Source organism: Mycobacterium sp. BMJ-28, from assembly GCF_054404835.1.
The window spans coordinates 791,740-904,963 of sequence record NZ_CM136783.1 but is presented as its reverse complement, the minus strand read 5'-3'; the positions used below and the strand labels follow the sequence as shown (position 1 = coordinate 904,963).

At 66.7% G+C, this 113,224-nt stretch carries 108 protein-coding genes and 1 tRNA gene (2 of these 109 running past the window's edge); 42 read left to right on the top strand and 67 right to left on the bottom strand.

Translation table 11 applies throughout. From position 1 onward, the window contains the following. Together ACXPWS_RS04525 and ACXPWS_RS04520 are read left to right on the top strand one after the other, a co-directional pair. Window positions 1–683: the 3' portion of a poly-gamma-glutamate hydrolase family protein gene (locus ACXPWS_RS04525; RefSeq protein ID WP_458711291.1), read on the top strand. It extends 385 nt beyond the left edge of the window; only the last 683 of its 1,068 coding nucleotides appear in the window; its start codon lies off the left edge, out of view; it ends in the stop codon at window positions 681–683. A gap of 49 nt (window positions 684–732) precedes the next feature. Beyond that, window positions 733–1,527 (top strand): TIGR03621 family F420-dependent LLM class oxidoreductase, encoded by a 795-nt coding sequence (locus ACXPWS_RS04520; protein ID WP_458711290.1) that lies wholly within the window; start codon window positions 733–735, stop codon window positions 1,525–1,527. Between the two features lie 3 nt (window positions 1,528–1,530). On the opposite strand, the gene araA is transcribed toward ACXPWS_RS04520, so the two are convergent. Genes araA through araB form a run of 3 tightly spaced genes read right to left on the bottom strand, consistent with a single transcriptional unit; the run spans window position 1,531 to window position 5,401 of the window. Beyond that, on the bottom strand, window positions 1,531–3,039 hold the full coding sequence (araA, locus tag ACXPWS_RS04515) for an L-arabinose isomerase (RefSeq protein ID WP_458711289.1): 1,509 nt from the start codon (window positions 3,037–3,039) through the stop codon (window positions 1,531–1,533). Next, window positions 3,039–3,722, bottom strand: a complete 684-nt coding sequence (locus ACXPWS_RS04510; RefSeq protein WP_458711288.1) for an L-ribulose-5-phosphate 4-epimerase — start codon at window positions 3,720–3,722, stop codon at window positions 3,039–3,041. The genes araA and ACXPWS_RS04510 overlap by 1 nt, the downstream gene beginning before the upstream one ends. Beyond that, the gene (gene araB / locus ACXPWS_RS04505; RefSeq protein ID WP_458711287.1) at window positions 3,719–5,401 is read right to left on the bottom strand and encodes a ribulokinase; all 1,683 of its coding nucleotides are present in this window, start codon (window positions 5,399–5,401) and stop codon (window positions 3,719–3,721) included. The genes ACXPWS_RS04510 and araB overlap by 4 nt, the downstream gene beginning before the upstream one ends. 261 nt (window positions 5,402–5,662) lie before the next feature. On the opposite strand from araB, the gene ACXPWS_RS04500 reads away from it, so the two are divergent. Genes ACXPWS_RS04500 through ACXPWS_RS04475 form a run of 6 tightly spaced genes read left to right on the top strand, consistent with a single transcriptional unit; the run spans window position 5,663 to window position 12,230 of the window. Continuing rightward, on the top strand, window positions 5,663–6,652 hold the full coding sequence (locus ACXPWS_RS04500) for an ABC transporter substrate-binding protein (RefSeq protein WP_458711286.1): 990 nt from the start codon (window positions 5,663–5,665) through the stop codon (window positions 6,650–6,652). 10 nt (window positions 6,653–6,662) lie between these two features. Beyond that, window positions 6,663–8,192 carry a sugar ABC transporter ATP-binding protein gene (locus tag ACXPWS_RS04495; protein WP_458711285.1) on the top strand — a complete coding sequence of 510 codons (1,530 nt, stop codon included), beginning with the start codon at window positions 6,663–6,665 and terminating at the stop codon, window positions 8,190–8,192. Beyond that, the gene (locus tag ACXPWS_RS04490) at window positions 8,189–9,262 is read left to right on the top strand and encodes an ABC transporter permease (protein WP_458711284.1); all 1,074 of its coding nucleotides are present in this window, start codon (window positions 8,189–8,191) and stop codon (window positions 9,260–9,262) included. The genes ACXPWS_RS04495 and ACXPWS_RS04490 overlap by 4 nt, the downstream gene beginning before the upstream one ends. Continuing rightward, window positions 9,259–10,266, top strand: coding sequence for an ABC transporter permease subunit (locus ACXPWS_RS04485; protein ID WP_458711283.1), 1,008 nt, complete (start codon window positions 9,259–9,261; stop codon window positions 10,264–10,266). The genes ACXPWS_RS04490 and ACXPWS_RS04485 overlap by 4 nt, the downstream gene beginning before the upstream one ends. Before the next feature lie 23 nt (window positions 10,267–10,289). After that, entirely contained in the window at window positions 10,290–11,297 is a 1,008-nt protein-coding gene (locus ACXPWS_RS04480) for a LacI family DNA-binding transcriptional regulator (protein WP_458711282.1), read from the top strand. Further along, complete coding sequence (locus tag ACXPWS_RS04475; RefSeq protein ID WP_458711281.1) at window positions 11,298–12,230, top strand: aldose 1-epimerase family protein; 933 nt, start codon at window positions 11,298–11,300, stop codon at window positions 12,228–12,230. Here the strand turns inward: ACXPWS_RS04475 and ACXPWS_RS04470 are convergent. The 4 genes from ACXPWS_RS04470 to chvE are packed head-to-tail and all read right to left on the bottom strand — an operon-like array spanning window position 12,224 to window position 17,310. Further along, complete coding sequence (locus tag ACXPWS_RS04470; RefSeq protein WP_458711280.1) at window positions 12,224–13,459, bottom strand: galactokinase; 1,236 nt, start codon at window positions 13,457–13,459, stop codon at window positions 12,224–12,226. The two genes, ACXPWS_RS04475 and ACXPWS_RS04470, sit on opposite strands and share 7 nt — an antisense overlap. 4 nt (window positions 13,460–13,463) lie before the next feature. Beyond that, window positions 13,464–14,696: a multiple monosaccharide ABC transporter permease gene (gene mmsB, locus ACXPWS_RS04465; RefSeq protein WP_458711279.1), complete on the bottom strand. Its 1,233-nt coding sequence runs from the start codon at window positions 14,694–14,696 to the stop codon at window positions 13,464–13,466. Beyond that, complete coding sequence (mmsA, locus tag ACXPWS_RS04460) at window positions 14,693–16,201, bottom strand: multiple monosaccharide ABC transporter ATP-binding protein (protein WP_458713412.1); 1,509 nt, start codon at window positions 16,199–16,201, stop codon at window positions 14,693–14,695. The genes mmsB and mmsA overlap by 4 nt, the downstream gene beginning before the upstream one ends. 20 nt (window positions 16,202–16,221) lie before the next feature. Continuing rightward, window positions 16,222–17,310, bottom strand: a complete 1,089-nt coding sequence (gene chvE / locus ACXPWS_RS04455) for a multiple monosaccharide ABC transporter substrate-binding protein (RefSeq protein ID WP_458711278.1) — start codon at window positions 17,308–17,310, stop codon at window positions 16,222–16,224. Between the two features lie 291 nt (window positions 17,311–17,601). Between chvE and ACXPWS_RS04450 the strand changes: the two genes are divergently transcribed. The 7 genes from ACXPWS_RS04450 to ACXPWS_RS04420 all read left to right on the top strand — a co-directional run bounded on the left by ACXPWS_RS04450 (window position 17,602) and on the right by ACXPWS_RS04420 (window position 22,074). Continuing rightward, a complete protein-coding gene (locus ACXPWS_RS04450; protein WP_458711277.1) occupies window positions 17,602–17,874 on the top strand; it encodes a hypothetical protein in 273 nt (90 codons plus the stop codon). Then, a complete protein-coding gene (locus ACXPWS_RS04445) occupies window positions 17,871–18,455 on the top strand; it encodes a sigma-70 family RNA polymerase sigma factor (RefSeq protein WP_458711276.1) in 585 nt (194 codons plus the stop codon). The genes ACXPWS_RS04450 and ACXPWS_RS04445 overlap by 4 nt, the downstream gene beginning before the upstream one ends. After that, window positions 18,452–19,153, top strand: a complete 702-nt coding sequence (locus ACXPWS_RS04440; RefSeq protein ID WP_458711275.1) for an anti-sigma factor — start codon at window positions 18,452–18,454, stop codon at window positions 19,151–19,153. Before ACXPWS_RS04445 ends, ACXPWS_RS04440 begins: the two co-directional genes overlap by 4 nt. Window positions 19,154–19,192: 39 nt before the next feature. Continuing rightward, window positions 19,193–19,265 (top strand) — tRNA-Arg (locus ACXPWS_RS04435). Between the two features lie 171 nt (window positions 19,266–19,436). Continuing rightward, entirely contained in the window at window positions 19,437–19,736 is a 300-nt protein-coding gene (locus ACXPWS_RS04430) for a hypothetical protein (RefSeq protein WP_458711274.1), read from the top strand. Between the two features lie 26 nt (window positions 19,737–19,762). Beyond that, window positions 19,763–21,370 (top strand): WXG100 family type VII secretion target, encoded by a 1,608-nt coding sequence (locus ACXPWS_RS04425; protein WP_458711273.1) that lies wholly within the window; start codon window positions 19,763–19,765, stop codon window positions 21,368–21,370. Next, window positions 21,358–22,074 (top strand): hypothetical protein, encoded by a 717-nt coding sequence (locus tag ACXPWS_RS04420; RefSeq protein WP_458711272.1) that lies wholly within the window; start codon window positions 21,358–21,360, stop codon window positions 22,072–22,074. Before ACXPWS_RS04425 ends, ACXPWS_RS04420 begins: the two co-directional genes overlap by 13 nt. Window positions 22,075–22,122: 48 nt before the next feature. Here the strand turns inward: ACXPWS_RS04420 and ACXPWS_RS04415 are convergent, their stop codons facing one another. The 3 genes from ACXPWS_RS04415 to ACXPWS_RS04405 form a co-directional block, all read right to left on the bottom strand. Next, window positions 22,123–22,545 (bottom strand): hypothetical protein, encoded by a 423-nt coding sequence (locus tag ACXPWS_RS04415; RefSeq protein WP_458711271.1) that lies wholly within the window; start codon window positions 22,543–22,545, stop codon window positions 22,123–22,125. 218 nt (window positions 22,546–22,763) lie between these two features. Next, window positions 22,764–23,216 carry a nuclear transport factor 2 family protein gene (locus ACXPWS_RS04410; RefSeq protein WP_458711270.1) on the bottom strand — a complete coding sequence of 151 codons (453 nt, stop codon included), beginning with the start codon at window positions 23,214–23,216 and terminating at the stop codon, window positions 22,764–22,766. Beyond that, window positions 23,217–23,951 carry an SDR family NAD(P)-dependent oxidoreductase gene (locus ACXPWS_RS04405; RefSeq protein WP_458711269.1) on the bottom strand — a complete coding sequence of 245 codons (735 nt, stop codon included), beginning with the start codon at window positions 23,949–23,951 and terminating at the stop codon, window positions 23,217–23,219. Between the two features lie 125 nt (window positions 23,952–24,076). Between ACXPWS_RS04405 and ACXPWS_RS04400 the strand changes: the two genes are divergently transcribed. Beyond that, window positions 24,077–24,709, top strand: a complete 633-nt coding sequence (locus ACXPWS_RS04400) for a TetR/AcrR family transcriptional regulator (protein WP_458711268.1) — start codon at window positions 24,077–24,079, stop codon at window positions 24,707–24,709. Window positions 24,710–24,801: 92 nt separating this feature from the next. Here ACXPWS_RS04400 and purU read toward each other — a convergent pair whose 3' ends face one another. The 6 genes from purU to ACXPWS_RS04370 form a co-directional block, all read right to left on the bottom strand. After that, complete coding sequence (gene purU, locus ACXPWS_RS04395; protein ID WP_458713411.1) at window positions 24,802–25,668, bottom strand: formyltetrahydrofolate deformylase; 867 nt, start codon at window positions 25,666–25,668, stop codon at window positions 24,802–24,804. A 185-nt stretch (window positions 25,669–25,853) separates the two neighbouring features. Then, window positions 25,854–27,629: a PGRS repeat-containing protein gene (locus ACXPWS_RS04390; protein ID WP_458711267.1), complete on the bottom strand. Its 1,776-nt coding sequence runs from the start codon at window positions 27,627–27,629 to the stop codon at window positions 25,854–25,856. A gap of 1,461 nt (window positions 27,630–29,090) precedes the next feature. After that, window positions 29,091–29,885: a GAF domain-containing protein gene (locus ACXPWS_RS04385; RefSeq protein WP_458711266.1), complete on the bottom strand. Its 795-nt coding sequence runs from the start codon at window positions 29,883–29,885 to the stop codon at window positions 29,091–29,093. A 408-nt stretch (window positions 29,886–30,293) separates the two neighbouring features. Further along, a complete protein-coding gene (locus tag ACXPWS_RS04380) occupies window positions 30,294–31,406 on the bottom strand; it encodes a glutamate--cysteine ligase 2 (protein WP_458711265.1) in 1,113 nt (370 codons plus the stop codon). Window positions 31,407–31,410: 4 nt separating this feature from the next. After that, on the bottom strand, window positions 31,411–31,590 hold the full coding sequence (locus ACXPWS_RS04375) for a hypothetical protein (protein ID WP_458711264.1): 180 nt from the start codon (window positions 31,588–31,590) through the stop codon (window positions 31,411–31,413). Window positions 31,591–31,690: 100 nt separating this feature from the next. Continuing rightward, window positions 31,691–31,939, bottom strand: coding sequence for a hypothetical protein (locus tag ACXPWS_RS04370; protein ID WP_458711263.1), 249 nt, complete (start codon window positions 31,937–31,939; stop codon window positions 31,691–31,693). Window positions 31,940–32,031: 92 nt separating this feature from the next. On the opposite strand from ACXPWS_RS04370, the gene ACXPWS_RS04365 reads away from it, so the two are divergent. The 4 genes from ACXPWS_RS04365 (at window position 32,032) to ACXPWS_RS04350 (ending at window position 36,289) form a co-directional block, all read left to right on the top strand. Continuing rightward, entirely contained in the window at window positions 32,032–33,225 is a 1,194-nt protein-coding gene (locus ACXPWS_RS04365) for an acetyl-CoA acetyltransferase (protein ID WP_458711262.1), read from the top strand. Further along, window positions 33,225–34,718 carry a carotenoid oxygenase family protein gene (locus tag ACXPWS_RS04360; RefSeq protein ID WP_458711261.1) on the top strand — a complete coding sequence of 498 codons (1,494 nt, stop codon included), beginning with the start codon at window positions 33,225–33,227 and terminating at the stop codon, window positions 34,716–34,718. Before ACXPWS_RS04365 ends, ACXPWS_RS04360 begins: the two co-directional genes overlap by 1 nt. Beyond that, window positions 34,715–35,617, top strand: coding sequence for a winged helix-turn-helix transcriptional regulator (locus ACXPWS_RS04355; RefSeq protein WP_458713410.1), 903 nt, complete (start codon window positions 34,715–34,717; stop codon window positions 35,615–35,617). The genes ACXPWS_RS04360 and ACXPWS_RS04355 overlap by 4 nt, the downstream gene beginning before the upstream one ends. Window positions 35,618–35,839: 222 nt before the next feature. After that, the gene (locus tag ACXPWS_RS04350) at window positions 35,840–36,289 is read left to right on the top strand and encodes an Hsp20/alpha crystallin family protein (protein ID WP_458711260.1); all 450 of its coding nucleotides are present in this window, start codon (window positions 35,840–35,842) and stop codon (window positions 36,287–36,289) included. A 42-nt stretch (window positions 36,290–36,331) separates the two neighbouring features. On the opposite strand, the gene ACXPWS_RS04345 is transcribed toward ACXPWS_RS04350, so the two are convergent. Both ACXPWS_RS04345 and ACXPWS_RS04340 read right to left on the bottom strand, forming a co-directional pair. Continuing rightward, window positions 36,332–36,925 carry a GNAT family N-acetyltransferase gene (locus ACXPWS_RS04345; protein ID WP_458711259.1) on the bottom strand — a complete coding sequence of 198 codons (594 nt, stop codon included), beginning with the start codon at window positions 36,923–36,925 and terminating at the stop codon, window positions 36,332–36,334. After that, the gene (locus ACXPWS_RS04340; RefSeq protein ID WP_458711258.1) at window positions 36,910–37,323 is read right to left on the bottom strand and encodes a hypothetical protein; all 414 of its coding nucleotides are present in this window, start codon (window positions 37,321–37,323) and stop codon (window positions 36,910–36,912) included. Before ACXPWS_RS04340 ends, ACXPWS_RS04345 begins: the two co-directional genes overlap by 16 nt. A gap of 42 nt (window positions 37,324–37,365) precedes the next feature. On the opposite strand from ACXPWS_RS04340, the gene ACXPWS_RS04335 reads away from it, so the two are divergent. Together ACXPWS_RS04335 and ACXPWS_RS04330 are read left to right on the top strand one after the other, a co-directional pair. After that, window positions 37,366–37,842: a cupin domain-containing protein gene (locus tag ACXPWS_RS04335; protein WP_458711257.1), complete on the top strand. Its 477-nt coding sequence runs from the start codon at window positions 37,366–37,368 to the stop codon at window positions 37,840–37,842. 11 nt (window positions 37,843–37,853) lie between these two features. Beyond that, the gene (locus ACXPWS_RS04330; protein ID WP_458711256.1) at window positions 37,854–39,518 is read left to right on the top strand and encodes an NAD-binding protein; all 1,665 of its coding nucleotides are present in this window, start codon (window positions 37,854–37,856) and stop codon (window positions 39,516–39,518) included. Here ACXPWS_RS04330 and ACXPWS_RS04325 read toward each other — a convergent pair. The 8 genes from ACXPWS_RS04325 to ACXPWS_RS04290 form a co-directional block, all read right to left on the bottom strand. Beyond that, on the bottom strand, window positions 39,496–40,254 hold the full coding sequence (locus ACXPWS_RS04325; RefSeq protein ID WP_458711255.1) for a VOC family protein: 759 nt from the start codon (window positions 40,252–40,254) through the stop codon (window positions 39,496–39,498). The genes ACXPWS_RS04330 and ACXPWS_RS04325 overlap by 23 nt on opposite strands. 52 nt (window positions 40,255–40,306) lie before the next feature. Beyond that, window positions 40,307–41,206: an endonuclease domain-containing protein gene (locus ACXPWS_RS04320; protein ID WP_458711254.1), complete on the bottom strand. Its 900-nt coding sequence runs from the start codon at window positions 41,204–41,206 to the stop codon at window positions 40,307–40,309. 134 nt (window positions 41,207–41,340) lie between these two features. Beyond that, window positions 41,341–41,772, bottom strand: coding sequence for a type II toxin-antitoxin system Rv0910 family toxin (locus ACXPWS_RS04315; RefSeq protein WP_458711253.1), 432 nt, complete (start codon window positions 41,770–41,772; stop codon window positions 41,341–41,343). Beyond that, entirely contained in the window at window positions 41,772–41,954 is a 183-nt protein-coding gene (locus ACXPWS_RS04310; RefSeq protein WP_458711252.1) for an antitoxin, read from the bottom strand. Before ACXPWS_RS04310 ends, ACXPWS_RS04315 begins: the two co-directional genes overlap by 1 nt. Window positions 41,955–41,963: 9 nt before the next feature. Beyond that, window positions 41,964–44,336 carry a cation-translocating P-type ATPase gene (locus ACXPWS_RS04305; protein WP_458711251.1) on the bottom strand — a complete coding sequence of 791 codons (2,373 nt, stop codon included), beginning with the start codon at window positions 44,334–44,336 and terminating at the stop codon, window positions 41,964–41,966. 28 nt (window positions 44,337–44,364) lie between these two features. Beyond that, window positions 44,365–45,942 carry a serine hydrolase gene (locus ACXPWS_RS04300; RefSeq protein ID WP_458711250.1) on the bottom strand — a complete coding sequence of 526 codons (1,578 nt, stop codon included), beginning with the start codon at window positions 45,940–45,942 and terminating at the stop codon, window positions 44,365–44,367. A 9-nt stretch (window positions 45,943–45,951) separates the two neighbouring features. Next, entirely contained in the window at window positions 45,952–47,058 is a 1,107-nt protein-coding gene (locus ACXPWS_RS04295) for an MBL fold metallo-hydrolase (RefSeq protein ID WP_458711249.1), read from the bottom strand. Continuing rightward, window positions 47,058–47,792: an enoyl-CoA hydratase gene (locus ACXPWS_RS04290; RefSeq protein WP_458711248.1), complete on the bottom strand. Its 735-nt coding sequence runs from the start codon at window positions 47,790–47,792 to the stop codon at window positions 47,058–47,060. The genes ACXPWS_RS04295 and ACXPWS_RS04290 overlap by 1 nt, the downstream gene beginning before the upstream one ends. A gap of 105 nt (window positions 47,793–47,897) precedes the next feature. Here ACXPWS_RS04290 and ACXPWS_RS04285 point away from each other — a divergent pair, with 105 nt between their 5' ends. Next, window positions 47,898–49,367: a carboxyl transferase domain-containing protein gene (locus ACXPWS_RS04285; RefSeq protein WP_458711247.1), complete on the top strand. Its 1,470-nt coding sequence runs from the start codon at window positions 47,898–47,900 to the stop codon at window positions 49,365–49,367. Here ACXPWS_RS04285 and ACXPWS_RS04280 read toward each other — a convergent pair. The 7 genes from ACXPWS_RS04280 to ACXPWS_RS04250 form a co-directional block, all read right to left on the bottom strand. Continuing rightward, window positions 49,354–51,348, bottom strand: coding sequence for a YhgE/Pip family protein (locus ACXPWS_RS04280; RefSeq protein WP_458711246.1), 1,995 nt, complete (start codon window positions 51,346–51,348; stop codon window positions 49,354–49,356). The two genes, ACXPWS_RS04285 and ACXPWS_RS04280, sit on opposite strands and share 14 nt — an antisense overlap. A gap of 15 nt (window positions 51,349–51,363) precedes the next feature. Further along, on the bottom strand, window positions 51,364–51,978 hold the full coding sequence (locus tag ACXPWS_RS04275; RefSeq protein WP_458713409.1) for an ATP-binding cassette domain-containing protein: 615 nt from the start codon (window positions 51,976–51,978) through the stop codon (window positions 51,364–51,366). A 148-nt stretch (window positions 51,979–52,126) separates the two neighbouring features. After that, a complete protein-coding gene (locus tag ACXPWS_RS04270) occupies window positions 52,127–53,005 on the bottom strand; it encodes a rhomboid family intramembrane serine protease (RefSeq protein WP_458711245.1) in 879 nt (292 codons plus the stop codon). A gap of 2 nt (window positions 53,006–53,007) precedes the next feature. Next, entirely contained in the window at window positions 53,008–53,415 is a 408-nt protein-coding gene (locus ACXPWS_RS04265) for a hypothetical protein (protein ID WP_458711244.1), read from the bottom strand. Between the two features lie 3 nt (window positions 53,416–53,418). Beyond that, the gene (locus ACXPWS_RS04260; RefSeq protein ID WP_458711243.1) at window positions 53,419–55,347 is read right to left on the bottom strand and encodes a primary-amine oxidase; all 1,929 of its coding nucleotides are present in this window, start codon (window positions 55,345–55,347) and stop codon (window positions 53,419–53,421) included. After that, window positions 55,344–56,798 (bottom strand): APC family permease, encoded by a 1,455-nt coding sequence (locus ACXPWS_RS04255; RefSeq protein WP_458711242.1) that lies wholly within the window; start codon window positions 56,796–56,798, stop codon window positions 55,344–55,346. The genes ACXPWS_RS04260 and ACXPWS_RS04255 overlap by 4 nt, the downstream gene beginning before the upstream one ends. A gap of 110 nt (window positions 56,799–56,908) precedes the next feature. Next, window positions 56,909–58,417: an aldehyde dehydrogenase family protein gene (locus ACXPWS_RS04250; protein ID WP_458711241.1), complete on the bottom strand. Its 1,509-nt coding sequence runs from the start codon at window positions 58,415–58,417 to the stop codon at window positions 56,909–56,911. Window positions 58,418–58,657: 240 nt separating this feature from the next. Here ACXPWS_RS04250 and ACXPWS_RS04245 point away from each other — a divergent pair, with 240 nt between their 5' ends. Together ACXPWS_RS04245 and ACXPWS_RS04240 are read left to right on the top strand one after the other, a co-directional pair. Continuing rightward, on the top strand, window positions 58,658–60,115 hold the full coding sequence (locus ACXPWS_RS04245) for an APC family permease (protein ID WP_458711240.1): 1,458 nt from the start codon (window positions 58,658–58,660) through the stop codon (window positions 60,113–60,115). After that, window positions 60,112–60,864 (top strand): IclR family transcriptional regulator, encoded by a 753-nt coding sequence (locus ACXPWS_RS04240; protein WP_458711239.1) that lies wholly within the window; start codon window positions 60,112–60,114, stop codon window positions 60,862–60,864. The genes ACXPWS_RS04245 and ACXPWS_RS04240 overlap by 4 nt, the downstream gene beginning before the upstream one ends. Window positions 60,865–60,937: 73 nt before the next feature. On the opposite strand, the gene ACXPWS_RS04235 is transcribed toward ACXPWS_RS04240, so the two are convergent. Continuing rightward, window positions 60,938–62,317: an MFS transporter gene (locus ACXPWS_RS04235; protein WP_458711238.1), complete on the bottom strand. Its 1,380-nt coding sequence runs from the start codon at window positions 62,315–62,317 to the stop codon at window positions 60,938–60,940. Window positions 62,318–62,531: 214 nt separating this feature from the next. Between ACXPWS_RS04235 and ACXPWS_RS04230 the strand changes: the two genes are divergently transcribed. Continuing rightward, entirely contained in the window at window positions 62,532–63,728 is a 1,197-nt protein-coding gene (locus ACXPWS_RS04230) for an L-talarate/galactarate dehydratase (protein ID WP_458711237.1), read from the top strand. 45 nt (window positions 63,729–63,773) lie between these two features. On the opposite strand, the gene ACXPWS_RS04225 is transcribed toward ACXPWS_RS04230, so the two are convergent. Both ACXPWS_RS04225 and ACXPWS_RS04220 read right to left on the bottom strand, forming a co-directional pair. Further along, window positions 63,774–65,381: an AMP-binding protein gene (locus ACXPWS_RS04225; RefSeq protein WP_458711236.1), complete on the bottom strand. Its 1,608-nt coding sequence runs from the start codon at window positions 65,379–65,381 to the stop codon at window positions 63,774–63,776. Between the two features lie 29 nt (window positions 65,382–65,410). Next, a complete protein-coding gene (locus ACXPWS_RS04220) occupies window positions 65,411–67,126 on the bottom strand; it encodes an AMP-binding protein (RefSeq protein WP_458711235.1) in 1,716 nt (571 codons plus the stop codon). A gap of 57 nt (window positions 67,127–67,183) precedes the next feature. Between ACXPWS_RS04220 and ACXPWS_RS04215 the strand changes: the two genes are divergently transcribed. Then, complete coding sequence (locus ACXPWS_RS04215; RefSeq protein ID WP_458711234.1) at window positions 67,184–68,023, top strand: helix-turn-helix transcriptional regulator; 840 nt, start codon at window positions 67,184–67,186, stop codon at window positions 68,021–68,023. 59 nt (window positions 68,024–68,082) lie between these two features. On the opposite strand, the gene ACXPWS_RS04210 is transcribed toward ACXPWS_RS04215, so the two are convergent. The 9 genes from ACXPWS_RS04210 to ACXPWS_RS04170 all read right to left on the bottom strand — a co-directional run bounded on the left by ACXPWS_RS04210 (window position 68,083) and on the right by ACXPWS_RS04170 (window position 78,992). After that, a complete protein-coding gene (locus tag ACXPWS_RS04210) occupies window positions 68,083–69,261 on the bottom strand; it encodes a nuclear transport factor 2 family protein (RefSeq protein WP_458711233.1) in 1,179 nt (392 codons plus the stop codon). 167 nt (window positions 69,262–69,428) lie between these two features. Continuing rightward, entirely contained in the window at window positions 69,429–70,064 is a 636-nt protein-coding gene (locus ACXPWS_RS04205) for a hypothetical protein (protein WP_458711232.1), read from the bottom strand. Between the two features lie 13 nt (window positions 70,065–70,077). After that, complete coding sequence (locus ACXPWS_RS04200; protein WP_458711231.1) at window positions 70,078–71,340, bottom strand: hypothetical protein; 1,263 nt, start codon at window positions 71,338–71,340, stop codon at window positions 70,078–70,080. A gap of 54 nt (window positions 71,341–71,394) precedes the next feature. Next, window positions 71,395–72,675, bottom strand: a complete 1,281-nt coding sequence (locus ACXPWS_RS04195; RefSeq protein WP_458713408.1) for a peptidoglycan recognition protein family protein — start codon at window positions 72,673–72,675, stop codon at window positions 71,395–71,397. 294 nt (window positions 72,676–72,969) lie between these two features. Then, window positions 72,970–74,787, bottom strand: coding sequence for an ABC transporter ATP-binding protein (locus ACXPWS_RS04190; RefSeq protein ID WP_458711230.1), 1,818 nt, complete (start codon window positions 74,785–74,787; stop codon window positions 72,970–72,972). Further along, complete coding sequence (locus tag ACXPWS_RS04185; protein WP_458711229.1) at window positions 74,784–76,676, bottom strand: ABC transporter ATP-binding protein; 1,893 nt, start codon at window positions 76,674–76,676, stop codon at window positions 74,784–74,786. Before ACXPWS_RS04185 ends, ACXPWS_RS04190 begins: the two co-directional genes overlap by 4 nt. Before the next feature lie 192 nt (window positions 76,677–76,868). Continuing rightward, a complete protein-coding gene (locus tag ACXPWS_RS04180; protein WP_458711228.1) occupies window positions 76,869–77,414 on the bottom strand; it encodes a chromate transporter in 546 nt (181 codons plus the stop codon). Further along, window positions 77,411–78,007 (bottom strand): chromate transporter, encoded by a 597-nt coding sequence (locus tag ACXPWS_RS04175; RefSeq protein ID WP_458711227.1) that lies wholly within the window; start codon window positions 78,005–78,007, stop codon window positions 77,411–77,413. Before ACXPWS_RS04175 ends, ACXPWS_RS04180 begins: the two co-directional genes overlap by 4 nt. Continuing rightward, window positions 78,000–78,992 (bottom strand): phospholipase D-like domain-containing protein, encoded by a 993-nt coding sequence (locus ACXPWS_RS04170; RefSeq protein WP_458711226.1) that lies wholly within the window; start codon window positions 78,990–78,992, stop codon window positions 78,000–78,002. Before ACXPWS_RS04170 ends, ACXPWS_RS04175 begins: the two co-directional genes overlap by 8 nt. Before the next feature lie 80 nt (window positions 78,993–79,072). On the opposite strand from ACXPWS_RS04170, the gene ACXPWS_RS04165 reads away from it, so the two are divergent. Together ACXPWS_RS04165 and ACXPWS_RS04160 are read left to right on the top strand one after the other, a co-directional pair. After that, the gene (locus ACXPWS_RS04165; protein ID WP_458711225.1) at window positions 79,073–79,774 is read left to right on the top strand and encodes a response regulator transcription factor; all 702 of its coding nucleotides are present in this window, start codon (window positions 79,073–79,075) and stop codon (window positions 79,772–79,774) included. Window positions 79,775–79,780: 6 nt separating this feature from the next. Continuing rightward, window positions 79,781–81,139, top strand: a complete 1,359-nt coding sequence (locus ACXPWS_RS04160; protein ID WP_458711224.1) for a sensor histidine kinase — start codon at window positions 79,781–79,783, stop codon at window positions 81,137–81,139. Window positions 81,140–81,146: 7 nt separating this feature from the next. Here the strand turns inward: ACXPWS_RS04160 and ACXPWS_RS04155 are convergent, their stop codons facing one another. Further along, complete coding sequence (locus tag ACXPWS_RS04155) at window positions 81,147–81,737, bottom strand: LppU/SCO3897 family protein (RefSeq protein WP_458711223.1); 591 nt, start codon at window positions 81,735–81,737, stop codon at window positions 81,147–81,149. 211 nt (window positions 81,738–81,948) lie between these two features. After that, on the bottom strand, window positions 81,949–82,311 hold the full coding sequence (locus tag ACXPWS_RS04150; RefSeq protein ID WP_458711222.1) for an FKBP-type peptidyl-prolyl cis-trans isomerase: 363 nt from the start codon (window positions 82,309–82,311) through the stop codon (window positions 81,949–81,951). 32 nt (window positions 82,312–82,343) lie between these two features. Between ACXPWS_RS04150 and ACXPWS_RS04145 the strand changes: the two genes are divergently transcribed. After that, complete coding sequence (locus ACXPWS_RS04145) at window positions 82,344–82,592, top strand: DUF2630 family protein (RefSeq protein ID WP_458711221.1); 249 nt, start codon at window positions 82,344–82,346, stop codon at window positions 82,590–82,592. 2 nt (window positions 82,593–82,594) lie between these two features. Continuing rightward, window positions 82,595–84,151, top strand: coding sequence for a phytoene desaturase family protein (locus ACXPWS_RS04140; RefSeq protein ID WP_458711220.1), 1,557 nt, complete (start codon window positions 82,595–82,597; stop codon window positions 84,149–84,151). Here ACXPWS_RS04140 and ACXPWS_RS04135 read toward each other — a convergent pair. The 7 genes from ACXPWS_RS04135 to pdxH form a co-directional block, all read right to left on the bottom strand. Then, a complete protein-coding gene (locus ACXPWS_RS04135; protein WP_458711219.1) occupies window positions 84,140–84,556 on the bottom strand; it encodes a MarR family winged helix-turn-helix transcriptional regulator in 417 nt (138 codons plus the stop codon). The two genes, ACXPWS_RS04140 and ACXPWS_RS04135, sit on opposite strands and share 12 nt — an antisense overlap. Further along, window positions 84,546–85,976 carry an MFS transporter gene (locus tag ACXPWS_RS04130; protein ID WP_458713407.1) on the bottom strand — a complete coding sequence of 477 codons (1,431 nt, stop codon included), beginning with the start codon at window positions 85,974–85,976 and terminating at the stop codon, window positions 84,546–84,548. Before ACXPWS_RS04130 ends, ACXPWS_RS04135 begins: the two co-directional genes overlap by 11 nt. Before the next feature lie 132 nt (window positions 85,977–86,108). After that, the gene (locus tag ACXPWS_RS04125) at window positions 86,109–87,413 is read right to left on the bottom strand and encodes a citrate synthase (protein WP_458711218.1); all 1,305 of its coding nucleotides are present in this window, start codon (window positions 87,411–87,413) and stop codon (window positions 86,109–86,111) included. Between the two features lie 51 nt (window positions 87,414–87,464). Further along, entirely contained in the window at window positions 87,465–88,115 is a 651-nt protein-coding gene (locus ACXPWS_RS04120) for a TetR family transcriptional regulator (protein WP_458711217.1), read from the bottom strand. Continuing rightward, entirely contained in the window at window positions 88,108–88,761 is a 654-nt protein-coding gene (locus ACXPWS_RS04115) for a TetR/AcrR family transcriptional regulator (protein ID WP_458711216.1), read from the bottom strand. The genes ACXPWS_RS04120 and ACXPWS_RS04115 overlap by 8 nt, the downstream gene beginning before the upstream one ends. A 20-nt stretch (window positions 88,762–88,781) precedes the next feature. Beyond that, on the bottom strand, window positions 88,782–90,065 hold the full coding sequence (locus ACXPWS_RS04110; RefSeq protein ID WP_458711215.1) for an MFS transporter: 1,284 nt from the start codon (window positions 90,063–90,065) through the stop codon (window positions 88,782–88,784). 58 nt (window positions 90,066–90,123) lie between these two features. Then, window positions 90,124–90,783: a pyridoxamine 5'-phosphate oxidase gene (gene pdxH, locus ACXPWS_RS04105; protein WP_458711214.1), complete on the bottom strand. Its 660-nt coding sequence runs from the start codon at window positions 90,781–90,783 to the stop codon at window positions 90,124–90,126. Between the two features lie 190 nt (window positions 90,784–90,973). Here pdxH and ACXPWS_RS04100 point away from each other — a divergent pair, with 190 nt between their 5' ends. Further along, window positions 90,974–92,089 carry a citrate synthase 2 gene (locus tag ACXPWS_RS04100; protein ID WP_458711213.1) on the top strand — a complete coding sequence of 372 codons (1,116 nt, stop codon included), beginning with the start codon at window positions 90,974–90,976 and terminating at the stop codon, window positions 92,087–92,089. Window positions 92,090–92,150: 61 nt separating this feature from the next. Here ACXPWS_RS04100 and ACXPWS_RS04095 read toward each other — a convergent pair whose 3' ends face one another. Continuing rightward, window positions 92,151–93,563, bottom strand: coding sequence for a cytochrome P450 (locus tag ACXPWS_RS04095; RefSeq protein ID WP_458711212.1), 1,413 nt, complete (start codon window positions 93,561–93,563; stop codon window positions 92,151–92,153). Window positions 93,564–93,729: 166 nt separating this feature from the next. Here ACXPWS_RS04095 and ACXPWS_RS04090 point away from each other — a divergent pair, with 166 nt between their 5' ends. Both ACXPWS_RS04090 and ACXPWS_RS04085 read left to right on the top strand, forming a co-directional pair. After that, window positions 93,730–94,179, top strand: coding sequence for a VOC family protein (locus ACXPWS_RS04090; protein ID WP_458711211.1), 450 nt, complete (start codon window positions 93,730–93,732; stop codon window positions 94,177–94,179). A 121-nt stretch (window positions 94,180–94,300) separates the two neighbouring features. After that, entirely contained in the window at window positions 94,301–97,363 is a 3,063-nt protein-coding gene (locus tag ACXPWS_RS04085; protein ID WP_458711210.1) for a BTAD domain-containing putative transcriptional regulator, read from the top strand. On the opposite strand, the gene ACXPWS_RS04080 is transcribed toward ACXPWS_RS04085, so the two are convergent. The 4 genes from ACXPWS_RS04080 to ACXPWS_RS04065 form a co-directional block, all read right to left on the bottom strand. After that, a complete protein-coding gene (locus ACXPWS_RS04080) occupies window positions 97,329–97,787 on the bottom strand; it encodes a hypothetical protein (protein WP_458711209.1) in 459 nt (152 codons plus the stop codon). The two genes, ACXPWS_RS04085 and ACXPWS_RS04080, sit on opposite strands and share 35 nt — an antisense overlap. Next, window positions 97,784–98,353 (bottom strand): RNA polymerase sigma factor, encoded by a 570-nt coding sequence (locus tag ACXPWS_RS04075; RefSeq protein ID WP_458711208.1) that lies wholly within the window; start codon window positions 98,351–98,353, stop codon window positions 97,784–97,786. The genes ACXPWS_RS04080 and ACXPWS_RS04075 overlap by 4 nt, the downstream gene beginning before the upstream one ends. A 337-nt stretch (window positions 98,354–98,690) precedes the next feature. After that, window positions 98,691–99,020, bottom strand: coding sequence for a nuclear transport factor 2 family protein (locus ACXPWS_RS04070; protein WP_458711207.1), 330 nt, complete (start codon window positions 99,018–99,020; stop codon window positions 98,691–98,693). 74 nt (window positions 99,021–99,094) lie between these two features. Continuing rightward, the gene (locus ACXPWS_RS04065) at window positions 99,095–99,868 is read right to left on the bottom strand and encodes an SDR family oxidoreductase (RefSeq protein WP_458711206.1); all 774 of its coding nucleotides are present in this window, start codon (window positions 99,866–99,868) and stop codon (window positions 99,095–99,097) included. Window positions 99,869–99,974: 106 nt separating this feature from the next. Between ACXPWS_RS04065 and ACXPWS_RS04060 the strand changes: the two genes are divergently transcribed. Further along, the gene (locus ACXPWS_RS04060; protein ID WP_458711205.1) at window positions 99,975–100,829 is read left to right on the top strand and encodes a helix-turn-helix transcriptional regulator; all 855 of its coding nucleotides are present in this window, start codon (window positions 99,975–99,977) and stop codon (window positions 100,827–100,829) included. Window positions 100,830–100,860: 31 nt separating this feature from the next. Here the strand turns inward: ACXPWS_RS04060 and ACXPWS_RS04055 are convergent, their stop codons facing one another. The 3 genes from ACXPWS_RS04055 to ACXPWS_RS04045 form a co-directional block, all read right to left on the bottom strand. Then, window positions 100,861–101,463: a hypothetical protein gene (locus ACXPWS_RS04055; RefSeq protein ID WP_458711204.1), complete on the bottom strand. Its 603-nt coding sequence runs from the start codon at window positions 101,461–101,463 to the stop codon at window positions 100,861–100,863. A gap of 328 nt (window positions 101,464–101,791) precedes the next feature. After that, entirely contained in the window at window positions 101,792–103,465 is a 1,674-nt protein-coding gene (locus tag ACXPWS_RS04050; RefSeq protein ID WP_458711203.1) for an FAD-dependent oxidoreductase, read from the bottom strand. Window positions 103,466–103,484: 19 nt separating this feature from the next. After that, window positions 103,485–104,501: an AurF N-oxygenase family protein gene (locus ACXPWS_RS04045; RefSeq protein ID WP_458711202.1), complete on the bottom strand. Its 1,017-nt coding sequence runs from the start codon at window positions 104,499–104,501 to the stop codon at window positions 103,485–103,487. A gap of 334 nt (window positions 104,502–104,835) precedes the next feature. On the opposite strand from ACXPWS_RS04045, the gene ACXPWS_RS04040 reads away from it, so the two are divergent. The 3 genes from ACXPWS_RS04040 to sepH all read left to right on the top strand — a co-directional run bounded on the left by ACXPWS_RS04040 (window position 104,836) and on the right by sepH (window position 107,850). Continuing rightward, window positions 104,836–105,783, top strand: coding sequence for a membrane protease subunit, stomatin/prohibitin (locus ACXPWS_RS04040; protein ID WP_458711201.1), 948 nt, complete (start codon window positions 104,836–104,838; stop codon window positions 105,781–105,783). A gap of 49 nt (window positions 105,784–105,832) precedes the next feature. Next, the gene (gene serC, locus ACXPWS_RS04035) at window positions 105,833–106,939 is read left to right on the top strand and encodes a phosphoserine transaminase (protein WP_458711200.1); all 1,107 of its coding nucleotides are present in this window, start codon (window positions 105,833–105,835) and stop codon (window positions 106,937–106,939) included. A gap of 77 nt (window positions 106,940–107,016) precedes the next feature. Next, window positions 107,017–107,850, top strand: a complete 834-nt coding sequence (gene sepH, locus ACXPWS_RS04030; protein ID WP_458711199.1) for a septation protein SepH — start codon at window positions 107,017–107,019, stop codon at window positions 107,848–107,850. A 14-nt stretch (window positions 107,851–107,864) separates the two neighbouring features. On the opposite strand, the gene ACXPWS_RS04025 is transcribed toward sepH, so the two are convergent. From ACXPWS_RS04025 to ACXPWS_RS04015, 3 genes are read right to left on the bottom strand one after another with little or no spacing between them, the layout of a single operon-like run. Further along, on the bottom strand, window positions 107,865–108,140 hold the full coding sequence (locus ACXPWS_RS04025; protein ID WP_458711198.1) for a DUF2537 domain-containing protein: 276 nt from the start codon (window positions 108,138–108,140) through the stop codon (window positions 107,865–107,867). Then, the gene (locus ACXPWS_RS04020) at window positions 108,140–108,952 is read right to left on the bottom strand and encodes a TrmH family RNA methyltransferase (protein WP_458713406.1); all 813 of its coding nucleotides are present in this window, start codon (window positions 108,950–108,952) and stop codon (window positions 108,140–108,142) included. Before ACXPWS_RS04020 ends, ACXPWS_RS04025 begins: the two co-directional genes overlap by 1 nt. Window positions 108,953–108,957: 5 nt before the next feature. Beyond that, window positions 108,958–109,386, bottom strand: coding sequence for an Rv0880 family HTH-type transcriptional regulator (locus ACXPWS_RS04015; protein ID WP_458711197.1), 429 nt, complete (start codon window positions 109,384–109,386; stop codon window positions 108,958–108,960). Between the two features lie 44 nt (window positions 109,387–109,430). Between ACXPWS_RS04015 and ACXPWS_RS04010 the strand changes: the two genes are divergently transcribed. Further along, a complete protein-coding gene (locus ACXPWS_RS04010) occupies window positions 109,431–109,694 on the top strand; it encodes a DUF2530 domain-containing protein (protein ID WP_458711196.1) in 264 nt (87 codons plus the stop codon). A 34-nt stretch (window positions 109,695–109,728) separates the two neighbouring features. Then, on the top strand, window positions 109,729–110,181 hold the full coding sequence (locus ACXPWS_RS04005; RefSeq protein ID WP_458711195.1) for an SRPBCC family protein: 453 nt from the start codon (window positions 109,729–109,731) through the stop codon (window positions 110,179–110,181). Here the strand turns inward: ACXPWS_RS04005 and ACXPWS_RS04000 are convergent. Then, on the bottom strand, window positions 110,178–110,984 hold the full coding sequence (locus ACXPWS_RS04000) for a DUF3027 domain-containing protein (RefSeq protein ID WP_458711194.1): 807 nt from the start codon (window positions 110,982–110,984) through the stop codon (window positions 110,178–110,180). The genes ACXPWS_RS04005 and ACXPWS_RS04000 overlap by 4 nt on opposite strands. 150 nt (window positions 110,985–111,134) lie before the next feature. Here ACXPWS_RS04000 and ACXPWS_RS03995 point away from each other — a divergent pair, with 150 nt between their 5' ends. Beyond that, window positions 111,135–112,715, top strand: a complete 1,581-nt coding sequence (locus tag ACXPWS_RS03995; protein WP_458713405.1) for an MFS transporter — start codon at window positions 111,135–111,137, stop codon at window positions 112,713–112,715. After that, complete coding sequence (locus ACXPWS_RS03990; RefSeq protein WP_458711193.1) at window positions 112,712–113,200, top strand: DUF2771 domain-containing protein; 489 nt, start codon at window positions 112,712–112,714, stop codon at window positions 113,198–113,200. Before ACXPWS_RS03995 ends, ACXPWS_RS03990 begins: the two co-directional genes overlap by 4 nt. On the opposite strand, the gene ACXPWS_RS03985 is transcribed toward ACXPWS_RS03990, so the two are convergent. Further along, window positions 113,197–113,224: the end of a glutathione S-transferase family protein gene (locus ACXPWS_RS03985; RefSeq protein WP_458711192.1), read on the bottom strand. 932 nt of this gene lie beyond the right edge of the window; only the last 28 of its 960 coding nucleotides appear in the window; its start codon lies beyond the right edge, outside the window; it ends in the stop codon at window positions 113,197–113,199. The two genes, ACXPWS_RS03990 and ACXPWS_RS03985, sit on opposite strands and share 4 nt — an antisense overlap.

The following is a 113,224-nucleotide window of genomic DNA, read 5'->3' as shown; positions in this document are numbered from 1 at the left end:
CGCAGACCTGGATCGATTTCCTGCGGCGGTGGGACCCGGCCGGCTGGCCCCACCACGACCGCGCAGCCAAGGCGTCGGCCCCGCGGACACTCACCGCTCTGCTGGCCGATCCCGAGGTGACCGAGTCCTGCACGCTGCGCTCGCGTTTCGGCTTCCTGGCCATCCACGGCGGCGGGCTGGAGAAGATGACCGACGTCATCGCCGAACGCGCCGCGCTGGCCAGCGACGCGTCGAGCTACGTGATACGCCATCCGGCCGACTACCCGCACCATCTGGCCTCGGCGCGTTATCTGCCCGAGCAGTCCGAGCGGCTGGCGGCGTTTCTCGACCACGTCGACATCGCGGTCTCGCTGCACGGCTACGGCCGCATCGGCCGGAGCACCCAGTTGCTCGCCGGCGGTGGTAATCGCGAACTGGCGGCGCATCTGTCCCGGCACCTGGCCATACCCGGGCATCAGCTGGTCACCGACCTGGAGTCGATCCCGCGCGAACTACGCGGGCTGCATCCGGCGAACCCGGTCAACCGGCCCCGCGACGGCGGCACCCAACTCGAATTGCCGCCTCGGGTACGCGGAATCAGCCCGCGCAGCGGACTAGCGGGGGCCGACGGACTGACCCCGGCGACCTCGGCGCTGGTCCGGGGACTGGCGGCCGCGGCGCTCTCGTGGCCTGAAAAGGCTTGATGGGCCGTCGTTTCGGCGCGCTGTCAGATTCAGCACCTAGTATCACGGCATGGCCCACGATTTCCGGTTCGGCTTCAGCATGCGCGACGCGTCCTCGGCGGCATTCGTCCGGGAGGAAGCGCGCCGCGCCGAACTCCTCGGCTATGACGTCCTTCTGGTCCCTGATCACCTGGGCATCGCCGCGCCGTTCCCCGCGCTGACCGCCGTCGCCGCCGCGACCGACACCCTGCGGGTCGGGACGTTCGTACTCAACGCGTGTTTCTACAAGCCGGCGCTGCTGGCCCGCGATGTTCAGACACTGCACGACCTCTCCGGTGGCCGGTTCGAGGTGGGCCTGGGAGCGGGTTATGTCAAGGAGGAGTTCGACGCCGCCGAATTGCCGTTCCCCGGTGCCCGCCAGCGCATCGAATACCTGGAGCACGTCAGCGCCTATCTGGCCGAGCATGTTCCCGGTGCACCGATCGTGATCGCCGGCGGCGGCGACCGGCTGCTCACCGTGGCAGCCAAGTGGGCCACCACCATCGGCGTCACCGGAGATCTGGCCGGCCGGGTCGAATTCCTGCGCGGCGTCGCCGGCGACCGCTTCGACGACCTGGAACTCAACGTGGCCATCACCGCGGTGCCCACCGACGGCTCGGGAGTCCCGGACCTGAAGATGACGCGGCGATTCGCCCCGGACGCCACCGACCAGGAACTGCTGGAGAGCCCCGGAGTGCTGTCCGGGACGATCGCCGACCAGGCAGCCAAACTGCGCCGGCTGCGTGCCGACTACGGGGTGACCTATTTCGTGGTGCAATCGGCCCATGCCGAGGCATTCGCGGCGGTCATCGCGGAACTCCGATAGCCGTCACAGCCCGTCGGCCAGGTGGTAGTACACGGCGTTCCACCGGAGTTCGCGCTGGAAGTCGTGCGTGCTGGTGCCGGCCCCGATGTTGAGCAGTTCGGTGCCGGTCATCATCGCCAGGTCGCGGATGGAGGCCACCGGCACGGCGGTGGTCAGCACCGTGTGGTGCGGGCCGCCCGCCATCAGCCAGGTCTCTGTCGAGGTGGACCAGGACGGCAGCGGCTCCCATACCGCACATGCCACCGGCAGGCTCCGTAGCGGCGCCGGGGGTTCGACCACCCGGACCTCGTTGGCGATCAACCGAAATCGGCCACCCACATCGCAGATGCCAAGCACGACAGCATCTCCGGGTTGCGCGGTGAAGCGTAGCCGCACCGGATCCTCCCGGCCGCCGATACTCAACGGATGCGCTTCGGCCGTCGGCGTACCCGAGGCGATGCTGGGACACACCTCCAGCATGTGCGCGCCGAGGATGGTCTCGGCCCCCGGGGTCAGGTCATAGGTGTAGTCCTCCATGAACGACGTACCGCCCGGCAGGCCGACACCCATCGTCTTGACCGCCCGGACCATGGCCGCGGTCTTCCAGTCCCCTTCGGCGCCGAATCCGTATCCGTCGGCCATCAGTCGCTGCACGGCGATGCCCGGAAGCTGCCTCAGCCCACCGAGATCCTCGAAATTGGTGGTGAATGCGCTGAACCCACCGTCCTCGAGGAACTGGCGCAGGCCGATCTCGATCCGCGCGGCTTGGCGCAGCGCGTCGTGCCGGTCGGCGCCACGCCGCAGATCCTCGGCCACCACATAGCGGTCCTGGTATTCGGTGACCAGCTTGTCGATATCGGCATCCGCCGCGGCGTTGACCGATGCCACCAGATCGTTGACCGAATAGGAGTTGACCGACACGCCGAATCGCGATTCGGCGGCCACCTTGTCCCCCTCGGTCACCGCGACATCGCGCATGTTGTCGCCGAACCGGGCCAGCCGCATCCCGCGCAGGTCGCCTGCGGCCAGCGCCGCACGCGCCCACGAACCGATCCGTGCGGTGGTGTCGGGGTTGTCCACGTGCCCGGCGATGGTGGTCCGCGGGACCGACAGCCGGGTTTGGATATAGCCGAACTCACGGTCCCCATGCGCCGCCTGGTTCAGGTTCATGAAGTCCATATCGATGGTGTCCCAGGGGATCTCGATACCGAACTGGGTGTGAAAGTGCAACAGCGGTCGACGCAGCGCGTTGAGCCCGCGGATCCACATCTTGGCCGGCGAGAAGGTGTGCATCCAGGCGATCACACCCACGCATTCGTCGCTGGTGCTCGCCTCACTGAGCAGTCGGTAGATGGAATCACCGGTGGTCACCACTGGCTTCCACACCACGGGCACCGGAAGGTGCGCGCTGGCGTCCAGCCGGTCGGCGATCACGCGGGACTGCTCGGCCACCTGGTCCAGAATGTCCTGGCCGTACAGTGACTGACTACCGGTGACGAACCAGATCTCTTTGTTCTCAAGCGCGTTGGGCATCAAGATTCCTTCTGACCGTAGACATTCTGGTAACGCTCGTACAGCCCGGTGATCACCGGTGCCGACAACTCGGTAGGACTGCCGAGCTGCCTGCTGATGTAGGCGGTGCGGGCGACGTCTTCGAGCATCACCGCAGCTTTCACCGCCGACGTGGGATCGGGCCCGATGGTGAACGGCCCGTGATTTTGCATCAGCACGGCGGCCGAGCGGCTGTTGCGAAGGGTGTCGACGATTCCCCGTCCGATGGAATCGTCGCCGATCGGCGCGAACGGTCCCACCGGCACCTCGCCGCCGAACTCGTCGGCGATCATCGTCAGGATGCACGGAATGGGCTCACCGCAGGCCGCCCACGCGGTCGCATACGTCGAATGGGTGTGCACCACACCGCCGACCTCCGGCATATGCCGGTACACATAGGCGTGCGCGGCGGTGTCCGAGGAGGGCGCGAACTCGCCGTCCACCAGGGCACCGTCGAGATCGCAGACCACCATGTGTTCGGGCGTCATCGAATCATAGGAGACGCCAGAGGGTTTGATCACCATGAGGTCCTGTCCCGGCACCCGCGCCGAGATGTTGCCTGCGGTCCAGATGACCAGCTGATACCTGGTGAGCTCGGCGTGCAGATCGCATACCTGCCTGCGCAGATCCGCGACGGTGCGGGAGAGGTCCGAGGTGACGCTCATTGTGCGGCCCTCGCCATCTCCGGTTGCCCGGCGGCGGCGCGGATGGCCCGCAGTCTGCGCATCATCGGATTCCCTCGGCCGAACCAGTCGTGCAGCGCCACGTATTCCGCGTACAACGCGTCATACCGGGCGGTGTTCTCCGGAATGGGCATGAACGCTTTCTTCGTGCGCCCGCCCATCCGTGCCGAAGCCGTCGGCACATCGGGGTAGAAATCGGCCGCGGCAGCGGCGTGGATGGCCGCACCGAGTGCGGGCGCCTGCGCCGATGTCACGCAGGACAGCGGCAGACCGGTCACGTCGGCGTAGATCTGCATCAGTAGCCGGTTCTTGATCAGCCCGCCGGCGACCACCAGTTCATCCACCGGAACTCCCGCGCGGTCGAAGGTTTCGACGATCATCCGGGTTCCGAACGCGGTGGCTTCCAGCAGCGCCCGGTACTGGTCCACGCAGGTGGTATCCAGCGTCTGTCCCACGATCACGCCGGACAGATGGTGGTCGACCAGGACAGAGCGGTTGCCGCTGTGCCAATCCAGGGCCACCAAACCGTGCTGACCGATGCTCTGCTCGGCCGCAAGGACGGACAGGTGCTCGTGTAGCGACTCACCACGCTCACGCGCCGCCTGCGAATACCGCTCGGGGACACAGTTTTCGGTGAACCAGGCGAAGATGTCGCCGACGCCGGACTGGCCGGCCTCATAACCCCACAGTCCCATCGTGATTCCGCCGTCGACGACTCCGCACATACCCGGAACCTCCCGCAGGACACGGGAATTCATCACATGGCATGTCGACGTGCCCATGATGGCCACGAGCCGCCCCGGTTCGGCCGCGTCCGCCGCCGCGACGGTGACGTGGGCGTCGATGTTTCCGACGGCCACCGAAATACCCGCAGGCAGTCCGGTCCATGCGGCGGCCTGCTCGGTCAAGGTGCCCGCGGCAGCGCCCAGCGGCGCGATGGTCCGCGCCACCTTGTCGGTGACGAAATCGGCGAAACCGGGGTGGAGTGCGGCCAGGAAATCACGGGACGGGTATGCGCCGTCCTGTCGGATGGCCTTGTATCCCGCGGTGCTGACGTTGCGCACGTACTGTCCGGTGAGCTGCCAGACGATCCAGTCGGCGCCCTCCACCCAACAGTCGATCGCGGCGTAGACCTCCGGGTCCTCCTCCAGGATCTGCAGTGCCTTGGCGAATTCCCATTCGCTGGAGATGAATCCGCCGTAACGCGGCAGCCACGCCTCGCCACGGACCGCGGCCAGGGTGTTGATCCGGTCGGCCTGGGGCTGCGCGGCGTGATGCCGCCACAATTTCGCGTAAGCGTGTGGCCGGTCGGCGAATTCGTCCAACTGGCATAACGGTGTTCCGTCCGCGCGTGCCGCGACCATGGTGCAGGCGGTGAAATCGGTGCCCACCCCGATCACGTCGGCGGGGTCGATCCCGGCCGCTGCGACCGCCTCGGGCACCGCGAAGCGCAGCACGTCGACGTAGTCCTCTGGCACTTGCAGCGCATAGTCCGCGGGCAGCCGGACGGCGGCGCTGACCGGCAGGACATCGGTGATCACCCCGTGCCGGTACACATGTTCGGCGGCGGCCAGTTCGTGACCGTCGGCGACCCGCACCACCAGGGCACGCCCCGACAGCGTCCCGAAGTCCACGCCCACCACGTATTTGTCGGCGCTCATCGCCTCGGCCCAACCCACAGATGGCCCATCGGAACCAGCCTTCCCACTCCTGTGCCCTGCATCACACCGCCGATGTTAACGTGAACATTCTGCATTGGTCAACGCACCTTCTGCCTTATCGGAGGGTTGACCTCGCCGAAAGTGATCGTTAACATCAGCCAGTGTGACCTCCGCCACTTTCCCGGCTGATCGTCATCCGAACCATGCGTGTCCGGTTGCGCGCCGTCGCCCGGCACATTCCAGAACGAGAAGGAGTCGGGTGTGAGAAAAACTCTCGCCGCAGTCATCGGCATCGTCGCCGTCGCCGCCACCGTGGCAGCCTGCGGCAGTGGTAAAGCACCCGGCGGTGGCGCCGGCGGCGGAAATGCCGGCGGCCAGGTCAGTTTGGGCTTCGCCCAGGTGGGCGCCGAGAGCGGATGGCGCACCGCCAACACCGAGTCCATCAAATCCGCGGCGCAGGCCGCAGGGATCGATCTCAAGTTCGCCGACGCCAATGGCGAACAGGAGAAACAGATCTCGGCACTGCGCTCGTTCATCCAGCAAGGTGTCGGCGTGATCTCGTTCAGCCCGGTGGTGCGCACCGGCTGGGACGCCGTGCTGCTGGAGGCCAAGAATGCCAACATCCCGGTGATCCTCACCGACCGGGCGATCGACACCCAGGAGAAGGACCTGTACAAGAGCTTCATCGGCGCCGACTTCATCGACGAGGGCCGGCGGGCCGGCAGATGGGTGGCCGACCAGTACCCGGCTGCACCCGGCCAGGTGAACATCGTCCAGCTCGAGGGCACCACCGGCGCGGACCCGGCGATCGACCGTAATACCGGTTTCCGGGACGGTATTTCGTCCAACCCGAACCTGAAGATCGTCGCTTCGCAGACGGGCGATTTCACCCGTTCCGGCGGCAAACAGGTGATGGAGGCCCTGCTGAAGTCGACCCCGAAGATCGACGTGGTGTTCGCGCAGAACGACGATATGGGGCTGGGCGCCTTGGAGGCGATCGAAGCCGCGGGCAAGGTTCCCGGTAAGGACATCAAGATCGTGGCGATCGACGCCACCCGGGACGGGATGCGGGCCCTGGCCGACGGCAAGTTCAACTTCATCGTCGAGTGCAACCCGCTGCTCGGCCCGCAACTGATGGACATGGTGAAGAAGGTCGCCGCGGGCGAGCAGGTGCCCGCGCGTGTCGTGACACCCGACGAAACCTTCGACCAGCAGCAGGCGATCAAGGTTCTGCCGGCGCGTCAGTACTAGACCGGCGGCCATGAACCACCCGATTCCAGCACCCGCCGACGCATCCGTGGTGCGGATGCGTGACATCTCCATCGAGTTCCCCGGCGTCAAAGCGCTTGACGGGGTGGACTTCCGGCTGCTCCCCGGCGAGGTACACGCCTTGATGGGCGAGAACGGCGCGGGCAAGTCCACCCTGATCAAGGCGTTGACCGGGGTCTACCCGGTCGACTCCGGTGACATCCTCATCGACGGTGTCCCGCGGTCGTTCGCCGGACCGCGCCAGTCCCAGGAAGCCGGCATCAGCACCGTCTATCAGGAAGTGAACCTGTGCCCCAATCTCTCGGTGGGTGAGAACATCCTGCTGGGCCGGGAACCGCGACGCTGGGGCCGAATCGACTATCGCGCTCTGCACCGCAGCGCCGCCGATCTGCTGTCGGAGCTGGAACTCGACATCGACTCCCGCTCTCGGCTGGGTTCCCATCCCATCGCGGTTCAGCAGCTGGTGGCGATCACCCGGGCCACGGCCTGCCACGCCCGGGTGCTGGTGCTGGACGAACCCACCTCCAGCCTGGACACCGGCGAGGTCGCCGAACTGTTCGGCGTGATCCGCAGGTTGCGTGACGCGGGCACCGCGATCCTGTTCGTGTCGCACTTCCTGGACCAGATCTACGCCATCGCCGACCGGATCACGGTGTTGCGCAACGGACGGCTCGTCGGTGAGTATCCGACGGCCGAACTGCCCAGGGTGGATCTGGTCACCGCCATGCTGGGACGGGCCGTCGGCGCACTCGACGAGGTGGCCGACAACGCCGCCCGTGCCACCGTGGATGTCACGAGCACACCGGTGCTGTCCCTCGACCGGTTCGGCCGGATGCCCGAGGTGGCGCCGGTCAGCCTGGACATCCACCGGGGCGAGATCATCGGGCTGGCCGGCCTGCTGGGCTCCGGGCGCACCGAACTGGCCCGGCTGATCTTCGGAGCCGACCGGGCCACCTCCGGAGCGCTCAAGGTGAACGGCGTTCGGGCCAGCGTGCGCACGCCGCGTTCGGCCATCGGGCACCGGTTCGCACTCACCTCGGAGAACCGCAAGGACGAAGGGGTTTTCGGCGAGCTGACGGTGCGCGACAACCTGGTGCTGGCACTGCAGGCGCGGCGCGGTTTCGCGCGGCCGCTGTCGGCCAGGAGCAAGAACGAACTCGTCGACAAATACATGGCGGCCCTGGATATCCGGCCCCGCCGGCCCGACACGTTGATGAAGAATCTCAGCGGCGGCAATCAGCAGAAGGTGCTGCTGGCACGCTGGCTCATCACCGAGCCGGTGTTGTTCATTCTCGACGAGCCCACCCGGGGCATCGACATCGGCGCCAAGACCCAGATCCAGCAACTGGTCACCGACCTGGCGGCCGACGGGATGGCGGTGGTGTTCATCTCGGCCGAACTCGACGAGGTGACCAGGGTTTCGCATCGCATCGTGGTGATGCGCGACCGGCACAACGTCGCGCAGGTGGAGGCGCACCACGACGTCGACCTGACCGGGTTGATCGCGGCAGGTTCCCCGTGATCAAGAAAATCACCGCGCACCAACTGTTCTGGCCCGCCCTGGCGCTGGTCGCCTTGCTGGCCCTCAACGCCGCCCTCTCCCCCGGCTTCCTCAGTGTGCGGATGCAGAGCGGGCACCTGTACGGCAGCATCATCGACATTCTGCGCAACGGCGCGCCGATCCTGCTGGTGGCACTGGGGATGACCCTGGTGATCGCCTCCCGTGGGATCGACCTGTCGGTCGGCGCCGTGGTGGCCATCGCCGGATCGATCGCGTGTGCCCACATCGCCGCCTCGCCGCACCCGGAAAGCCCCGGCACCGTCCTCACCGCGATGGCGTTGGCCGTGTTGGCCTCGTGTGCGCTCGGCTTGTGGAACGCCACTCTCGTTGCGCTGCTCGGTATTCAGCCCATCATCGCCACGTTGGTGCTGATGACAGCCGGCCGCGGAATCGCGCTGCTGGTCACCGAAGGGCAGATCGTCACCGTCACCAGCGCGCCGTTCAAGATGCTGGGCGCCGGGTATGTCCTCGGCCTGCCGGTGGCCATCCTGGTCAGCCTGGTGATCTTCGTCGTCATCGCCGTGCTCACCCGCCGCACCGCACTGGGCATGCTCCTGGAGGCCGTCGGGATCAATCCCGAGGCCAGCCGGCTGGCCGGAGTGCGCAGCCGCACCATCGTTTTCGCGGTGTATGTGTTCTGCGCCGTCTGCGCGGGAATCGCCGGGCTGATGATCGCGTCGAACATCTCCGCGGCCGACGCCAACAACGCCGGGCTGTGGATCGAGATGGACGCCATCCTCGCGGTGGTGATCGGCGGAACGTCACTGCTGGGTGGTCGCTACAGCCTGACCGGAACCCTGCTGGGTGCGCTGATCATCCAATCCCTGACCACCACCGTGTACACCCTGGGGATCCGCCCCGAGGTCACCCTGGCGTTCAAATCCCTTGTCGTCGTGGCAGTCTGCCTACTGCAGTCGGCCAAGTTCCGCGCGGCGATCACCCGCAGCACCCGACGGCGCCGTCCTGCCGGGACCGCGGGCGTCCCCCCGGCGCAACCGGCTCCCCCCAGCGAGACGAAGGTGCACGCATGACGGCGACCCTGGCCGTGCCACCCACCCCCGGCGGTGACGTCAAGACGCGAATCCGGCGGCTGGCCGGCAGCCGGTTCACCGGCCCGCTCACCACCGTGGCGCTGTTCGTGGTGATGTTCTCCGGTGTTTTGGTCCGCTATGATTTCGCCAGTCCCACACAGGTTTTCCTCAACCTCTTCGTGGACAACGCCTATCTCATCGTGCTCGCGGCGGGTATGACGTTCGTCATCCTCACCGGCGGCATCGACCTCAGCGTGGGTTCGGTGGTGGCGCTCTCGACGGTGATCCTGGCCAAGACGCTGCAGCTGGGCTGGCCCACCCCGCTCGCCCTGGGCACCGTCATCTTGGTCGGCCCGGCACTGGGATTCGTGATGGGTGTGATGATCGAGCACTTCGACGTGCAACCGTTCGTCGCGACACTGGCCGGCATGTTCGCCGCCCGGGGGATGTGTTACGTCGTCAGCGTCGACTCACTGCCCATCAGGGATCCGGCCATGCGCACCCTCGGGCTGCACTACCTGTACGTATACGACGACAAGTTCATCCGCTGGCCGGTGGTGATCGCCGCGATCGTGCTGGCCGTGGCGCTCTACGTGTTGCACTGGACCCGGTTCGGCCGAACGGTGTACGCGGTCGGCGGCAACCGGCAGTCGGCCCAGTTGATGGGCCTGGCCGCCGGCCGCACCCGCATCTCGGTGTATGTCATCAGCGGATTCTGCGCGTCGCTGGCCGGCATCCTGCTGGCCGTGCAGAAACTGTCCGGCTACAGCCTCAACGGGGTGGGTTTGGAACTCGACACCATCGCCGCCGCCGTGATCGGTGGTGTCGTGCTGGCCGGCGGGGTGGGCTACGTCGCCGGCGCGCTGATCGGGGTGCTCGTCCTGGGCACCATCGAAATCTTCGTCACCGCCGAGAACCTGGATTCCTACTGGACCCGCATCATGACCGGCGCCTTGTTGCTGGTGTTCGTCTTGGTGCAGCGTGTCCTGGCGCGGCCGACGTGATGAGCCGCGGCAATAATAGAGCGATGAGTCGCAAGCCGGTCATGTCCGATGTTGCCCGGCTGGCCGGTGTGTCCCACCAGACGGTGTCGCGGGTGATCAACGGCTCCAGCAGCATCCGGCCCGCCACCCGCGAACGGGTCGAGCACGCCATCGCCCAACTCGGTTATCGGCCCAACAGCGTGGCGCGGGCGCTGGTCACCAGCAGATCCGGCATCATCGGCATCATCGGCAGCAGCACCGGGCAATACGGGCCATCGAGCATCCAGCGCTCCGTCGAAGAATCCGCCCGCCAGGCGGGATTCTTCTCCAGCTCAGTCACTTTGGCGGCGGTGACGCGGCAGGAGATCCGTGGCGCCCTCGACCATCTATCCCGACTTGCGGTGGAAGCCATCGTGATGATCGCCGCCCAGCAGGACGCCCTCAACGTGGTGTACTCCGAGGATTTCGGCCTCCCGGTGATCGTCGTCGAAGGTGATCTCTCCGGGTCGGGGCTGTCCGTCGGGGTGGATCAGGTCGGCGCCGCCCGCATCGCGACCCAGCACCTCATCGACCTCGGGCACACCGAGATCGCGCATGTCGCGGGCCCGGACAACTGGCCGGAAGCGGCCGCCCGCAGCCGGGGCTACCACGATGCGCTGCTGGCGGCACGGTTGGCGCCCCGCCCGCCATGGACAGGCGACTGGAGTGCCGCGCGCGGGTACGCCATCGGCCGGGAGGTCGCCGCCGACCGCGATGTCACCGCGGTGTTCGTCGCCAACGACCACATGGCCATCGGCGTCCTGCACGCCCTCGCCGCGGCCGGCCGCCGAGTGCCCGAGGACATCAGCGTCGTGGGCTTCGACGACATCCCGGAAGCGCCCTATCTCATTCCGGCCCTGACCACCATCCGGCAGGATTTCGCCGAGGTCGGCCAGCGGGCCATCGCACTGGTGAAGGCCACACTGCTCGACATCGAATGCGAAACCACGCTGCTGTCAGCCGATCTCGTGATACGCGACAGCACCGCACCACCACCTCCGGGAGGGCGTTAGATGCACGTCGCAGAAGTCACCGTGCACGGCACCGAATACCAACTGGCGCACGGCGCGGCGCGCGCGGTGATCACCGGGGTAGGCGCCGCGATCAGACGGCTGTCGGTGGACGGTGTCGATCTCACTCCCGGCTACCGATCAGATGTGCTGCGGCCCTTCTACTCCGGCACGGTGCTCATGCCGTGGCCGAACCGGGTGCGAGACGGGCGCTGGACCCACGATGGCACCATCCACCTGCTCGATGTCACCGAACCCCAGCGCCGCAACGCATTGCACGGTCTGCTCTGCTTCACCGACTACGAGCTGCTGGAGCACACCGACGCCGCGGTATCCCTTGCCGCCCGGGTGTTCCCGCAGCACGGCTACCCGTTCCATCTGGACACCCAGGTGCGCTATGCGCTGGCCGACGACGGCCTGCACGTGACACACACCGTGGTGAACGTCGGGCCGGATCCGGCGCCGGTGGCGATCGGCGCGCATCCCTTCCTGTGCATCGGCGATGTCGCGACATCCGAACTGACCCTGACCGTCGCGGCCGACCAACACATCGAGGTCGACGACCGGCTCAACCCGATCGGTGTCGCTCCCGTTACCGGCGGCTACTGGGATCTGCGCACCGGCCGCCGGGTCGCCGACCTCGACCTCGATGACGCGTGGACCGGATTGCACATGACCGCCGGCGGCAGCACCCACTCCTTGCGGGCCCCGGATGGACGGACCGTTTCCCTGTGGGCTGATGATCAATTCGGCTACATCCAGGTGTTCACCACCCGCAAATACCCGATCGGGGACCGTTTCGTCACGGCCGTGGCGGTGGAGCCGATGACGGCTCCGGCCGACGCGCTGAACTGCGGCACCGGTCTGCGCTGGCTCGAGACCGGGCAGGTCTGGTCGGCGTCCTGGTCGATCCGCTACGGGCGCAACGATCAGTAGACGCGGCGCGCCGCTCCGGTCGGCACCGCGAACAGGAATTCTGGTTTGGGCAGTCCGCGCTGTCCGGCCGCCCGCGTCACGGTCTCGATGGTGGCTCCCAGCCGCTCCGGTTTGATGAGTGCCAGGACCGCGCCTCCGGTACCGGTCATCCGCGCACCGAGCGCCCCCGCGGTCAGCGCGGCGTCCACCGCGGTATCCAGTTCCGGTGAGCTCACCTGCAGATCATCGCGAAGGGAGACGTGTGAAGCGCTCAGATGCGTTCCGACGGCGGCGATCTGACGTGACCTGAGCAGCTCTGCGACCGCGTTCACCCGGCGGATCTCGGTGAGCACATGCCGCACCGCGGGCCGCAGGCCGGTGTCGTCGGGGACCGCACATCGCAGCACGCCTTCGATATCGTCATTGTCGTACATGGCGGCCCGACCGATGCGCGCGCACACCCGCTGCACCCGGGCCCGGCGCAGCCGGTATCCGTCCCCGGCGGGTCGATGGGCGGTGTTGGTGTTGATCATCAGTGGTGTCACACCTGCTGTCCGGCAGTCGAACTCCAGATGCTCCACACCGAAGGTGCCGCAGTCGAGCAGCATCACATGGCCCGGTCTGGCCCGCAGGGCGGCCGACTGATCCATCCCCCCGGCGGGGGCGCCCACCACCACGTTCTCGGCGGTGAGGCAATCACGGGCCAGGGTCCGCCGCCCGGTGTCATCGGTTGCGGCACCCAACAGCTCGGCGATCGCCAGGGCTATCGCGGTTTCCAGTGCCGCCGAGCTGGACAGCCCGGCGCCTTGGGGCACCGACGAATGCACGGCGACGTCCAGACCGGGAATACGGGCGATGGTGTCGTGATACGTCATCGCCCACGGCACGCCCGCGGCATAACCGGCCCAGCCGCTCGGGTGGTGCGGTCCGATATCGCCGCCGGCCCCTTCCCAGTCCTCGAGCGGGCCGGTCGAGGCCAACCGCAGCCGGTCGTGGCCGTGTACGCGGACCGCGACCGCCGTGGCGTAGGGCACCGCGAAGGGCATCACCCGGGCACCGACGTGGTCGATGTGCTCGCCGATCAGGTTGGCCCGCCCGGGTGCCATCCACACGCCGTCGGGGGCACTGCCATACCGGTCGCGAAACAACTCCGCCGCGCGGTCACACAGGTTTTCGGGTGCGACGGGTGCCACCACCGCATCGTTAGGTATGCGCGCGACGGTGGGCGTCCTCATAGCGACCGTGTGCACCTCGTCACCTCCCGCCCCTGCGCTTGTTGTAGATGTCGAACCCGACGGCCGCCAGCAGCACCAGACCTTTGATGACCTGTTGGACATCGCTGCCGATACCGAGGATCGACATGCCGTTGTTGAGCACACCGAGCACCAGGCCGCCGATGATGGCCCCGAACACGGTGCCGACACCGCCGCTGGACGAGGCACCGCCGATGAATGCCGCCGCGATCGCCTCGAGCTCGAAGTTGATGCCGGCCTGCGGAGTGGCCGAATTCAGCCGCGCCGCGAACAGCAGACCCGCGACCGCGGCCAGCATCCCCATGTTCACGAACACCATGAGGGTGACGCGCTTGTTGCGCACCCCGGACAGACTCGCCGCCGCGGCGTTGCCACCCACCGCGTAGACCTGACGGCCGAACACGGTGTTGCGCATCAGGAATGCGTAGATCAGCGTGAGGACCACAAGGATGATGCCGACGATCGGCACGCCGCGATAGCTGGCCAGCAGCAGGGTGACCGCACCGAGTGCCGCCACGATGCCGGCACATTTGGCGATGAATATCGCGCGGCTGGAAACCTCTTGCTGGTAACGGATCTGCGTGCGGCGCCGCCGGATCTGCATGACGACGGTGGCGACCATCGCAACGGCACCCAGGATCACCGTGGGCCAGTGATAGAGCGCGGCGGTGCCCAGTTCGGGCAGGAAGCCGCTGCTGATCTGTTCCAGTCCGCGGGGCATCGGCGCGATCGACTGGCCTTCGAGCAGATACTGGGTGGCGCCGCGGAACACCAGCATGCCGCCCAGGGTCACGATGAACGACGGGATGCCGACGTAGGCGATCCAGAAGCCCTGCCAGGCACCGATCAGCGCGCCCATCGCGATACACAACACCGTCGCCAACAGCCAGGGCAGGTCCAGGCGCACCATCAGCACACCGCCCATGGCCCCGGTGAACGCGGCGACCGACCCGACCGACAGATCGATGTGACCGTTGATGATCACGATGACCATCCCGATCGCCAGCACCAGGATGTACCCGTTCTGCTGGATGATGTTGGTGACGTTGAGCGGTTTGAGCACGATGCCGCCCGTCCAGATCTGGAACAGCAGCAGGATGGCGATCAACGCCACCACCATTCCGGACTGGCGCACATGCGACATCAGGTAGCGCGACAACGCATTGCCCCGGTGTTCGGGCGGTGTATCGCCCTTGCCGATCTCTGGCGCCGGCTGTTTCGCGGTGATGGTCACGCGGGTCCTTTCATCATGTGTTGCATCAGGAGTTCCTGCGTCGCGTCGGCACGCGGGACCTCGCCGGTCAGCCGGCCCTGACTCAACGTGTAGATCCGATCGCACAGCCCCAGCAGCTCAGGGAGTTCGGAGGAGATGACGATGACGGCCTTGCCGCGCGCGGCGAGTTCGTTGATCAGCACGTAGATCTCGTGTTTGGCGCCGACGTCGATGCCGCGGGTCGGTTCATCGAGGATCAGCACGTCCGGATCGGTGAACAGCCACTTGCTGAGCACGACCTTCTGCTGGTTGCCGCCGGAGAGTTTTCCGGTGGCGGTCTGCACCGAGCCGGTTTTGATCCGCATCGAGGCGCGGAACTGCTCGCCGACGCGGGTCTCCTCATGGTGGTCGATGACCGATCGGTGGCTGACCTTGCCCAAGGACGCCAGGCTGATGCTGGTGGCCACGCTGTCCATCAGGTTCAGCCCCAGCGACTTGCGATCTTCTGTGGCATAAGCGATTCCATGGCCGATCGCCCGCGGCACCGTGCTGGTGTCGATCTCGGTGCCGGCTTTGAAGACCTGACCACCCACGTACCGGCCATAGGACCGGCCGAACACGCTCATCGCGAGTTCGGTCCGGCCGGCGCCCATCAGCCCGGCGATGCCGACGATCTCACCGGCCCGGACATTCATGGTGACATCGTCGACGACCTTGCGGTGCTGATCGATGGGGTGAAGCACGGTCCAATTGGCCACCGAGAACACCACATCGCCGATATCGCAGCCCTGCCGGGACGGGAATCTGTCGGTCAGGTCGCGGCCGACCATCGCCCGCACGATGGCGTCCTCGGTGAGCTTCTCGTCCACCGGCACGGTGTCGATGGTGCGACCGTCGCGCAGCGTGGTGACCGTGTCGGCGACCTGCAGCACCTCGTTGAGTTTGTGCGAGATGATGATCGAGGTGATGCCGTGCTCACGCAGGCCGACGATCAGATCGAGCAGGTGCCTGCTGTCGGAATCATTCAGCGCGGCCGTGGGTTCGTCGAGAATGAGCAGCCGGACGTCCTTGGACAGTGCCTTGGCGATCTCGACGAGTTGCTGCTTGCCGACGCCGATATCGGAGACCCGGGTCTGCGGGCTTTCCCGCAGACCCACCCGATCCAGCAACGTCTGGGCTTCGCTCACGGTCCGGTCCCAGGAGATCACCCCGCGACGTGCAATCTCGTTGCCCAGGAACATGTTCTCGGCGATGGACAGGTACGGCACCAGCGCCAGTTCCTGGTGGATGATGGCGATCCCGCACCGTTCGCTGGAGCGGATGTCGCGGAACGCGCACAGTTCCCCGCCGAATCTGATCTCCCCGTCATAGCTGCCGTGCGGGTAGACGCCGCTGAGGATCTTCATCAGTGTCGACTTGCCCGCGCCGTTCTCGCCACAGATGGCGTGGATAGCGCCGGCCTCGACGGTGAGGTCCACTCCGGAAAGCGCTTTGACTCCGGGGAATTCCTTGGTGATCCCCCGCATCTCCAGCAGCGGTGTCGTGGTCACTTCACCTGGTCCGGCGTGTAGTAACCCGAGTCGATCAACACCTTCTGGTAATTGGACTTGTCGACACTCACCGGGTCCAGCAGGTAGGACGGCACCACCTTGTCGCCGTTGTTGTAGGTCTTGGTGTCGTTGACCTGTGGCGTGCCACCGGTCAACACGGCGTCGGACTCCTGTACCGCGGCCTTGGCCAGTTCGCGGGTGTCCTTGAACACGGTCTGGGTCTGTTCGCCGGCCACGATGGACTGCACCGAGGCCAGTTCGGCATCCTGGCCGGTGACGATCGGCAGCGGTTTGGCGGCGTTGCCGTAGCCCGAGCTCTTGAGGGCGGAGATGACGCCGCGGGAGATGCCGTCATACGGCGACAGCACCGCGTCCAGGCGTGCCGTGGTGTAGGCCTGGCTCAGCAGGTTGTCCGTGCGGGACTGGGCCAGGCCACCGTCCCAACGCAGCGTCGCCACCTGGTCGAACGAGGTCTGACCGCTGCGGACCACCAGTTTTCCGCTGTCGATGTACGGCTTCAGCACGCTCATCGCACCGTCGTAGAAGAAGGTGGCGTTGTTGTCGTCCGGCGAGCCGGCGAACAGTTCGATGTTGAACGGTCCGGCGCCGCTGCCGAGCTTCAATTTGTCGACGATGTAATTGGCTTGCAGTACACCGACTTTGAAGTTGTCGAAGGTGGCGTAGTAGTCGACGTTCGGGGTGCCCTTGATCAACCGGTCGTAGCTGATGACCGGGATCTTGGCGTCCGCCGCGCGCTGCAGGGTATTGGTCAGCGAGGAACCGTCGATCGGGGCGACCACGAGCAACTGAACACCCTTGGTGATCATGTTCTCGATCTGGGACACCTGGTTCTGCACGACATCGTCGCCGTATTGGAGATCTGTCTTATAACCCAACGCCTTGAACTGGTCGACCATGTTCTGGCCGTCGGCCACCCACCGCTCCGAGGACTTCGTCGGCATGGCGATACCGATCGTGCCCTTCTCCGAGGTGCTGCTGCCGGCGCTCTCGGTGGCTCGCCCGCAACCCACCAGCACCACCGTGGCCATCACCAACAGGGCGACACACCATCTCAGCAACCGCATTCTTCCTCCTGTCGACACCCGGACGCGGGCCTCAGCCAGCCTCGGCAACTCCGTCGCCCGAGAAAATGTGAACGTTAACACTCGTCCAAAAGTATGTGAGCCAGTTCACTCTATGTCAATGGGGCGCCGGCACTTCGTACCAAGAGGCCAGGTGAGGGCCTCTTTATCCGCACTCGGAGGTGGACGGCCTGGGGCGGGAGCCGTCATCCAGCAGTTATCGATGTGAGCATTAACATCGGTTTGGGTCGGACCCAGTCCCATCCACTGCGCGGCCGGTTTCGAATATCGCATATGCACCGCGGCCGCCACGGAATCCGAGAGACGCACCGTCCGGACTGGACGTCGCTCGATCCGGCCGGCCTCCTGACCGCCCTCGACGGATCCACGTCCGAGCTGAGTACACCTGCCCTGCAACGTGTTCGCGGAACCTCGGCGGTTCGCGCCGACCGCTCCCCGACGGCGCAGTTGCGGGACTCGTACCTGGCCTCCTTCGAGGCCTGTTTCAGGTCCGAGCATTTCGATGCGCTGCCGTGGACGTTCGCCCCGGTGTCGCGGCCGACATGACCACACAGGTCCGGCCGGCCGCTAGGCTACGGCTCGTGACCACCGACCTCGACGTTCTGCTGCGTCGGGTCGCCCGCCGCGATACGCAGGCGTTCGCCGAGTTCTACGATCACACCCGGGCCAGGGTGTTCGGTCTGGTCACCCGGGTGCTGCGCGATCCCGGCTACAGCGAGGAAACCACCCAGGAGATCTATCTGCAGGTGTGGCACAACGCCGGCGGCTATGACCCGACGGCCGGCTCACCGCTGGCCTGGCTGATGACCCTGGCGCACCGCAGGGCGGTGGACCGGGTGCGTGCCGAGCAGTCGGCCGCCCAGCGCGAGTCCCGCTATGGCGCGGCCAATGTGGACACGCCCACCGACCACGTCGCCGACTCGGTGATCACCCTCGATGAGCATCGCCGGGTTTCCGAATGCCTCGGCTCACTGACCGATGCCCAGCGCGAGTGCATCGACCTGGCCTACTACGGTGGGCTCACTTATCGGCAAGTGTCCGAACGACTGTCGGCCAACCTCGCCACCATCAAATCGCGGATGCGCGACGGTCTGCGGGCACTTCGTAACTGTCTGGGGGCGGCGTGACCGGGCCCGTCGAGCATGAGGTGATGACGTTAGCGACGGCGTACGCGCTGCACGCCGTCGATGACGGTGAAGTCGAACGCCACCTGGCCGACGCGCCTCCCGAGGTGGCCCGCCAGTTCGCCGACGAAGTCGTCGCGGTGCGTGAGGCGATGGCACGGGTATCGGCCGTCACCGCGCTGGAACCGCCCGCCCACCTTCGGGACCGGGTCTTGTCCGCGGTCGGTTCGGGTCGGTTGGTCGAGCTTCGGCCCAAACGCTGGCGCGCCGCCGTGCTGGCCGCCGCGGCCGCCGTCGTGGTGGCCGCCGCCGGAGTCGGGATCGGTATCGCCGTCCGGCCGACGCCGCCGGCACCCTCGACCGCCCAGCAGGTGTTCGCAGCCCCCGACGTGCGTACCGTCTCCGGCCCGATCCCCACCGGTGGTACCGCCACCGTGGTGTTCTCCAAGGAACGCAACGCCGGTGTGCTGGTGATGAACAACGTCGCCCCGCCTGCCACCGGCACCGTCTACCAGATGTGGCTGCTTCGGGATGCCGGCCCGGAGTCCGCCGGCACCATGGATCAGGCGGCCGTGGCACCGTCCACCACCGCGGTGCTGCCTGACCTGGGCGGTGCGACCGCGCTGGCCTTCACCGTCGAGCCGGGGAAGGGTTCGACGGCGCCGACCACGCCGATCTTCGCCCAGCTGCCGTTGACTTAGGCCAGCCGGCCCGGCTTCGGTAAGCTTCGACCGTCCCTGGCCCCCGTAGCTCAGGGGATAGAGCACGGCTCTCCTAAAGCCGGTGTCGCATGTTCGAATCATGCCGGGGGCACTTTGTGAATGTATTACCTCGGGTAATGCTTGACGTTTCGTCCCTAGTAATGAGACGAGAAAATAGTTGCAACTTGCCGCTCAGGCATTGTGAGTAGGTATCGTCAACTGACGCTGGGGGCGTTTTCGGAGTGCCTGAGTGACTGGTAGCCAATCGGGGGGGGTGGCGAAGATGGCGCCTTTGAAGGTGGATTTGCCGATGCTGCGCGGTATGGCCCAGCGATACGGGCAGTGCGCGGACGCTGTCGCGGATCTCGATACAACCCAGGCGACGCAGCACCTGATGGAGTCGTTGCCCGAGACCGACACCGGACGTTTCGCCGTCGAGGTGGGGAAAAGGGTCGACGCGGCGTTCGACGCGACTGGCAATCGCATCCACAACATGGCCGGAGCGTGTCGATCGGCTGCAGACAACTACGAACGAACTGATCAGGCACTCGTCGAGAAGTTGACGGAGGACGGCGTGCTGTGACGTTCACTGTGTCCAGTGTTCGCCGCATGAATCCCCAGGACTTGGCCACTGCGGCACGGCAGATCAACACAGCCAATGAGTCGTTTGAGCGATCACTCGACGAGGTACTGCGGCAAGCCGAAGCGGCGCATGGATCGTGGACCGGCGCGGGTGCTGACGCCGCTCTGGAACGCGCCCGCGCAGAAGTGACGGCGGGACGACGCATCGCCGGACACGTGGACGCCGTCATTACGGCACTCAATGACGGCGCCGCGCGACTGGGGTCGGCACGGGACTCGCTGCTCAGTGCGGTCGACGCGGCGGTCGCCGACAAGTTCGCCGTCGATGACGCCAACTGGACCGTCACCGACACCACGGGGAGCCAGGACCGCGAGCAGGTGCGGCTCAGCCACGAGGCGACCATTCAGTCGCGGCTGGAAACTCTGGTAGCTGAGGACGAGGCGGTCGGCTTTGCGATCGACTCGGCGATTGACGAGACAACAGCCACCGCCAACGATGTCGCCGCCGGACGTGACTATCAGCCGCCGGCCTCGCTTCTCGGGTTGGCACCAGACCAACTCCAAGCCGTGCTGAACGATCCGAGATTTCAGGAATGGGTTGCCAACCACCCGGATGGTGCCAAACCCCTGCTCGACGCGGCGGTTGACGCTGGCGCGCTGCGTGGCGACTCCGGCTACTACAGCCAATTCCTGCAGGACTACTGGAAGCGGGAGGCGTTGGAGCAAGCCGGAATCGACCCCGCCAAATGGGATCCGGCCAAAGGGACGGAATTCAACGCCGAGACGATTACCAAGGTCTACAAATACTACGGTCAGCTGTTCCTCGACCATCCCGACCTGCAGTGGGCCGGCATGGCGAATATGATCGGCCCCTCCTTCGCCGGTGGGTTCTACGATCTAAATATGCTCAAACAGATCGCCGACAAAGTCGGTGGAAACCCTCAACTCAAAGGACTGAGCAACCTCTCGGCAGAAGAAGTCGCCTGGTACGAAACAAAGTTCCTCAGCATGCAGCAGCAGATCTTCAACGACCAGGCCAGCATGCACGAGGCCTATCTGCACGGCGGCACGAACGAGATCGACAGAATGGCCAGGGCCGGTCTGATGGACGAGAACGGCCGGGGAGCCTGGCACGCCATCGACGCCGGCATCAAGCAGGACGATTCCGCACTCATCAGCAAGGGCAATGAGATGCTGCTCTACCGCGAGCAACACGACATCATCGATGATGACTACCAGGACATGCGTGACCGTCCGGTCACCGGGCCCGCTGTGACCTACGGCCTCACCGCGATCGGCGCCCCATCCATTCCCGGCGCCCACACGTTCGGCGAGTTGTTTCCCCTTGAGGCCACCGTCCGCACCGGCCTGGTGACCGAAACCCACATCACGACGCCGCTCCCCGATGGCAATATCGCGGGATTCGACGACCGTTGGAAGCTGATTCAGACCGACACTCTGCCCGCCTACCAGCATCTGATCGGCACCGACCTCGCGCAGGCACGTGACATCGTCGGCAGCGACTTCGACACCCGGATTGAGAACCAGCGCCTGGTCAGCCAGGTGGACGAGATCGTCGGCCGCCTCACCGACGTCGATGTTGACGTGGAGTTTAAGTGGCCATGGGAACGCTGACCGCACGCCTCTTCTGTGTTGCAGGCGCAATCATCATGATGGTGGCATGTGCGGGATGCGTTGTCGGCGAACGCAACACGAATAAGGAGAGTGACATGTCGGTACTCGAGGCACGGATCGACGATGTCGGCTACTCACGACTCGATGATGCCGGCGTACAGGAAATAACTGACAGCCGCATCGCCAAGTTCGACCTGCGCACCGGGACAGAGACCCTCGCCGCCGTCGGCTTGGAAGGACACCAGACGGGTCCCGCCATCGGCGGAGCCGATGAACCCGCCATGCTGCTCGTCCTCGACGGACCCCAAGGTCGCGAGGTCACCGACACCCAAACCATCATGGTCAGCCTCAGCCCGCGCAACAACACACTCCACGAAATCGTCTACTGGCGCTCCGCCGACGACATCGAGCACGCGATCGCCGAAGTCCGTGGCGGCATCACCCGCTGGGGCTACTCGAAAGACCGGGTGGATACGTGGATCGACGGCATGAACAAGCACCGCAACGACAGCTACAAGCGCGTGGTGTCCACCGGTGTCAGCCCGACCGGGCTAGTGACCAGCGTCGAAGTCAGCTACAAAGCCGGAAAACCGGTCGTCCTGCGCTACATCCTGCATCTACTTCCGGGTATGTACGCCCCTGACAACCTTGAGGCCATCCGACGCACCGGCATGACCGCACCCGACTACGTCGGCATTCCCTAAGCGACCGCACCTCTCGAGGTGAGGAGCTCCACCTCAGTGGGCCGTCCGCTAACCCCTTTGGAACATCTTGAGAATTCCGTCGTGCGCTGCCTGGAAGTGCTCGGCAATGGAGTCCCTAACCCACTCCAATTGTCGGGAGTCGGTCTTCGGCTCGAAGCTCACCGCGTTGACCAATTCTTCGAGAGATACGTCTGGCACCTGCGAGAATTTGGCGAGATATTGCCATCTACGACTCCGGTCGTGCAGACCGAATTGACTGGGCGTGTCGAGCGGCGCGATCATGGCGTTCACGCCGCCCTCCCTAGCGGACCGATAGATCTGGATCTTGCAGTCGCCTGAACGGTAGTAGACGACAGATCCGTGTCGTTCGCCCTCGTCGACGTCGTCGTCGATTTCGTCGAGGGTGAATCCAAGGTCGACCAATAGGGGTCCGACGATGGATTGGGCTTCGGCCGGAAAATTCTTGGTCACGGTTAACTGCCTTTCACTCGCACCCAGGAGTCACCCACTCGTTCGTATCCGTACGATGCGGCGTTTTGGCTCAAGTATCGTATCTCCATCGCTGAGAACGAGTTCGGATCCGAACGCACCACGTCTTCAATCGAGTTGAACTTGTTGTGGTCGACCACGGGGTCAATGCGCTCGACCCCGTTCTGCATTTGAGTTGGCGGGAATGTCGCTTTTGCGAGTCAGCGCGGCTTTTCGTCGGCATCGGTGCGCAATTCCCAGGGCTGCATACCGAGCACACCGGCAAGGCGCCCCTGCATCGCGACGCCGGTGGGCAGCGGGCGCCACCAGATGGTCACTTCGGCAATCTTGCCGTCCGCATCGAGCAGGATGTAGTCCATCCCGTCGACCACCGTGTCGTCGATCTGCAGCCTGAAGTACGCGGCGTGGTGCGTCTCGCCGCTCAGGACCTCCTTGTAGGTGAGGTCGGACGCCACCGTGCCGACCGTGCGAATCGCTTGCAGCACAGCCTCGCGGCCGGTGAGTGGGTCATCACCGAGCGGGCCGTACATCACCACGTCCTCGGCGAGGATGCCGGTAAGTGCGTCTTTGTCTGCGCCGCCGTGCATGCAGTCGACGAAGAATTCCACGGTGTTACGGTGTGGGGCGTACGTCGTCATCCGGTCGTCGCTCACTCAGATCACCGTGGTGCCGCCGTCGACCACCAGCTCCTGGCCGTTGACGTAACTCGAATCATCCGAGGCGAGAAACAGTGCGGCCGAGGCGATCTCCTCGGGGTGGCCCATCTCCCGCCGCGGGATCACGGACTCGAACTGCGCCTTCATTTCGTCGTCCATCACCTCCGCCAACATCGGCGACGCGACCTGGCCGGGGGTCAGCACGTTCACCCGGATCTTGCGGTCCCGCAACTCGGACACCCACACCCGGGCGTAGGCGGGCAGCACGGCCTTGCTTCCGGCGTACACACTCCAACTCGGATAGCCGCGCAGCGAGGCGTTCGATCCGGTCATGAAGATCGAGCCGCCATCGTTGAACAGCGGCAGTGCCTTCTGGACCGTGAACAGCGTGCCGCGCGCGTTCAGCCAGAAGGCGTCGTGGAAGTCCTCTTCGGTGATCTCACCGAGCTTGTTCTGCTTACCCACCCCGGCGCTCGCCCACAACACGTCGATCGCGCCTTTCTCCCGTTTGACCGTGTCGAACAAGCGGTCCAGATCGTCCAGGTCGGCCGAATCGCCCTGCACGCCGGTCACATTCCGCCCGATACGTTCGACGGCCTGATCCAGCGCATCCTTCCGTCGGCCCGAGATGAAGACGTGCGCTCCCTCGTCGACGAACAATTTGGCGCCGGCCAGCGCCATGCCACTTGTCGCTCCGGTGATCACCGCGACCTTGCCATCGAGCTTTCCCATGATTACTCCCTCTATCGAAAACCGCCGATGTTATGTACACCGATCTGATTACTTAACGTAGCGGGCACCCGCGCCGAGCGCAAGCTATGTACACCGATCTGTACCGAACGGGTTATGCTGAAGGCATGACGGAGTTGGAGAAGGGGCCGCGGGGTCTGCGCCGCGGCAGGGGTGCACGAGAGCGCATCCTCGGCGCTTCACGACAACTGTTCCGCGATCAAGGCATCAACAGCACCGGCCTGGACCAGCTCTGCGCGGTGGCCCAAGTGTCCAAGCGCACGTTCTACCAGCACTTCACCGGCAAGGACGAGCTGATCGCCGAACACCTACGCCGATTCGATCCCGACATCCTGCCCGAGGTGTTCGACAACACCGACCTCACGCCGCGTGAACAGCTCCTCGCCGTTTTCGACATCCACGCGCCGCTGTGCCCGTTCATCGCGGCGGCCGTCGAACTCCACGATGCGGGCCACCCGGCCCGCGTACACGCCCGCGAGTACAAGAAGGCCTTTGCCGCGCGGCTCACCGAAGCCGCGCGCGAGGGCGGCGCCACCGATCCCGAACAACTCGGCGAACAACTGGCACTGCTCTTGGACGGCGCATCGGCACGCAAGCGAGTTCTGGACTCCGACACCTTCGCCACCGCCGCCGCCATCGCAGTGGTGCTCATCGACAACGCCGTCCCCGCGGCAGAGGTACCGCCCGGGGCAGGTGGGAATCTGTCAACCGGACCCGACTGCGATCTCAACCGAATTTGACGCCAAGGGAAAAGCTGAAGTCCCCCAACCTCATAGCTGCCAGCACCCCTCGAGTCAGCGCATACCGCGCTGCACTCAGCTGGTCCAGATCGTCAGAAGACGATGGTCTGGTTGCCGTATCGGATGATGCGGTCTTCGCAGTGCCATAGGACCGCTCGGGAGAGCACGGCGCGCTCTACGTCGGCACCGAGGCGTACCAAATCGGCTACGCCGTGTCGATGGTCCACCCGTACGACGTCTTGTTCAATGATCGGTCCGTCATCGAGAGTGTCGGTCACGTAGTGAGCGGTTGCGCCGACGAGTTTGACACCGCGTTCTCGGGCGCGCCGGTACGGCGATGCCCCGATAAAGGACGGCAGGAAGGAGTGATGAATGTTGATCACAGGGCAACCGACCTCTGCCAAGAAATAGGGTGAGAGAATCTGCATGTAACGAGCCAGCACGACGAGATCCACGTTGCCCCTCAGTGAATCCAGTTGGCGGCGTTCTGCTTGTGCACAATTGTTTTTAGTGGTGGGCACGTGCAGAAACGGCACGCCGAACGGACGGACCTGATCGGCCAAGTCGCAATGGTTGGACATCACTAGCACCACCGACATATCCAGTTCGCCTCGTCGGTTGCGCCACAGTAGATCCAACAAGCAGTGGTCGTCCTTGGACGCCATGATTGCGACCCGCTTTGGCGTCGACGCCTCGGTGAGTGTGAACTCCATATCGAACCGGTCTGCCAGATTTACCCGGAAGGCATTCTCCAGCGCCTCCCTCGTCATCGGCAGTTCCGGCAGGTGGAAAATGGTGCGCTGAACGAACGTTCCGCCGGACTGCTCGGTCGAATGTTGGTCCAGCGAAACGATATTGGCTCCAGCCTGCGACAGGAATGCGCTCACTGCTGCCACTAACCCAGGCCGATCGGGGCAACGCAACAATAGTCGGCCGACGTCCTGCAGCGGGCTCGCCAGGTGATTGGCGGCCCGATGTGATCGGGTGGTTGCGGCGGTGGCTGAGTCAATGCTGTTTCCAGTTGCCACGAGTTTCCCTCCTCGTCGTCGTAGGAATGTCGTGCATGGCATCGGGGGCGGCGGCATGGCCGACGCCCCCGATGTCCTACTAGCGGGTGCTTCTCACAACCGCCGAGGTGCGCCCGTTATGACGACGCCCCGTTCGCGCCGTTGGCACCGGAGTTGCCGTTGGCGCCGCTGTTGCCGGTACTGCCTGCCCCACCGGCTGCACCGGTGTTCCCGGTGGTACCTGTGGCACCGGTCGCGCCGGTGTTACCGGTCGCACCGGTGGCTCCCGTGGTGCCCGTGTGTCCGGTGCTACCGAACACACCGCCGCTACCGGGCGTACCCGCTGCGGCACCGTTACCGCCGGATCCGCCCGATCCACCCGCAGCGCCGGATCCACCCAGGCCGCCGGCTCCGCCGGCACCACTAGTTCCGCCGGACCCGCCGGGACCACCTGTGGCACCACTGCCACCGGCTCCGCCCGTTCCGCCGACACCGGTCCCGCCGGCACCTGTGCCTGCGCCACCCGCTCCGCCGACACCTCCGTTGCCACCCGCGTCGCCGTTGCCGCCGGTGCCTCCTGCTCCGCCTGTGCCACCGGTGCCGCCACTGCCACCGGCTTGGCCGGTACCACCTGTGCCGCCTGTGCCACCTACTCCACCATTGCCGGCAGCGCCGCCGCCGCCGAAGAGCCCTCCGCTCCCGCCGTTGCCACCAGCGCCCGCGGGACCGCCGGCAGTACCTGCGCCGCCGACGTTGGTGCCGTTGGCACCGGCAGTTCCGGTACTTCCGCTACCGCCTGGCCCACCGGGTTGTCCGGCTGCACCGGTACCACCGTTGCCACCTGTGCCCCCGTCGCCGCCGGCACCCACTCCACTGACACTTACTCCCGCGCCGCCGGCGCCACCGGACCCGCCGTTGGTGGCACCGGTTCCGCCGTTGCCGCCATTGCCGCCGTTGCCACCGGTCGCCAATCCGCCTGCTCCGGTCGTCGACGAGGCGCCGCCCGCGCCGCCTGCGCCGCCGTTGGCGCCATCGGTACCGTTGGCACCATTTGCTCCCTCGCCGCCGGTGGCCACGGGTGCCGTCCCTGCTACGGCGCCGCCGGCGCCGCCGGCTCCACCTGGGTTGCCCGGGCTGCCGGGAAGACCGTTGCCACCGGTCACGGTGTCTTCACCGCCTGCAGCACCTGCAACGCCTGCCGGGCCGCCCGCAGAAGGATTGACTCCGTTCGCTCCGGTTGTCCCCGTGCTGCCATTTGCGCCCGTGCTGCCACTGGCAGCGGTACCCGTGCCTGCGGCACCGACTGTGCCGGTCGAGCCGTTACCACCGACGCCACCGTTGCCGCCGTGACCGAGTATCGCCAACGTGCCAGCGTTGCCGCCGTTACCGCCCGTCGCACCGATCCCACCGGCTCCGCCGCTGCCGCCGTTACCGACGAAGAATCCACCTAGCCCTCCGCTGCCGCCGGCTTGCCCTACGGCGCCGGATCCACCGGTGCCGCCGAAGCCGATCAACAGCCCTGCGCGGCCACCGTTCGCGCCGGTCCCTGCCGCACCATTGGCACCATTGCTGACGAAGATGTTCACAATCGGGATGAAGTTGCCGATGCCAATCAGGTTGTACAGCGGCGAATTCAGCGTGGGACCGACAAATGCCGCTGCCAACGCATTCGGCGTCGGGGCGAGCGCAAGATAGTTCACGGCGCTACTCGTGGACGTCACCACACCCGAAGAACACCCGGTCGCCACCATCAGGCACTGCAAGCCCGTCGATGGCGCCTGAAAGGCCGTCTCGGATGCAGGCGAGGGGGTGAGCAGCGGCGACGCCTGTGCGGCACCGGCACCGAAGGCCAGCACTGCGCCTGCTCCGGCCATAGCGATCCCGGTCGCAACCGGGTAAACGTAATTTTTCATTTCCAAACTCCTGTCAATTCCTGCTGATATTCGGGCATTGATTGCCCTGAAAGTTGTAGGACGGATTACCGCGAGTTCCTTATTCGCATGACTGAGTGTGTTTTCCTGAACCCACCGATTGGTGTGCAAAATGACACGTTCGAGATCCTCGAAACGTGAGGCTGAAGAAGTCGACAATCGCGCCGACGCAAAAACTAATGAAGAAAGGCGATCCGCCACATATCGCAGACGAGCGCATCTTGATTGGAGGGCGCCTTTGGCACTCGTCCGTGTAGATACCTGCAAGACGCGATGTCAGTGCAATCACAGACAGAGGCAGGGCGGACCAGAAGCGAGCACGTATGCGTGCGGCCCGGGGGGACGTGACTACCGCACCCGGTGGCGACGGCGACGCCGCCAGTGAATCCCCCTTGCAAGCTGGAGGCCATCGTAGGGGCCCCAGCGATCGAGTCGTTCCTCGATGACCTTGAGTACTTCGTACAGTAGCTTTGCTGGACAGCTGTGTCAAGAATCACAACTGATCTTGAAGCGAACAATCTGCCGGGTGCGCAGTTACCGACAGGCAGCCATGACGCAATGGTCGACGACCGAGTAGTGCCTAGATTCCGCGTCCATACAGATCGCCACGACGACTGCTACACGTCAAACCCAGGTAGTCACACGCCTACTCGAGTACGTGACAGTGGCGAGCCGAATCGCGTCGTCCCACATCGATCCCGCATGCGTCGGGGCAGGTCCGCGATGGTGAGTCCCGCGCCTTCTGCTGAAGTTCACCCCGGCGAGAACAGTGCCACGGAGAATGCACGAGCTATCGACTCCCCGCCACCCGGACATGCCAGGTCGCATCCCACCCCAGTGAAAGTGGAGAACTTCTCCCGGCTCAGCAGCAATCACGGAGACTCCATCGCGGGCTCGACGTTAATATTTGCTGAAGACCCTCGTCGCATCTGGGGCGGACAGTGACTGGTGATCGTCGCATGGCGACCTCCGCGGTATCGGCCGCAGTTTCCATGCCCTCCGGTGCACCCTGCGGCGGCCCTTGCGCGACGGGCGGGCTCGGGTGATGGCAACCGACATGTCGGGCAATGCCCGCCCACCTACGTATGAAACACCGCGACGCATGGCAGACCGGCTCGCCCACAATGCCGTCGTTTCACAAGTAAATTCGAGCCTCGTTGAATGCCGACCAACATTCGTTTAAGCGCTCATTCGCGACACGGGTTCCGCAGTCGGGGCGTACAAATACGGACGAGCAAAGCGTGGTTACTGGATTGAATATTTCAATATCAACCCCGGCCGTACATCTGGCCCTTAAACGGTGTGGGGATGGCGCGCCGCAAGCAGGGGGCGCGTTATCCGAACATATCGGACAGACCGGACTCCGGATGCTCAAGACCTAAGACGCCCTCAGCTATGAATGCGACGATCGGCCCTGCCGGCGCTTTAGGTCGTGATACGACTTCAAGCTCGGCCGCGCCGGGCCCGTCGGACGGCGTCGTCCAACAAGTTCTGGGCAACGTCGACCAACTTGCGGTGTTCGCTCTGGCTCATCGCCCGCAACTGAGCGAGGGCATCCTCGGCGCTGCGCCCGCTGCGACCACGGAGCAGACCGATGGCTTGATCGATGACGGGTCGAACCGACAGAGCGGCCTGCAACTGAGCAGTGAGGGCCATCGTCTGGCTGAGAATCTGCGCGTTGTGGACGGCCACGGCCGCGGGTTTGGCAAACAACTCGCCGAGTTGGGCAGCGTGCTCATCGAAGCTATTCCTGCCGTGGGCGTAGACATTGATGGCCCCGATTACCTGTCCGGGCATCAGCAGCGGCAAGGACAACGCACTGTTGATACCCATCTTGCAGACATGCGGTCCGAACTGTGGCCACATGTCCTCTCCACCCAAAGAGCCGGAGCGCACCGTTCGCCTTTCCTTCACGGCAGTGATGCAGGGCCCTTCATTAAGGGCGACATACTGCACATGATCGATCGCGGCGACGAATGGCGCGCTCGCGGCCAACGCCTCGATGGTGTTATCCGGCGGGTCGGCCTTCAACAACGTCACACCCGCGCCATCCGCGCCCGGAATCGCTCGCACCGCGAATCCTGCTACCTCGGTGAGCAATTCCGGCAATCCGAGGCTGCCTGCCACCAAACCTGCCAGAGCGCCGATGCCGGCAAGAAGGTCGGCGGTGTCCGCGCTGGATTGCTGCGTGCTCACCGAACCTTCTGGGTGGCCTTTGCCTTCGGTAAATTCCGTCATTGCCGACCTGCGCTTACATCCCGAAAATACCCACACTATGTCTGTGCGGGGTCGATACTTTGAAACCCTAGGCGAAGTTAGCCACACGTACCCCGACATCACGTGAAAATTCTGCAATGATGCGAATGAACCTGTTCGCTTACGTTCCGTCCAACAGAGTGGCGCCTCCCTGTGTCAACACAACGTGTGGGCGTCGGTGATTGGCGTGCGGCAGACAGTGTCCCAGGCTCAGGTGCCATGTAGTGGGGTATGGGCTGGCGGCGGACACTTCACAGTGGGATCGATGTCGGGGGCGGAAAGCACGGAACTCGGAAATCGTTTCAGATCAGCCGGTTTGACGATTTGATGCGTCGTCCGGCGACCTAGCCGTTGCCATGCCATTCAGCTAGACCCCGCCACTTCGAACGACTACCGTGGCTGGCCGAGGCCGGCCAACGTCGCCGCTGCCACCTCCTCGATGACATCTGCCACCTCGCCGCGGCGCCGCCACGCCGCCAACTGCCGGGCGGCGCCATTGCCCTCGGCGGCCACCCGCCGCAGCTCGGCATGCACGGTGTCGTAGTCGCCGACGGCCGTCAGCGCGGGTGTCACCCGCTCCAGCAGGGTGTCGAGCATGCGTGCGGCCGGCACCAGCGTGTGACTGTCGAAAAGATCAACGGCCGACCCGCTCAACCCATCTCGGGACGCACGCCAGTATGCGGCACTCAGCGCGTGTGCGGTCAGGGGTTTCACCGGCCGTCCACGATCGATATCGTCCAGAGCCGTCATCACCAGCGCACGGATCAGCGCCGCCAACAGCACGGTGTCACCGACCGTCGCCGGCACATCGGCAACGCGCACCTCGACGGTGGGAAATTTGGCTGACGGACGCACATCCCAATAGACCATGCCGTCGTCGAGAGCGGCACCGGAGGAAAGCATGATCTGCACCAGCGCATCGAAGTCGGCCTCGGATTCGAAATGCGGCGGCGGCCCCGCACTCGGCCAGCGCGCCCACAGCACGCTCCGCCAGCTGGCATAGCCGGTGTCGGCGCTGCGGTACACCGCCGAATTGGCAGACAGCGCAAGCAACGTCGGCAGCCACGGACGTAATCGGTTGCTCACCTCGACGGCCGTCGCGCGGTCTGGGACGGCAACATGCACATGGCACCCGCAGATGCCCTGCTCATGAGCGATCATTCCGAACCGCTCCCCGATTGCCCGGTATCGCGGGGTGTCGGTCAACGGAAAATGGTGCGGCACTGTCGGCGGCAGTCCCACCGCGAGTAGACGGGCGCCGGCATCGGCGGCGGCCTGCGCCGCACCTTTACGCAACACGGTTAGCTCACCGCGCAACTCCTCGGCGCCGTGCGCCACCGACGAGGTCGTCTCCACCTGGCAGCTGGTCAGCTCCAATTGCAGGTCGATGTCGCGACGCTGTGCGTGCGCGGCAACCTCGCGATTGCGCGGGACGGGCTCACCGCTGTCGGGGTCGACAAGGAGGAATTCCTCTTCCACCCCGAGCGTGGGGTGCTCGGCCATCCCGTCAGCGCGCGGAGGTTCGTAGGGCGCGCACGCGCTGGTCACGCCGGTCGGAGGCGCCGGCCTCCCACTGCTGGCGCATCCGCGCGATGGTCTGCTCGCCGGCCCGGTCGATGTGGATGAACAACCGGATCAGGGCAATGCCGCTGGTCATCCCGGCCACAAAGAACGCCGTCTCCATCATCTCGGCTCACCCCTCACGGTCGATGCGCGTGCTTTCGAACGCTGGGGTTCCCCGAATTGCGCCCGGTCAATCCTGTGACCTCGGCACGACGGTGCCGGCCTCACGCGGCGACCATCACGTCGACGGCGAGCACGTCACCCAGGGCATGGGCGCTCGGCCAGTCGCCACGACGGGCGGCGGCCGCGAGCTCCTCGGCCAACGTGCTGGCGGTGTCGAGTTCGGCAAGCCAATCGGCCACGGTGGGGGCGATCCGGTCGGCGGGCACGCCGACGACGTGCCGGTCGTGCAGACGGTCGACGATCTCGTAGGTGGTCTGGGTCCGGGGGCGGCGGATGCTGGTGATGTTCATATGGGTGAGAGGCGCGGCAGTCTCCGAAGCCGACATTTTTTTCGGGAGAATTTTCCTCCGTTCACTCTGTTAGTTGTAGTAGCGTCGCGCGGATGAGCGCCGGCATCTGGATCCTGGGCGGATACCAGAGCGATTTCGCCCGCAATCTGCACCGCGAGCAGGCCGACTTCGCGGCGTTGACCGCCGAAGTGGTGCGGGAGACCCTGGCGGCCGCCGACACGCGGGCCGGCGATATCGGGGTGGTGCACGTCGGCAACGCGTTCGGTGAGATGTTTGCCGCCCAGGGGCACCTCGGCGCCATGCCCGCTTCGGTGGATGACGCGCTGTGGAACGTCCCCGCCTCCCGGCACGAGGCGGCGTGCGCCTCGGGCAGCATCGCCGCGCTGGCCGCGATCGCCGACCTGCGGGCCGGTAACTACGACAGCGCGCTGGTGCTGGGCATCGAGTTGGAGAAGACGGTGCCCGGCGACACCGCCGCGCAGTATCTCGGGGCGGCCGCCTGGGCCGGGCACGAGGGTGCGGACGCGAAGTTCGTCTGGCCATCGATGTTCTCCCGGATCGCCGACGAGTACGACCGGCGCCATGGCCTGGACGACGCGCATCTGGATGCCCTCTCCGCGCTGAACTACGCCAACGCCAAGGCGAACCCGAACGCACAGACCCGAACCTGGGCGCAGAGCACCGACAACTCGATAGTGGAGGGCCGCATCCGGCGGCTGGACTGCAGCCAGATGACCGACGGCGGGGCCGGGGTGGTGCTGGTCAGTGACGGTTACCTGCGGCGGCACCCGCAGGCCCGGCCGATCGGGCGCGTCGACGGCTGGGGCCACCGCACGGTGGGCCTGGGTCTGCAGCACAAACTCGACCGCGCCGCCGACGACTCGTACGTGCTGCCGCATGTCCGGCGCACCGTCCTCGACGCCCTGGCCCGTGCGCAGGTGAGCCTGGATGACCTGGACGGCTTCGAGGTACACGACTGCTTCACCCCGAGCGAGTACCTGGCGATCGACCATATCGGCCTCACCGGCCCTGGTGAATCGTGGAAAGCGATCGAGAACGGTGACATCGAGATCGGTGGCCGGCTGCCGATCAATCCCAGCGGTGGACTGATCGGCGGTGGCCATCCCGTCGGCGCCACCGGGGTCCGGATGCTGCTCGACGCGGCCAAACAGGTCAGCGGTACCGCCGGCGGCTATCAAGTCGACGGCGCGAAGAAGTTCGGCACCCTGAACTTCGGTGGCAGCACCGCCACCACCGTCAGTTTCGTTGTCTCCCGGGGGTTCTGATGAACGTAGATGTCGTGGCCAGATACCTGTCCACCCTCCCCGAGAACGACACCCATCCCTACCGCACCGGCCCCTGGCGCCCACAGACCACCGAATGGGATGCCGACGACCTGCGCGCCGTCGCGGGCGAGATCCCGGCCGACCTGGACGGGGTGTACCTGCGCAACACCGAGAATCCGCTGCATCCCGCGTTCAAGGTGTATCACCCGTTCGACGGCGACGGCATGCTGCACATCGTCGGCTTCCGGGACGGGAAGGCGTTCTACCGCAACCGATTCATCCAGACCGACGGCCTGCTCGCCGAGAACGCCACCGGCGGGCCGCTGTGGCCGGGGATCGCCGAGCCGGTCGAACTGGCTCGGCGTGAGCATGGTTGGGGTGCAAGGACATTGATGAAGGATGCATCGAGCACCGACGTGGCCGTACACCGCGGCGTCGCCCTCACCAGCTTCTACCAATGCGGCGACCTGTACCGGATCGACCCCTACACCGGCGACACGCTGGGCAAGGAGGACTTCTCCGGCGGATTCCCCACCGACCTCGGCGTCTCGGCACACCCGAAGGTGGACGGCGCCACCGGGGAACTGCTGTTCTTCAACTACGGCAAGCAGTCCCCGTACATGCACTACGGCGTGGTCGACGCGGACAACACCCTGGTGCATTACGTCGACGTGGAGCTGCCCGGCCCCCGGCTGCCGCACGATATGGCGTTCACCGAGAACTACGTGATCCTCAACGATTTCCCGTTGTTCTGGGATGCCGAGATGCTCAAGCACAATGCGCACATTCCCCGCCTGCACCGCGACCTGCCGTCCCGGTTCGCCGTGTTGCCGCGGCGCGGAGGCGACGTGCGCTGGTTCGAAGCGGACACCACCTACGTGCTGCACTTCACCAACGCGTTCGAGGACGGCGACGAGATCGTGCTCGACGGGTTCTTCCAAGGATCACCGGAACCCACCGCCGACGACACCGACTTCGGAATGAACCCCAAGTGGCAGAGGTTCTTCCGATACCTGTCCCTGGACGGGATGCAGACCCGTTTGCACCGTTGGCGTTTCAACCTGGTCACCGGGCAGACCCGCGAAGAGCAGTTGTCCGACAGCCTGACCGAGTTCGGCATGATCAACCCGTCCTACGCGACCCGGGACTACCGCTACACCTATGCCGCCACCGGGAAGCCCGGCTGGTTCCTGTTCGACGGCCTGGTGCGCCACGACCTGCATACCGGATCCGAGCAGCGCTACGCGTTCGACGACGGCGTGTACGGCAGCGAGACCGCCATGGCGCCCCGTATCGGCAGCACCGCCGAGGACGACGGTTACCTGGTCACCATCACCAGCGATATGAACGCCGACGCGTCGTATTGCCTGGTGTTCGACGCCGCCCGCATCGAGGACGGCCCGGTCTGCACCCTGCAACTACCCGAACGTGTCTCCAGCGGAACCCATTCGACGTGGGCACCGGGATCGGAGTTGCGGCGCTGGCGGCAATGATGCAGCCCAACGCGGTGGGCCGGATGCTCGGCCTACTCGGTGACGAGTGGACGCTGCTGATCGTCCAGCAGGCCGCCCTCGGCGCCACCCGGTACAGCCAGTTCGCGGTCCGGCTGCCGATCTCACACGCGGTGCTGACCGCCCGGCTGGACCGCTTGACCCGCGACGGGCTGCTGGAACGCGCCGCCTACCGGGACAACCGGTACGAGTACCTGCTCACCCCGCGCGGGCGGTCATTGTGGCCGGTCCTGGTGGCGATCTGGGAGTGGGAGCGCCGCTGGGTGTCCGGGCAGGTGCTGCCGGAAATGCGGCACGGGCTGTGCGGCAACGCCTTCTCCCCCACCCTGACATGTGACGGATGCGGCGGGCACACCACCGAGAAAGCGCTGCGGGCGCGGTGGGGGCCGAGCGGCTCCTGGGCGCGGTCCACCGCGTCGGCGACCACCCGGCGCCGCTCCCACACCGGCCGGCAGTCCAACCTGTACCCGCAGACCATGAGCATCCTGGGCAACCGGTGGTCCTTCGCCGTCCTGGTCGCCGCATTCGTGGGCACCAGCCGATTCACCGATTTCGCCGATCAACTCGGCGCCCCGCCCGGCTCGCTGACCGATCGGCTGCAGATCCTGGTGGCCAACGCCGTGCTCGAGACTGGCGGCGGCCGCTACCGGCTGACCGAGAAGGGCCGCGCCGTGCTGCCGATCCTGGTCACCGCGCTGGATTGGGCGCAGCGCTGGTTCACCTCCGCCGACGGTCCGGCGGTGCGGATCACCCACACCGTGTGCGGGAGCGAGTTTCACCCGACGCTGGTGTGTGATCAGTGCGGCACGCGGTTGCAGGGTAGGGATATCGAGGTGGTCACATCCGTCACGCGCCGAGCCGAGGGACACCTTCGCGAATAGTGATGTCGGATGCGCTATCACTATTCACGGAAGCCACCCGGCCGGTTCGTCGTCGATCACCACACCTGCTGCGGCACACCGGGAGTCAAGACCGAGATTGTCGAAAAAATCTCCGCCGCGGGACTGGCACTCTCATGGCGAGAGTGCTAAAAATGAGATGCACAGTGATTTGGCTGCCCGCCACGGTGGTGGGCTGTTGAGCGACTGAGGAGGTGAATTGCTGTGCTACGTTTCGATCCGTTCAGTGACCTTGATGCCTTGACCCGGGGCCTGCTGACCGGCCAAACCGGATCAACCCGCACCCCCAGGTTCATGCCCATGGACCTCTGCAAAATCGATGACCACTACGTCCTGACCGCCGACCTGCCCGGTATCGACCCCGGCTCGGTGGACGTCGATGTGGACAACGGCACGCTGACCATCTCGGCGCACCGGACGGCCCGCACCGACGAATCGGTCCAGTGGTTCGCCAACGAGCGGTTCTTCGGCAGCTACCGCCGGCAGCTCTCGCTGGGTGAAGGCATTGACACATCGGCCATTTCGGCAACCTACGAGAACGGTGTGCTCACCGTGACGATCCCGCTGGCCGAACGGGCCAAGCCGCGCAAGATCGACATCGCCCACGGCGGCGGCCAGAAGTCCATCGAGCCCACCACAGTCGACTCGCAGTGAGTCGCGGCCGCCGGGGGTGGCGCTCATCCCACCCCCGGCGGATCACTCCCGGCTCAGCCGGAATCGCAGATTGTTGCGCACCGCAGGCCATTCGATGTCCAGAATCGAATAGACGACGGTGTCACGCCGCGACCCGTCGGACAGCAGCTGATGGCTGCGTAGAATGCCGTCCAGCTTGGCGCCGAGCCGCTCGATGGCGGCCCGGCTGGTGGCGTTGAAGAAGTGCGTGCGGAATTCGACTGCCACGCAGTTCAATTCGTCGAAGGCGTGACCGAGCAGCAGCAATTTGGCCTCGGTGTTCACCCCGGTGCGGCGTACCGATGCGCGGTACCAGGTGGCACCGACCTCCAGCCGTCGGTTCGGTCCATCGATGTTCAGGTAACTCGACGAGCCGACCAGCGTCCCGTCCTGCGAGCGCACCACGAACGAGAACGCCGCCGGATTGTCCAGCCAGGTGTGCACCCAGCGGGCCGCGGTGCCGGGCGACGGAGCGGCCGTGAACCACAGATCGCCGGGGTTTCCGTCCGAGGCCGCGTCGGCGATCTCGTCGACATGATCGGTGGTCAACGGTTCCAGCGTGACCCATCGGTCACCGGTCAGCACCACCGGCTCGACGAAACTCACGGCTGACCCCACGCGACCACCATGGCCAGCACCGAGAGCACCGTGGCGGCGGCCACCGCACCGGCGGCCACGAACAATCCATACCCGGCCGCGATCGGCGCATGTACGTACAACCGGAAGTACCAGCCGATCAGCGCGGCGATGATCATCGAAAGCGCCAGCGCGGCAGCCGAAGCCAGCCGGGGTGAGAGCCGGCGCGCGGCCATCGCGGCGGCCACGATCAGCGTCGCAGCCAGCAGCACGATCAACTGTCCGACGCCGAATCCCGGTGGCGGCATGTCGATGGTGCCCGCGCGGCCACCGATGGCGCTGGCCCGGCCACCGTGCGTGGTGAGCCAGGGCAACCACGCGCTGACGATCAGCACGAGGGCACACAGTGCCACCAGCCAACCGGGACGCAGACGTGCCATACAGCTCAGGCTATCGGGTCGGTCACCGTAGTCTGGGTTGCCATGACCGATCTCCCGGATTGGGCCCGTCAGCTGGAGCTGTCCCCGCATCCCGAGGGCGGCTGGTACCGCGAGACCTGGCGCAGCGGGCTGACCACACCGCAGTCGGCGCTGCCGCCGGAGTACACCGGCCCGCGCAGCGCGGGAACGGCGATCCTGTTTCTGTTGATGCCCGGTCAGCAGTCGGCCTGGCATACCGTGCGCAGCGCCGAGCTGTGGCTCTACCACCGCGGCAGCCCGCTGATCCTGGAGGTAGGCGCACATCAGGACACCGCCGCCGAGCTGGCGCTGGGGGCCGATATCGCCGCCGGTGAGCAACCGCAGCTGATCGTGCCACCCGGGCATTGGCAGCGGGCCCGGCATCCGGGGCGAGCGCAGCGACGGGGGGAAGCACGGCATGACGAGCCGACCCTGGTCAGTTGTGTGGTGGTGCCGGGATTCGACTTCGCTGACTTCGCGCTGGCGGCGCCGAGCACCTAACGTTTCCCAGTATGCAGGGACACATCATCGTGTGCGGCACCGATGCGCTGGCCGAGCGCATCGGCGGCGAACTGCGCGGTGCCGGCGCCACCGTGGTCCCGCTGCAGGATCCGCGCGCCCTGGACACCGCCGACGTACCGTCGGCCACCGCGGTGGTGTGCGTCGGTGACGATGACGCCGTCAACCTCGAAATAGCCCTGCTGGCACGGCAACTGAGTCCGGACGTGCGCGTGGTGGCCCGGCTGGCCAACGGGGTGCTGCGGGAGGCCGTCGCGTACGGCAACGGCCCCGGGGCCATCCTCGACGTCGCCGACCTGGCGGCGCCGTCGGTGGTCGAGGCCTGCCTGTCCCGCACCACCCACACCATCGCCGTCGCCGGGATCGACTTCGTCGTCACAGGGGCAGAGGTGCCGCGCGACGCCACCCTGCGCGAGATCTACGGCGACCTGGCCCCGGTCGCGGTGATCCATCGCGACGCGTCGGTCAGCGCCTGCCCCGGCCGTGACGTCGCCGTGCACCAAGGTGACTGGACGGCGATGATCGGCACCGCCGACGAGCTGGCCGCCCAAGGCATCACGGTGTCGAAACCGCTGGGCCACAACCGGGTACGACGACATCCGCTGCGGCGGGCGCTCGATGCGATTCGGGTACTGCGCGATGACATCAACCCGATGTTCTACCGGGCACTGGCTGCGTCGCTGACCCTTCTACTCGGGTCGACGCTGCTGCTGCGCTTCACCTATCAGCGTCCGCCGGGGATGAGCTGGATCGACGCCCTGTACTTCAGCACCGAGACCATCGCCACCGTCGGCTACGGCGATTTCAGTTTCATCGACCAGCCGTCGTGGCTGCGCATCTGGGGTATCGGGCTGATGTTCGCCGGCGTCACCACCACCGCGATCCTGGTGGCGTTCATCGCCGATGTGCTGCTGTCGCGCCGGCTTGCCCAGACCGCGGGCCTGCGCAGGGTGCGGCACCTGCACGACCACATCGTCGTGGTGGGCCTGGGCTCGTTCGGCATCCGGGTGGTCGGCGACCTGGTGGGAGCGGGATACGACGTCGCCGTCATCGAGAGCGACGAGGACAACCGCTACCTGCCCACCGCCCGCCGCCTCGACGTGCCGGTGATCTTCGGTGACGCCACCCTGCGCGAGACGCTGGAATCGGCCCGCGTCGCGCACTGCCGCGCGATCGCCGTGCTGACCGCCAACGACGTGGTCAACATCGAGACCGGGATCGTGCTGCGCGAACTCACCACCGATCGGCCCACGGTGCTGCGGGTGTACGACCGGGTGCTGGGCGCGGCCGTCGCGCAACGGTTCGGGTTCGAGAACGTGCGCTCCACCGTGGAACTGGCGGCGCCGTGGTTCATCGGTGCCGCACTCGGCCTGCAGGTCTTCGGCACGTTCTCCGTCGGCCAGCATTCGTTCATGGTCGGCGGGGTGCGGGTGGAGCCCGGCAGCGAGCTGGACGGGGTGCGGATGGCCGACCTGTCCACGCAGACCCGGGTCATCGCCATCACCCGGCCCGGTGTCGCGACGCGGCTGCATCCGCGCCGCGACACCCGGCTCACCGCGGGTGACACCGCATATCTGGTGGGCCCGTACCGGGAGCTGCTCGAAACCCTCGCCAAGGGACAGGCGAGGGGCCAGGCTACTTCAGCGACGACAGGTTGAAACCCGCGCCGGTCGAATCCGTGACCGCGGCCAGCCGCCCGTACGGGGTGTCCTCGGCCGCGCGCACGACGGTGCCGCCGTTGTCGACGACCAGCTGCTGGGTCTTGTCGACATCGTCGGCGCCCAGGAAGAAGAACCAGTTCGACGGTTCGTCCGCGGCCATGAATGCGGTGCCGTCCATCACGCCGAGCAGCTGCTCGCCGCCGAATACCGCGGTGCTGTAGCGGAATTCGTCGGTGTCGCCGGCCACCTCGGTCTGCCAGCCGAACACCTCGGTGTAGAAGTCGAGCACCCGCGCGAAGTCCAGGGTGGTCAGCTGGTGCCATACCGGGGTGGCGGCCACACCGGTGATCTCGGTGCCGAGGTGTCCGGCCGGCTGCCACAGCCCGACCACCCCGCCGCTGGGATCGGACACCATCGCCATCCGGCCCTTGGCGGGAATGTCCATCGCGCCACCGCAGCCGGCCCCGCCGGCGGCGATCACCTTTTCCAGGGTGGCGTCCACGTCGGCGGTGTGCAGATAGGTGTTCCACCGGTCCACCGGATGCGACATCAGCCCGGCGACGGGCTTTCCGTCGACGAAGGCGGTGACGTACCCGCCGTATTCAGGGCCGGCGGATTCGAAGGTCCAGCCGAACACTGTGCCGTAGAAGCGTTGGGCGGCGTCGAGGTCGGAGGTCGACAGGTCGATCCAGCAGGGTGCGCCGAGCGGGGCGTGCGGAGTTGTCATGTCCATATCGACCGGCGCCGCGGGTGAAACTCATCGCGGCTTGTTTGTTTGTGCGGTTTCATGGCCGACGCGCCGAGTAGGGCCACCGATTCGGCACAAATGCGTCGCGGCAGCCGCGGGCGCGCAAGGCGGACGCGACGCGCTCCAGGAATCGCCGATCCCGCAACAGACCGGCGCTCACCCGGATGACGATCCATCCGCGCTCGTCGAGCATCGCCGCCCGGTCGATGTCCCAGCTGCGCTGCGTGGCGTCCAGCCAGTGTTGTGCGCCGTCGTATTCGACAGCAACGTGGTATTCGGGCCAACCCATGTCGAGGCGCGCGAGTACATGTCCATTCGCATCGAACAGTTCGATCTGAGTGTGGGGGTGCGGAAATCCCGCCTCTACCAAGGCAAGCCGGGTTAACGACTCGTATGGTGACTCGGCGCCGCCGTCGACCACCGGCAGTAGCCGCCTCAACTGCTTCAGCCCGCGGGCCCGGGGATTTCGCTGCGCCACCGTCTCGATGTCGACGACCTTGACGGACGTCGCCGCCAGCAGGGCGTCGACTCGCTGCACCGCTTGCGCGAAGGGCAACCATCTGCCGAGATCGAAGGCGGTACGGGCAGGCGTCGTCGTCACGATATCCGTTCCCGTCACGTCGTCAGGGTGCAGCCTTTCGGTGTGCAGCGTGAGCCCGGGCGGGGGCCGCCGATTGGTGTGCAACAACTGCGCGGGTTCGCCCGCGTCGATCCACTTGGTTCCCAGCATCGCCGACGCCGAGAGGCCCGCCACCACACCCTCGCGGCCGGACCACAGCCAGGCGGCCTGCGCACGTTGCACCGGCGAGAGCTCGATACCGCGCGGTACCCACACCCCGGGATACACGGCTTCGTAGAACCGCCGCAGCTCCCACGACGTCAATGCACCGGCGTCGAGCGCTTCGGTGGCCCGGAATGGCCAGTCGATCTCCAGCATGAGCCGACGATGCCCGGACGCGGCGACGCATCGGGCCTTCCGCGCGTGAGTTATCCACAGACGCGGCGTCGCATTTGTGCGATCTCAGCGGGCCGACGCGGCGAGTCGCGGACGAAACCGCACAAACGCGGCGACTAGGAGAAGACCGTCTTGAACTTGTTCAGCGACTCCTGGATGTCACTCTTGAGCGCGGCGGCCACCACCATGCCGATCGGGCCGAACAGCGCCGGCCCGCCCAGGTGGATGTCCAACTGCACCTTCGACCCATCCCCGGCCGGTGTCACCTTGGCGATCAGCTTGACCTTCACGCCACCTTTGCCGTCCCCGTTGAGGGTCATCGACTCCGGCGATCTGTAGTTCACGATGGTCCAGTTCACCCGGTTGGCCATGCCCTTGACCTCGACGATGGAGTCGATCTTGGTGCCCTTCTCCAACGTCTGTGGCAGCGTCGAGCGCCACACGCGGTGGATGCTCAGCCACTCGGAGAACCGGGACAGATCCGAGGCGGCTTCCCACGCCTTGTCCGGCGACAACGGGACGTCGACGAAAACCGAGAGCTTGGCCATCAGGCCTGGGGTTTGTCGAGGTTGCGGGCCGCGTTCTTGGCGGCCTCCTGCGCCTTGTCGACGACACCCTTGTATTTGTCGCCGGTCTTCTCGTCGACCACGTCGCCGACCTTCTCGACCGCGGATTCCACCTTGTCGGCGTTCTTGGCGATCAGATCCTTCGCCTTGTCCAGGAAACTCATGCGTCTACTTTATCGCCACAGTTTGCGGGCCTCGCCGGACACTCGGCCCTCGATCCACCACAGCGCCTCCACCACCGCGGCGGCCACCAGCCCGATGCCCAGCGCCATCGACGTCAGCGCCATATTGCTGGGGTCCAGCATGAATTTCTGCTGCGCCAGCGGGATGGCAAAGATCACCACGTACGCCAGCGCGGACACCGTCACCAGGGCCACCCGCCACCACTGATAGGGCCGGGCCACCACGGCCAGCACCCACACCGCACCGACCAGCAGCGTGATCAGCGCCGCCGTGGACGCCTGGGTCTGCTCGGCCGCGGTGGCGTGCACACCCTGGTAGGCCAGCAGGTAGCAGATGAACGTGGCCAGGCCGACCACCACACCGTTGGGCAGTGCGGAGGTCATCACCCGGCGGACGAAGCCGGGGTGGGCCCGCTCGTTGTTGGGGGCCAGCGACAGGATGAACGCCGGGATGCCGATGGTGAACCAGGCGGCGATGGTGACGTGGATCGGCTGGAACGGGTACAGCAGCGGATCCGAGCCGAAGATCTTGGCCGACAGGCCACCCAGTCCGACCATCGCGGCCAGCAGCACCGAGTAGACGGTCTTGGTGAGGAACAGGTTGGAGACTCGCTCGATGTTGCCGATCACCCGGCGACCCTCACCGACCACGTACGGCAGCGTTGCGAACTTGTTGTCCAGCAATACGATCTGCGCCACCGCACGCGACGCCGAGCTGCCCGATCCCATGGCCACCCCGATATCGGCGTCCTTGAGTGCCAGCACATCGTTGACGCCGTCACCTGTCATCGCCACGGTGTGCCCACGGGACTGCAGGGCATGCACCATGGCGCGTTTCTGATCGGGCCGGACCCGGCCGAAGGTGGTGTATTCGTCCAGCGCGCCTGCCAATTCCTCGACCTCGTGCGGCAGTTGCCTGGCGTCCAGCGTCTCGCCGTGCAGGCCGAGCGTGCCGGCCACTGCGCCGACCGACACGGCGTTGTCACCGGAGATGACCTTCACCGTGACCTGTTGGGAGGCAAAATATTCCAGCGTGTCGCGGGCGTCGGGGCGCACTCGCTGCTCCAGCACCACCAATGCGACCGGGGTGACGGTGCCGGGCGCATCCGCGGCGTCGACGGAGCGATCGCAGGAGCCGAGCAGCAGGACCCGCAGTCCCTGCGCGCCGATCCGCTCGGCCTGTTCGGCCTCCGGGGACGCCGGGTCCAGTAGGACGTCGGGCGCGCCGATCACCCAGTTGCCGTGCTCGCCGTAGGAAGCACCACTCCACTTGGTCGCCGATTTGAACGGCGCCGACGCGGTCTGCGTCCAGCCTGGCGGCATCTTGTAGGCCTCTGCGATGGCCGCCATGCTGGCATTGGGCCGGGCATCATCGGCGGCCAGTTGAGCGAGCACCTCGCCCACATCGTGGCCGGCCAAAGTCTTGAGATCGCTGACCCGCATCCCGTTCTCGGTCAGCGTGCCGGTCTTGTCCGCGCACACCACGTCCACCCGGGCCAGGCCTTCGATGGCGGGCAGTTCCTGCACCAGGCATTGCCTGCGGCCCAACCGCACCACGCCGACGGCGAACGCGATCGATGTCATCAGCACCAGGCCCTCGGGCACCATCGGCACCAGGGCCCCGACCGTCCGCAGCACCGACTCCCGCCAGCCGACGTCGGTGGTGAACAACTGGGTGTAGATGATCAGCGCGCCGGCCGGCCACAACAGGTAGGTGATGAACTGCAGGATCTTGTTGATACCGCTGCGCAGTTCGGATTTCACCAAGGTGAACTTGCTGGCCTCTTCGGCCAGCTTGGCCGCGTAGGCCTCGCGTCCCACCTTGGTGGCGCGGTAGGCGCCACTGCCGGCCACCACGAAGCTGCCCGACATCACCTGGTCGCCGACATCTTTCTGGATCGGGTCCGCCTCGCCGGTCAGCAGCGATTCGTCGACCTCGAGATTGGCCTCCTGCAGCACCTGGCCGTCGACGATGATCTGGTCACCAGGACCCAGTTCGATGACGTCGTCCAGCACGACCTGGTCGGGGGGAAGTTCTTGCGTGCCGGATTGCCTGCGCACCAACGGTTTTGTCTGACCGATGATCGCCAGCCGGTCCAGGGTCTGCTTGGCGCGTAACTCCTGGATGATGCCGACGGCCGAGTTCGCGACGATCAGCAGGCCGAACAATCCGTTGATCACCGATCCGGTGGCCAGCACGATGGCGAACAGCACCCCGAGGATGGCGTTGATCCGGGTGAACACGTTGGCCCGGACGATCTCCGACACACTGCGCGCCGCCCGGGTGGGGACGTCGTTGGTGTGCCCCGCGGAGATCCGTTGGGCGACCTCGGCATCGGAGAGCCCGGAAATGGTCGTCGTCATCTGTGCCTCATTCTCCTCGCGCGAGCGCTCATCGCACGAAAACCCCGTCGTCGTAGTACTCCAGTGTCAGCTTCGCCCCGTCGAAGGTCGCCTTGGAAATCGTTCCCGGAGGCGCATTCTCGGTGATGAGCGGGAAGGTGAACACGTTGCCGTCCCAGTGCGTCAGGACGACGGTGTCCCCCCGCGCCCCCAGGGTGAGGGTGAGTTTGCCGTCGTTGTCCGCGACGACGGCAGTCCCCCAGTAGTCATTGCGGTAGGCACCGGCATAGCCCGGCAGCGGCTGGGCCGGGGCGGGGTGTGCGGGTGGCTTCTGCCCCACCAGCGAGCCCACCGGGTCCGACAGCGCGGACAGGGCATGGTTGTACAGCCCGTACCAGTCCTCGCGCACCTCACCGAACTGCACTAGGTCGGCGAACTCGGCCGTCAACGCCTCGGGCACCCCGACGGGGGTGGCGTTGGTCAGCGCCACGATGGCCACATCGGCCGACGGCAGGAACAACACATTGGTGCCGGCACCCAACTGAAATGCGCCGGAATGGCTGAGCTGCACGCGCGCCGCCGAGGTGGTGCCGACGTTGAAACCGAAACCGTAGGAGCCGGTGCGCATCGCCGGTTCCGACGGCGGGCTGGACACCACCTGCGGGCTGAGCGCGGGCAGCAGGGCCGCGGGCTCGACGATCTGGCGGCCCTGGTAACTGCCGTTCGCCAGCACCATCGCCAGCCAATGCGTCATATCGTTGACCGACGAACTGGCCCCGCCTGCCGGGGACTGCTGGTCGGCATCGCGGACGAACTCGGGCCGGTACCCGCCGTCGATCCGGATGTGGCCCAGCGCCCGGTCCGTACGCGCCTGGAAGTCGGCGAAACGATAACTGGTCGAGGACATCCCCAGCGGGCCGAACAACACGTCATGGCCCAGTTGATCCCAGGGTTCACCGGCGCCCGCGGCGACCGCCTCTGCCCCGGCCGTCAAGCCGAAGTTGGTGTAGGCGTAGGAGATCCGGAACGGATGCAGCGGCAGTATGCGGAGCCGTTCCAGTACCGCGCGACGGTCGTAACCCAGGTCCTCAAGCATGTCACCGGCATGGTCGGGCAGACCGGAGCGGTGCGAGAACAGGTCGCCGACGGTGACCATCCGGGTGACGGCCGGATCCGACAGCGCGAACCAGGCCAGCTTGCTGGTGACCGGGGTGTCCCAGCCGATGGCGTGCACGCCGACCTGGTGGGCGACCACGGTGGCGCTCAACGGCTTGGACAGCGAGGCGAGCTGGAAGACGGTGTCCGCGCCGATCTTGTTGGCGGCATCGTCCCCGCGACGGTTGTCTTTTACCCCGAACCCTTTGGCGTACACGGTCTTTCCACCATGTACCACGGCGATCGCGAGCCCGGGGATGCCTGATTTGCGCAGCAGTTCATCGGCGATGGCGTCGAGCTTGCCGACGGCGTTTTCGACGGCCTTGTCCGGCAACGGCATTGCCGCAACCAGCGGCGGCGGCACATCGGCGAGATCGGGCGGGTTTTGCGGTGCGGCGTTGTGCTGCGCGGTGCCGCAGCCGGCCAGCAGCGCGACCGCGGCGATGCACAGTATCCGTCTCACAGGCAGCACGCTAGCCGGTCAGAGCTGCCACCACGGGTCTATCGGTCGTCCGGTCGCGGCGGCATCCACCCGCTGTCCCGGTTTGGGGGCCGCCACCGTCACACCTTCGGCAGCAGCGGCGGCCAGCAGCCGCTCGATGGGCTCGGACCACGGGTGCGGCGCCAGCCGGAAGGTGGCCCAGTGGATCGGCACCAGCAGCCCGGTGTCGGTGACGTCGCGGTGGGCCCGGACGGCGTCTTCGGGGTTCATGTGGATATCGGGCCAGCCGGGGTGATAGGCGCCGATCGGCATCAGCGTCAGGTCGAACGGGCCGTATTCGGACCCGATCCCGGTGAAGCCTTCGGTGTATCCGGTGTCGCCGCCGAAGAAGGCGCGGTGCCGGGGCCCGACCAGCGCCCACGACGACCACAGGGTGGTGTTGCGGGTGAGGAACCGGCCGGAGAAATGCCGCGCCGGGGTGCACACCAGCGTGAGGTCGCCCAGTGTGGCGCTCTCGTCCCAGTCGAGTTCGACGATCCGGTCCGCCGGGACACCCCAGATGCGCAGGTGCGACCCGATGCCCAGCGGGACGTAGAACTTGGCCCGTTGCGACCGGGCCAACCCCTTGATGGTGTCGATGTCGAGGTGGTCGTAGTGATCGTGGCTGATGATCACCGCGTCGATGGCCGGCAGTGCGTCGAGTTCCACCGGCACCGGGTGCAGCCGTTGCGGGCCGACCGCACGCGAGGGCGAGCAGCGCTCGCTCCACACCGGGTCGGCCAGCACGCGATAACCGTCCACCTCGATGACCGCCGACGAGTGGCCGTACCAGGTGACCGCCAGGTCGGCCGGTGGTGCGGTCGCGGCCGGCCGGGTCAGCGGGATCTCACCGTCCGGTCGCTGCCGTTGCCCCCCGGTGACCAGGTCGCGGATGAGCAGCCATTGCTCCTGCCGGCTCAGCTGCACCTCGGAGGCCGGCTCACGGTTGACGAAGACACCGTTGCGGTGGTTCGGCGAGGCCTTGGCCGCTGCGCCGATGTCGGCGGCGCCCAGCGCCTGCGGTGCCCCCTGCAGCGCGCGCAGCACCCAGCCCCCGGCCACCAGTGCCGCGGTGCCACCGACCACTCGGGCCGCCTCGGCGAACATCAGGCTCCCGTGAAGTTGGGTGGCCGTTTCTCGAAGCGTGCCACCTGGGCCTCGATGACGTCCGGGCTGGCCCACGCCTTCTGGAACATCCGGGTGTGGTCGCCGCGGACGTCGTCGTAGGCGCCGTCGTCGTTGAGCACGCGCTTGGAATGCGCGATCGACAGCGGCGCGTAACCGGCGATCTCGGTGGCCCAGGCCTGCGCGTCGGCCAGCGTGCCGGTGCGGTTGATCATCCCGGTCTGTACCGCGGTGTCGAAGTCCAGGCGCTCGGCGGCGATCAGCATGCCCCGGGCCCGGCCGTGCCCGACCAGCGACGTCAACCGGCGGATGCTCCAGTTATCCAGCGCCAGACCGTATTTGGCGATGGGAAATTGGAAGTACGCGCCGGGGGCGGCGACCCGTAGATCGCAGATCATGGCCAGGATGACACCGGCGCCGATCGCCGGGCCGTTGAGTGCGGCGATGATCGGCACCGGGCTGGCGTCGATCGCGAGATTGAGCGCCAGCGCCTTGTCCGGCAGTTCCTTGGCCACGCCCTCGGCGTCGGACAGGTCGGCGCCCGCGCTGAAGACGGTGCCCTGTCCCGTCAGCACGATGGCACGGACATCCGATGCGCTGGCCTTCTCGATCTCTTCCCGCAGGCCGTCGACGAGCGCGCCGTTGAGCGCGTTGCGCCGCTCGGCGCGCTGCATTTCCAGGGTCAGGACATTGCCGTCCCGCGTCACACCGATCATGTGACAAGCCTATCGAGCGTCCGCTTCGGCGCACCTCCGGGCGCTGACCACCTGCAGAGCAGGCACACCTGCCCGAGCGCCGACGCCGTCGAATAGCCTTTTCCCGTGAGCCGGAGCCCAGCCCTCGCCTTGCGCGACGCCGTCCTAGACCCGGGGTCGTTCCTCAGCTGGGACAGCCCGCCACTGCAGGTACTCACCTCCGAGGACTACCGCAAGGAACTCGACGCCGCCGCGGCGAAATCCGGTCTGGACGAGTCGGTGATCACCGGTGAGGGCACCGTGTTCGGCCGTCGGGTGGCCGTGCTGGCCTGCGAGTTCGACTTCCTGGCCGGATCCATCGGGGTCGCCGCCGCCGAACGCATCACCAACGCCATCCAGCGGGCCACTGCCGAGCGCCTGCCGCTGCTGGCCTCCCCCAGCTCCGGCGGCACCCGGATGCAGGAGGGCACCGTCGCCTTCCTGCAAATGGTGAAGATCGCCGCCTCGGTCGAGCTGCACAAGCGCGAACACCTGCCCTACATCGTCTACCTGCGCCACCCCACCACCGGAGGGGTGTTCGCGTCCTGGGGATCGCTGGGGCATGTCACGGCGGCCGAGCCCGGGGCCCTGATCGGCTTCCTGGGCCCCCGGGTGTACGAACATCTCTACGGCGAGCAATTCCCCGACGGTGTCCAGACCGCCGAGAATCTGTTCCGGCATGGCGTCATCGACGGCGTGGTGCCGGTGACGGCATTGCGGGCGGTGCTCGATCGCACGCTGGCGGTGCTGGTCGACGCGCCGGGTGTTCCGTCGCCGGCGCCACCGCCCAAGCCCATTCCCGACGTGCCCGCCTGGGAATCGGTGACGGCGTCACGGCGCCCCGACCGGCCAGGGGCGGAGTTCGTGCTGCGGCACGGGACGACCAAGACGGTCCCGCTGTCGGGAACCGGCGGCGACAGTAGCCAGATGCTGCTGGCGTTGGCCCGCTTCGGTGGCCAGCCGGCCGTCGTCCTCGGGCAGCAGCGCATCGGGTCGCTCGGCCCCGCCGCCCTGCGCGAGGCGCGCCGCGGGATGGCGCTGGCGGTGAGCCTGCGGCTGCCGCTGGTCTCGATCATCGACACCAGCGGCCCGGCCCTATCGGTGGAGGCAGAACAGGGCGGGCTGGCCGGGGAGATCGCCCGCTGCCTGGCCGAACTGGTCACCCTGGACACTCCGACGGTGTCGGTGCTGCTCGGTCAGGGTAGCGGCGGCCCGGCACTGGCCATGGTGCCCGCCGACCGGGTACTGGCCGCCCAGCATGGCTGGCTGGCCCCGCTACCGCCGGAAGGCGCCAGCGCCATCGTCTTCCGCGACACCGACCACGCTCCGGAACTGTCTGCGGCACAAGGTATCCGATCCGCCGACCTGCTGCGCAACGGGATCGTCGACACCATCGTCGACGAACGGCCGGACGCCGCCGACGAGCCGCTGGAGTTCACCGCGCGGCTGTCGGCCACCATCGCCGCCGAACTGTACGAGCTGCGCACCATGCCCGAGGCCGAACGGCTCGGCCTGCGCCTGCACCGGTACCGGCGGATCGGGCTCACACCTCGATAGGCGGTTTGAGCCGTTCCATCGTGTACTGCCGGTCCCGTCTGGCCGCGAACGAACTGGCCGCCAGCGACAGCAGCAGCACCCCGGACAGCACGGCGATCGCGATCCACAATCGCGCGTCGATGCCGCCGGCGATCAGCTGGCGCAAGCCGTTGACCGCATAGGTCATCGGGTCGACCGGGTGCAGGATCTGGAACGGTTTCGCCGTGGTCTCCACCGGATAGATGCCGCCGGCCGAAACCAGTTGCAGCATCAGGAAAGCCAGCGTGACCACGCGCCCGACCGACACCCCGAACAGGGCGTTGAAGGCCTGGATCAGTGCCAGGAACGTCGCCACGATCAACAACAGGAACCCCACCGTCGCCAGCGGGTACCGGGCCTGCAGTCCGACGCCGAAATGCACCACCAGATACATCACCGCGACCTGGCAGACGGTGATCAGCAGAGCCGGCCAGTAGGACGCCAACACCACCCGCAGCGCACCCAGGCCGTTGACGATGGGCCGGGACTGCATGGGTTTGAGCAACATCCAGATGATCAGCGCCCCGATGAACAGGGCCAGCGGCAGGAAGAACGGCGCGAACCCGGTGCCGAAGGTGGCAGCGGCGTTGTCGGTGTGCAGGTCCAGCGTCACCGGCGACGCCAGCGTCTTGGCCACCGCGGTGCGCTGCTGCGGGGTCCACGACGGTACTTGCGCCGAGCCCTCCTTGAGCTTGGCGGCCAATTCCTGACTGCCGTCCCGCAACTTGGTCGTTCCGGCGGCGAGTTGCGTTGCACCCGTCGATAGTTGGCTTCCACCGGCGGCCAGCTGGACCAGACCGCTGTTCAGCTTGTGGGCTCCGCTGTCGAGTTGATGGACCCCGTCGCGCAATTTCACCACGTCGGCGCGCAACCCGCCGTTGAGGGCGCGGGTGAGGAACACCCGCAGCTTGCTCTTCGGGTCGCCGAGCTCGTTCTCCAGCTGAGTTGCGCTGTCGCGCAGCTTGTTCAGCCCGGCGTCGGTGGTGGGGTCGATACCCTTGGCCCGCAGCAGCCGTTGCGCCCCGGCCAGCACGTCACCGGCGTCGCGCACCGTCGGGTCGGGATTGGCCTGCAACATGCCGACCGTCTGATCGACGATGGCTGCCGCCTGGGCCTGATCGATGTTGAGCGCGGCGATGCGGTCGGTGGTCGAGCGCACCGCCCCCGACAACCGGGAGGCCAGGAAGCCGACCTCGTCGGGATCTAGCCCGAGATCGCCGACCCGGTCCAGCATGGTGACCAGCGGCCCGGTGGCGGTGTCCACCGAACTGGACAGCTGGCGAGTGCCCGCGGCCAGTTGGGCCGACCCGTCGCGGGCGGTCACCAGCCCCGCGGTCAGCGCACCCGCGCCGTCGGCGAGTTTGTGCGCACCGTCGTCGGCCGCCGCGGTGCCGTTGGCCAGCTGACCCGCCCCGTCGGCGGCCTTGACCAGCCCGGTACCCGCGTCGGTCAGTCCGGTCAGCACGGTGCCCAGGGTGCGCTGACCGATGCTCGCGTTCACCTGATTGATGACTTCGCGGGCGGCGTTCTGCCCGATGACCGAGCCCAGGTAGTTGTTGGCGTCGTTGAACGTGAACCGCATCGTCGCCTGCTGAGGTGACCCGCCCGACGGGGAGGCGATGTCGGCGCTGAAATCCTGGGGCAGCGTCACCGAGAAGTAGTACTTGCCGCTGGACACCCCGTCCGCGGCCTCGGTGGCCGAAACCCGGTGCAGCTGCAGCTGTCCGGAGTTCACCAGGGCATCGGCCACCTCCGTGCCGACGCGCACCTGCTGGCCGTCCACCACGGCGCCGGTGTCCTCGTTGACCAGGGCCACCGGGATCTTGTTCACCTCGTTGAACGGATTCCAGAACGCCCACAGATACATCGCCCCATACAGCAGCGGCATCAGGATGACGGTCACCAGCGCGATGCGGGGCAACGCGCCCCGCGAGAAACGCTTCAGATCGGTGCCAAGAGACATTCCGGCAAGCACGGCTTACTCACTCCCCACGTTGAGCTGAGCGCGGACATTCTGGTCGGTGACGCCGTTGACGGTTGCGGTGATGACGGTCTGGCTCTCCCCCAGCGCGACGAGTCGCTGCAGCACGATGTCGCGGTTGTCGTCGTCGGTGATGTGATCGAGGTTGCCGACCACCAGCAGCGGTGGTGCCGCGGTGTTGGCCAGCGCGATCCGTAGCAGGGTCCGCTCGAGCTCGGTGAGTTCGTCGAAATATGCCGTCAGCGCGGGCGGCGCCAACTCACCGAACACCGGGGCGCACAGCCGCGCCAGGTCCTGCTGATCGGCCGGCCCGACGAAGCGGTACCAGGATGCGTCCCACCGCTTCTGTTCGGTGACCAGGTCGCGCACCGTCACCGATTCGGCCACCGCGTCCAGCTCATCGATGCAGGCCAACGCCGAGTTGGCGAAGATATCGCGGGCCCGGCTGTGACCGAACACCGTGACCTGTCCTTCGACGGGTTTCATCCGGCCGGCCAACGTCATCAACAGGGCGGTGCGGCCCGTGCCGGTGGGATAGACCAGCACGCTCACCCCGCCGGCGTCCACGTCCAGATCGATCGGGCCGTACACCGGGCCCCACGGCCCGGTCATTCTGATGCCGCGGGCCGTGATTGCCGGCTCTGGTTCTGCCACTGAGTCATCTCAACACACCGGGCTGACCGGGCGTGGTTTTCTACGTGAGGGTCACAGATTCCGGCTCGTCACGGCCCTGGTGCAGAAAACGGCGCACCGGGGAGCGCTAACCGAGATTCCAACCATCGAACATGCTGAGCAGCTGCACACTGCGCCACCAGATCAACCCAAGGAACAACACCAGCAACCCGACCACCAGTACGGTCTGCGCCAGATTGCGTTGTGCCCGTGGCGGATACACCAGCCCGGCCGATACCACCGCACCCGTCACCAGCCCGCCGACATGGCCCTGCCAGCTGATCGCCCCCGTACCGAACATCGGACCGACGAAGGTGAAGGCGAGATTCAGCACGATCAGACCCACCACCCACCCGACATCGAGTCGCAGTTTGCGGGCCACCACGAAGGTCGCACCGAACAACCCGAACACCGCCCCCGAAGCGCCCGCGGTCGCGGTGTTCAGCGGCGCGATGAGAAAGACGAGCGTCGATCCACCGAGCGCGGACAAGCCGTACAGCGCGCCGTACCTGGCCCGTCCCAGCAGCCGTTCCAGCGGTGGGCCGATGACGAACAAGGCCCACATGTTGAACAACAGATGGGCGACGCCGTAGTGCAGGAACGCCGACGTCACCAGGCGGTAGTACTCACCATCGGCGACGGCGGGCGGCCACAGCGTGAGCCGGCTCTCCAGATCGCGTGAGGTCATCTGCAGAACGAGCATCAGCACGTTGACCGCGATCAGCGCGTAGGTGACATACGGGGTCTCCCCGGCCGGCCTGCCGCCGAACCGGCCCTCGGCCTGGCGCACCGTCGCCGCACCGGCGTTCACGCACTCCACGCACTGATGCCCCACCGCCGCGTCACGCATGCAGTCGGGACAGATGGAGCGCTGGCAGCGGTTGCACCGGATATGGGCCGGCCGGCCGGGATGGCGGTAGCAGGGCGGCGGCGCCTGTGGCGGCATCTGCGGCGGTGGGACGGTCATGCCTACATGATGGCCGATGCGTCCCGTCGCCTGGTGAGCGCGTAGAGCACCGCGGTGGCGATCACCGCCTCGGTCAGCGACACCGCGGTGGCCAGCCCCATCAGCGCCGACATCGGCTCGGCCGGTCGGCCCGGCAGCACCGCCCCGTGCTGGTGGGCGGGCACCGACCAGTGCGCCGCGATCATCGCCAGGTTCATCACCGCGACCACACACCAGGTCCGCACGCCGCATCCGCGCCACAGTTCGTAGGCACAGAACAGGCAGGCCGCCGCCATCGCGACGATGAGCACGGCCAGCACCGGGTTACCGGCGTGACCGATCATCGTGGCGTGCAGCGCGGCCGACCCGCCCGCCACCACCGCACACGCCCGCCGCCCGAAGACGGCGGACGTGTGGCTGACGGTCGACATCGTCTAACTTTCGCAGCAGTGCGCCTTCGGCGCAGCGGGAACGTTCAGCGCGGGGTTGCGGTCGAAGAACGACACCGGCTTGAGTTTGAACCCGGCATAATCCACCGGCATCACCGGCCAGTCCTCCGGGCGCGGGAAGTGCGTCAGCCCGAAGGTGTGCCACACCACGATGTCCTGGCCGTCGATATCACGATCCTGCGCGACGTAGGCCGGCAGGCCGGCATTGCCCGGGTTCTGGTTGACGAACCGGCCGGCCGGATACCGTTCGGCGGGGTCGTATTTCGTCACCCACAGATGCTTGGTGGCGAACGCCGCACGCTGGGCGATCGAGCTGGTCGGGTGGGCCAGCAGCGCCGGCTGGCCTTCGGGATGCAGCGCGTAGCCGACGTTCTGGCCCAGCCGGTTGGTCTTCTCCGGGTTGGTGATGTGCCACACCCGCGCCTTGAGGTTGTCGGCCGTCCGCATCGCCTCGGACTCCCGGGTCAGTCGGGTGCGCTGCGGCCGGAAGGCGTTACCCCATGGGTTCTCCGGGCCCATCGGCACGGCCACGGCATCGACCTCCTCGACGACGTTGGCCTGCCCGTCGACCTCCATGTCCAGCCGTGCCGAGAACAGGTGCTGGTGGAACGGCGCGCCCAGCCCGGGTGCCATTTCGGTGGAGAACCCGTCGGGCCCACGGTAGGCCGAGGCGAACACGATGCCGGTGGCCTTGGCCTCCAGCTGGATGGTGCCGTCCAGGTACAGGTACCAGTAGAACCCGTAGTCATAGTTGCCGATGGTCAAGAAGAACGAGATGACGAGTCGTCTCGACCGCCGCACCTCGGCCATCCCGTTGAACATGTCGGTGTGCTTCCACAGCACGCCGTAGTCCTCCTCGTGCAGGCAGATCGCGTTCTTCATCACCTTCGGGTTACCGTCCTCGTCGGCGATGGTGACGTCGAAGTACTTGATCTCACCCAGGCAATCGCAGCCCAGTTCAAGGGAATTGGTGTACCGGCCGAACAGGTACTCACCCTGGTCGAAGTAGTTCTGCCAGTACCGCACCGGCGACGGGTCGGCGTAGGGCACCACCATCTCGGCGATGGACGCGCGGTACACCACAGGCCGGCCCGCGATGGACAGCTGGTGCAGGGTCAGACCCTCGCGGACGTCGAACCCGAACCGGAATTTCCAGTCTGCCCAGCTGATCTGGTTGCCTTCGACGGTGAAGCTGGCCCCTTCGGGCTGGGTGATCTCGATGGGCTTGAGGTCGGTGCGCGGCGGCACCGCGTGCGGCGCGGCATCCCATTGGCCGCGTTCGGCGGGCAGCGGCAGTTCGATCTCGTCGATCACCTTGGTGACCCGGCGCTCCGTGAGGTCCACATACGCCACCACCCCGTCGATGGGGTGCGCCCACGGCAGGTCGGCGGCGTCGTACTGATAGAAGGCCAGCACCCGGACGATGCGCCGGCCCACCTCGTCCTCGTGCCCGAAGACGCCCGCCGACAGCGGCACCGCGCGCACATCGGCGTGGGTGAGCCCGCGCTTGTCCATCGCGGCCAGCCATTCCGGGCAGTCCAGCAGGAAGGCCTCGATGTCCTCGAATTCCTGGTCCAGGATCGGCACGTGGCCGTCGACGCCGGCGTCCACATGTTCGACGGTGAGCACTTTGCCCTGGGTCACCGAGACCAGGAGATCACTGCCCTGGCCGCTGCCCCGGTCCAGCAGCAACACCCGGGCCCGGCGGTCGATCGGGTCACCGGGGGCGTAGGCCTGCACGACCTTCTTGTGCGGCTCCTCCAGCGCGACGAAGACGAAGCGCACCCGGTCGCCGAGCAGCCCGTGCTCGGTGACGATGCGCCGGGCGGTGCGGATCTCCTCGGCACTCAACGGGTTCAACGGATGGTCGGGACTTCCGGTGGTGGCGGGGGTTTCGACAAATGCGGTACTCATCGGGCAATCTCCTTCTCGGTGATTTCTTGGTGACCGGCGTGTGGGCGCAGTACCGCGACCGCGGCACCGCCGAGGAAGGCGCCGGCGAGCAGCACCCCGATGACACCGGCCAGGGTGCCGGACCCGCCGACCAGCAGCGGCAGATTGACGGCGGTCATCACCGACAGCACGGCCAGGCCCACAAAGCCCAGGCCCGGGGCGATCACGGTGTGCCACAACCGGGTGTCCAACCGGGTGCGGCGGAAGTAGACCACCACGGCGGCCGAGGTCAGCATCATCAGCACGACGATGCCGACCGACGCCGCACCGACGAACCAGGTGAACACCTGCGTGACGGGGTCGAGGTGGGCCAGTACCGAGACCACCACCAGCACCAGCGCCGAGACCGTCTGCAACGCCGACGCGATGTGCGGCGACGCGTGCCGGGCATGCGATCGTCCGCATTGCTGCGGCAGCGCACGGGTGTTGCCGAGGGCGAAGACGTACCGGGCAAGCACGTTGTGGAAGGACAGCAGTGCGGCGAAAAGGCTTGTGATGAGGAAGATCTGCACCACATCACCAGCCACAGAGCCGAGATAACGGTTGGCCGTGTCGGTCAGCATGGTGGCCGGACTGTCGGTGGCCGCGGTGACCGCACCGGCATCTCCCCAGGCACTGACCATGGTCCAACTGGACAGCGCGTAGAAGCCACCGATGAGCAGCAGCGCGACATAGGTGGCCCGCGGAATGGTGCGTTCCGGGTCCCTGGCCTCATCGCGGAAGACCGCCGTCGCCTCGAAGCCGATATACCCGGCCAGCGCGAAGATCAGTGCGATTCCCGGTGCGCCGCTGAAGAATTCACTCGGGTGCAGCACCGCCGTGGACAGCCCCTCCGGGCCGCCGCGGCCGATCACCGCGGCATTGATCACCAGCACGATGCCGACCTCGCAGACCAGCAGTACCCCGAGCACCTTGCCGGACAGCTCGATATGCCGATAGCCCAGCGTCCCGACGATCGCCATCATCGCCAGTGCGTACAGGTACCAGGGCACCGCCGGCCCGCCATGGCTGGTGACGAGTTCGTTCAGGGCTGCGCCGACATAGCCGTACACGCCGCCCTGCACCGCGGTGTAGGAGAGCAGGGCCAGGAAGGCCGCGCCCAATCCGACGTGGCGGCCGAAGCCGTGTGCGATGTAGGTGTAGAAGGCACCGGCGCCGCGGATGTGCCGGGCCATCGCGGTGAACCCGACGGCGAACAGCAGCAGCACCGCGGTGCAGACCCCGTAGGACGCCGGGAAGGCTGCGCCGTTGCCCGCGGCGATGCCGATCGGGAAGGTGCCCGCGACGACGGTCAGGGGTGCGGCCGCGGCGACGACCATGAAGACGATGGCGGTGGGGCCGAGTTTGCCGGCCAATCGGTGCGCCTGACCGTCGGCCGTGTGGCCGGGGTCCAGGACTGCGTCAGTTGTCATGGGTCTACCTTCGATGGAATTGAATGTGAATTGGTTGCCGTGCGGTAAGGCTTCGGTGAGTTCAAATGAGAATGGCCCGCCCGGTGCATTCTCATTCGATCTGCGTCCATTCAGAGCGCGATATTGACGGCCTTGGTTTGGGTGTATTCGGCAATGGCGCCCTCACCGAGTTCGCGGCCCCAACCGGATTGTTTGTAGCCGCCGAACGGCAGCGCGGTGTCGAACGCGTTGTGGCAGTTGACCCACACCGTGCCGGCCTTGATCTGGGCGGCCACCCGATGAGCGGTGGACACGTCGCGGGTCCAGACGCTGGCGGCCAGCCCGTACGGGGTGTCATTCGCCATGTCTTTCAGGGCCTGAGGCCCCTGGTCCCGGTTGAACGGCACGGCCACCGCGACCGGGCCGAAGATCTCCTCCCGGTAGACGCTGAAGTCGTCGCGCACGTCCACCAGCAGCGTCGGCTGCACGTAGAAGCCGGTGTCACCGTGCCGGCCGCCGCCGGCCAGCGCGCGGGCACCCTGCTCGATCCCGGCGTCCAGGTAGCCGGTCACCTTGGTGAGTTGTTCCCTGGACACCAGCGGCCCGATGTCATTGGTCGGATCCAGCCCGGGCCCGATCCGCAGTCCGGCCGCGTGCGCGGCGACACCCGCGGTGAACTCGTCGAAGATGGCGTCCTCGACCAGCAGGCGGGTGCCCGCCGTGCAGGTCTGGCCGTGGTTGAACAGGAATCCGCTGGCCACCCCGGGGATGGCGGCATCCAGGTCGGCGTCGGCGAACACCACCTGCGGGCTTTTGCCGCCGAGTTCCAGGGAGACCTTCTTGAGGTTGCCCGATGCGGCGTTGACGATCTTGCGGCCGACCTCGGTGGAGCCGGTGAAAGCGACCTTGTCGACGCCCGGATGCGCGGCCAGCGCGGCACCGATGTCACCGAACCCGGTCAGCAGGTTGAACACCCCGTCGGGCACACCGGCCTCGGCGATCACCTCGGCCAGCAGCACCGCGGTCAGCGGCGTCTGCTCGGCCGGCTTGAGGATGACGGTGTTTCCGCAGGCCAGCGCCGGTGCGACCTTGAAGGCCGCCATCACCAGCGGGAAGTTCCACGGGATGATCTGGGCACAGACACCGACCGGCTCACGCAAGGTGAAGGCGTGGAACCGGCTGCCGGGCGCCCACGGCACCGACACCGGGACGGTGCGGCCCTCGACCTTGGTGGCCCAGCCCGCGTAGTAGTAGAAGATCTCGGCGGCCCAGGTGACGTCGACGGCCTTGGCCACGGCCACCGACTTGCCGTTGTCGATGCTCTCCAGCTCGGCGAACTGGTCGGCGCGGGCGGTGATGCCCTCGGCGATCCGCCAGATCATCCGCTGCCGCTGCGCCGGGGTCATCGCCGGCCACGGCCCTTCCTCGAAGGCGCCGCGCGCGGCGACGACGGCACGTTCGACGTCCTCGGGCCCGGCGTGCGGGACGGTGGTGATCACCCGCTCGGTGGCGGGGTCGACGGTGTCGAAGCGGCGTCCGGAGCGCGCGTCCGCCCATTGCCCGTCGATGTACATCTGCCGGGGTACGGACACGAACTCGGCGGTGCGCGGATCCAGCTGTGAGCTCAGCACGGTTGTCATGACGGCCATGATTACGCCCCGATGTGGTCTGCGTCACCACTAATTCCTAATGGGTTTTTCGCACTTTTGCATTCTCATTTGAATCGTTGCCGCCATTCTCATTCGGACGTCGGGAATTCGCAGCTTATGGGTGTAGAGGTTGGCATCAGACGCACTCAGCCGGCGCGATTCTCATTTGAAGTTTTCGAAGATTTACCTGACAGCGCTGTGCCGGGGTGCGTGATCGGCTACGTTGCCGAAGTGAGTGGCAGACGGGCGATGCGGAGCAGCTCACCGGTGTCCGGGTTGCGACGGGCCCAGCTGTCGTTCGCCCAGGTGCTGGGGCAGTCGGTGTCGGCGGTGGCACCGTCAGCGGTGATGGTCACGCTGCCCGCGCTGGTCATTCCAGCGGCGGGGCACGCGACGCTGCCGGTGTTCGTGGCCACCGCGCTGCTGATGGCCGCGGTGGGCTACTGCATCACCCAGTTCAGCACGCGGATGGTCGCCGTCAGCGGGCTGTACAGCTACACCGTCAAAGGCTTGGGCCCGATCGCCGGAATCGCAGCCGGGTGGTCCGTGGTGATCGGCTACGCTGCCGCGGCGATGGCCAGCACCCTCGGTGCGGCGAGCTATCTCACCGCACTGCTCGGCCGGGTGGGTATACCGGACGGCCGGCCGACCATCGCCGTGCTGGCGGTTCTGGTCGGCATCGTGGCCTGGGCGTTGATGGTGCGCGGCATCCGGCTGTCGGCGCGCATCTCGCTGACCATCGAGGTGTTCGCCATCGTGGTGGCCGCCGTGGTGCTGGTGATCGCCTTCACCGGCTCGGTCGCCGGCGGTCACGACCCACCGAGAACCGCTGCGCCGGCTGATCATTCGGCGCTCGGTTTCGCGCTGCTGCTGGCCGTCACGTCATACGTCGGATTCGAGAGCGCGGGCACGGTGGCCCGCGAGGCGCAGCGCCCATTCGTCACGGTGACCCGGGCTATCCGGTGGTCACCGCTGGCGCTCGGTGTGTTGTACACCTTCGCCGCGGCCATGCAATCCACCGGAACCATCCGGGCCGGAATCGGTTCCGTGCCCATCGTGCTGGCGTTGCCGGACAATGCGGGTACCGCGTCGACGGTGCTGTCGATCGTGATGGAACTAGGGATCACGGCATCGTGGTTCGCCTGTGTCATCGGATCCACCACCGCACTGTCCCGCACGCTGTTCGCCATGGGCCGCGAGGGCGTGATCCCGGCGCGGGTCGGGCGCGCACATCCGGTGTACCGGACCCCGCATGTGGCGCTGCTCCTGGCCGTGCCGGTCATCGTGGGGGTGCCGGTCTGCTACCTGTTCATCGCCGGATCGAGCCGCGAGGTGCTCGTCGGCCTGCTCGCGATCTCGGCGCACGGCTATATCGGGGCGTATCTACTGGTATGCCTGGCCGCCCCGGCGTTCCTGCGCCGGATCGGCGAACTCACCCGCACCCCCGTGGTGATCGGGCTGTCGGCCGCGGCGTTGATGATCGCTTTGATCGGCTGGGCAGCGCTGACCGTGGCGTCCCCGGTGTGGATCGCCACCGCTGTGTACGCCGCACTGCTGACCGCGGGTTTCGCCGCATTCGGCTGGCGCCGGCGCAGCGTGCCCGACCTCGCCGAGCGGGTCGGGGTGTTCGACGAGACGGTCGCCGGTGACGTGTTCGCCGACTACAACCCGTGGGAGGTGCGCCGGTGAGCCCTACCGACGGCGCCCTGTCCGGCCGCCAGCCCAAGGCGGTGCAGAGCGCACTGCAGGTTCTGGAGGCCATCGCACTGGCGGGCACGGGGGTCACTGCGAAGGAAATTGCGGATCGCCTCGGTATGCCGTCGGCCACCACCTACCGGCTGCTCAATCTGCTGGTGGCGGACGGCTATATCGTCCGGCTCCCGGACCTGTCCGGGTTCTCGCTCGGCCCGCGGATGGGGGTGCTCATCGACGCGGCGGTGTCACCGACGGTGTGCACCGCGGCCCGCGAAACACTGGCCGAGCTGCGGCTGTCGGTGCGCTTCGGTGTGCATCTGTTCTATTTCACCAACACCTCGGTGCGGCTTGCCGACTCCGACAGCGAATACCCGCCTCCTGCGGACGAATCGGTGCTCAACCACCATCTGCACGCCTGCGCCGTCGGCAAGTTGTTGCTCGCCGAGAAGCGCGATATCGACACCCTGCTCAGTTCGCCGCTGCACGGATTGACCGGGCGCACCGTCACCTCCAGATCGCTTCTGGTGCAACAACTCGACGAGATCCGCGACCAGGGCATGGCCGCCCAAGGCGGCGAGCTGCGCGAGGATTCGGCGTGTGTCGCGGTCCCGGTTCGCTCCGCCGCCGGGGCACTGGTGGCCGCGGTGGCGATGTCGGCCCGCGCCGAGCAGCACCAGCTGTTGATCCGCCAGGTCCCGGTATTGCGAGAGTGCGCGGCCCGGCTCAGCCCACTCCTGGCCTAGTCAGTACGCCCAAACTCACCTTTGGGCCGCAAAGTGCGAGAGCGTGCCGGCATTTCGTCGATCTCGGCGAACGCTAACGCGCTGCCGGCTCCAGGTCGGCGATGTCCAGCCGCTTGATGGGCCCGACCACGACGACGTAACACACCAGGGCCAGTACCGCGCTGAGCCCGACATAGAGCAGCGCGAGTTCGAAGGAACCCTGGGTCTTGACCAGATAGCCGATCACGATCGGGGTGGTGATGGCCGCCAGGCTGCCGAAGGTGTTGAACACCCCGCCGGACAGGCCGGCGATCTCCTTGGGCGCGGTGTCGGCGACCACCGCCCAGCCCAAGGCGCCCAACCCTTTACCGAAGAACGACACCGCCATCAGCAGCACCACGAGCCACGACGCATCGACATAGTTGCAGCCGATGATGACGGTGGCCAGCAGCAGCCCGACCACGATGGGCAACTTGCGCGCCTTGGTCTGCGACCAGCCGTGGCGCATCAGCCCGTCGGAGAGCACGCCGCCCAGGATGCCGCCGACGAAGCCGCAGATGGCCGGCAGCGAGGCGATGAACCCGGCCTTGAGGATCGACATGTGCCGCTCTTGCACGAGATAGACAGGAAACCAGGTCAGGAAGAACCAGGTGATGGTGTTGATGAAGTACTGGCCGAAGTAGACGCCCAGCATCATCCGGTTCTTGAGCAAGGCCTTGACGTAGTGAAACTGGTTGGTGCCCTTGGCTTCTGCCGGTACTGCGGCACCGGCGTCCATGTCGACCAGCGCGCCGCCCTCGCGTATGTAGTCCAGCTCGGCCTCGCTCAGCCGCGGATGGTTGCGTGGCGCGTAGATGACGACGATCCACAGCAGGCCGAACAGCACACCGATGCCACCGACAATGGTGAAGACGTGCTCCCAGCCGGCAGACACCACCAGCCAGCCCATCAGCGGCGAGAAGGCCGCGGTGGCGAAGTACTGCGCGGAGTTGAAGATCGCCGCCGCGGTGCCGCGCTCCTTGGTGGGGAACCACGCCGCGACGATCCGCGAGTTCCCCGGGAACGACGGTCCTTCGGCCAGGCCGACCAGCAGTCGCAGCAGGAACAGCAGGCCGACGGCGGTGCCCATCGAGAAGTTGCCGACGAAGCCCTGACAGACGGTGAAGATCGACCAGGTCAGGATCGCCGCGCAGTAGACCTTCTTGGAGCCGTAGCGGTCCAGCAGCCAGCCGGCCGGAATCTGGGCGATCAGATAGGACCACCCGAACGCGGAGAAGATGTAGCCCAGCGTCACCGCATCGATGCCGAGGGCGTCCTGGATGGCGTCGCCGGCCATCGAAATGGTGGACCGGTCGGCGTAGTTGATGACGGTGACCGCGAACAACATGGCCAGGATGACGTAACGCACATGGCCGGCTTTGGCCGCCGGGGCCCGGCGAGCATGGTCGACCGGCACTGCGGATACGGGATTCATGGAAGCTCCTTGCATGGCCGGTCGCGAACGGCCGGGTGGTTCAGGTCACATATCGACCTCGGCCGACTTTAGGCAGCGGGATACATTCACGTCCAAGCCCGATTCGGTATCCGGTGATGCCGTTTGAGCATCGACAATTCCCATGCCGGGGCTGCATCAATAAATCCACAATCGGTGTTGGACTGAATGAGACGGCGTCCCTACCGTGGAAGCCATGACCACCACCGCTCCCGTCAGCAGTGCACTCAGCGAGCCCGACGCCGCGATCAAGGCCCTGGCAGCGGGCGCGGCCACGCAGGACCGCATCGACCGGGTGACGCTGTCGTCGATCACCTTGCCGCTGCAGAACCCGATCAGCGACGCCAAAGTGCTCACCGGCCGGCAGAAGCCGATGACCGAGGTCGCCTTCCTGTTCGCCGAGATCCACACCGCGGGCGGGCACTCCGGCGTGGGGTTCAGCTACTCCAAGCGCGCCGGTGGGCCCGCCCAGTTCGCCCACGCCCGCGAGGTGGCCCCGGTCCTGATCGGCGAAGACCCCAACGACATCGCCAAGATCTGGACCAAGCTGGTCTGGGCCGGTGCCTCGGTCGGCCGCAGCGGCGTGGCCACCCAGGCCATCGCCGCCTTCGACATCGCGTTGTGGGACCTCAAGGCCAAGCGCGCCAACCTGCCGATCGCCAAACTCATCGGTAGCCACCGCGACTCGGTGCCGACGTACAACACCTCCGGCGGGTTCCTGCACACCCCCATCGAGCAGGTCCTGGAGAATGCGTCGGCGGCGCTGTCCAGTGGCATCGGCGGCATCAAGATCAAAGTGGGACAGCCCGATTGGCGTACCGATATTGCCCGGCTGGAGAAGGTGCGCGAACACCTCGGCGATGACGTGCCGCTGATGGTCGACGCCAACCAGCAGTGGGACCGCCCTACCGCGATGCGGATGGGCCGCATCCTGGAGAAGTTCAACCTGGTGTGGATCGAAGAGCCGCTGGACGCCTACGACGCCGAGGGCCACGCGCATCTGGCCCGCGCGCTGGACACCTCGATCGCCACCGGCGAGATGCTGGCCAGCGTCGGCGAACATCAGCGGCTCATCGACGCCGACGCCGTCGACATCATCCAGCCCGACGCCCCGCGCATCGGCGGCATCACCCAGTTCCTGAAACTGTCGACGCTGGCCGAGCAGAAGTTCCTGCAGCTGGCACCGCATTTCGCGATGGAGATCCATCTGCACCTGGCTGCCACCTACCCGCACGGCGTGTGGGTTGAGCACTTCGACTGGCTCGACCCGCTGTTCAACGAGCACCTCGAGATCCGCGACGGCCGCATGCATCTGTCCGAGCGCCCCGGACTCGGCTTCACCCTCAGCGAGCAGGCCCGCGCCTGGACCGTCGGCACCGCCGACTTCAGCTGATTTCGGCGCGCTCACCTGCGGTCAGCGCGGGTGAGCGCGCCGAAATCACAGTCCCAGGATGCGCACGCTTTCCTCACGCATCTGCACCTTGCGGATCTTGCCGGTGACGGTCATCGGGAACTCGTCGACCAGCTGGACGTAGCGCGGAATCTTGAAATGCGCCAGCCTGCCCTCGGCGAAGGCCCGAACGGCGTTGGCGTCCAACGGTTGCGCACCGGGCTTCATCTTGATCCAGGCGCAGATCTCCTCGCCGTATCTGGCGTCGGGCACGCCGATCACCTGGGCGTCCTCGATGGCCGGGTGGGTGTGCAGGAACTCCTCGACCTCGCGTGGATACACATTCTCACCACCACGGATCACCATGTCCTTGATCCGGCCGACGACGGTGCAGTACCCGTCCTCGCGCATCACCGCCAGATCTCCGGTGTGCATCCAGCCGTCGTCGTCGATCGCCTGGGCCGTTTTGTCCGGGTCTTCCCAGTAGCCCAGCATGACCGAGTAACCCTTGGTGCAGAACTCACCGGGCTGACCGCGTTCGACGATGTCCCCGGAATCCGGGTCGACGATCTTCACCTCGACGTGCGGGTGGGCCCGGCCGATGGTCGCGGTGCGCCGATCCAGGTCATCGTCGTGCAGGGTCTGGCAGGACGCCGGCGAGGTCTCGGTCATCCCGTAGGCGATGGCGATCTCGGCCATGTGCATATCGTTGATGCAGCGCTTCATCACCTCGATCGGGCAGACCGAACCCGCCATGATGCCGGTGCGCAGCGAGGACAGATCCCACTCGGAGAACGTCGGGTGGTTCTGCATGGCGATGAACATCGTCGGCACCCCGTACAACGCGGTACAGCGTTCGGATTCAACGGCTTTCAGGGTCGACACGGGGTCGAATCCCGGTGCGGGGATGACGATCGTGGCACCGTGGGTGGTACAGCCCAGGTTGCCCATCACCATGCCGAAGCAATGATAGAACGGCACCGGGACGCACAGCCGGTCCCCCGGCGCCAGGTTGATGCCCTCGGTGACGAAGAACCCGTTGTTCAGGATGTTGCGGTGCGACAGGGTCGCGCCCTTCGGGAAACCCGTTGTGCCCGAGGTGTACTGAATGTTGATCGGATCGGTGTTGGACAGCGTCGCTTGGCGCGCCGCCAGTTCCTCGGGCGCCACCGCGCTGGAACGCAACGCGTCCCAGTCGGCCGTGCCCAGGAAGATCACCTCGGTCAGCGTGGGCGCTTCCGGGCGCACGGCGTCGACCATCGCGACGTAGTCCGAACTCTTGAACTCGGTGGCCGAAATGAGCATCCGCACACCCGACTGGTTGAGCACATATGCCAGTTCATGGGTGCGGTAGGCCGGGTTGATGTTGACCAGGATCGCGCCGATCTTCGCCGTCGCGTACTGGACGATGGCCCACTCGGAACGGTTCGGTGACCACATGCCCACCCGGTCGCCCTTGGCGATCCCGCGCCCCATCAAACCCCTTGCCACCAGATCGATTTCGTCGTCGAGTTCGCGATAGGTCCACCGGGTGCCTTGTGTGCAGTCGACCAGCGCCTCGATGTCCGGATAAGCGGCGGCGGTGCGCTCGAAGTTGGACCCGATGGTGTCTTCGAGGATGGGGACTTCGGTCGGCCCGGCGTCATGGCTCTGCATTTCACATTCCCGTCGCTTCGCTCGCCCCATTAGTCCACCAAATCCTCGTAGCGGTATTCGGTCGGGATCGGCGAACCGGATCCGTGCGCTTCATCTTCGCGCCGCCGGAGTTCGACGCGCCGGATCTTGCCGGAGATGGTCTTGGGCAGCTCGAAGAACTCCACCCGGCGCACCTTGAGGTACGGCGCCAGGTGGTCACGGGCGTATTCCATGATGGCGCGTGCGGTGCCGGCATCGGCGGCCCAGCCGTCGGCAAGTGCGACATAGGCTTTCGGGATCGCCAACCTGGTTTCGTGCGGTTGCGGGACCACGGCGGCCTCCACCACGGCGGGATGCTCGATCAGCACGCTTTCCAGTTCGAACGGCGACACCTTGTAGTCACTGGACTTGAACACGTCGTCGGTGCGGCCGATGTAGGTGATGTAGCCGTCGGCGTCACGGCTGGCCACATCTCCGGTGTGATAGAAACCGCCGTGCATCACCGCCGTATTGCGTTGCGGGTCATCGAGATAGCCGGTCATCAGGTTCAGCGGTGCTTTCGAGAGGTCCAGGCAGATCTCGCCCTCGTCGGCAGCTTCCCCGGTGAGCGGGTCGATCAACACCACCGGCACCCCCGGCATCGGCCGGCCCATCGAGCCCGCCTTGACCGGCTGCCCCGGCGTGTTGCCTACCTGCAGGGTGGTCTCGGTTTGCCCGAACCCGTCCCGGATGGTCAAGCCCCAGGCGCGTTGCACCGTCTCGATCACCTCGGGGTTCAGCGGCTCCCCCGCGCCCAGGATCTCGCGCAGGTCTTCGGGTTTGGATCCGAGGTCGGCCTGGATGAGCATCCGCCACACGGTGGGCGGGGCGCAGAATGTGCTGACCCCGGCCCGGTGGATCTGGGCGAGTAGCGCTACCGGGTCGAAGCGGCTGTAGTTGTAGACGAAGATGGTCGCTTCGGCGATCCACGGCGCGAAGAAGCAACTCCAGGCGTGCTTGGCCCAGCCCGGTGAGCTGATGGCCAGGTGCACGTCACCGGGGCGCACGCCGATCCACGCCATCGTCGACATGTGCCCGACCGGGTAGGAGATCTGGGAATGTTCGACCAGTTTTGGCTTACTGGTGGTGCCGGAGGTGAAGTACACCAGCAGCGGATCGTCCACGGTGGTCACTGTCGGGTGCGTCTGCGGGCTGGTCTGGTAGGCGTCTTCGTAGCGGTGCCAAACCGGTCCCGATGTCGCCGCCGGGGCGGCTCCGGGGGCGTCGCCCACCGCGATACGCACGTAGTCACCGGGTACCTCGTCGAATTTGGGCGCATCCGAGGAATTGGCGATGACGAACCGGGCGCCGCCGCGGACGATCCGGTCGGTGAGGTCCTCGGCTCCCAGCGCACTGGTGGTCGGCATGATCACCGCGCCGAGCTTGGCCACCGCGAGCATCGCCTCCCACAACTCGACCTGATTGCCGAGCATCACCAGAACCCGGTCCCCCTTGCGCACCCCCAGTCCGCGCAGCCACGTCGCGACCCGGTCGGAGGTCTGCGCCATCTCGGCGAAGCTGACCTTGCGCTCACTGCCGTCCTGCTCGACGATCCACAGCGCGGTGCGCTGGTTGTTGTGCGCGATGACGTCGAACCAGTCGATTGCCCAGTTGAACGAACCGGTGATCGCCGGCCACCGGAACGTCTCGACGGCTTTCTCGTAATCGGCGATGACGTCGACAAGATGGTCGCGGGCATCGCGGTAGAGGTCGGTGTTCGTCGCCATGCAGATAGGATCTACGTCACATCGATCCGTCCGCTACCCCCGAAAGAGGGGAATCCTGTGCAGCCGCTGTTAAGGCCCCGCGATACCGACGCGGTGCGGGCCGAACTGCGGCGAGTGGCCGCCGAGGCGGTTGTTCCGGTGCTGTTCGGCGGCGAGGTGCACGACGACGCGCTGTTGCTCACCGAGTTCGTCGGCACCCGCACCGGCGGGCTGCGCGGTCTGGTGGTGCGGTCGCGGTCCGGGTTGGGCGGGGCGAGCATGGTGGCCGGACGGCCGATGACGGTCGCCGATTACCGACACGACGTGAGCATCACCCACGACTACGACGCGCCGGTGCTCAGCGAAGGCATCCGCGCGGTGCTCGCGGTGCCGGTGCTGGTGGACGGTCGGGCACGGGCGATGCTCTACGGTGCGTACCGTTCCGCCGCCCCGATCGGCGGCCGGGCCGTCGACGTGATGGTCGGCTCGGCACGGCGGCTGTCGTACGAGTTGCGGGTGCGCGACGAGGTGGACCGCCGGTTGCGGCACCGGGAGGCACACCTGGCCGGGTCCGCAGATCGTGTGGCCAATCCCGAGCAGATCCGCGAGGTGCACGCCGACCTGCGCCGGCTGGCCGCCGATGCACCTGCCGAGTTGCAGGGCCAGCTGCGGGTGCTGGCCGAACGACTGGGGGCGGCGTTGTCGGGCGGTACACCGACCGCCGCACCACTGACCGCCCGGGAGATCGACGTGCTGGCCCAGGTTGCCTTGGGGTGCACCAACGCCGAGGCGGCGCAACGGCTTTCCCTCAAGCCGGAAACGGTGAAAAGCTATCTGCGAAGTGCCGCAGCGAAACTCGGTACGAAGACTCGGCATGAGGCGGTGTCGCGGGCCCGGCGGGGGCGGTTGATTCCGTGAGCCGCTATGTCCGGACCGGCCGGCTGCCGGCGCTGCAGTGATTGCGAGTCGGATCAGGGCTACGACTCGCCCGAGGACTCCGACGACTTGGATTCAGCACCGTCGGCGCTCTTGTGACCGGCGCCGTCGGGTGAGGTGGAACTGGAACCGCTCGAGTGATTCTGACCGGTGGACTCAGTCGTGGTACTCGATCCCGCCCCGGAAGTGTCGTTGGTGGTTTTGATAGCTGGTCTCGGCTCCTTCGCCGGTTTGGCAGTAGGCGCTTGAGATTTCGTGGTTCCCTCGGTCGCCTCTGCCGCCGACGACGTCGCCTTGGCACCCGATGCCCCTGCGGTCCGCGCCGTCGTTTTGAGGGTGACCGTCTTTCCCGATGACGCCGATGTCGAGTCGGCAACGGCCGAGGAAGTCCTGGCGGTCCCACCCGGAGGCTCGGTGGTGACGCCGGTGGAGCCTTCCGGAACGGTGATCGGGTCCGCCTTTGCGGGTGGTCCTCCGAAGTTGCTTGCGAGGGCGCCGACGAGGTTCCTGACGACGCTGACGGGGATTTCGACGAGGCCGGGGACGACCTGGAGAAGTGCCGCGACGGGACCGCCCTTGTTGTAGGCCTTCTTGATCCCGGCCACGAACTTGTCGAAAGCGGTGAATTCCAACGCGTAGCCGGTGCGGGTGAGTTTGGAGTAGGTAACCACCCACTCGCCGTTGACCTTCTCATACTGATCGGTGTAGTGGCCGGAGCCATGGATCGTGACGAGGCCGGCCAGGGAAAGCCTGTCCTGCATGGTCCATACGGCGCTGGCAGTCGTGTCGGACGTCAGTTCGATGTCCGGGTCGTAACCCTGGTGGCGGGTGTTGATTGCACTGAGCGTCAACGCGGTGAAAACGATGAACGGATCGCGGCTGGGGAAGTACGGCCCTGACGAACCGGTGGTGTCGACCACAGCGTCGGGACTGAAGAGTCGGCGCAGTGCCGCCCAGTTCTTGGTATCGACGTCATTGAAATACGTCGCCTTGAGCAGCTCGATCGCTGCCGTCTCGGCGTCCGCGTCGGCGACACTGGCCATCAACGAGACCGCTGGTGCAGCTACCTGCCTCGGAACAACCACCGAGGAATGGGCCACCGGAACGATCCCGTTGCCGGCTCCGATTGCGGCAACGGCGCCGAACACGACCGCGGCGCGCAGCATGCGTCGTTCGCCCGATGTGGCACCGCGGTACCGACCATGTACTTCTTTGCGCATGATTTCGCTCTCACTGTCGGAACTGCCGCATGGCGGAGTCACCGCCGTCCATCGATTCGTATATTCAACTTGTATCATTGATTATCCGAATGATAGGCGGCATCTGTCCGCGCGTCAAAGGCATCGTCCGCCGAGCGGGCCAAGCGCTACGTCCGTGAGCTGTCAGGTCACCGTAGATACCGTTCGAAGTCCCGAGGATCCAGCAGGTTGGTATCGGCGTTCGCGAGCGCTTCCTCGACGCCACGGGTTGACCCGAGAGACGTGAGAATCGCTGCGGAGTCGGGTGCCGCCACCGGTACTGCAGAGATGTGCTGGCGCATCTCATCCATCGCGTCACGCAGCGCATGGCCGGTCTTCGCCTGGACGGCCGCGACCCTGGCATTGGCCGAGGCCCGCTTGGCGTTCTCGGTCGCTCGCCGGTACTGGTCGTCGGCTTCATCCTTGTTCTTGTCTGCCCGTTGCTTGTTGAGCGCCGATGCACCGCTTTGCACCGAGAAGCCGAAGATCGTCCCGATCATCAGGGTGGCGATCGATTGCAGCGGATCGGCAATCCTGGACAGTTGGTCGAAGTCCTGCTGTTCGGTTGGATCGTCGTGAGTGACGACGTATACCGTCAGCCAGATCGCGATGGCACCACTGATCGCCAGCGCGACGATCACGAATACGGCGATCCATGTTGCGTTCACCCGCTCGAGTAGCGAACCCTCCTGCGTCTGAGGTGGAGTCACCTCGATCGGGTCCTGGATCTCGATGCCCGGTGTATCGACATCGGGGACTGCCGCCGTCTCGTTCGGGTCGGTCATCTTGTCACCCTTCTCACCTGCGGAAGGCCGCGAGGATGTCGCACCCCACCTGGATTCCGGTACGGCCGCCGAACTCCGGCTTGGGCAGGTGATACTCACCGTGTGTCTGGATGCCGGGCAGGCTCGCCAGCGTCTTGATCACCCGGGTCACACCCCGCGGGGAAACCAGCACATTCGCCTTGAGGAACGCCACCTTCTCCGGATCGGCGCTTTTGCCGCCGTAGCTGTTGACGAGCATGCCGGCGAACTCCAGGCTGATGCCGGCGAGGCCGGCGACCGCCGGTCCGACGAAAAGACCGACTATCCCGAGATAACTGGTCAGGGCCGGGATGATGATGCTCGCCGAGAATCCGACGAACGGGAGTTCCGTTTCGGCCTGGACGAACCATTCATAGAACAGCGGCAGCAGCGTCTCATCGTCGGGCGGGACGTTGTCGCCGGCGGTGCATGCGTACATATCCGGTCCGCTCGGACCTTCGGTGGTGATCGAGTAGGTGATGGCATTCAGCCAGTCGGGTACGAGCAGCCGGCTGATGCCCCAACCGGGCGGATTGCGGTAGAGCGCGGGAATGCTACTGATCCGCGCCGGCCCGGGTTGACGAGACGGATCACCGAACAACACAAGACCGTTGATCCGGCTGCGCAGGTGCTCGAATTTTCCACCCGAGCCGAACAGTCGCAGGATACTGCGCTTCATACCGTCCGCGGACTGCGAGTACCCGCTGAACCACAGCTCGAGCTCTGGGTCATCGATGTCGGGATTCACCGAAAGTTGTTGTGCAAGATCTTCATCCTCGGCGGTGATGACGTCGACGTAGCTCAGACCGGGATCACCACCCATGAGGCCGAGGTAGCCGCCCTTGGGGAACTGCAGCGGAATGTGGTTGATGTTGAGGATATTGCGCGCATACTCGCCGACATCCCAGGACGGACCGATGTTGAAGTCTGCACCACTGCCCGGTGCCGAGTAGAAATAGATCTTCCGATGGGCGATCGGCGTTGGCGGCAGCGGCGCGCCGCGCTGCACGATCTCGAGCTGCACCTTCATCACCGGGTCGAAAACTCCATCGGTGTTGATCTTCGGACCGAGTCTGTCGCCGCGGTCGATCTCCCTGTTGCGGGCCGCCGCGAACGTGCGCAGCACCGAGCCGAACAGTTCGGTGTATATCGGGCCGGCGTCGAGCCCTCTGCCGTAACTGAATCGACGGAGGTAGCCCTTGGCTTGCGGGATGGTGGGGTCGGTGTCGCCGACCTTTGTTGCTGGCACCACAGACATCGTGTTCTCACCTCACTTCACTGGAAGGTCATATACCTTGCGGCGCAGATCCTTTCAGAGTTTGAGGCCCAGCGCAGCCAACGTCACAGGTCCGGCGATCCCGTCGACCGTCAGCCCTGCGCGGTGCTGGAATTCGCGCACCGCGGCTTCGGTCAGTGCACCGTAGCTACCGTCGACGACCAAGTGCCCGGCGTAGGCCGAATAAGCAGTACGCAGACGTTCCTGTAACTTCTCGACCATCGGGCCGGTGGACCCGCGCTGCAGCACCACACCGGTTTGTGAAACCGTGCCGGTGCCCGCGTTCGTCCCCGTGAGTACCGCAGTCGCGTACTTGTTGACGTACTGGGCGAACACATCCCACGGGAAGTTGTCACCGACGTCGTGATGAGTACCGATGTGCAGTTCCTCGGTCACGTACTTGTGATCGCTGATGCCCGGCGCGGCGTGGTACGGCGGCATGATGACATCGGCTGGGATCGAATAGATTCCGCAGTCCCTGGCGGCGATGTAGGCCGCGATCTCGATATCGGATTCGATCGCCAGCCACTGCGCACGCGACCACCCCGCCTTGGATCCGGCGAAGCACAGGTTGAGGGTGAAGGCGTTCGCCGACAACACCGACCAGCTGGCGGAGTCGGTGTCGACCACCTTGCACAACACGCCGTCACGCAAGGTGTAGTGGTAAGAGACGTTGTGCGACCCGTCGCAGTAGCGGGCCAGTTGTTCGGCCGACGAGTTGCCCTCCTCGGTATGCAGCAACCAGTTCGTGGGCTTGCGGGTGCGTGGGGAGCGTCCGCCACCGGTGATGAAGTCGAGTTGGCGGAACGGCGGGGCAGATACGGTCTTGCCCACGGCGGTGGCCACGGCCAGTACCACCGCATCAGGTGTCCTGGGACTATCCGTCGCGGAGACTTCGGCCGCGAGCCGGTTGTAGATCTGTGTCGCCGCAGCGAAGCGCTCGTCATAGCGACTCGGAAACGCCGATCGCTGGACCTGCTGGGCATACCAGCCGGGAGAGTGCGCGGTGGAGTCGTAGTCCAGACGCTGCAGGGCCGCGTAGAACAGGCCGGCCGAGCGCGCCGGGTCCATCCGATCCTCGACCGTCCCCCACCACGGCGCACGCTGCTGAAAGACGCCGACCGAGTTGGCGTCGAAGGACAAGGCGTCGTGCGGGAACCGCAGTGATTCGGGGTCGCCGTTGTTGGCGTACATCGTCAGATTGGATTCGACAAGTGCTGTCGCGAGGGCGATTTGGATTCCGCGAGCACTGATGCCACGGCGGGAGCCCTCACCGATGATGGCGCGGGCGATGTCGTCTTTGGTGTAGGCGGGCATGTCACTCACATCCCTTCTTGTTCATGTCGGGACCCGCGACAGCGGGCTCGTGATGAACGTATTTCCCGTCCGGTCCGGGGACGTGAGTAGTGCAGTACCTGATTCCGGGCACAGGGGACCGGCCGGGGCTACGTCTCTTCGGGTGTCACCCCGTCCGACGAAGCTGACCGCCTCGAGATAGCGAGCGCTTGCCGCTGGTCATCGGCCCCCTGTAGCGCCGCCGACAGTGGGGGCCGTGTACGCACTTGCGCGATTCGGCGTGCACAGCGCCCACAGTCACCCGATGGTCACGACCTACGCCAGCGAGTCCTCCCACGCCCGGTACAACCCGGCGAAATGCCCGCCTGCATCGATCAATTCATTGGGCGACCCGTCCTCGACGATCCGCCCGTGCTCCAGCACCAGCACCCGATCGGAGCTCAACACCGTGGAGAGCCGGTGCGCGATCACCACGGCGGTGCGGTCGGCCAGCACCGTCACCAGAGCCCGTTGCACCAGGCGCTCGCTCGGGATGTCCAACGAGGACGTCGCCTCGTCCAGGATCAGCACCGCGGGATCGGCCAGGAACGCCCGCGCGAACGCGATGAGCTGACGCTGCCCCGCCGAGAGCCGGCCACCGCGTTTGGCGACATCGGTGGCGTACCCCTCAGGCAGGGCGTCGATGAACCGGTCCGCGCCGACGGCCTCCGCGGCGGCGCGCACCTCGGCATCGGTCGCAGACGGCCTGCCGAAGCGGATGTTGTCGGCGACGGTGCCCTCGAACATGAAGTTCTCCTGGGTCACCATCACCACGTGCCGGCGCAGTTCGGCCTGCTCGATATCGCGCAGGTCGACCCCATCCAGGCTGACCACACCCGAGACCGGGTCATAGAACCGCGCAATGAGTTTGGCGATGGTGGTCTTGCCCGCACCCGTGGTCCCCACCAGCGCCACCGTCTGCCCGGCAGGCAGGTTCAGCGTCAGATCCGGCAACACCGGGCGGCCCGGCACATAATCGAAGCGCACATCGCGGAAGTCGACTTCCCCGCGCACCGCTGCCAACCGCACCGGATCCGACGGATCGCGGATCCCGGGCTCGGTGGCCATCACCCCGGAGATCTTCTCCAGCGCGGCCGACGCCGACTGGAAGGTGTTGAAGAACTGCGAGATCTCCTGCATCGGCTCGAAGAAGATGCGCAGGTACAGCAGGAACGCGGTGAGCGTGCCGAGCGTCATCCGACCTTCGAGCACCAGGTAGCCACCGTAGAGCAGCACCACCCCGGTGGCGATGTTGCCGACCAACCGCACGCTGGGCATGAAGATCGCCATCAGTTTGAAGGCGCGCTCGTTGATCGACTTGTACTGGTCGGCAACGTCTTCGAAGATCTCCTGGTTGCGCGGCTCGCGGCGATACGCCTGCACGGCCTTGATGCCGGTCATGGTCTCGACGAACTGCACGATGACCAGTGCCGCAGCCTCGCGCACCAACAAGTAGGTCTTCGACGATTCGGTACGGAACCACCACACCAGCCCGACCAGAATGGGGAAGGCGCACAAGCACATCAGGCCCAGCCGCCAGTCCAGCACCAACAGGAGCACTGCGGTGCCACACATCGTCAGCACGGCGGTGATCAGCCCGTCGAACCCCGTCGACAGCATCTCCTGGATGGCCTCGATGTCATTGGTGGACCGGGCGACCACCCGGCCCGACGTGTAGCGGTCGTGGAAGGCCACGTCGAGACGCTGGAAGTGACGAAACAGCTTGCGCCGCAATTCCAGCAGCACCCGCTGGCCGATGCGTCCGGACCGGCGCAGGAACACCATGCGGCTGCCGGCCTGCAGGATGACCACACCGCACAGCACCGCCAGGATGACCACCAGTTCGCGCGCCGAACCGTCGGCCAGGATCGGCGGGATGCCATGATCGATCCCGCGCTGCACCAGGATGGGCACCGACAGCCGCGCGGCGTTCTCGACCACGACGATGATCGCCAGCACCGCGATGACCGCGCGGTAGGGCCGCAGTAGTGAGAACAACAGGGCGCGCGCTTCGCCGCGCCGCGACACGGTTTCGTCGATCACCGAATCGTCGGCGGACTCGACCGCCTGTCCGCGCCAGTCCGTGGTGCTCATCGCTGACGCTCCCAGGTGGTCAGCGCTTCATCCTCCAGGTGCAGATGCTCCAGCTGAGAACGGCATTCGTCGTTTTCCCAGTCGCAGGCGCGCTCGGCGCCGTCATCGAGCTCGTCGTCGGCAGCCAGCAGATAGCGGTATTCGGGCACGCCGGCCAGCAGTTCGCCGTGCGTGCCGATATGTGTGATGGTGCCGCCCTCGAGCAGCGCGACCCGGTCGGCGAGCAACACCGTCGAGGCGCGGTGCGCCACCACGATGCCGGTGACCTCGCGCAGCACCCGGCCCAGCGCCTCGGTGACGACGGCCTCGGTGTGGACGTCGAGCGCGGACAAGGTGTCGTCGAGCACCAGCACCGACGGCTGGGCCAGGATGGCACGCGCCAGCGAAAGCCGTTGCCGCTGACCACCGGACAGGCTCATGCCCTGTTCGCCGATGCGGGTGTCCAGACCGAACGGCAGATCGTAGACGAACTCGGCAGCCGCCACCCGGACCGCTTCGGCGAGCTGCTCCTCGCTCGCGACGGGGTTACCGAGTTGCAGGTTCTCCCGCACCGACATGGAGAACAGCGTCGGGTCCTCGAACGCGGTGGCCACCGCGCGCCGCAACGCCGGCAGTGACAGGTCGCGGATATCTTTGCCGTCCAACATGATCCGACCCTCGGTGACGTCGTAGAGCCGGGACAACAGGGCGGCGAGCACCGTTTTGCCCGACCCGGTGGAACCCACCAGGGCGATGGTCTCCCCCGGCTCGACGGCCAGGTTCACATGCCGTAAGGCCCAGTCAGAGCTGTCTGCAAACCGGAAGCCGACGTCGACGAGTTCCAGCCGACCGCCGCGCGGGGTGGCGCCGTCCGGCCCGTCGGTGATCTCGCGTGGCGCGTCGAAGATCTCGGTGACCCGGTTGGCCGCCGTCATTGCCTCCTGCGTCATCGACAGCAGGAAGCCCAGCGAGGCGATCGGCCACACCAGCGACAGCATCATCGTGATGAACGCGACCAGGGTGCCCATGGTGACCAGCCCGTGGCCCGCCGCATAGGCACCGACGCCGAGGACGACGATCAGCGTGACAGTCGGGATGACCTCCAGGAGTGTCCAGAATTTCGCGGACACGCCGACCTTGCGGACCTCGGTGTCGAACAGGTCGGAGGCCCGCTCGTCGAACCGCTCGTAGGCGTACTCCTCCCGGCCGAACGCCTTGACCACCCGCATCCCGAGGGCCTGCTCCTCGACGTGGGTGGCGACGTTGCCGGACTGGTCCTGCGCCTGTCGGGACAGCTTGGTGAACTGCCGCTGGAAGTGCAGCACCGTCGCGGTGATCGGCGCGATGGACAGCACCACGACGACCCCGAGCGGCCAGTACATCGCCAGCAGGATCGATGTCACGACGACGATCTGGACGAAGTTGAGCATCAGGAACAGCAGACCGAAGGACAGGAACTGCCGGATGGTGCCGAGGTCGTTCATCACCCGCGACAGCAGCTGCCCGGACTGCCACCGGCCGTGGAAGTTCATCGGCAGGATCTGCAGCCGCGCGTAGAGGTCCTTGCGGATATCGGCTTCCACACCCATGGTGGCGCGGGCCACCAGCCAGCGGCGGATGAACCACAGCACGGCCTCGGATACGCCGACGGCGGTGGCGGCCGAGCCCAGGATCCACAGTCCGCGCTCGTCCTGGTGGCGGATCGGCCCGTCGATCACCGCCTTGGTGATCAGCGGGATCGACACCGTGGCACCCAGGCTGACGAATGCGGCCAGCACCATGACGGCCCAGCGCACTCGGTAGGGCTTCAGGTACGGCAGCAGGCGCAGGATGTCCGAGGTCGCGCGGATACGGCGCGGCGGCGGCGCAATGGCCGGTGCCCCGCGCAGCGCACTTCCGTCCGTATCCATGACCCCACCCACTAAGACTGTCTAACTCACGTCACCGACATCTACGTCGGCACTGACGTCTTCTCCGTCGCTTCGCTCGCCCCGGGAACCCCCGGTTCCGATGTTCCCACGCCGGGCAACCGAATAACCGTTCGCAACTCGACGCTAAAACCTCAACATAGATTGAGGTCAATGGCATTCCCCTGTGGGCTGTCAGACAAACCCGAGATACCCGATGGCGCCGGCACCGGCGACGATGAACAGCGGATTGATCTTGCTGACCAGGAAGATCCCGGTGCACACGGCGGTGACGGCGTACGCCCGCCAGTCGTGGTCGGCGGCCCGGCTCATCACCAGCGAGGTGGCCAGGATGAGCCCGACCGTCAGCGGCGCGAAGCCCTTCTCGACGGCGATGCGCAGTTTGGACTTCGCCGCGCGCTGCCAGAACAGCGTCACGACGTAGACGAACGATGCCGCGGGCAGCACCATCGCCACCATCGCGATCAACCCACCCAGGATCGCCGCGGGCACACCTCCGACGTGCAGACCCGCGCCGTAGCCCACCATCGACACGATCAGGATGCTGGGCCCCGGCGCGGTCTGCGAGATGGAGAACAGGTCGGCGAACTGGCCGTTGGTCAGCCAGTGCCGATGGTTGACCGCCTGCATGTGCATCTCCGGCAGCACCACGTTGCCGCCGCCGATGGACAGCAGCGAGAGCATCCCGAACAGGCCGGCGATCTGCAGGTAAGTGCTCACGACTTCACCTGCTCACGCCCCCGTGGCCAGGCCCAGATCAGGCTCAGCGGCGCCAGGATCGCCAGCGTCCCCAGCAGCGGCCAGCGCAACAACCCGTTGAGCAGGAACGCCCCGCCGAACAGCAGCACCGGCACCACCCCGGTGAGGCATTTCTGGCCCGTCTTGATCACCATCGTCAGCGTCAGCGCCACCGCCGCGGCCGACGCGCCGTGCAGCACCCCTTTGACCGCAGGCACTTCCTTGAAGCGGAAGTAGACGAACGACAGCGCCAGGATGATCACCAGCGGCATCAGGCACAGGCCGACGACGGCCGCGACCGCTCCGGCCAGGCCGCGCATCTTGGTGCCCGCGAAGACGGCCATGTTGACCTGATTGGCGCCCGGCAGAATCCGGCACATCGTCATCGCCGACAGGAACTCCGCCTCGCCCAGCCACTCCTTCTCGACCACCAGGACTTCCCGCGACCAGGCCGAGAGTCCACCACCGAACGACGCCAGGGCGATGTGGTTGAACGTGAGCGCCAGTTCCACCAAGGACACCCGCGCTCCATCGATCCCCGGGTCGCTGCGCTTCTGCCCGCCGAATTCACTCATGCATCAAGTCCGGATCATGCGGGAAATCGTCCTCGCCATGATCCCCGGGCCGCAGCGGATCCGGCGGCTCGTACTGATGCGAGGACTCCCAGTCAAAGGCGAAGATCCCGCCCAGCCGGGCGACGGCCTCGGGGTCCTCGACGATGACGCCGAGCTCGCGGCGCAGGTCGAAGGCACTGCGGTCGATGTTCATCGAGCCGACCAACGCGTGCGCGTCATCGGCGATGAGCAGTTTCGCGTGCACCCGCAGGTTCTTCTGCTTGTGCACCTTCACGCCGAACCGGCGCAGGGTGCGCAGCGAGGCGAAGGTGTCCAGGATGTCCCACTCGCTGATGCCGTGCTTCCCGCCGCACAGCACGCGCACCTTCACGCCGCGCCCGGCCGCGGCCGCAATGTGGTCGAGAATCACCGCGTCCACGTATTTCGGATGTTGAATATCGAGCCGGCGCCGGGCACTGTCGATGAATTGCGCCATGTGATATCGCGAATTCGAATTGCTCCACAACAGCCCCTCGAACACCGCCGGATGCCAATCGTCGTGGTGCTCCCAGTCCGCGTTGAACGCATCGACGATCTGCGCCACGTGTTGCGGCACCGTGGTGACGACGCCGTAGTCGCGGGTGAGGGTGAAGTACTTCTCGCAGAGGTTGAACGTGGCCACCAGCGCGGCCCGCCCGTCGACGACGATCGACTTCTCGTGCGTGACATAGAACTTCGGGTTGGTCCACGCCACGTTCACACCGGCGCCCTGCAGCCGGGTGAACGAATCGTCGTTGGCGCGGTCCCCGCCGGAGCGGGCCGGGTTCAGCATCACCCGCACGTCGACACCCGCGTTGTGCCGCTCGATCACCGTTTGCAGCACCGATTCTTCGGTGAAGGTGAATTGTTTGATGAGCAAAGATTTTTCGGCCGCCGCGACGAATTGCCGTACAGGTTCGACGCCGTCATCGGGCTGGACGATTACCCGCGGCGTCAATGCCTGCATAAATGCCGGATGCTAGCACCGAATGATGTCCGGGACGTGCCTGCCGCGATAGCCGTACCGCATCGGGCAAGATGGGCCCCATGGACAGTGCAGCAGCCTCACCCCGGGTCCTCGTCGTCGACGACGATCCCGACGTCTTGGCCTCGCTGGAACGCGGCCTGCGGCTGTCCGGGTTCGAGGTCACCACGGCGGTCGACGGCGCCGAGGCGCTGCGCAGCGCCACCGAGACCCGTCCGGACGCGATCGTGCTGGATATCAACATGCCCGTCCTGGACGGCGTCAGCGTGGTCACCGCCCTGCGCGCGATGGACAACGATGTGCCGGTGTGTGTGCTGTCGGCCCGCAGCTCGGTGGACGACAGAGTGTCCGGGCTGGAGGCCGGCGCCGACGACTACCTGGTCAAGCCGTTCGTGCTGCAGGAGCTGGTGGCCCGGGTCAAGGCATTGCTGCGCCGGCGCGGGTCGACCGCGACGTTCTCGTCGGAGACCATCTCGGTGGGTCCACTCGAGGTGGACATCCCGGGCCGGCGTGCCCGGGTCAACGGCGCCGATGTCGACCTGACCAAACGCGAGTTCGACCTGCTGGCCGTGCTCGCCGAGCACAAGACCGCGGTACTGTCCCGCGCCCAGCTGCTGGAGTTGGTGTGGGGTTACGACTTCGCCGCCGACACCAATGTGGTGGACGTCTTCATCGGATACCTGCGCCGCAAGCTGGAGGCCGGCGGTGCGCCGCGACTGCTGCACACGGTCCGCGGTGTGGGGTTCGTCCTCAGGCAGCAGTAGGTCCGGATGGACCTGAACGACCGGCTGTACCGGCTCTTGGGACTCCCCAAACGGGCCCTGTCCCTACGCTCCATCGTCCTGGTGGCGGCGTTCTCCGTGATCATGACCGTCATCACGATCGGCACCTGGGTGTGGATCGGCATCACCAACGAGCAGTACAGCCAGCTGGACCGGCGGCTGGACTCGATCAGCAGTCTCGGCGACGTCACCACGCTGCTCAGCAGCGCCCTCAACGATCACACCGATGAGCCCGCGCCCAACGCCGGGCTGGTGCGTACCGCCCGCATCGGCGGAGCCACCGTGTCCGCACCCGAAGACATCGTGCTGCCGGAGTTCCCCGACGGTTTCGCCACCACCACCATCAACGGCGTCGAATACCGGGTGCGAACCTTCAGCGCCGGGCAGGCCTCGGTGGCCCTGGGCGCACCGGTCGCCGAAACCGAGCATCAGATCGATTCCCAGCACCGGCGCGTGCTGTTGATCTGCGGGCTCGTCATCGGCGGCACGGCCGTCGTGGGTTTCGTGATTTCGGCCATCATGATCACGCCCTTCCGGCGGCTGGCCCAGCAGGCCAGGGCCATCAACTCCCAGTCCAACCCCGAAGAGGTCCATGTGCGCGGGGTGTGGGAAGCCACCGAGATCGGCGAAGCGGTGGAAGGCATGCTGGCCCGCATCGGCGACGAGCAGCAGCGCACCAAGGCGGCCCTCGAGTCGGCCCGGGATTTCGCCGCCGTCGCATCCCATGAACTGCGCACCCCGCTGACGGCGATGCGCACCAACCTCGAGGTGCTGGACACCCTGGAGATGCCCGACGAGCAACGCAAGGAAGTACTCGGCGACGTCATCCGCACCCAGACCCGGATCGAGGCGACCCTGACGGCGCTGGAGCGCCTGGCCCAGGGCCAGTTGACCACCTCCGACGACCACGTGCCGGTCGATATCAGCGAGTTGCTCGACCGCGCCGCGCACGACGCCATGCGCGTGTATCCCGATCTGGACGTGTCCCTGGTGCCCGCGCCGACGGTACTGATCCTCGGACTGCCCGCCGGCTTGCGGCTGGCGGTCGACAATGCGATCGCCAATGCCGTCAAACACGGCAACGCGACCCGGATCCAGCTGTCGGCGGTGGCCTCCCGGGCCGGGGTGGAGATCGCCGTCGATGACGACGGGGTCGGCTTACCGGAGGAGGAACGCATCCGGGTCTTCGAGCGGTTCTCCCGCGGATCGACGGCCTCGCATTCCGGGTCTGGTCTGGGCTTGGCGCTGGTGGCTCAGCAGGCCGAATTGCACGGCGGCAGCGCATCTTTGGAGGCCAGCCCGCTCGGTGGAGTGCGGTTGCTGCTGCGGTTGCCGGGGCCGGCTTAGCCGGACGCTAGCTCGGCGAGGAGTCCGTGCCGGCGACGGGCGTCAAGCAGTAGGCCCGCACCGGGTCGGGATAGGTGTAGGTGGCGGTGTCTTCCGGGCACTGGGCGGCGACGGAATCGAATCGCTGCACCACCCTGTACGCCTTGTCGTCGGTGCTGGCACAGTCGGTCAATTCGAGGTTCTTGCCGCCTGCAGTGGGGTGATAGCAGTGCCCCGCGGTGAGGTTCTCGACAAGGCAGAGCCGGCCGACCGCGTGGTGGTCCAGACTCCAGTCATAGCTGACGTAATTGGGGTTGGCGCACGGCCGGTCGCTGTCCAGCACCGCGCCGACCGTGAAGCTGGGATCGGTGCCGCAGTCGGTGCGGTGCACGTCAGTACCTTCGCCCCCGAGCGCAACACAATCTCCGACAAGGAAACTCGTGATCTCCTGCTTGGCCGCATCGGTCGCTCGCTGCACTTCGCGTTTCTCGGCGAGACTGAATTTGGCCAGCATGATCAGCGCGACGCCGACGATGGTGAATGCCAGCCGGGCCTTCTTGGTGCGCCACCACCGCGTTTTGGCAGGGGCGGGTTGGGCAGTGAGTTGCGGGTCGGTCATGACCGTCGATCCTTTGTTCGCGTGTACAACCGGGAAAAGCCCACATATCGAGGCCTCTGCAAGGTGTAGTCGCGAAAGGATCGCCGATCCGAATGTCACCGCAGGGTGATCTACCCCACGAAATGGTGCACGGTTCCGGCACCGCCGACTGTCCGGTCAGGGCACGCATATCGCGCTGCGGCGTGTCCTGACCGGACATTCGAGCCGTAGCTCAGCGAGCGTTCAGCAGGTCGATCACAAAGATCAATGTCTTGCCGGACAGCCGATGACCACCACCGGCCGGACCGTAGGCCTGCTCGGGTGGGATGGTCAGCTTGCGCCGGCCACCGACTTTCATCCCCGGGATCCCGTCCTGCCAGCCCTGGATGAGGCCGCGCAGCGGGAACGAGATCGACTCGCCGCGGTTCCACGAGCTGTCGAACTCCTCGCCGGTGTCGTACTCGACGCCGACGTAGTGCACCTCGACAGTCCCGCCCGGTACTGCTTCGTCACCGTCGCCGACGGTGACGTCCTCGATGACGAGCTCGGTGGGTGCCGGGCCGTCCGGAAATTCGATCTCTGGTTTTGTTGCCACGCTTGTCCACCGTAGTCGGGCACACTGGCTTCATGGCCACCGATGCGGACATCCTCTCCGAAGTCAACAAGCTCGTCGCCGAAGAGCAGGAGCTGCGCACCGCGCTGCAGCACCGCGAGATCGACGAATCCACCGAACACAAGCGCCTGCGCTCCATCGAGGTGCAGCTCGACCAGTGTTGGGATCTGCTGCGGCAGCGGCGGGCGCTGCGCGAATCCGGCGGTAACCCCGATGACGCCGCGGCCCGCCCCGCCGACGAGGTCGAGGGCTACCTGGGCTGAGGGTGGCATACGCGCAGTTCGACGTCGTCATCGTCGGCGGCGGACACAACGGTCTGGTCGCCGCCGCATATCTGGCGCGCGCGGGACGCCGGGTCCGGCTGTTGGAGCGCCTCGACCACGTGGGCGGGGCGGCCGTCTCGGCGCATGCCTTCGACGGAATCGACGCCCGACTGTCCCGGTACTCCTATCTGGTGAGCCTGCTGCCGCGCCGCATCATCGACGACCTGGGCGCCCGGATCCGGTTGGCCCGGCGCCGGCATTCCTCCTACACCCCGGATCCGACCACCGGCGCGACCACGGGTCTGCTGCTCGGGCCGCACAACACCTTCGACGTCATCGGCGCCGGGTCCGACGCCGCCGGTTTCGCGGAGTTCTACCGGCGCACCGGGCTGCTCACCAAGGCTCTCTGGCCGACACTGCTGCAACCGCTGCAGACGCGCTCGGCGGCCCGAGCGCGGGTGCTGGCCGGCGGGGCCGACGCGGCCACCGCATGGCACGACATCGTCGAGGCCCCGATCGGGCAGGCCATCACCGCGGCGGTGCGCAACGACCTGGTGCGCGGGGTGATCGCCACCGATGCGCTGATCGGCACGTTCGCCTCGACCGAGGATCCGTCGCTGATCCAGAACGTGTGCTTCCTGTATCACCTGCTCGGCGGCGGCACCGGTGACTGGGACGTCCCGATCGGGGGGATGGGCGCGGTCACCGGTGCACTTAGCGCGGCAGCCAGCGGCTTCGGAGCTGAAATCACCACCGGTGCAGAGGTTTTCGCGATCACTCCGGACGGGCAGGTGCGATACCGGGCCGATGGTCAGGACCACAGCGTGTCCGGCACCCATGTGCTGGCCGGGGTGACTCCCACGGTGCTGGCCGGGCTGCTGGACGAGCCGGCGCCCGCCTCGGCGCCGGGGTCCCAGATCAAGGTCAACTTGATGCTGCGCCGACTGCCCCGGCTGCGGGACAGCTCCGTCACCGCCGAACAGGCCTTCGGCGGTACCTTCCACATCAACGAGACGCTCGGCCAATTGGAGAGCGCCTACACCGCAGCCGCCGGGCACCACGTTCCCGAACCGCTGCCCTGCGAGATCTATTGCCACTCACTGACCGACCCCAGCATCCTGTCCGCGCGGCTGCGCGACAGCGGTGCACATACCCTGACGGTGTTCGGGTTGCACACCCCACACAGCCTGTCCGTCGGCTCCGATCCGGACCGGGCCCGCGACCGGCTCACGGCCGCTGCCCTGGAGTCCTTGAATTCCGTTCTGGCCGAGCCGATTCAGGATGTGGTGGCCGAGGATGCCGCCGGCCGGCTGTGCATCGAGGCGAAGACCACCGTCGACCTGGACAACATCCTGGGCATGACGGCGGGCAACATCTTCCACGGCGGGCTGAGTTGGCCGTTCGCCGAGGACGACGAACCGCTGGGCACCCCGGCGCAGCGTTGGGGTGTGGCGACCGGGCATCCGCGGATCTTGTTGTGCGGCTCCGGATCGCGGCGCGGCGGGGCGGTCTCCGGTATCGGCGGGCACAACGCGGCGATGGCCGTCCTAGAGAGCTAGCTTCCGCAAAATAGCCTGCAGTGCAACCAGATCCGATTCATTCAGGGTGGCCAGGGCGGCAGGGGCGGGATCCTGCACCGCTTCCACCGCGGCGGCCAGCGCATGCCCCTGCTCGGTCAGTGAGACCACCTTGCAGCGCCGGTTCTGCGGATTGGTCTGGCGCAACACCAGCCCGCGCTCTTCCAGATCGTTGACGGCCACCGTTGCGGCGGGGGCGTCCATGGTGGCCGCCTCGGCGAGTTCCTTGACGGTCATCGGGTTGCGGGCCAGCCTTCGCAGCACCCGGATCCGGCTGAATGGCAGACCGGACCGGTCGATCACCGCACGTTTCCAGTCACCGCGGTTCTCGTGCACAAGGGCGGCCATCCGCTGCCACACGTCGTCGGCCAGTGGACTATCGGACATGGGCGGCCGCCTTGTGTTGCCCCTCGATCAGCGGCACCAACCGTTGGGCCGAGGCCAGCGCGCGCGGTGAGGTGGAGACGAAGCCGAGCACGGTGATCAGCACCCCGAGCCCGACACAGAGCAGCCACAGCGGACGGGCGGCGCTCATGAAATCCACGTGGCCGGACAGCACCGTGATACCGGTGACCGAACCGCACAGCGCCACACCGATACTCACGCCGATCTGGCGACTGGTACTGGTGACCGCCGAGGCCGCACCGGCCCGGTCCAAGGGCATCCCGCTGACCGCCGCGTTGGTGATCGGGGCGTTGACCATCGAGAAGCCGATACCGAACACCGCAAAGACCACCAACAGCGCCCACACCGGCGTCGTCGCCGTCAGGAATGTCAGCAAGAAGGACGCCAGCGTGATGAGCAGTCCGGCCGCCAGCAGCGACGGTCGCGCACCGTAGCGCCCCACCAGCCGGCCCGACAGCGGCGAGAACAGCAGGGCTCCGATGGCGATCGGCAGGTAGATCAGCCCGGTGTGCATCGCCGAGAACCCCCGTTCGGCCTGCAGGTAGAGCGACATCATGAACAGGAACGCACCCCAGGTGGAGAAGGCGCTGATGGCGATCAGCGTCGCGGACGCGAACGGCACGCTACGGAAGAACCGTAGGTCGATGAATGGGTCGTGGCGGCGGGACTCGTAGCGCAGGAACGCCGCGAAAGCCAGCACGGCCAGTACCGCACCCACGATCACCCGCGGATTGGCCCAGCCCATCGCGGGGCCCTCGATGAGCGCGAACACCACACCGAACAGGAACGTCACCGCCAGTCCCTGGCCCACCGGGTCCACATTGCGCATGGTGAGCGATTTGGTTTCCGGCACGAAGAGGGCGGTCAGCACGATCGCGGCCGCGCAGATCGGCAGGTTGATCCAGAACACCGCGCGCCAGCTGACGTACTCGATGAGCAGACCGCCCACCGTCGGCCCCAGGGCCATCGAGATGCCGACCACCGCACCCCAGAACCCCAGAGCTCGGGCGCGCTCCACCTTCCCGGTGAATACCTGCGAAATAATGGACAGCGCAACAGGATTGAGCATCGAACCGCCGATCGCCTGCAGGAAGCGGGCGGCGATCAGGGTTTCGATCCCGGGGGCCAGGCTGCACAGCAGCGAGCCACCGGCGAAAACCAGCAGGCCGATCTGGAAGACGCGGCGACGCCCGAACCGGTCACCCATGGCACCGGAGAGCATCAGCAGTGAGGCCAGCACCAAGGTGTAGATGTCGACCACCCACTGCAGCTGGGCCGGCGTGGCACCGAGATCGGTCCGGATGGACGGGATGGCCACGTTGACGATGGTGGCGTCCATCGAGACGATCAGCAGGCTCAGGCAACACGACATCAGCACGACGGCTTTGCGCCGCGGGGTCAGAGTACTGATGGTTTCATTCACACAACTATTGTGAACTTACAATCTTTACCTGTGCAAACGCTGTCCGCTGAGCAGACAGAAACTTCCGCCTTTTCAGCTGAAAAGGCGGAAGTCTGTGTCTGCTCGCGGAATCTAGCTGCGGCCGTCGATAGCTGCGTAGTCACGCTCGGTGTAACCGGTGTAGATCTGCCGCGGGCGGCCGATCTTGCCGGGCTCGGAATGCATCTCACGCCAGTGCGCGATCCATCCGGGCAGCCGGCCGAGCGCGAACAGCACGGTGAACATGCGGGTCGGGAAGCCCATCGCGCGGTAGATGACGCCGGTGTAGTAATCGACGTTCGGGTAGAGCTTGCGCTCGATGAAGAAGTCGTCGGTCAGCGCGATCTCCTCGAGCTGCTTGGCGATGTCGAGCAACTCGTCGTTGACGCCGAGCTTGGCCAGGATCTTGTCGGCCTGCTCCTTGACGATGCGCGCCCGCGGGTCGTAGTTCTTGTAGACCCGGTGCCCGAAGCCCATGAGCTTGACACCTTCTTCGCGGTTCTTCACCTTCTTGACGAAGGTCTGCACGTCGTCGTCGCCGTCCTTGATCTTCTGCAGCATCTCCAGCACGGCCTGGTTGGCGCCGCCGTGCAGCGGGCCCCACAGCGCGTTGATGCCGCCGGAGATCGAGGTGAACAGGTTGGCCTGCGACGAACCCACCAGCCGGACCGTCGAGGTCGAGCAGTTCTGCTCGTGGTCGGCATGCAGGATGAACAGCATGTCCAGGGCCCGCACGATCTCGGGGTCCAGCTCATAGGGCTCGGCCGGGAAACCGAACGTCATCCGGAGGAAATTCTCCACCAGCGTCAGCGAGTTGTCCGGGTACAGGAATGGCTGCCCCACCGACTTCTTGTAGGCGTAGGCCGCGATGGTCGGCAGCTTGGCCAGCAACCGGATGGTGGAGAGCTCCACCTGCTCCTTGTCGAGCGGATCCAGCGAATCCTGGTAGTAGGCGCTCAGCGCATTGGCCGCCGACGACAGCACCGGCATGGGGTGCGCGTTGCGCGGGAAGCCGTCGAAGAACCGCTTGAGATCCTCGTGCAGCATGGTGTGCCGCTGGATCTGGGTGGTGAACGCTTCCAGCTGCTCGGTGGTGGGCAGCTCACCGTAGATGAGCAGGTAGCTGACCTCGATGAAGGTCGACTTCTCGGCCAGCTGCTCGATCGGGTAGCCGCGGTAGCGCAGAATGCCGGCGTCGCCGTCGATGTAGGTGATCGCGGACTTTGTCGACGACGTGTTGACGAAACCGCCGTCGAACGTCGTGTAGCCCGTCTTGGCCAGCAGGTTGCCGAGCGCGATACCGTCCGAACCTTCGGTTGCGCGGACGATATCCAGGTCCAATGAGCCACCCGGATACGACAGGGTCGCTACTTGGTCAGGGCTGGAGTTTTCGGCCACGGGAGCCCCTTCTGTGGTCGTAGGCTGAGCTTCACTACTGGACGGTAGTCGTTAACGTTGCGGCCCGCTTGCGGGGGGTACCGGCTCCCAGGATCGCCGGAATCTGTCGAACGCGACGGACAGACGTTCGCACAGCACTCCCGACTCGATCGGCGGTTGGCCGGGCAACCCGAGCCCGGCGAACGAGGACGAGAACAACAAGGTCCAGACGTCGGCGACCAGCGCCACCGCCGGATCTCCCGGTGCGACACCCAGCCATCCGGCAAGCGCGACGACCGAGGTGCCCGCCCGCAGCTGCTTGAAGGCGAACGGCGACATCGTCATGGAGGTGGCCCCGTTGACGATGGAGATGAGCACGGCCATCCGGGTGAAGGCCGGCGACTCGTGCCCCCGCCGGGGCGTGAAGATCTCCAGATGCGCCCTCAGCAGCGCCTCGTAGGCGGTGATCCCGGCGGGCTGACGGCGCAGCGCCTCGGCGACATAGGTGTCCATGTCGTCGGCCAGGGCGGCGACGACATCGGCCTTGGTGGGGAAATACCTGCTGAACGTGCGAGGAGACACATCGGCGGCGGCCGCGATCTGCTCCACGGTGGTGTTGTCGAACCCTTGGCGCTGACACAGCTCGGCCGCGACGGCCACCAGGGTGGCGCGCGTCTTGAGCTTCTTGCGCTCGCGCAGGCCCGCCCCGGCGTGGTCAGACATGCGCCGCCACATCGAGATCCGCGACGAATTCCGCCGTGTGGATGCACGCCTGATTCAACCGCTCCACCATGAGCAGCGGCCCCAGCGGACCGCCGTCGGTATCCCCGACCAGATCGCCGCAGGCGGCCACGATGATCGACGAGAACACCGACACCCCGAGCAGCAGCCGGCGGTCATCGGCCGGCACGCCCATCCGATCTGCCAGGACGGCAAGGACTCTCGGATGCTTGAACTCGAAGGCGCCTTGGCGCAACACGTCCGAGGAGTTGATGATGCGAAGCATCAGCACGATGCGGTCCTTGGTGAGCCGGCCGACCGTCTCACCGTCGACCCGGGTCAGCACCTTCACGTGCGCGGCACGCAGCGCTTCGACCGGCCCGAGGTGGCGTGGCAGCCGGCTGATCTCATCGGCGATCTCGTCCGCGAGATCTTCGATGAGGGTGAGGAAGACGGCCTCCTTGGTGGCGAAGTAGCGACTGAAGGTGCGTGCCGACACCTCCGCCACCGCCGCGATCTGGTCGACCGTGGTGCCCTCGTAGCCCTGCCGCAGGCAAAGGTCGAGCGCAGCGTCGATCAGCGTCGCGCGGGTTCGTTGTTTCTTACGCTCACGCAGGCCGAGATCGGTGCCTCTCCTGGCATCAGCCATTACTGGATGGTAACTGTCAGTCACGCCTCCTCCGGTCGATACGCCCGCACCCGGTACCGCACGAACGCCGGACCGGCCAGCGCGGCCACCACCACCCCGATCACCACCAGCAGGCCACCGCCCGCCGCGGCGACCGTGGTGCCCATGGCCGCGGCCGCGGCGCCGTGGGCCACGTCGGCGATGCGCGGTCCACCCGCGACCACCACCGTGAACACGCCCTGCAGGCGGCCGCGCAGGTCGTCGGAGGCGGCCTCTTGCAGGATGGTCGATCGGAAGGCCGCCGACACCATGTCCGCCCCGCCGCCGAGAGCCAAGAACGCCAGCGCAAGCCACAACATCGCGCCCGACGTGCCATGGGCGGCGCCGGTCGCCAGCCCGAACCCGAGCATCGCCAGCCCCCACACCACGATGCAGACCAGCACGGTCAAGCCCTGTCTACGGATGCGGGGCAGCCAGCCGGAAAACACCCCGCCGGCGACCGCGCCCACCGACATCGCCGCGGCCAGCAGCGCCATCGTGGTGCCACCCTCCACCGGCCCGCCGAAACTCTCGTGGGCCATCTGCGGGAACAGCGCCCTCGGCATGCCGAAGATCATCGCGATCAGGTCCACCACGAAAGACATCAACACCACCTGGTTTCCGGCCAGATAGCGGAACCCTTCGAGCACCGCGCGGAAACCGAACTTGCCCGCCCCTTCACCGGAACCGGTGGGCGGCATCTTCGCCAGCCGCACCGTCGCCCAGATCGGGGTGATGCAGGTGATCGCGTCGATCAGATAGAGCGTCGACAGATCGACGAAATGCAGCAGCATCCCGGCCAGCAGCGGACCGACGATCGCCCCGAACTGCATCACCGTCATGTTCAGCGAGTTGGCGGCGGGCAGTTGCTCGGCGGGCAGCATGCGTGGGATGGCCGCCGCGCGGGTCGGCGAGTTCACGGCGTAGAACACCTGCTGCAGGGACAGCAGGCACAGCACCACCCAGACGTTGTTCAATGCCAGCGCGGCCTGCACCCACAGCAACACCGACGACCCCGCCAGCCCGACTGCGGTGATGATCAGCAGCAGCCGGCGGTCCATGGCGTCGGCCCACGCCCCGCCCCACAGGCCGAAGACGATCAGCGGCACGAGCGCGAACAGGCCCGACAACCCCACATAGGCCGAGCTCTGGGTGAGTGCGTACAGCTGGACGGGAACCGCGAAGATGGTCAGGTTCCCGCCGATGACGGTGACGATGCCGGCCAACCACAACCGCCGGAAGTCCGGGGTTTTCAGCGGTGTGGTGTCGGCGAACAGCCCTCTCACCGTTGGGCGAGCGAAGCGACGGGAAGCTTCACCCGGGCGAGCGAAGCGACGGGAAGCTTCACGGCTGGAGCCGCTCGATACGGCCCTCGGTCACCCGAATCCTGTTGTGCACCCGGTTCTCCCGGCCCTGCCAGAATTCGACGACCTCGGGGGCGATCAGGTAACCACCCCAGTTCGGGGGCACCGGCACGGTGTCCTGACCGGCGAACCGGGCGGTCACCTCATCGAGTTGATCAAGCAGCGCGCGGCGCGACTCGATCGGCTGCGACTGATGCGACGCCCAGGCGCCCAGCTGCGATCCGCGTGGCCGCTTGCCCCAGTATTCGGCGGTGGCCTCGGCGGACACCTTCGTCACCGGACCCCGGATGTGGACCTGGCGCCCCAGCCCGTACCACGGGAAGGTCGCCGACGCGTACGCCGTGGCGGCCAGCTGCTCGCCTTTGGCGGAGTCGTAATTGGTGTAGAAACTGATCCCGGATTCGTCCACGCCCTTGCACAACACCGTGCGGGTCACGGGCCTTCCCCGCTGGTCGACGGTGGCCAGCACCATGGCGTTGGCCTCGGATAACCCGGCCGCCCAGGCATCGGAGAGCCACGATCGCAACAGCGCCAGCCAGCCATCGGCGAGCCAGCCGGCATCCAGGTCGGGGCTGCCGTCCTTCTCCACGGATCCGTATTCGACCCGCATCCCGGCCAGGTGGTCATTGTCGGCGCTCATGCGCGATCCGCCTCCGGCTTCTCGCTGGTCGCTCATGCGCGATCCGCCTCCGGCTTCTCGCTGGTCGCTCATGCGCGATCCGCCTCCGGCTTCTCGCTGGTGCTAGTCACCCGGCCACGCTACGCCTGAGGCATAACCGCCGTCCTGACCGCTGATTGACGCGCCGGCGCTGGATGCGACAATCTCGCCCATGACCGTGCCGGAAAACTTCGTAGCCGGACTGGAAGGCGTCGCGGCCTTCACCACCGAGATCGCCGAACCGGACAAGGACGGCGGGGCGCTGCGTTACCGCGGCGTCGACCTCGAGGATCTGGTGACCAAGCACGTCACCTTCGGCGATGTATGGGGCCTGCTGGTCGACGGCGAGTTCGGCCACGGGCTGGCCCCGGCCGAACCGTTCCCGCTACCCATCCACTCCGGCGATGTGCGAGTGGACGTGCAGGCGGGCCTGGCGATGCTGGCCCCGATCTGGGGTTACGCCCCGTTGCTGGACATCGACGACCAGACTGCCCGCGCTCAGCTGGCTCGCGCCTCGGTGATGGCCCTGTCCTATGTCGCGCAGTCCGCCCGGGGCATCGGCCGGCCCGCCGTCCCTCAGCGTTCCATCGATGAATGTCCCACCGTGACAGCACGTTTCATGACCCGTTGGCAGGGCGATCCGGATCCCCGCCACGTCGAGGCGATAGACGCGTACTGGGTGAGCGCCGCCGAACACGGGATGAACGCCTCCACCTTCACCGCCCGGGTGATCGCCTCCACCGGTGCCGACGTGGCCGCGGCGCTATCCGGTGCGGTGGGCGCGATGAGCGGGCCGTTGCACGGTGGCGCCCCGGCCCGAGTGCTGCCCATGATCGAGGAAGCCGAGCAGACCGGCGATGCCCGCGCGGTGGTGCGCGGCATCCTGGACCGCAAGGAGAAGCTGATGGGCTTCGGGCACCGGGTCTACCGCGCCGAAGACCCCAGGGCACGGGTACTGCGGGCGACCGCGCAACGGCTGGGCGTCCCGCGGTTCGAGGTGGCCTCGGCGCTGGAGCAGGCCGCCCTCGCCGAACTGCGCGAGCGCAGGCCGGACCGCGCCATCGAGACCAATGTGGAGTTCTGGGCCGCGGTCATGCTGGATTTCGCGGGTGTGCCCGCCCGGATGATGCCCGCCATGTTCACCTGCGGGCGCACCGCCGGGTGGTGCGCGCACATCCTGGAGCAGAAACGGCTCGGCAAGCTGGTCCGTCCGGCAGCCATCTACGTCGGCCCGCAGCCGCGGTCACCGGAATCTGTGCCGGGCTGGGACCTCGTCCACACCTCGTGAGCAGATTCGCTTCTGCCGCAACCGCTTCGCCAACCTGAGACCAGGCGGGGCGGGAGCCGGGTCAGCCGTGGGCTTCCCGGTCACACAACCCGACGCCGCCGCCACCGTCCGGGGCGAAGCCGTGCCGCCAAGACACGCTGGCCCAGATCGGTGCGCCGGCCACCATGGTGAAGGGTGTCGCCAGCGGGAAATCGGGTTCGGTGGACCGGATTTCGGCGCTACGCACCACGGTCGCCAGGGCCAGCGTGGCTTCCAGCATCGCGAAGTGATCGCCGATACAGGACCGCGGTCCCGCCCCGAACGGCAGATACTGCCAGCGGTCCAGCGCCTTGGCCGCCTCTGGCCGGAACCGCTGCGGATCGAAGGCCTGGGGCCACTCCCACAGCGCCGGATCTCGTTGTACCGCATAGGTTCCGAACAACAACAGCGTGCCGGCGCGCACCCGGTGACCGTCGACCTCGATGTCACGGACCGCCACCCGGGACACGCCGGGGGCGGGCGGGCACAGCCGCAGCGCCTCGCGCAGCACCTGCACGGTGTATCCGAGATGGGCGACGTCCTCGCAGCCCAGTGGCCGGTCACCGAGTTCGGCGACCTCGGCACGGATGTTCTCCTGCATCTCCGGAGACCGGCCCAGCTGCCATAGCGCGTACGTCAGCGCGGTGGCCGTGGTGTCGTGCCCGGCGGCGATGAACACGATGAGCTCGTCGCGGATCTCGGCGTCGGTCAGGCCGGTCCCGGTCTCCGGGTCGGTGGCCGCCATCAGCGCCCGGACCAACGGCGCATCGATATCGGGATCGGCTCGGCAGGCCGCCAACACGTCCCCGGCCAGCGTGCGCAACGTCGCTGCGGCGGCCCTGGCCCGTCGGCGCGCCGGAGTCGGCAGCCACCGCGGCAGCCGGACGGGGGCCGTCGAGCGGTCGGCGATGAAGGTCAGGACGGTGCGCAGCGGCTCGTCGATCGCGTCGGCGCGCCGGTCCAGATCCAGGCCGAGCACGGCACGGCCCAGCGCTCGCATGGTCAGCCGGCGGCATTCGGCATCCAGGTCGATGTGCATGCCCTCGGCCCAACCGTCCACCACGGCCTGGGCCGCTTGAGCCATGTCCCCGGCGAAGGTCTGCACGTGTTTCTTGGTGAACAACGGCTGCACCGCGCGGCGGCGCGGCAGCCACGCGTCGTGCATCATGTCGAACAGGTTGGTACCCAGCACATGCTGCATCTCGCGATGCATGAATGTCTTCTCCACGTATTCCTCGCTGCGGCTCAGGATGTCGTGGCCCCCGCGCGGCGAGGTGGCGACCACGATCTCGGGCATCAGCCACCGCGGCGCCAGCTTCAGCCGTGTCACCGGCCCGCCGGCGTCACGCAGTGCCTCGAACCCGGTGTTGAAACTGCGCAGGGCACGTAATTGCTGCCGGTAGGGCAGCGGATTGAGCGGGGCCGGCGGCAGGTCCTCGACGGTCTGGTGGGTCATCCGTCCAGCCTCATCGGGCGGACCGCGGCGCCATAGCGTAGTCGACTACCTGAATCGGCACGGTTGTCGGTGCGTGCTGATTGCATGGGACCCGCCCGCGATGAGATCCGCCGACCCGGCTGGTCTGTATCGTCGTCCACTCGCTGCCCCACCGAAGGAGAAACCCATGGCCATCGAGATCGTCCCCGCCGTGACCCCGCACCTGGTCGTCGATGACGCGGCCGCCGCCATCGACTTCTACGTCAAGGCGTTCGGCGCCACCGAATTGGGCCGGGTGCCCGGTCCCGACGGCCGGCTGGTGCACGCCTCGCTCACCCTCAACGGCGCCACCGTGATGCTCAACGACGATTTCCCGGAATACAACGGCGGGAAATCCCAGACCCCCCGCGCGCTGGGCGGATCCCCCGTCACCATTCATCTGACCGTCACCGATGTCGAGGCCAGGTTCGCCCAGGCCGTCGATGCCGGGGCGGAGGTCGTGATGCCGTTGGAAGACCAGTTCTGGGGTGACCGCTACGGCATGGTGAAGGATCCGTTCGGCCATCAGTGGTCGCTGGGGCAGCCGGTGCGCGAGGTCAGCCCGGAGGAGATCGCCGAAGCGATGCAGTCACACTGAAAGCGGGGGTTTGCACCGGGGTCAATTCCGCACTGCTGCACGGGATTCGTCTACGGCACGGAAATACGGCCGTGCCGGTATCGTCTGACCGAATATATCCAATCACCGACGGTCAGGTGGCATGGTCGAGTATTCGCTGTCTGGGGCGGTCGCAGCACGTGTCGGTGGCACGACGGTGCCGCTGGGCGGACCGAAACAGCGCTGTGTGCTCGCGGTGCTGCTGGTTCACCACGGCGCGGTCGTCAGCATCGACCGCCTGGTCGACGCGATCTGGGCCGATGACGCGCCGCCGAAGGCGCTGGCCTCCCTGCGGTCGTATGTCGCCAACCTGCGCAAGCTGCTCCCTCCGGCGGCCGACGACGCCGCCGGCCCGGCACGATTGGCGTCGCGGCCCAACGGCTATCAGCTGAATCTGCTGCCCGGCGATTCGGTGGACCTGCACGAGTTCGAAGCACTGGTCGTCAAGGGCCGCGCACAACTGGTGGGTGCCGACGCGGCGGGGGCGTTCGGCTCATTGACCCGAGCGCTGGAACACTGGCGCGGCGACCCATTCGGTGAGTTCCTGTACCGCGATTTCGCCATCCCGGAGGCTCGCCGCTACAGCGCTCTGCACACCACCGCGGTCGAGGCCCGTTTCGACGCCGCCGTCCAGCGCGGCCGCGGCGGGCAGATCATCCCGGAGATCGAAGCCGCGGTGGCGCGTGATCCGTTGCAGGAACGGTTGTGGGGCCATCTGATGCTGGCGCTGTCCCAGGCCGGCCGGCCCGCGGATGCGGTGCGTGCCTTCGACCGCGTCGGCGCGATCCTCAAGCGGGAGTTGGGGGTGCGCCCCGGCGAGGGTCTGCAGACGTTGTTCGACAAGATCAGCGACGGATCCCCCGACTTGCCGGCCACCCCGGTGCCGCCGGCGGCCGAAGTGCCACGGCCGCCGCTGTACGTCGGCCGCGACTCCGCCACCGAATCGGTGATGGCCTCGGTCAACCGGATCCGGGTCGGTACCGGCGGCCTGACGCTGGTGACCGGCGAGAGCGGTATCGGCAAGACGTCACTGGCCCAAGCCGTGGCGGAGCGGGCCGGCACCGATGGAGTGCAGGTGGCCTGGGCCGGTCACCCCACCGGTATCAGGCTGCCGCTGATGTGGACCTGGATCCAGATCCTGCGCCAACTCGGCACCGATCTGGGTCCCGCGGGTCGCCGGGCGGTACGCCGCGCAACGCCCGGTGCGGTCGACGCCCTGGTCCCGGAATGGGCCGGCGAGGACGGCGTGCCGGTCGCAGCGGTACCTGCGACCGGGTTCGCCCTGGCCGAGGGCATCGCCACCGCCCTGCGCGAATTCTCGGCGCTGCAGCCGCTGCTGCTGATCCTCGATGACCTGCACCACGCCGACGCCACCTCGCTGGAGGCACTGGCGTTACTGGCCACCCAACTGCCCAGGGTGCCCATCCACGTCATCGGGAACTGGACGTACTTCGGCGCCGACCGACCCATCAACCGCAAGGCGCTGACCCGGCTGCTGCACTCCAGCAATACCGTCACGGTTCCGCTGACCGGGATCGACCGCGCCGCCGCGCACCAACTGATCGACACCGTCACCGGGGCGCACACCCCCGCCGAAATCACCGAGTCCGTCTGGCGCCAGGCCGGCGGAAATCCCTTCTACATCAAGGAGATCGCCCGAGGTCTCGGCGCGGACCTGCTCGGCGACGGGGTGCCCGACGCCGTGCTCGGCGTGGTCCGCCGCCGGCTCGGCGCACTCGACCGGGCCACCCGGCGCACGTTGGGGGCCGCCGCGGTGATCGGTCCGGTATTCGACGTGGCGGCGTTGGCCGACATCGTCGACCTGTCGGTGTCTGCGGTGCAGACCCGGCTGCGACCGGCCTACGAAACCGGCCTGCTGGACGAAGTGCCTCGGCATCCGGGGGCCTATCGGTTCAGTCACGGGTTGGTGCGCGACGCCGTGCTGGCGCACCTGTCCACGACCGAACGCACCGCAGCTCATGCCGCCATCGCCAGCACCCGCGCGGCCGCGGTCGCCACCGATTCCTATGAGGACGCCATCGCCGTGGCTGACCACGCCTGGCTGGCCGGAACCGAACTCAATCCCGATGTCGCGCTGGAGATGAGCGAGACAGTGATCCAGCGGGCGTTACGGCGGTCGGCCTACGACGACATCACCGTGCTGGCCGAACACGCTCTCCAGGTCGCCGCCCGGTTGCCGGCCAAGCCGGACTACCTGGAACGTCAGGCCACCCTGTGGATGCACCTGGCCGGCGCCACGGGCATTCTCGAAGGCCAGGCCAGTACCGCCGTCACGCACGCCATCGCGCGGGCCTTCGAGATCGGCGAGCAGGTCCAGGGCCGCAGTTTCTACGGCGCCATCGCGCTGCAGTGCTTCGCACGGATCGGCATGGGCCACAACGAAGAAGCGGCCGTCCTGGCCAACGGCCTACTCAAGCAGTACCAGCGCACCGGGGATCCCGATGCCGGCCTGGCCAGCGACTTCACTCATGTGATGGTCTATTTCATCCGCGGTGACATCGACGCCGCGATCGCCACCGGCGAGCACATGATGAAGAACTTTCCGGCGCCGGACACCGTCACCGATCCCCTGCACTTCTTCCATCCGCGGGTGTACTGCTGGATGGCGATCGCCGAAGCGCAGCGCGGCGAGACCGTGGCAATGGACGAATACTGCCGGATGGCAAGGGAATTGGCGCAGAGTCGCGGTGACGCCTTCAACATCCTGGCCGCCGAACTGACCCAAGTGGAATGTGCGGCGATCCTCGGCATCACCGCGGGGACCGCCGCCGCTGCCAACGAGGTGTACCAGCGGTTCTGCGCAGCCGGCGGCCATCAGTGGGGTGCGTGTGCCCGCATCATCAGCCTCTGGGCTGACGTGATGGAGTCCGGCGTCGACCACGCACCCGCTGCATTCGAGGCTTTCGACGAGTTCGCCAGTGACGGCTCGGTGGCGATGCACGCGATGTTCCTGGCATTGCTCGCCGATATCGAACACCGCGTGGGCCGTCACGACACGGCGCTCGAATTGCTCACCCGCGCAAGGACCCTCGCCGAGACCACCGGTGAGCACTCCTGGGACGACTTCGTGGCGCGGCGGGTGGCCGCGTGTTCCACCACGACGTCGGAGACTAATGCAGTGGGGTCCCGTCCACCACGTCGGTGACGGTGACCTCGATGGGAAAGGAATGTGGGAGGCCGTGGCCGTCGGCACTGTCGACGATCTTGCGGACGGAGCCGATCACGGTGCGGCGGATATCGTCGCCGAGTTCGCGCAGCGCGGTGCCGTAGCTGCCGGTCACGTCGATGTCGATGGCGCGCAGCACCGCACCTTCGAGGGTGAAGGCGATCCGGGTCGGCTGGCAGACGAACTTTCGCCGCAACTCACGGGCCAGCAGGCTGCGCAGGGCATGATCGCTGACGTACACGACTCCCTCGGCGGCATCCCGTGACACCCGGATGGGCCAGCCGACCCGGGAGGTGGCGTGCACGGCGGCACGCACTTTGGCGCTGATGGTGTCCCACCCGGGTTCGGGCACAGATCTCAGGTACGAGGCTGCCCGGTGCAGGAAGGGATCTGGCTCAGTCACTGCCACCTCCTCAACAGAACTCGTAGTGTCTTGGTAGCCCGAAGGTGGTGACCGCGCACGGCATCGGGACTGAGTGCGAGAACTTCGCCGATCTCGGGAAACGTCATTGCCTCGATCTCCCGCATCATCCACACCGCGCGCTGGCGCACCGGCAACTCACCCAGCGCGGTTTCCAGCGCGTCCAGAAAAGCGGCGTTGGACGCCGCGGTGAACGGGTCGGCCGTGGTGTCTGGACCCGCCAGCGGTTCCAATACCCAGTCTTCCACCGGCTTGGCCTTTTTGAGTCGGTGTGTGTCGGCGATTTTGCGGTAACAGATGGCAAACAGCCACGTCCGTAGCGACGAGGCCCCGCGGAAACTGCCGATCTGGCGCCACGCCGCAACGAAGGTGTCCTGAACGACGTCAGCGACGTCGGCCTCTGACGCCAGCATCCGCCGGGCATACCGGTAGAGCACCGGTCCGTACCGGGTGACGATGGCGTCGAACGCCTCTCGGTCACCAACCCCGGCAGAGACCCCTAAGGCCTCGTCATCGGCGCCGCGCAGGTCGTCCTCAGTCGGCGACACTGCCTCACCATGCTCCCCGCTGTCAGACAGTTCTGCGCTGCGCGCACTTTCCCCACGAGGGGTTCTACGTTGCATGACTCCTTGGCCCTTGTCGCCGTGATCAGGTGTAGATGGCGCCGAGAATGCGCTGTCGGAAATACCAGTTGGCTCGTGGTGCAAGTTTGGCGGTGCTCTGACCACGGCCGCCCTTGCGGCGCCACCAACCTGTTGTGCTGGAATTAATTCAATTCCCCGAATTTCGAGCAAGCGGCACTATCGGTGAATCCTGCTCCGCAGAAATATCTTTCGATATTGGCTTGGTGACGTGTCCCCGTCACGACAGCGCGCAATCGAGTTCTCAGGCGGTGATGCGCATTTCGGTGACCATTCCGCCCGCCAAGCGGAAGGTGAAGGTGCTCGGGCCGTTGAACCCGTCGCCACCGACTTGGGCGATGACAACACACTCGTTGTCATCGGTCATGTAGAAGTGGACGACGTTCAGACTCACACGTTTCCCGATGAATTCTGTGTCGCTCCAACGACGGATGTCTTCGGGCCCGTGGAATTTGCGTCCCCAGTCGTCGACGACGCCCTGGTATGGGATGAAGGTCGCCAGGAATGCGTCGGTGTCACCCCGGTTGGTGGCGTCGATGAGGTTTCGCACCTGCGGGGTCAGCGTTGAAGACATTGTTTGTCTCTCGTAGTCTCTCGTAGGCATCGACGGTGGAAGATTCGTGCAGATCGCACCAAGACGGACCGTCGCTATCGAGTGGTGTAACCGCCGTTGGCAAGGATGGTCTGTCCGGTGATCCACCATCCGTCACTGACAAGGAATCGCACCAGCGGCACAATATCTTTCGGGTCGGTCAGCCCGGTCTCGGTGAACTTCGACAGGTCGGCGGCGTTCTGGTTGTATTCCGCGGATTCCTTGGACTCCTGGCCGTAGAAGAACGGTGTCTCCATCGGGCCCGGTGCGACCGCATTGACCGAGATACCGCGTTTGCCGAACTCTTTGGACGCGGCGCGGGTGAAGTGCTCCACGGGCGCTTTGGAGCCGGCGTAGATCGAGTACAAGCCCGTGTAGGCAGACAGCAACGAGGTCACCAACGTGACCAGCTTTCCCCGTTCCGAGAGATGTTCGCCGGCCTCTTTGATGAAAAAGAAGGCCGTCTTGGCGTTGATCGCGAAGATTCTGTCGTAGTCCTCTTCGGTGATCTCGGGCAGCGGTTTCTTGATGACCATCCCGGTGGTGTTGATCGCGATGTCGATCGACCCCATTGCGCTGCGGGCGTCTGCGAACAGTTTCGTCACCGCTGCCGCGCCGGTGAGGTCGGCTTGCAGCAGGTGCGCACTCGCGCCCGCCGATTCGACTGCTGAGGCAGTTTCTTCGGCGGCGGCCCGGGTGGATTCGCTGTTGTAGTGCACAGCGACAGCGCGGGCGCCGTGCGCCGCTACGTCGCGGGATATCAGTCCGCCCAGGTTCTTCGCCCCACCCGCGATCAGGATGTTTTTGCTGGTGATGGTGTTGTCGGTCATCGTCCTCTTTCGTTGATTTGCGGTGGCGACGATATCGTGGCGCAATTGTCGAATACCTTCGAAGAATCGGTGACTTTCCAAAAACACGCGAGCAGGGACGAGTCAGATGCAGGTATGGGATGGGCAACGCGAGCGCAGTGACCGCGCCGTCGTCGCCCAGCGGGACCTGCGGCTTCAAAATCTGGACTTCCGTTTCGTTGCCGAAACGATCACCGCGCCGACCGACTGGTGTTTCCAGGAGCCCCACCACGTGTTCGTCGTGCACCGACGGGGCAATCTGACATCGATGGAGATCGAGTTTCAAAGCGGCCCATCAGGTCGGCGCCTGCCACGCATCGGCGATGTGTGGGTCATCCCTGCCGAGCACCGCTACGCCGCCCTGGCCCAGGGCACCATGGTTGGCTTTTGCGAAATCACCGTACCCACAGCAGTTTTCGGTGACCGCGAACTGACACCTCGGGTGGGGTATCCCGACACACTGCTGCACCGGCTTGTGGAACGCCTCGCCGGCCATGCCCATCAGGAGGGCGCCGCGGCCACCTTGTTCCGCCAATCACTGGCCCAGACACTGCAACTGCACCTCGCCGACCACTACCCCGCCCAGCCCAGACCCGCGCACCCCGACAACATCGCGCGCCACCTCGATGAGCATGCCCAACAGATCGTCATCGACTACCTGCAATCCGAACTGGACGCCCGCATCGATCTCGACGAACTCGCATCCTTGGTGGAGATGACAGCCAGTGCATTCCTGCCGGCGTTCTCGGCGGCGTTCGCGACCACCCCGCACCAATACCTGATTGAACAACGCATTGCGCAGGCAAAAGCCCTCCTGTCGGGCAGCGCAGCCAGCATCACCGAAATCAGCGCCGCTGTGGGCTTCTCCACCCCGAGCCACTTTGCCACCACATTCAAACAACGCGTCGGCATCACCCCCACCGTGTATCGAAAGAGCAGCTGATTCAATACACGATCAGGCCGACCCGACCCGCCTAGTCTTCGCCGGCAACGATGATCTTCATGCCGCCCAGAATGGTGGCGAAGTCGTTGCGCAGTGCTTCGTTCGGACTGTCATACGGCGAGTAACTGACTTGAACTTCGTACGTTCGACCAGCCGCAGGAACGAGGGCGCGAACATTGAACACCGCAGCGGGATCTGGCGATTCGGGGGTTTCGGGCTTCGTCGTGTTGTAGGAACGCGCAGCGTAGTGGCAGAGAGTGGTCGTGGTTTGGTCGTGTATCTGAGCGCCGCCGCCGGCGGCGAATGCATCGGCGAGATCGTTGATTTCACTGGAGAGAAAGGCATCCGAGGACGACGTTCCTCGGGTGCGGGTGACATCGAACACCGCCGCGACGAAGGTCGGAGATGACTCCGGGGCAGTGTCGACTGACCCCACCACAGCGACGACGTTGGCAGGGGCAACTTCCTGCCCCAGCTTGCCGAAGACATCCGTGAATTGTCCGGCGAGTTCAGGACTGTTCTGCCACCCCCCGGGCTGTGGCACTTCGACGTGCACGGGTACGCGTCCATCGATAGCCGGAGTGGCCCACTGCGACGACGACTTGATAGACCTGCAGCCCAGCGCATCCGCCACCCGGCCCTCCTCGTCCGCGCAACCATTCAACGCCAAGACCACCGCGGTAGCCACAGCTCCCCCATGCATGCCGTTCAGTACGTATTTGCTGATCGTGCATTGCATCTCGGATGTTCCGTTCTCGTGTCACGCCATCGGGACAACCTCGTGCGGGCCCGCAAGGTGTAGTCGGGAATTCACCCGGATCCGAACGTCACCAAAGAGTGACCTGTCCCACAGCGCAACGCTGAACGCGCTCGCCCTCGTCGACCGGCTACCCATCTACGACGGGTCGCTGGAGCAGCGGAGCGCCGACCGGCGCTCCCGTTGATCGTCGGCTGATCCGCCGTCAGCGCCGCAATCCGGACAACAGCCGTTGCCCGACAGTGGGTTTGGGGGCCGATGCGGCGGCCGTCAGCATCTCCGCGACGGTGGTGAACTTGTCCCGCGGCCGATCGGCGCCACCGCGCGCGACCTCGGCCGCGTCGATGGCGCGCCAGCCCGCGGCGTCAACGACCGCGGGCTGGCGGCCGCGGATCAGCTTGTCCAGCGCCGCCGGCTTGTGGGCCGGGTCGCCGAGCTGTCCTCGGTTGTAGTCGTCCACCAGGTTGTGCACCGTTTCGGCGGCACACGATTTGTTGGTACCGATGAAGCCGGTCGGGCCGCGCTTGATCCAGCCGGCGACATAACTTCCCGGCACCGGCACACCGCCGTCGAGCACCCGGCCGCCGTCGTTGGGTACCACGGAATTGGTGTCGTCGAAGGGCAGGCCGGCAATTGCCTTGCCGCGGTATCCGATCGAAGTCAGCACCATCCCGGCATCGAGCGTGCGGGTCTGGTCGGTGCCGGTCACCCCGAACTCGATCGCGGTCACCGCATCCTCCCCCAGCACGCGCCGGGGGGTGAGCTGATAGGCCAACCGGATGCGTGGCCGGTTGGTGCGCGCCGATCCGTCGGCGAGCTTGGACAGGATCTCCAGCTTGTTGCGGGTCAGCGGGTCGGCCTCGTTGGCCAGATCGCGGATCACCAGATCGTGGTCGGCGGCGTCGAGTACCACATCGCAGGTCGAGGTCAGGCCGATCAGTTCGGGCAGCGTGAACGCCGACTGCGCGGGCCCGCGCCGGGCGGCGATCACCACCTCGGCCACCTTCGACTTGCGCAGTGCGGCCAAAGCGTGGTCGGCGATATCGGTGTGCGCCAAAGTATCCGGATCGGTGGTCAACACCCGCGCCACATCGAGTGCGACGTTGCCGTTGCCGATGATGACCACCCGTTCGTGGCTGAGGTCGACCGGCAGCCCGGCGAAATCGGGGTGACCGTTGAACCAGGCCACCACCTCGGTGGCAGTGGCGGTACCGGTCAGGTTCATCCCGTCGATCTCCAGGCGCCGGTCGTTCGGCGCGCCGACGGCATAGAGCACGGCGTGGTGGTGCTGCAGCAGATCGGCATGGGTCAGGTGCTTGCCGACCTCGACGTTGAGGAAGAAGGTGAACCCGCTCTGCCTCGTCATCCGGTCGAACAGCTTGGTGACGCGCTTGGTGCTCTGATGGTCCGGCGCCACTCCGGCCCGGACCAGCCCGTACGGCGTCGGCAGCTTCTCGAAGACGTTCACCCGGACCCCTCGCTGGGTGAGCAACTCATCCGCTGCGTACATCGCCGCCGGACCGGAACCCACGATCGCCACCGTCAGCGGTCCGCCGGTGCGCGGATGCACCTGCGGGGCTTCCAGCACCGGCGCCAGCTTCGACGTCGGGGGCAGTTTGCCCTCGCGCTTGGGATAGAACGCGGCGTTGAGCTCAACGAACGGCAACTGGTTCTCGGTCAGCCGGGAGTCGGGCGCGATGGCCCCGACCGGGCACGCGCTGACGCACGCGCCGCAGTCGACACAGGCATCGGGATCGATGTAGAGCATCTCCGCGGTCGCGAAACCGGGCTCGTCCGGCGACGGGTGGATGCAGTTCACCGGACAGGCGTAGACACAGGACCCGTCGCTGCAGCACGACTGGGTAATCACATGAGGCATCAGCCGTGTGTCGTCTCTCTCAGGCGACCGAGACCAGGTGCTGGCGCTGCGGTTCGCTGCGGTAGCGGCTGGGGCTGCCGTTGATCCGGCAGATCCGCCACACCAGCTTCGCCAGCGGGTTCATCAGGCCGCTGTCGTGAGCCAGCATCCGCACGTCGCCGAACATGTCCCGCAGCATCTGCCGCGACTGCGGCGAATGGAAGAAGATGTCCTTGCGCACCGAGCGCGGAATGTCGAACTTCTTCCAGAAGGTGCGCGGCGGCACGATGATGGCCGAGCACAGGATGCGCATCACCACCGGAACGTAGATCGACAGCACAAACCGCTTGCGCCAAGACAACTCGGGCACCCGCTTGCGCAGATACTCGTGTGCGAAGGAGATGTGGCGGGCCTCTTCGGCGACGTGGATCGCCATCACCCGCTCCATGATCGGGTGCAGCGTCTTGCCTTCGCGCAGCACGTTCTTCTGCGTGTGGTCGATGGGCTCCTCGCCGGCGAGGATGCCGAACCAGAACGGAATGGGCAGGGGCCCGGCCACCAGCGGGATGACAGGCTGAATCCACTTGAGCAGCCGCGGCATGCCGGGCACGTCGGCGCCGATACGGTTCACCATCTCCTGGAACATCAGGGTGTGGTTGCACTCCTCGACCGCCTCATGCAGGCAGTAGCGGTATTCCGGTGAGCCGTTGGGCGTCCAGAAGGCGTACTCCATCAGGCCGCGGATCAGGATCGACTCGAAATGCAGGCCGACCTTGGCGACGTTGGCCTGGCGCCACATGCCGATCTCGATCTGCCGGTCCAGCGGCTGGGACTGGTACCAGGGGTGCTGGCCGATCGGATCCGTCGCCGGCAACACCCAGCGCTCGTCGTTCGGGATCACCGCGAAGTCGGGCGAATCCCAGTCGATATCCTTGTACGGATTGAAGTTTCGCCGCACCGACCCCTCGGACAGGGTGGTGAGCATGTCCACATACGCGATGTCGTCGCTCACGTCCATGTTCTTGCGCCAGCGCCGGATCGTCTTCGTTCGAGCCATGGGAATCCCTCCACGAGGTTTACATCAAGTGCCCTCTTGTCTAGACGGTACCGCAGGTATCGAATAAAAGTCCACACCCCGGGCTGATGTTTTGCTGAGAGTTGCGACCGTACGGTCGGGGCCGTACCGGAATTCCAGGTGAATAACGGCAGCGCCAGCCCGGACAAGAGCAGAGAGCACCCGGCAACTAGTTGCTGGAGCAACGCAGTCCCCCTTGAATTACCACCGCCTGAAGGTGTCCAAACCTCCGGCCAACGCGACTCACCCGGCATTGGCCCGGCAACTGGTTACACTCCCAGCTGTCTCACAGCACCGGCAGAGGATGCAGATGGCCATGAACAGCAAAGTCAAGGGCGTGGTCATCGGCGCCGTCGTGGTCGTCGGGGTGCTGATCTCGGGCACCGTGCTGTCCAGCTGCGCCACCCAGGTCGGGCCCGGGCAGACCGCGGTCAAGGTCGACGACTACGTCCTGATCCCCACCGACCCCAAGCTCGAAGGCTGCATCGAACCGGAGACCTCCGCCTTCAATCCGCCGGGCGGGTTCAAGGCCTACCGCTATCCGTCGCGGCAGATCAGCTGGGACGCCACCGGCAACCCGGACTCGGAGGCCGAAGCGACCATCGTGGTGTCCAATGCATCGGCACCGGCCGAACTGAAGGTTCCCGTGGTGATCACCTTCGACCTGACCACCGACTGCAACATGCTGATGGATTTCCATCGCGACTTCGGCACCAAATACCAGGGCTGGCTGGACAGCGAAGGCCTGGTCACCACCGGATGGGTGAACCTGCTGCGGTACGTGATCGGACAACCCGCCGAGCAGGTGCTGATCAGCGTGGCGCAGAAGTACACCTGGCGCGAGATCTGGAACGACGAGAAGGTGCGCATCGAATTCCAGAACGCACTGCGCGACGCATTGCCCGGCGCCTCGAAGGCCCGCACCGACGGCCGGGAGTTCTTCACCAATTTCCAGGTCACGGTGATGAAGCCGGACCCGGTGGAATCCGGGCTCAAAGAGGCGATCATCGCCGAGCAGAAGGCGATCGCCGACGCGCGGGCCGCCGAGGCCAAGGGCGTGGCCGACGCCAATGCGGCCAAGGCCAAGGCCGAGGCCGACAGGGCGGCGGCGCAGGCACAGACCGAGCTGGCCCGGCAACGCGCGCTGCAGAAGCAGGCCGAAATCGCCGGCTACCCGGACGTCGACGCCTATCTGCGGGCCATCGCCATCGAGAACGGGCAGAACCCCTTTCAACCGACCTACGTGGTGCCCCAGGCCCCCTGAGCCGCACCGGCCGTCTTAATGGTTGGCGCGGGCCGATAATCTGAACGCCATGGCCGAACTGACGATCCCCGCCGATATCAAGCCCAAAGACGGACGCTTCGGCTGCGGACCCTCCAAGGTGCGCCCCGAGCAGCTGGCCGCGCTCGCCGCCGCCGGTGACCTGTTCGGCACCTCGCACCGGCAGGCTCCGGTGAAAAACCTGGTGGGCCGGGTGCGCGACGGGCTGCGTCAGCTGTTCGCCCTGCCCGACGGGTACGAAGTCGTCCTCGGCAACGGCGGCTCCACCGCCTTCTGGGACGCCGCGGCGTTCGGCCTGGTCGACAAGCGCTCACTGCACCTGACCTACGGCGAGTTCAGTGCGAAGTTCGCCTCCTGCGTGGCCAAGAACCCGTTCGTCGGCGACCCGATCATCATCAAGACCGACGCCGGCACCGCACCGGAGCCGACCTCGGATCCGTCGGTCGACGTGGTCGCCTGGGCCCACAACGAAACCTCGACCGGGGTGGCGGTGCCGGTGCAACGTCCCGCCGGTGACGCCCTGGTGCTCATCGACGCCACCTCCGCGGCCGGCGGCCTGCCCGTCGACATCGCCGACACCGACGCCTACTACTTCGCCCCGCAGAAGAACTTCGCCGGCGACGGCGGGCTGTGGATCGCGGTGCTGTCGCCGGCCGCATTGGCCCGGATCGACGCCATTGCCGCCACCGATCGCTGGGTGCCCGACTTCCTGTCGCTGCCCATAGCGGTGGACAACAGCCTCAAGAACCAGACCTACAACACCCCGGCCATCGGCACCCTGATCCTGCTCGCCGAGCAGATCGACTGGCTGCTGGCCAATGGCGGCCTGGACTGGGCAGTCAAGCGCACCGCCGATTCCTCTGCGCGGCTGTATTCGTGGGCCGAATCGTCGGCCTTCGCCACCCCGTTCGTGGCCGACCCGGCGCTGCGGTCGCAGGTGGTCGGCACCATCGACTTCGCGGATTCGGTGGACGCCGCCGCAGTGGCCAAGGTGCTGCGGGCCAACGGCATCGTCGACACCGAGCCCTACCGCAAACTGGGCCGCAATCAGCTGCGGGTGGCGATGTTCCCGGCCGTCGATCCCGAGGACGTCAGCGCGCTGACGGCATGCGTGGACTGGGTCGTCGAAAGAGTTTGAGCGCGCCTGCCTTCGGTAGTGCGTGTCTGCACGGTAACGGGCGGATAACAAAGTAGGGTCCGCGGTGGAGGTGCACTATGCAGGAACTGAAGGTCGTCGGGCTCGACGTGGACGGCAAGCGGCTCATCTGCGAAGGCGCCGACGCGAGCGAGAAATTCGTCATCCGGGTGGACAACCGGTTGCGTGCCGCCGTGCGCGGGGACAAGGCCGGCTCCAATCAAACCCAGCTCGAGGTCGAGGTAGCAACGTTGCGCCCCAAAGAAATCCAGTCCCGCATCCGCGCGGGCGCATCCGTCGAGCAGGTCGCGGCGATCACCGGCGCCGATATCGACCGGGTACAGCGTTTCGCCCACCCGGTCCTGCTGGAACGGTCCCGCGCGGCCGAACTGGCCACCGCGGCGCACCCGATCCTGGCCGACGGCCCCGCTGTACTGACCCTGCTGGAAACCGTCACCTCCGCGATGATCTCGCGCGGCCTGGACCCCGACGCCACCAGCTGGGATGCCTGGCGCAACGAGGACGGCCGCTGGACCGTGCAGCTGGCCTGGAAGGCGGGCCGTTCGGACAATGCCGCGCACTTCCGCTTCACCCCCGGCTCGCACGGCGGCACCGTGACGGCCTTCGACGAGCGGGCCGCCGAACTGATCGACCCGAACTTCACCCGCCAGCTGCGCACGGTCGCACCGGTGGCAGAGCTGGACTTCGAACCGGCCGCACCCGCACCCGTGCCCGCGCCGGTGGTGACCCCGGAGCCCGCCGCGGTGCCCGCACCCGCCGCCGTGACGGAACCGGCACCCGAGCCGAAGCCGGTCGAGCCGGCACCCAAGCCCGCCCGCTCCCGCAAGGCCCGCGCCACGGTGCCGGCCTGGGAGGACGTGTTGCTCGGCGTGCGCTCCGGCACTCAGCGCTGAACCAGCGCACCCGCTCAGCGGTTGACGAGCAACGCGATCAGGGCCACCCAGCCGATCGCCACGCCGATCCCGGATCCCAGCACGAACCAGCGCCACACCGGCCGGGTGCGCCAGCCCCACACCGTCGGCGCCAGTCCACCGACGGCCACCAGGTTCAGCCCGATCGCCAGCAGCGGGTGTACCCGCGTCAGCCCGACACTCAGCACGATGATGGCGGCGGCGGTCAGTGCCGCGACGAACCCCGCGACGGTCAGCCCGGTCCCCCAGGGCACAGTGTCGTCGCCGGACATCACGCCAGCCTAGCCCGCTCGTAGAAGGCCAGTGCGGCGGCCGTGGCGACGTTCAGCGAGTCGGTACCGCGCGACATCGGGATGCGTACCCGCACGTCCGCGGCCCGCATCGCATGCTCGGTCAGGCCGGGTCCTTCGGCGCCCACCAGCATGGCCACCCGCTCACCGGCCAGGCCGGCCATGGCTTCGGCGAGCGTCTCCGCGGCCGGATTCGGGGTCATCGCCAGAATCCGGAAACCGTTGTCCCGCAATACATTCAGCTCACGAGGCCAGGCCGGCGCCCAGGCGTAGGGCACCAGCAGCGCATGGCCCATCGAGACGCGCACCGCGCGGCGGTACAGCGGATCGGCGCAACCGGTCCCGAACAGCACGGCGTCCACACCGAGACCGGCGGCATTGCGAAAGATCGAGCCGAGGTTCTCATGGTCGTTGACCCCTTCGAGCACCGCGATGGTGCTGGCATCGGCGAGCACGTCGGCCACCGTCAGCTCGGCCGGGCGCGGGGCGGCCGCCAGCACACCGCGATTGAGATGGAACCCGATCACCTCGGCCATCACCTCGGCGGCGGCGCGGTAATAGGGCACATCCACCCCGGTCAGATCCACCGCCAGCTCGGCGAGCCGGCGGTCGGTGCCCAGCAGCGCCCGCGGGGTGAAGCGCGAGGCGAGCATGCGCTGCACCACCAGCACGCCCTCGGCGATCACCAACCCTTTGCCGCTGGGCAGGTCCGGCCTGCGGTCGACACTGTTGAGATCGCGGAAATCGTCCAGACGCGGATCGGCCGGGTCCGCGATATCGATGACGTTGGTCAGTTCGGCTAGCCCTCGTCCACGATGGCCAGCATCAGATCGGCGGCCTCCAGCAGGGTCCGGCGCTGCTCGACCGTCAGCTGGGCCAGGCGCTGCTGCAGCCATTCCCGGCTGGCCTTGCGCTCGGCCTCGATCAATTCGACACCGGTGGGCGAGACGGACACCAGCACCTGGCGCCGGTCGTCGGGGTGGGCGGTGCGGTCCACGAAACCGAGATCGACCAGCGACGCGATCACCCGGGTCATCGACGGCGGCCGGACCCGCTCCCGGATGGCGAGCGCACCCGGGGTCATCGGCCCCTCTTTGGCCACGGTGGCCAGCGCGGAAAGCTGCGACAGCGACACCGGTGAGTCGGGCCGGCGGAACCGCAACTGCCGGGCCAGCCGGATGACGGCCAACGACAGATCACTCGACAACCTGGAGTCGACGTCTGTCACAGGGCAAAACAATACCCAGAGGTCATCGGCTAGGTTGTGAGGCGATGTCCGAAAACACCGCAGATGTGCCGGTTGGGCCGCCTGCTCTACCGGCCAGACTGCTGGAACCGGTGCCCGTCATCGTCGCGATCGCGGCCGGCTGGCTCGTCGTGCTGGTCCTGGCGTTCACCGTTCCTGCCCTGCACGACTGGCGCCCGATCGCGGTGGCCGGGCTGGGCGTCGGGCTGCTGGGCACCTCGATTTTTCTGTCCCAGCGACGCTCGGCGCGTCGCGGCGACCGTGGTGCGCAACGCGGACTTGTCGACTGATATACCGTCGCGACGCGAAAGACAAAGGAGCGCAATGGGTTCCCCGCTACTACAGGCCCAGATCGATATCGATGCCCCGGTGGCGCGGGTGTGGGCGCTGATCTCGGATCTGCGCCGTATGCCGCAATGGAGCCCGCAGTGCCGGGTGATGAAAGTGCTCGGGTCGACCCGCGTCGGCGCCAAGGCGATCAACTTCAATCGCCGGAACAAGACGTTCTGGCCGACGACGTGCACCGTGACCGAACTCGACCCGCAGCGCAAGCTGGCCTTCCGGGTGGATTTCAACGCCATGGTGTGGAGCTATGAGCTGGAACCGATCGAGGGCGGCACCCGGGTGGTCGAGAGCCGTCGCGCACCCGAGGGCTTCAAGACCGTCCCCACCTTGCTGGTCGACAAGTTCATGGGCGGGGTGCCCGGCTTCGAGCAGGAACTGGTCGCCGGCATGAACGAGTCGCTGCAGCGGATCAAGGCCGCCGCCGAACGCTAGGAAGTGCCGGCGGGACTCTCGGCGACCTCCAGGACGCCGTCGTCGTACGGGTCGTACAGCGGCGAACCGGTGCCTGCGGGGGCCGGCGTGTCCGAGTGCGCACCGCAGCCGTACTCGCCGTCGACCACCCGGCCGTCGGCGGACAGTTCGTTGCCGCACACACCGAAGGCGGTGCCCAGGGAACCCGCCAGCGGCAGATAGAACCCGCATTCCCGGCACACCCGGCGGGTGGCGCGCGCCATCGCCGAATCCGGGCCGAACTCGCCGTCATGCCAACGCTGCGCGGCGTCCAGGCGGCCCTCCAGACTGAGCACCTGGCGCCGGCCCAGGCCGATCTCGGCGGCCACCTCGTCCTGCTCGTCGTCGCCGCTGGCCAGATAACCGGGCACCAGCCGCGGATCGTCGGCGGGCGGGGCGAGCAGGTCACCGGGGCCGAGGTCACCGGGGCGGACGCGCTCATCCCACGGCACCCACTGCGGGGCGAGCAGCGCGGTGGGACCGGGCACCAGCACCACTTCGCTGATGGTGACGTGATCGGTGCCCGGATAGCCGGCCACCACGACGGCCCACTGCCAGCCCTGGTAGCCGGGCAGCACGGCGAGGAAGCGGTGGGTCGCGGCGGTCTGGTCGTCGAACACCGCGCCCAGATGCTCGCCGACGGCGTCGGCGCCGCTGAACTCCTCGATCGCGGTGCGGGCCGCCTGCACCGCACCGAGCAGCAACGTCTCGAGCTCCGGTGGCCGCTGCGCGGTCGGCTCGGCCTGATCGGTGAGTTCGGCGACGGTGTCGGTTCCTGTGTCCATCGCGCTCAATATTGCCTGACCATGCCCACCAGAGCCACACCGGTGGCCTTCCCACCGCAGCCGTCCGGGTAAGGGACAATCGAAGTCGTGCCTTCCCGGGATCCCCGATACCACCCACCGCGGCCGCCGTCCGACGGTGAGCACCCCGGCATGGCCAACTACCCCAGTGACGGCGGCGACGGCAGCAACGGCCGGCGCCAGCCCCGCCAGGGCGGACCGAGCGCCAACCGGTGGCTGCCGCCGTTGGATGAGCAATCGCGCCGTCAGCACGGCGAATCCCCGTCCGGGGCCCGCTCCCGGATGGGCTCGGCCGCCGGGGAGAAGGTCACCGTCACCCGCGCGGCCGCGCAGCGCAGCCGCGAAATGGGCACCAAGATGTACGACCTGGTGCACCGGGCCGCCACCGCCGACGGCGCCGACAAATCCGGGCTGACGGCGCTGACCTGGCCAGTGGTGGCCAGTTCCGCGGTGGACGCCGCGATGGCCGTGGCCTTGGCCAACACCCTGTTCTTCGCCGCGGCATCCGGCGAGAGCAAGAGCAAGGTCGCGCTGTATCTGCTCATCACCATCGCCCCCTTCGCCGTCATCGCCCCGCTGATCGGGCCGGCGCTGGACCGCCTGCAGCACGGCCGCCGGGTGGCGCTGGCCATGTCCTTCGCGCTGCGCACCGTGCTGGCGGTGGTGCTGATCGGCAATTACGACGGGGCCACCGGCAGCTATCAGTCCTGGGTGCTCTACCCGTGCGCGCTCGGAATGATGGTGCTGTCCAAGAGTTTCTCGGTGCTGCGCAGCGCCGTCACACCGCGGGTACTGCCACCGACGATCGACTTGGTGCGGGTCAACTCCCGGCTGACTATGTTCAGCCTGCTGGGTGGGACGCTGGCCGGCGGCGGGATCGCCGCAGGTGCGGAGTACCTGCTCAACATGGCGAAACTGCCAGGCGCGCTGTATGTGCTGGTCGCGGTGACGGTGGCCGGGGCGGTGCTGTCGATGCGGATACCGAAATGGGTCGAGGTCACCGCGGGCGAGGTGCCGACCACGCTGAGTTATCACGGCGGCACCGAGGCGCTGCGCCGGCCGGCGACCGAACGACAACCGCTGGGCCGCAACATCATCACCTCACTGTGGGGCAACTGCACCATCAAGGTGATGGTCGGTTTCCTGTTCCTGTATCCGGCCTTCGTGGCGAAGTCGCACGGCGACGGCGGCTGGGAGCAGTTGCGCATCCTCGGCCTGATCGGCGCGGCCGCCGGGATCGGGAACTTCGTCGGCAATTTCACCGCGGCCAGGCTCCAACTCGGCCGGCCCGCCCTGCTGGTGACACGCGCCGCGATCGCGGTGACGGTGATGGCGCTCGCCGCCGCCGTCACCGGTCATCTGCTGGTGGCCGCGCTGGCCACCCTGGTGACGTCGGGCGCCAGTGCGATCGCGAAAGCCTCCCTGGACGCTTCCCTGCAGGACGATCTGCCGGAGAAGTCGCGGGCGTCGGCGTTCGGCCGGTCCGAGTCGCTGTTGCAGCTGGCCTGGGTGCTCGGCGGGGCGACCGGGGTGCTCATCTATCCGCAGCTGTGGGTGGGGTTCACTACGATCACGGCCGTGCTGATTCTCGGTATGGCCCAGACACTGGTGAGCTACAACGGTGCATCCCTGATTCCCGGCTTCGGCGGTAACCGGCCGGTGCTCGCCGAAACCGAAGGTGGCCCGGTGCCGGCTGCCTCGGGGCGCCGATGAAGCGGGGACTGGCGGTGCTGCTGGCCGTGGTGCTGGTCGCGTCGGCGGGCACCGGACTGTTGCTGTGGCGGCTCAGTCGGCACAACGACTCCGATCTCCCGGAGATCAGCGCCTACTCACACGGCCAATCGGTGCGGGTCGGGCCGTACCGGTACTGCCAGGTGCTCGACCTCGACAACTGCCAAACTCCGCAAACCACAGTCGATCTCGCGGTGAGTTCGCGCAATCCGGTGCAGCTGTCGGTGCCGTCGGCGATCGCCAGGGCGCCGTGGTGGCTGATCCGCGCCTATGAGGACGCGCCGTCGCCCGTCGTCTCCGAATTCCGGCCGGGCACCACGCTGGCGGTCACCATCCCGACCGTCGACGCACGGTTCGGCAAGCTGACCGGCCTCGCGGTGCAGGTGCCCACCCTGGTGCGCGACGAGGCGGGCAACGAGTTCCCGCTGCCGCACGCCGAGTGGTCGGTGCGGACCAGCTGGTCTTAAGCCGGCGGGGTTCCGTCACCGAAA

What these genes read in the sequence shown, in the direction of transcription:
- ACXPWS_RS04520 (WP_458711290.1), top strand. Translation starts at nt 733, where the DNA reads ATGGCCCACGATTTCCGGTTCGGCTTCAGCATGCGCGACGCGTCCTCG.
- araA (WP_458711289.1), bottom strand. Translation starts at nt 3,039, where the DNA reads ATGCCCAACGCGCTTGAGAACAAAGAGATCTGGTTCGTCACCGGTAGT.
- ACXPWS_RS04510 (WP_458711288.1), bottom strand. Translation starts at nt 3,722, where the DNA reads ATGAGCGTCACCTCGGACCTCTCCCGCACCGTCGCGGATCTGCGCAGG.
- araB (WP_458711287.1), bottom strand. Translation starts at nt 5,401, where the DNA reads ATGAGCGCCGACAAATACGTGGTGGGCGTGGACTTCGGGACGCTGTCG.
- ACXPWS_RS04495 (WP_458711285.1), top strand. Translation starts at nt 6,663, where the DNA reads ATGAACCACCCGATTCCAGCACCCGCCGACGCATCCGTGGTGCGGATG.
- ACXPWS_RS04485 (WP_458711283.1), top strand. Translation starts at nt 9,259, where the DNA reads ATGACGGCGACCCTGGCCGTGCCACCCACCCCCGGCGGTGACGTCAAG.
- ACXPWS_RS04480 (WP_458711282.1), top strand. Translation starts at nt 10,290, where the DNA reads ATGAGTCGCAAGCCGGTCATGTCCGATGTTGCCCGGCTGGCCGGTGTG.
- ACXPWS_RS04475 (WP_458711281.1), top strand. Translation starts at nt 11,298, where the DNA reads ATGCACGTCGCAGAAGTCACCGTGCACGGCACCGAATACCAACTGGCG.
- mmsA (WP_458713412.1), bottom strand. Translation starts at nt 16,201, where the DNA reads ATGCGGGGGATCACCAAGGAATTCCCCGGAGTCAAAGCGCTTTCCGGA.
- chvE (WP_458711278.1), bottom strand. Translation starts at nt 17,310, where the DNA reads ATGCGGTTGCTGAGATGGTGTGTCGCCCTGTTGGTGATGGCCACGGTG.
- ACXPWS_RS04450 (WP_458711277.1), top strand. Translation starts at nt 17,602, where the DNA reads ATGCACCGCGGCCGCCACGGAATCCGAGAGACGCACCGTCCGGACTGG.
- ACXPWS_RS04445 (WP_458711276.1), top strand. Translation starts at nt 17,871, where the DNA reads ATGACCACACAGGTCCGGCCGGCCGCTAGGCTACGGCTCGTGACCACC.
- ACXPWS_RS04430 (WP_458711274.1), top strand. Translation starts at nt 19,437, where the DNA reads ATGGCGCCTTTGAAGGTGGATTTGCCGATGCTGCGCGGTATGGCCCAG.
- ACXPWS_RS04425 (WP_458711273.1), top strand. Translation starts at nt 19,763, where the DNA reads ATGAATCCCCAGGACTTGGCCACTGCGGCACGGCAGATCAACACAGCC.
- ACXPWS_RS04420 (WP_458711272.1), top strand. Translation starts at nt 21,358, where the DNA reads ATGGGAACGCTGACCGCACGCCTCTTCTGTGTTGCAGGCGCAATCATC.
- ACXPWS_RS04405 (WP_458711269.1), bottom strand. Translation starts at nt 23,951, where the DNA reads ATGGGAAAGCTCGATGGCAAGGTCGCGGTGATCACCGGAGCGACAAGT.
- ACXPWS_RS04400 (WP_458711268.1), top strand. Translation starts at nt 24,077, where the DNA reads ATGACGGAGTTGGAGAAGGGGCCGCGGGGTCTGCGCCGCGGCAGGGGT.
- ACXPWS_RS04390 (WP_458711267.1), bottom strand. Translation starts at nt 27,629, where the DNA reads ATGAAAAATTACGTTTACCCGGTTGCGACCGGGATCGCTATGGCCGGA.
- ACXPWS_RS04385 (WP_458711266.1), bottom strand. Translation starts at nt 29,885, where the DNA reads ATGACGGAATTTACCGAAGGCAAAGGCCACCCAGAAGGTTCGGTGAGC.
- ACXPWS_RS04380 (WP_458711265.1), bottom strand. Translation starts at nt 31,406, where the DNA reads ATGGCCGAGCACCCCACGCTCGGGGTGGAAGAGGAATTCCTCCTTGTC.
- ACXPWS_RS04375 (WP_458711264.1), bottom strand. Translation starts at nt 31,590, where the DNA reads ATGATGGAGACGGCGTTCTTTGTGGCCGGGATGACCAGCGGCATTGCC.
- ACXPWS_RS04370 (WP_458711263.1), bottom strand. Translation starts at nt 31,939, where the DNA reads ATGAACATCACCAGCATCCGCCGCCCCCGGACCCAGACCACCTACGAG.
- ACXPWS_RS04365 (WP_458711262.1), top strand. Translation starts at nt 32,032, where the DNA reads ATGAGCGCCGGCATCTGGATCCTGGGCGGATACCAGAGCGATTTCGCC.
- ACXPWS_RS04360 (WP_458711261.1), top strand. Translation starts at nt 33,225, where the DNA reads ATGAACGTAGATGTCGTGGCCAGATACCTGTCCACCCTCCCCGAGAAC.
- ACXPWS_RS04355 (WP_458713410.1), top strand. Translation starts at nt 34,715, where the DNA reads ATGATGCAGCCCAACGCGGTGGGCCGGATGCTCGGCCTACTCGGTGAC.
- ACXPWS_RS04340 (WP_458711258.1), bottom strand. Translation starts at nt 37,323, where the DNA reads ATGGCACGTCTGCGTCCCGGTTGGCTGGTGGCACTGTGTGCCCTCGTG.
- ACXPWS_RS04335 (WP_458711257.1), top strand. Translation starts at nt 37,366, where the DNA reads ATGACCGATCTCCCGGATTGGGCCCGTCAGCTGGAGCTGTCCCCGCAT.
- ACXPWS_RS04330 (WP_458711256.1), top strand. Translation starts at nt 37,854, where the DNA reads ATGCAGGGACACATCATCGTGTGCGGCACCGATGCGCTGGCCGAGCGC.
- ACXPWS_RS04325 (WP_458711255.1), bottom strand. Translation starts at nt 40,254, where the DNA reads ATGGACATGACAACTCCGCACGCCCCGCTCGGCGCACCCTGCTGGATC.
- ACXPWS_RS04320 (WP_458711254.1), bottom strand. Translation starts at nt 41,206, where the DNA reads ATGCTGGAGATCGACTGGCCATTCCGGGCCACCGAAGCGCTCGACGCC.
- ACXPWS_RS04315 (WP_458711253.1), bottom strand. Translation starts at nt 41,772, where the DNA reads ATGGCCAAGCTCTCGGTTTTCGTCGACGTCCCGTTGTCGCCGGACAAG.
- ACXPWS_RS04310 (WP_458711252.1), bottom strand. Translation starts at nt 41,954, where the DNA reads ATGAGTTTCCTGGACAAGGCGAAGGATCTGATCGCCAAGAACGCCGAC.
- ACXPWS_RS04305 (WP_458711251.1), bottom strand. Translation starts at nt 44,336, where the DNA reads ATGACGACGACCATTTCCGGGCTCTCCGATGCCGAGGTCGCCCAACGG.
- ACXPWS_RS04295 (WP_458711249.1), bottom strand. Translation starts at nt 47,058, where the DNA reads ATGTTCGCCGAGGCGGCCCGAGTGGTCGGTGGCACCGCGGCACTGGTG.
- ACXPWS_RS04290 (WP_458711248.1), bottom strand. Translation starts at nt 47,792, where the DNA reads ATGATCGGTGTGACGCGGGACGGCAATGTCCTGACCCTGGAAATGCAG.
- ACXPWS_RS04280 (WP_458711246.1), bottom strand. Translation starts at nt 51,348, where the DNA reads ATGTCTCTTGGCACCGATCTGAAGCGTTTCTCGCGGGGCGCGTTGCCC.
- ACXPWS_RS04275 (WP_458713409.1), bottom strand. Translation starts at nt 51,978, where the DNA reads ATGACCGGGCCGTGGGGCCCGGTGTACGGCCCGATCGATCTGGACGTG.
- ACXPWS_RS04270 (WP_458711245.1), bottom strand. Translation starts at nt 53,005, where the DNA reads ATGACCGTCCCACCGCCGCAGATGCCGCCACAGGCGCCGCCGCCCTGC.
- ACXPWS_RS04265 (WP_458711244.1), bottom strand. Translation starts at nt 53,415, where the DNA reads ATGTCGACCGTCAGCCACACGTCCGCCGTCTTCGGGCGGCGGGCGTGT.
- ACXPWS_RS04260 (WP_458711243.1), bottom strand. Translation starts at nt 55,347, where the DNA reads ATGAGTACCGCATTTGTCGAAACCCCCGCCACCACCGGAAGTCCCGAC.
- ACXPWS_RS04255 (WP_458711242.1), bottom strand. Translation starts at nt 56,798, where the DNA reads ATGACAACTGACGCAGTCCTGGACCCCGGCCACACGGCCGACGGTCAG.
- ACXPWS_RS04250 (WP_458711241.1), bottom strand. Translation starts at nt 58,417, where the DNA reads ATGACAACCGTGCTGAGCTCACAGCTGGATCCGCGCACCGCCGAGTTC.
- ACXPWS_RS04235 (WP_458711238.1), bottom strand. Translation starts at nt 62,317, where the DNA reads ATGAATCCCGTATCCGCAGTGCCGGTCGACCATGCTCGCCGGGCCCCG.
- ACXPWS_RS04230 (WP_458711237.1), top strand. Translation starts at nt 62,532, where the DNA reads ATGACCACCACCGCTCCCGTCAGCAGTGCACTCAGCGAGCCCGACGCC.
- ACXPWS_RS04225 (WP_458711236.1), bottom strand. Translation starts at nt 65,381, where the DNA reads ATGCAGAGCCATGACGCCGGGCCGACCGAAGTCCCCATCCTCGAAGAC.
- ACXPWS_RS04220 (WP_458711235.1), bottom strand. Translation starts at nt 67,126, where the DNA reads ATGGCGACGAACACCGACCTCTACCGCGATGCCCGCGACCATCTTGTC.
- ACXPWS_RS04210 (WP_458711233.1), bottom strand. Translation starts at nt 69,261, where the DNA reads ATGCGCAAAGAAGTACATGGTCGGTACCGCGGTGCCACATCGGGCGAA.
- ACXPWS_RS04205 (WP_458711232.1), bottom strand. Translation starts at nt 70,064, where the DNA reads ATGACCGACCCGAACGAGACGGCGGCAGTCCCCGATGTCGATACACCG.
- ACXPWS_RS04200 (WP_458711231.1), bottom strand. Translation starts at nt 71,340, where the DNA reads ATGTCTGTGGTGCCAGCAACAAAGGTCGGCGACACCGACCCCACCATC.
- ACXPWS_RS04195 (WP_458713408.1), bottom strand. Translation starts at nt 72,675, where the DNA reads ATGCCCGCCTACACCAAAGACGACATCGCCCGCGCCATCATCGGTGAG.
- ACXPWS_RS04190 (WP_458711230.1), bottom strand. Translation starts at nt 74,787, where the DNA reads ATGAGCACCACGGACTGGCGCGGACAGGCGGTCGAGTCCGCCGACGAT.
- ACXPWS_RS04185 (WP_458711229.1), bottom strand. Translation starts at nt 76,676, where the DNA reads ATGGATACGGACGGAAGTGCGCTGCGCGGGGCACCGGCCATTGCGCCG.
- ACXPWS_RS04175 (WP_458711227.1), bottom strand. Translation starts at nt 78,007, where the DNA reads ATGAGTGAATTCGGCGGGCAGAAGCGCAGCGACCCGGGGATCGATGGA.
- ACXPWS_RS04170 (WP_458711226.1), bottom strand. Translation starts at nt 78,992, where the DNA reads ATGCAGGCATTGACGCCGCGGGTAATCGTCCAGCCCGATGACGGCGTC.
- ACXPWS_RS04165 (WP_458711225.1), top strand. Translation starts at nt 79,073, where the DNA reads ATGGACAGTGCAGCAGCCTCACCCCGGGTCCTCGTCGTCGACGACGAT.
- ACXPWS_RS04160 (WP_458711224.1), top strand. Translation starts at nt 79,781, where the DNA reads ATGGACCTGAACGACCGGCTGTACCGGCTCTTGGGACTCCCCAAACGG.
- ACXPWS_RS04155 (WP_458711223.1), bottom strand. Translation starts at nt 81,737, where the DNA reads ATGACCGACCCGCAACTCACTGCCCAACCCGCCCCTGCCAAAACGCGG.
- ACXPWS_RS04145 (WP_458711221.1), top strand. Translation starts at nt 82,344, where the DNA reads ATGGCCACCGATGCGGACATCCTCTCCGAAGTCAACAAGCTCGTCGCC.
- ACXPWS_RS04135 (WP_458711219.1), bottom strand. Translation starts at nt 84,556, where the DNA reads ATGTCCGATAGTCCACTGGCCGACGACGTGTGGCAGCGGATGGCCGCC.
- ACXPWS_RS04120 (WP_458711217.1), bottom strand. Translation starts at nt 88,115, where the DNA reads ATGTCTGACCACGCCGGGGCGGGCCTGCGCGAGCGCAAGAAGCTCAAG.
- ACXPWS_RS04115 (WP_458711216.1), bottom strand. Translation starts at nt 88,761, where the DNA reads ATGGCTGATGCCAGGAGAGGCACCGATCTCGGCCTGCGTGAGCGTAAG.
- pdxH (WP_458711214.1), bottom strand. Translation starts at nt 90,783, where the DNA reads ATGAGCGCCGACAATGACCACCTGGCCGGGATGCGGGTCGAATACGGA.
- ACXPWS_RS04100 (WP_458711213.1), top strand. Translation starts at nt 90,974, where the DNA reads ATGACCGTGCCGGAAAACTTCGTAGCCGGACTGGAAGGCGTCGCGGCC.
- ACXPWS_RS04095 (WP_458711212.1), bottom strand. Translation starts at nt 93,563, where the DNA reads ATGACCCACCAGACCGTCGAGGACCTGCCGCCGGCCCCGCTCAATCCG.
- ACXPWS_RS04090 (WP_458711211.1), top strand. Translation starts at nt 93,730, where the DNA reads ATGGCCATCGAGATCGTCCCCGCCGTGACCCCGCACCTGGTCGTCGAT.
- ACXPWS_RS04085 (WP_458711210.1), top strand. Translation starts at nt 94,301, where the DNA reads ATGGTCGAGTATTCGCTGTCTGGGGCGGTCGCAGCACGTGTCGGTGGC.
- ACXPWS_RS04070 (WP_458711207.1), bottom strand. Translation starts at nt 99,020, where the DNA reads ATGTCTTCAACGCTGACCCCGCAGGTGCGAAACCTCATCGACGCCACC.
- ACXPWS_RS04065 (WP_458711206.1), bottom strand. Translation starts at nt 99,868, where the DNA reads ATGACCGACAACACCATCACCAGCAAAAACATCCTGATCGCGGGTGGG.
- ACXPWS_RS04060 (WP_458711205.1), top strand. Translation starts at nt 99,975, where the DNA reads ATGCAGGTATGGGATGGGCAACGCGAGCGCAGTGACCGCGCCGTCGTC.
- ACXPWS_RS04050 (WP_458711203.1), bottom strand. Translation starts at nt 103,465, where the DNA reads ATGCCTCATGTGATTACCCAGTCGTGCTGCAGCGACGGGTCCTGTGTC.
- ACXPWS_RS04045 (WP_458711202.1), bottom strand. Translation starts at nt 104,501, where the DNA reads ATGGCTCGAACGAAGACGATCCGGCGCTGGCGCAAGAACATGGACGTG.
- ACXPWS_RS04040 (WP_458711201.1), top strand. Translation starts at nt 104,836, where the DNA reads ATGAACAGCAAAGTCAAGGGCGTGGTCATCGGCGCCGTCGTGGTCGTC.
- serC (WP_458711200.1), top strand. Translation starts at nt 105,833, where the DNA reads ATGGCCGAACTGACGATCCCCGCCGATATCAAGCCCAAAGACGGACGC.
- sepH (WP_458711199.1), top strand. Translation starts at nt 107,017, where the DNA reads ATGCAGGAACTGAAGGTCGTCGGGCTCGACGTGGACGGCAAGCGGCTC.
- ACXPWS_RS04025 (WP_458711198.1), bottom strand. Translation starts at nt 108,140, where the DNA reads ATGTCCGGCGACGACACTGTGCCCTGGGGGACCGGGCTGACCGTCGCG.
- ACXPWS_RS04010 (WP_458711196.1), top strand. Translation starts at nt 109,431, where the DNA reads ATGTCCGAAAACACCGCAGATGTGCCGGTTGGGCCGCCTGCTCTACCG.
- ACXPWS_RS04005 (WP_458711195.1), top strand. Translation starts at nt 109,729, where the DNA reads ATGGGTTCCCCGCTACTACAGGCCCAGATCGATATCGATGCCCCGGTG.
- ACXPWS_RS04000 (WP_458711194.1), bottom strand. Translation starts at nt 110,984, where the DNA reads ATGGACACAGGAACCGACACCGTCGCCGAACTCACCGATCAGGCCGAG.
- ACXPWS_RS03995 (WP_458713405.1), top strand. Translation starts at nt 111,135, where the DNA reads ATGGCCAACTACCCCAGTGACGGCGGCGACGGCAGCAACGGCCGGCGC.
- ACXPWS_RS03990 (WP_458711193.1), top strand. Translation starts at nt 112,712, where the DNA reads ATGAAGCGGGGACTGGCGGTGCTGCTGGCCGTGGTGCTGGTCGCGTCG.